The organism is Pseudomonas sp. TE3552 (assembly GCF_056278945.1).
In genome coordinates this window covers 1898325-2013667 of the sequence record NZ_JBWBQJ010000001.1, presented here as the reverse complement: position 1 = coordinate 2013667, position 115343 = coordinate 1898325, and the positions used below count along the sequence as shown (strand labels likewise).

Here is a 115343-nt window from a genome sequence, read left to right as displayed (position 1 = left end):
CGGCGAGCGCAGGCCTTTGTAGCGATCCTCGAGGGTCAGGGCCATTTTCACGCTGTCCTGCACGCCGTAACGGCACCAGGTGCTACCCACGCAAGACTTCACCGTGCGAGTCGATTTGCCATAGGCGTGCCCGGTTTCGAAACCGGCCTCAATCAGCTCGGACCAGATGTCCGGCAACTGATGCAACTGGGCGCCGAACAGGTCGATCCGCTGGCCGCCGGTGATTTTGGTGTAGAGGTCGTATTTCTTCGCCACCACGCCAATCGCAATCAACTTGTCGGCAGTGATCTCGCCCCCGGCAATGCGTGGCACCACCGAATAGGTGCCGTTTTTCTGCATGTTGGCCATGAAGGTGTCGTTGGTGTCCTGCAAGGGCACCAGCGAAGCGTCCATGATCGGCTGGTTCCAGCACGAAGCGAGGATCGAGCCCACCGCCGGTTTGCACACGTCGCAACCGGTATGGCCACGGCCGTGTTTGGCCAGCAGTTCTTCGAAAGTGATCACCCCTTCTACCCGCACCAGCGCATAGAGTTCCTGGCGGGTGTAGGCGAAGTGTTCGCACAGGCTCTTGTCGACACTGACCCCACGGGCGATCAGTTCATGCTCGAACACTTGCTTGAGCAGCCCGGCGCAACCGCCGCAACCGGTGCAGGCTTTGGTCTGCGACTTGAGCAGCCCCAGGTCGGTGCAACCACCGTCGATGGCCGAGCAGATGGAGCCCTTGGTGACGTTATGGCACGAGCAAACGGTCGCCGACTCGGGCAACGCGCCCGGGCCCAGGGTTGGCGCGCCGGTGGACGACGGCAGAATCAGGCTCGCCGGTTCCGACGGCAAGGCAATGCCGTTCTGCGTATATTGCAGCAGGGTGTCGTAATAGCTGTTGTCGCCGACCAGCACCGCGCCGAGCACGCGTTTGCTGTCGGCGTCCACCACCAGGCGCCGGTAGCTGGCCGTCGCTTCATCGATGAACTGATAACTGCGCGCACCCGGAGTCTGGGCGTGAGCATCGCCAATGGAACCGACATCGACGCCGAGCAGTTTGAGCTTGGTCGACATGTCGGCGCCCTGGAACGGCTCCGCGACTTGATTGCACAACAGCGCCGCGACGCCACGGGCCATCTGATAACCGGGAGCGACCAGACCGAAAAGGCTGCCATTCCAGGCCGCACACTCGCCGATGGCGTAGATATTCGGATCGCTGGTCAGGCACTGGTCGTCAATCACCACGCCACCACGCGGTCCGATGTCCAGCGCGCATTGGCGGGCCAACGCATCTTGCGCGCGGATACCGGCGGAGAACACGATCAGGTCGGCTTCGAGAAATTCGTCATTGGCAAAATTCATCCGATAACGGTATTCCTCGCCAGCACTGATCGACTGCGTGCCACGGGACAGGTGCACGCCAACACCGAGTCGCTCGATTTGCGCCTTCAGCGCCAAGCCACCCTGCTCGTCCAGCTGCACCGGCATCAGGCGCGGCGCGAATTCCACCACATGCGCTTCCAGGCCCAGGCTTTTCAAGGCATTGGCAGCTTCCAGGCCAAGCAGACCACCGCCGACCACCACGCCACGCCGTGCATTGGCTGCCGCGGCACGAATCGCGTCGAGGTCTTCGAGGGTGCGATAGACCAGGCGCGAGTCACCTTCCGCACCTTCAATAGGCGGCACGAAGGGATAAGACCCGGTGGCCAGAACCAGTTTGTCGTATGCGACGCAACCTTGTGCGGTGATCACCTGGCGTCGCGCTCGGTCGATTTCCAGCACGGGCACGCCCAAATGCAGAGTGACGCCCGGCGTCTGGTACAGAGAGGCTTCGCCCAGGGCCAACGACTCGGCATCTCGACCACCGAAATACTCGGACAGATGCACCCGGTCGTAGGCGCGCATCGGCTCTTCGCTGAAGACATGCAGACGGTAGTGGTCAAGGGCGCCGCGCTCGATGAGCTGCTCGACACAATGATGTCCGACCATGCCATTGCCGATCACGATCAGCGTCTGCAGTTTGTTCAATGCGGCAACATTGGAATTCATAGTAAGCACCCAGCCAAAGCCAATCACGGTTAAAAAAGCAAAAAAAAACGCCTGAAACCTCTCGGTTTCAGGCGTCTTTGCCTGTTCGCGGTGTTCGACCTGGCGCCTTCGCCGGATCCACCGATGTTGCCCACGACCTGCTCGGCCGGTCGATCTTCGTTGATCGACGGGGCGGCCCACTGCGTGGACCTTGATCGATGTAATGCAGCGTTTGTGCCAGTTGCGCGTCGGGCGTATTGGAAAGGCCTTTTCAGTGCGGGTTTACCGGGGGGTTGACGTGGTTTCCCTTCAGGGTGATCGATCCGGTCGTTTGGTTTTTTGCCTTGGCATAGTGCAGGCCATGCGAGGTGAGCTTCATAAAAGTGCATGCACCTCAGCGAATAAAAGACACCCTTTGTCTAACGCCCATACAGATTGCCCATGATCGCGGGCTGTCTGGTCCTCCCGCGTTGCGGTGGCATTCGCCTGCCCTCAACTGGTAGCCTGAGCCCCCTTGCCTGCATGTCTCTGATGAATCATCGTCGCGCAAAGACGCCTCGATGATCACTGCCCCCTTTTTAATCAGACAACGGTGACTCTTTTGACCAGCAGCACCCCCGCATTTGCCCGCGATATCGACGGCAAAGCCATTTCTGCCCAGGTTCTCGACGAGGTCCGGGAAGAGGTTCTAGCCCTGGCCGGCCAGCAGATCTATCCCGCCCTGGCGGTCCTGTTGGTCGGCGACGACCCGGCCAGCCACGTTTATGTGCGCAACAAACTGCTGCGGGCCAAGGAAGTCGGCATCCGTTCCCTTGAATACCGCCTGCCGGAAACCGCCAGCCAGGCCCAGGTACTGGAACTGATTGCGCAACTCAACGCCGATGCCTCGGTGACCGGCATCCTGGTGCAACTGCCCTTGCCCGCCGCTATCGACGAACAGGCGGTGATCCATGCCATCGACCCGATCAAGGACGTCGACGGTTTTCATCGGGAAAACGTCGGCGGGCTGGTGCAAGGCATGGAGGTTCTGACCCCGTGCACGCCCAGCGGCTGCATGCGCCTGCTGCATGAGACCTGCGGTGATGACTTGAGCGGCTTGCACGCGGTGGTCATCGGCCGTTCGAACATTGTCGGCAAACCAATGGCGACCTTGCTGTTGCAGGCCAACTGCTCGGTCAGCGTGGTGCATTCGCGCAGCGTCGATGCCCCGGCGTTGTGCCGGTTGGCGGATATCGTGGTCGCGGCGGTGGGCCGGCCAGAGTTGATCGACGCCAGTTGGCTCAAGCCCGGCGCGGTGGTGATCGACGTCGGCATCAACCGTATCGCCAGCGAATCCGGCGATCGTCTGGTGGGCGATGTCGACTACGCCAGCGCCCGCACCGTCGCCCGGGCGATCACCCCGGTGCCCGGTGGCGTCGGGCCGATGACCATTGCCTATCTGCTGAAAAACACCCTGATTGCCTGCCAGTTGCAGCGCGCCGCCCAAGCCCGCGGGCAGCAGCCTGCGGACGACCTGGCATTGAACTGAGCACAACGCACACGGCCCACTTCGAAGTGGGCCGTGTCGGTATTGAACACCCTCTGTTTATTTCCCGGCGTGCAGCACCTGCGCTTGTGGCATCGCCGAAGAGTGGTGGTTGAGAATCTTCCACTGCCCGCCCCACCTGTTCGTAGACAAAGGTGTAACGCGCCTGCACCTGACGGGTCTTGCCGTCGGCCTCGGTCAGGGTAAAGGTGTAGACGCCACTGTCCATGGCCACGTTCGCGCCCAACGGACGGATCTCGCGGTAGTTGATCTGGCCCACTGGCTTGAGTGCCATGAAGTGATCGAAGTAGTCCTTGATCTGTGCCGGCGTGGTGCGCACCTTGTTGGAAACCGTTGGCTGCAACACGGCGTTCGGCGCGTACAGGTCGACCACACTCTGCACATTGCCGCTCTTCAACGCGCTATTCCATTGCTCGAACAGTGCGGCGATTTCGCGATCCTTCACATTAGCGGGTTGTTCGGCCACGCTGCTGTAAACGTAAGGTACGGTTTCCAGCGCCTGGGCCAACGGGGCGGTCAGGGCGAAAAACAGCGCGATGGCCGAGGTCTTGAATTTCATTTGCGATGCTCCAGTGATGGTCGATGGGCACACTGTGCCGCGCCAAACGTGCCCCGCCATCGGCCAACCGGGGGTATTTGCCTATGCCATTCGGCAGATGGCGCCCTGCCCCGTTAACACGGTTTAATAACGCCCCTGCCCGAACGGGCGTGCCAGCGCTGGACCCCGCCCATGCAAACTCCTGATCATGACCCCGGTAGCGCCCTGGCCATACGCACCCAGTACCGACAATCGCAAAGTCGCGCCGCGCGGCTGCGGCTGTTGGTGGATACCGGCCAGGAACTGACGCAACTGGCTCCCGAGGCGATGCGCCAACGCGTGCTGCAACGGGCCTGCGCTTTCCTGGCGATGGACCACGCGCTACTGCTGGAATGGGGCGTGGATGGGCAAATCAGCACCACCGCCAGTCACGGCAGCCGTGATCGTTTACACAGCCTCGAGCACCTCGCCGATACCGCGATGAGCATTGCGCAATGGCAGGAACAGCCAGGTGCGATCCTGCCCAACGTGCTGCGGGTGCCTTTGCGCGGTGGCGATGGCGCGGCCTTCGGTGCGTTGGTGCTGGCCAATAGCGTGAGCATCAGTGCCCCGGACACCGAGGACATCGAATCCCTGCAATTGCTCGCCACCCTGCTGGCCGCGCACCTTGAAAACCAGCGTCTGCTGGACGCTCTGGTAGCCCGCGAGCGCACCATGTCCGATTTGGTCCACAGGCTGTTCAGGGCACAGGAAGATGAACGCAAACGCATGGCCTACGACCTGCACGACGGCCTGGCCCAAACCCTGGCCGGGTTGCATCAGCGTCTGCAAGGTTTTGCCGGTCGCTGCCCGACACTGCCCGACGAACTCGGCAAAGACTTACAAGCGATTCTGGCATTGGCCCAGCATTGCGTGGGTGAAGGCCGGCAATTGATCAGCGGCCTGCGCCCGACTGTGCTTGACGATTTCGGCTTGCTGAAGGCGGTCGACAAAGAGGCCGATCGCCTGCGCGACGCCGGGATCAAAGTGAACTGGAGTGCGCGTTGCGAAGCACGCTTGCCCAGCCAGGTGGAGATCGCCCTGTTCCGGATTGCCCAGGAAGGCATCAACAACATCCTCAAACATGCGCAGGCCAGCCACGTCGTCCTGGCGCTGGAACTGCACGAAGGACAGGCCTCACTGCTGGTCGACGATAACGGCAAAGGTTTTGCCATGGAGCAACGACTCGACACCTGCGGCGCCCGGCACCTGGGGCTCGCCGCGATGCAGGAACGCGCGAGCCTGCTGGGCGGTGACTTCACCTGCATCAGCCATGCGCACGGCGGAACGCAACTGCGTGCCACCGTCCCCTCTGACCTCAATGGAACAGCTCAATGACTGCAGTTTTACGCTTGGTTCTGGCGGACGATCATGAGGTCACCCGAACCGGTTTCGTGGCGCTGCTGGCCGGCCATCCACAATTCGAAGTGGTCGGCCAGGCCCGCGATGGCCAGGAAGCGGTGGACGCGTGCGAGCGCCTGCTGCCCGATATCGTCATCCTCGACATTCGCATGCCCGTACTCAACGGGCTGGGCGCGGCGCGAATTCTTCAGCAACGCCTGCCGGCCTTGAAAGTGGTGATCTTCACCATGGACGACAGCCCGGATCATCTGGAAGCGGCGATGAATGCCGGTGCTGTGGGCTACCTGCTCAAAGACGCCAGCCGTGATGAAGTGATCAACGCCCTGCAACGCGTCGCTGCGGGTGAGGAAGCCCTCAATAGCGCGGTCAGCGCCCGTCTGCTACGGCGCATGACCGAACGCAACGCCAGCGGCGCCGCACCTGCCGAAACCCTGACCGCCCGCGAACGCCAGGTCCTCGGGCTGGTGGCCAGCGGATGCAGCAACCGTGAAATCGGCGAAAAACTCGGCATTACGACGGGGACGGCCAAAGCCCACGTGGAACGGGTCATCGGCAAGCTCGGTGCCGCCGATCGCACACAGGCCGCTGTACGTGGCATCGCCTTGGGCATGGTGACGCAGCCATGACAGTGTCCAATGCCCGACGCTGGGCTGATCTGCCGTTACGCGGCAAAGCCCTCGTGGTGATTTCCCTGCCGTTGGTGATTCTGTTGCTCTCGCTGGTGCTGATCTACATCACCGAGCGCCAGACCGCGCGCGCCGAAGAAGACGTACGCCGTGTGCTGCTGGTGCAAGGCGATATTCAGGCCGTACACACGCTGCTCGCCGAGGCCGCCGCGAGCGTGCGCGGCTATCTACTGACCCGTCGCGAGGATTTCCTGCCGGGTTATCGACAAGCCAAACCCTTGATCGAATCGGCGCTGCGGCGGCTCGACGGCAACGTTCGCGATGAACGTGTGCGCAAACATCTGGAAGCCATCACCCCGTTGATCGCCACCAAAGTCGAAGGTCTGGTTGAACTGCTCGATGATCGCAATGCAACACCCGAGACGATCACCACGATCCTGATCAACAACAAGCACATCCTCGACGAACTGCGCGAACGCATCAGCGCCATGCGCACCCTTGAAGACACCCTGCTGGCCGAGCGTACCGCGGCGGCGGCTTCCACTCGCCAGCGGTTGTTGTTCTCCACCTTGCTGGCCGCAGCTTGCGGTTTGTTCGGCGCCATTGTCGCGGTGCTGTTTCTGTCCAAAGGCATCGTCGCCCGGGTGAAACAGGTCCAGGGTAACGCCCAGCGACTGGCACTCGGTCAGCCGTTGTTGCCGCAACCGCCAGAGAACGATGAAATTGGTCAATTGGGCACACGTCTGGTTGAAGCAGGACTGTTGCTGGCCGAGCGTGAACGGGCCTTGCGCGACAATGAAGAGCGCTTGCGGCTGATCATCGACGGGGTAAAGGACTACGGCATTTTCGCCCTCGATACACGGGGCGTCGTCACCAGTTGGAATGCGGGCGCCGAACGGATCAAGGGCTACACCGAGCAGGAGATCGTCGGCCAGCATTTCTCGGTATTTTATCTGCCACAAGAATGTCCACAGCATCCGGACATGGCGCTGCGCGAGGCCACTCGCGATGGTCATTACATGGAAGAGGCCTGGCGTTGCCGCAAGGATGGCAGCCGTTTCTGGGCCAGCGTAGTGATTACCGCGCAGTACGACAGCAGTGGTGCCCTGCGCGGGTTCTCCAAAATCACCCGCGACATCACCGATCGCCGCGCGGCCGAGATCGCGCTGAGTACCGCGCGGGAAGAGGCGGAGCGCGCCAGCCGCGCCAAAAGCGAGTTCCTGTCGCGCATGAGCCACGAACTGCGGACGCCGCTCAACTCCATTCTCGGCTTTGCGCAGCTGCTGGACATGGACTCGCCCAAGGGCCAGCGGGCACAGATCGGTCACATCCTGCGGGCCGGACAACACCTGCTGACCCTGATCAACGAAGTGCTGGACATCGCCAAGATCGAAGCCGGGCGCCTGCCGTTGAACGTTGAAGCCGTGCCCTTGGCGGTGGTTCTGCAAGAAGCCCTGACGCTGGTTTCCCCCATGGCCTGCGACGCGGGCATCCAACTGATCGAATTGCCGATGCTCGCCGCCGACAGCGGGATCGTCGCCGATCGCCAACGTCTGGTTCAGGTGCTGCTCAACCTGCTGTCCAATGCTATTAAATACAACCGGCCCCAAGGCCAGGTTCACATTGAGGTCAGGGTTGAACAACAGCGCATTGCCGTGTCGGTCTGCGATACCGGCAAGGGCATTGCCGCCGATCGACTGGATCAACTGTTCAAGCCGTTCGAGCGCCTGGAGACTGATCCGAACGTGGAAGGCACCGGCCTGGGTCTGGCCTTGAGCAAAAGTCTGCTGGAAATGATGAATGGCAGCCTGACCGTCAAAAGCCAGCCCGGCGAAGGCGCAAGCTTCACCCTGGAGCTGCCTTTCGCGCGCTTGCAGCCAGCCACCGAGCCACCGGTTGCACGAATCAGCCAGGCAACGGTAATTTCCGCCCTCGCCGCCCCGGATTACCAGGGCAAAGTGCTGTGCATCGAAGACAATCTCTCGAGCCTGGCCCTGATCGAAACCCTGCTGCAACGGCGACCGCACATCCAATTGCTCTCAAGCATGCAGGGGCAAATTGGCCTGGACCTGGCCCGGCAACATGCACCGCAACTGATTTTGCTGGATGTGGCGCTTCCGGATCTTGATGGCTTCAATGTCCTGCAACGCTTGCGTCAGTCCTCCATCACCCGTGCCACGCCAGTGCTGATGATCACCGCCGACGCCAGCGACCTCACGCACCTGGCCTTACTGGAGGCCGGAGCGACGGCAGTGCTGACCAAGCCGATTCACATCCCTTCATTCCTCGCCCATCTAGACCAGCACCTACCGGAGCCCGTGTGAACACCGACCTGCGTATTCTGATCATCGATGACCAACGGCCCAACCTCGATTTAATGGAACAACTGTTGGTTCGCGAAGGACTGACCAACGTGCTGAGCAGCACCCAGCCGCTGCGAACCCTGGACCTGTTCAACAGCTTCGAACCTGACCTGGTTATTCTCGACCTGCACATGCCGGAGTTCGACGGATTCGCCGTCCTTGAACAGCTCAACCGACGCATCCCGGCCGGCGAATACCTGCCGGTCCTCGTACTCACCGCCGACGCCACCCGAGATACCCGACTGCGCGCCTTGGCCCTGGGCGCCAAGGACTTCATCAGTAAGCCACTGGATGCCCTGGAAACCATGCTGCGGGTCTGGAACCTGCTTGAAACCCGCGCACTTTATAAAGCCCTGCGCACGCGGGTTCCCGCCGATGAGATCGAGTTATTGCGTCAATCAAGGCCGCACCCAGTGAGCTGACTGAAGGGGCGGAATCACTGAGGATTTGCCACTGAAAGCCGGATTGCGGGGCTGACTCAGCGGCAGCGGCCTGGAGCCCGTCGGCTGCAGAAAGCCCAGCAAGGCCTGTTGAGTGTCATGCCAGGCCGCCGGGTGTTCCATATCGAGGAAGTGCCCGGCATTGTTGATGGTTTGAAACTGCGCCTGGCGGCTATGACGGGCAAAAAGGCGGGCGTCCTCCACCGAGGTGTACTCATCCCGATCGCCGTTGATAAACAGCAGCGGGACATCGATAGCATCGGCGCAGGAAACGTAGCAGTGGGTGTCCTGGGTCAACACCTCATTGACGTGAAAATGCATCTGCCGGTATTCGTGTGCGTCCAGGCTGCTGACATGGCGTTCATTGAAACGCTTGAACAGCGACGGCAGGTGCTTGCCGATCGTGCTGTTGATCAGGCGCCCGACATTGCGACGATCACAGGCCTGGAGAAAGTCCCGGCCACTCTCCAGGTAATCGCGCATCGGCGTATTGATTCGTGCAGCGAATGAACTGATCACCGCCTTTTCGATGCGGTGTGGCCGCTGGGCCAGCGCCACCAAGGTCGCCGCACCGCCCCAGGAAAAGGACAGCACATGCTGCGCGCGAAAGTGCTCGATCAACTCCAGCAGTATTTCGGCTTCGTCTTCCTTGCGAATCGGTTGGTCATGCCGGTTGTGTTGTTTCGATTGACCGGCATAGGGCTGATCGTAGAGGACCACATTGAAGCGTGGCCGCAGATAACGCACCGTTTGAGCAAAGGATGCAGTGGTTGCCAGCGAGCCGTTGACCAGAATGATGGTCTTGTCAGCAGCGTCGTTGAGATAATGCTCGGTATAAACCTTGTACTTCTTACCAATCCCGACGATGGCAGTTTTCGGCATCATTTCATTCCTTCCTTGAACAAATTGGACCAGACACACAGCTTGATTGACTATCCGGCTTCCTCCGGGCAAGCCTGACAGCGCAAACCAGCGACAACGTTACAAGGGCGCTGAGATGAACGCCATGACCAATAAGTCACCAACCGACCAGCGGTTCACAGTTAAGCAGGGATTCTTCCGTATGCAAGTCCGCACGCTTGAAAGTGGCGGTTCTGACGCTTCGTCGGTATCGGCCTATGATTACTCATTGCCCCCAACCTTTTTCATCTCAGGGCCTTCCCCTCACGAGGAGTTGAAAAATGTCGCTGACGCTTTACTACCATCCCTTGTCGTCGTACTGCCATAAAGTGCTCATCGCGCTCTACGAAAACGGGATCGAATTCGAAAGAAGGATCATCGACCTCACGGACGCTGCCGACAGCGCAGAACTTCAGGCATTGTGGCCAATCGGAAAGTTCCCAATAATTTTTGACCCTGTTCAGCAACTGAATCTGCCGGAATCCAGCATCATCATCGAGTACCTGGATCGACGATTTCCAGGCAAACACAATCTGGTTCCAGACGATTGGGAGACCGCGCTGGAAGTCCGATTATGGGATCGCTTTTTTGACCATTATGTACAAACGCCGATGCAACAGATTGTCAGTGATCGGCTACACGCGACCAACGGTGATCTGACCAAAGAGCGATCCACGCTGAAAACGGTGTACGACATGCTTGAGCGCCGGATGGCATCCAGAATCTGGGTGGCCAGCCCGGACTTCAGCATGGCCGACTGCGCCGCTGCACCGGCGCTTTTCTATGCCCGCACGCTCGTGCCGTTCCCCGACGACTATCGCCACTTGAGCGCCTATTTCGAACGCTTGATACACAGACCGTCATTCCAGCAGGTGATCGACGAAGCCGGGCCGTGGTTTTCTTTTTATCCGTTTGCGGATGCCATCGAGCAACGGTTTCGCCAGGCGCCAGACAACAAAAGCTGAACACCCTGCCCGGCTCACGTTGATACAACACTGTTACTTTCCTGACCGGACCAGAGCTCATGACCGTCCTGCCACTGAATGGCGTCCTACAGCGAGAGGAAGGTATTTAGCAAAGTAGTGGATATATCTGACGTCTTTTTAGGGTTGGCCGTCGGAATCGCGGCATTTAGGATCTGACATGGCCTGAGCACGCTGACAGGCTTAGACCCTTCAAGCTCTAACAACGGATGGACTATGAGCACCCCACACACCAAGGCCGGAAAACTCGCTTGCCCAAGCCACGACATTTGGCGCTACTATTACGCCAAATGTCGTTTGGAGGGTTTCGATATGCCCGCAGCAAAAGCCTCCCTGCCAACGGGGGCAAAGAAGGTCACCAGAAAGCCTACTGAGGTGCTGTTACATGGCCGTAAAGGTGACGAGCGCATGTTGATCATCCGGTACACACAGGAAGGCTTTAACCTGAGCGACGTCAGGGACATGCTTTCTACATCCACGCTGTACATGGAGTACGGCCTGGTTCAGCGCATTACCGGGAAGTCTGTCAGGACCGTCCAGCGTTTAGCGAAAGAGACCAAGCCAATACGTCTGAACCAGCATCAGAGCACGGTAGCCTTCCAGTACGCGCAGACCCTGGAGCACGCCACCGACGTGTTTGGTAATCAGCAGTTGGCTGAGGACTGGTTGAAGAAGCCCTGTAAGTACCTGGACGGTAATGTTCCGCTGGAACTGATCGACAACTCGCTTGGTTTCCAGGTGGTGGAAGATTACCTGACGCGGATTGAACACGGGGTCTATCAGTGAATCCTTTGCCCTGGGACGGGCGGTGGCATGCTTGGCGCCTTGACCGTGAGGTCTATAAGGATACGTGGGACAGTGGCATTGGTGCGCAACGATCCGGTGGTCGTTGGAACTCTCCCGGCCGCCGGGTTATTTATGCATCGGCCGATCCGTCCACGGCTGTCCTCGAAGTTGCGGCCCACTTGGGTTTTGATGCCCTGGATACGGTGCCCCATTTGCTGACCTGCTTTGAGGTACTGGATTCGGTGCTTATCAAGGTTGTGCAGCCAGAAGATGTGCCGAACCCGAACTGGCTTGTCCCGTCACTACCTTCACCCAATCAGCAGCAGTTTGCTGATGCGTTGCTGGCCCAGCATCCGTTTTTGCTGATTCCTTCGGCGGTGACCCGCCACTCCTGGAATTTGCTGGTGAGCTGCGATTTGGCGGCGGACCAGTTCAGGCTTGTGTCGCAGGAACGGTTTGGGCTGGATACCCGGTTGCTTAAGTAAGCGGTGGCCGCGCTAGCGTTGCGCCAACTCATGCCGGATGCACTGCTCGTAATACGTTTGCTTGATGTCGGAAGGCTTGAGGCGCGAAGCGCTGTTGTAGGTTTGTTCGGTGATTCCCATGGCCGTCATGCGCATCCACGGCCGGGGAAATTTTCGCGATTGCAACTGCTTGCGTGCGCCGTAAAGCGTGAACCCGGAAAGTTTCGATGCTTGCGCGCCTGCGGCTATGTCCGAGCCCCAGCTGCAGACAAAGCGAGAGTTCTTGCTCAATTCCTTTGCCTGAGCCCCAAGCGAAAGAGCCGCCAGGACAAACACTGCAGCCATCCATACCAAAGTCCGCATATCGCCCATGCCTAACCTTCTGAAAAGAAAGCAAGTTTGACAACGAAGCGCAGATCTGTGGGCCAGCAGTTTGCCTCATTCCCATGGTTTTTTTCGGTGTTGAACGAGCCATTGCCTGACTGATTTTGCCCCGTCGATGGACGCAGCAAATCTTCCTTGATGTATCCCAAAATTTTTTGAGCTTTAGGGGGGCGCTGGAGTCTCGTTAAGAATGTCGTGGTTATCGCCAAGCCATTTACGGCGAACGCGCTGGCAGGCGCAGGAGGCAACCAATGGCCGACCTGGAGCATGTCAGGGGCCGCCCCATGGGCTGCTCGTGACCCACAACGAAGCCCTGTCGATTGCCGACTACCTGACCATTGGCCAAGGCAGGCAGCCGCTCTACCGACCGACCGTCCACTACGCCTATCGCCCCTGTGACGATGCCCTGCTCTCGATGCATGAACTCGCCGAGCGCAACTGGAAACCCCAGACAAGCGAGCGCCTGCTCCATGACGACATTCTCGACGGCAATGACGAACTCGGCGTGCTATTGATGGGCATGCCAGAAACAGCTATTGGTATGGCTCGCGCTTATCGATCCATCAAGCCCGGGCACTGTGTCCCTATAACAGCGCGACCAGCCTGCAAGTGACGGCGGGCGTGCTGGCCGGGGTGATCTGGGCGATTCGCAATCCGCAACGGGGCATCGTCGAACCAGATGAACTGCCCTTCCGCGAGATTTTGCAGATCTGCACGCCCTACCTGGGAAAGGTAGAAGGCATCTATAGCGACTGGACACCACTTTGCGGACGTCACTCACTGATGCCCGAGCAGACCAATGAATCCGATCCGTGGCAATTCGTGAACGTCAGAATCACCTGAAGCCTGACGTGGCCACCTCCACGCCAGGCAACCTCCACGGCACACTTCAAGCCTGGGGACTGTGTGCAGTGTCCGCACGGGATTCCCGTTGCCAGGCCCGATGCAAAAGATCGATGACTTCTTCATCCGACGTCTGGGAAAAATCCGAGTACCAATGGCCGATCGATATCAGCCAATCAGGGATAAGCGGGCAAATCAGCTCGTCCACTTCGTCACGCAACGCCTCTGCCGTCTCAAGCGGTGCCACCGGCACCGCCACGACGATGCGCGAGGGTGCTTGCAGGCGCGTGGCCTGAATCGCAGCCATCATCGTCGCGCCGGTCGCCAGGCCGTCATCGATCAATATCACCACCTGATCCTTGAGCACCACCGGCGCGCGCGAGGCCCGGTACACCAGTTCGCGACGCAACAACTCCTGGGTTTCCCGAGCAATCACCCCATCGAGCGTGCGTTGATCAATCCCGTTAGCCCGCAGCGCATCGTCATTGACGATTTTTATGCCGCCGTTGGCGATGGCCCCCATGGCGAACTCCTGATGGGACGGCACCCCCAGTTTGCGGACCAGCATCAGGTCCAGGCGAACGTCCAGGGCGATGGCCACTTCATAGGCGACCGGCACACCGCCACGGGGTAAGGCAAGAACGATGACATCGGCTCTTTTAGCGTATTTAAGCAACGGCTCCACCAGGCTGCGGCCGGCATCCACCCGGTCATGCAAGATGGTTTGCAAAGAAGGACTGGTCATTTGAAAACCTCCCTGGGGCGGGAGCCCCAAAAACGGGCGTTCGTTTCACGACGGGCACCCTGCCAGTAAGGGGGCCCGCCCTTAAACCGCCAGAATGCTGCAAGGCACCTGATACAGAATATGTTCCGTGGTGCTGCCCAGGAGCCTCTCCAGGCCGCGGTACTGAGCCCTGCCCATCACGATCACGTCCATTTGATGCTTATGGGCGAACTCACTCAACGTCGAGACCGGATGCCCCATGATGAAATGCCGACACTCAGGGGGCACGCCGAACCGACCGGCCAGCTTGAGAAAAGACGTCTCCAGGTCGCTGCGCAGCTCCCGGGTAAGCCTGGCGAGCGTCAGACCGTCACCGATGTCGGCCAGAAAAGCGGCCGAAATGTCACAGGCATGCAGCAGGTGCAACTCGGCATTGCACTGCAGCGCGAGGCTGGAAGCCTGCAGGATGATCCGGTCATTGAGTTCGCTGTTCGAAGGCTCGGTATCTGCAACATCGACCGCGGCCAGGACCTTCTGCGGCAAGGCATGGCCTTCGGCACCCACCAGATAAACCGGGACCGGACAATGACGCAACAAACGCCAATCCAGCGGCGTGAAGAACGCGCGCTTGAACCCTGGCTCATACTGCACTTGCTTGATCAACAGATCGGGTTGCATCTGCGTGACATGGTCAAGGATCTCGCGTCGCATGTCTTCGGCCCAGGCGACTTCGATTGTCACCTCGATCCCCCTGCCCTGCATCTTTTTCGCCTGGTCCATGAGCCAGTCGTGGTGCTCCTGCAAGTAGCTCGCCCGAGCCTTTTTCCGGTCACCTTCTTCAAGCAATGACAGAATGTCCAACGAGGGGATCAAGGCGGCAATATGCAAGCTTGCGGCGCTGGCCTTGGCCAGCGCGGCGGCATGGTTTATCGCAGGAGAATGGCGCAGGACCGGGTTGATGATCAGTAGTAACCGTTGATACTGGCTCATGATCCACTCCAGACAGGTTGACCGTCGTCTTCACCGGATCAAGCGTCCGGCGTTAGCCCAGACTCCCCCTTAAAGTCTCTTGGGCCTTGATTTATATCAATTCCCTGCAGGAGACATTGAAGGTGCCACTTGAAAAGAATAGTTCACAACGGTGCTGTCCATCGCACGCAGGACTCATCCGCGATGGCTGTTCGCCTGGAAGTCGGCGATCTGTTGCCACATCGCGATAGGGTTGGAATACATGGGGAAATGCCCGCAATCGGCGATGGGCGCCAGTCGCACCCCTTGGGCCTGAATATGCGGCAGATAGGAGAGTGAGGCGTTCTGCTCGCCGTACATGAACATGCGCGGGCACGGCAGGCCGAGGAACTTGCTCATCAGGTCGGCGTTGTCGGAAAGATCGACCATCGACTGGAAAATCCCGCGCACCGCTGCCGCGCGAACCTTGTGTCTCAAACTGGCAGCATAGAGCGCACTGGCGTAGGCCGGGGCGTGCCTGGCCCGCTCGATGAAGGCGGCGAAAAACACTTCGGGATCGTCAGCCGGGTAATCGACGATCTGCCGGCTGAGGAAGCAGTCTTCCGGGGCGATATTGCCCTCGATGTCGACGAAACTGAGCACCCGGTCCGGAGATTGATGAGCCAGCATCAATGCAGTCAGTCCGCCCATTGAATGCCCCACCAGATGAAAACGCTCGATACCGAAATGCTCCAGCACCTGCAATGCGGTCTTCAGTAGAAACGGGATGGAGATCCGGGAAAGGTCACTGCACTGGCTCTCTCCACAACCCGGTGCGTCATAAGCGATGAAAGGATGACCGGCGAAAGCGGCCTGCTGCGCGATGTCGGCATAGTCTTCCTTGGTCGAGCCAAACCCATGCAGGAACACGATCGGCGCCAGCACACCATCGCGGTGAAGGGTGGCGATGTTCAGCCGCACACCCTCCACTGTCAGAGGGATGTGCGCGTGAGTGAAGGTTTCTGGTGAGGGCACGTGATGGATTCCTTGAGCGAAAAGGTGACCGCCGGGCCTAATATCAGTCAGTTAAGCCGTAAATATTTTCCGCTACAAATTGCTTAACTGACTGGCATTGACTGTCGGGCCGACTTTGCTGCCAGCAGCAAAGTCGTCAATTTCGCGGGGATTGGGCCTTCTGTAAATTCCTCATTCGGGAATACTGTCATAGGTCAAACCTATCAAACTCTTTTCTGGAACCGGGCAACCACCTCCTCCACCAGCGGGTTGGGCCGATCCGCATTCCAGGCCACCGCGGTGGTCACCACATTAAGCGGCTGGCTCAGGGGGCGCAGCACCACGTTATCGGGTGCCAGTTTTTTCAGCGACGCCGGCACCAGTGCGATGCCTTGCCCGCAACTGACGAAAGCGATCTGCGAAGCGACAGAGCGCACTTCATGCAGCACGCGCGGGGAAAAACCGCTGGCACGGCAGGTCGCGATCAAATTGTCGAAGTACACCGGGCTGACCTTTCGGGAAAACATCACCAGGGGCTCGGTGGCCAGACTCGACAGGCTGATGCGCTTGCGCGAAGCCAAGGGATGATCGTTGGGCAGGGCTACGACCAGACGATCTTCGGTCAGCGGCAGCGACTTGATCGAGGCCCCCAGGTCACCGTCGAGGCGGGCGAAGGCCAGGTCGATGTCCCCGGCCTCCAGCGCCGGCAAGGCTTCGACGCTGTCGATTTCCCGCACCGACACGGTGAGGTGCGGGTAATCGAGCTTCAGTTGCTCGATCAACCCGGGCAACACATCGAACATCGCCGTGGAAATCGCACCGATGGTCAGCATCCCCGACTGCCCCGCCACCGCCTCTTCCACGGCCAGCTCCAGGCGTTCCAGTTGCTCGGCGAACTTGCGCACGGCCGGCAGAATCGCCGCGCCCACGGGGGTCAGTTTCGCCCCCCGTCGCGAACGCTCGAACAGCGTGACCTTGAGTGCCTGCTCCAGCACTTGAATCTGCTCGCTCAACGGTGGCTGGGACATTCCCAGGCGCTTGGCGGCGCGGCCGAAATTCTGTTCTTCAGCCACCGCCAGAAACAACCAGAGGTGACGAATCAGACGGAAATTGATCATGGCTAATCCATAGGTTTAACGTATGTAACGCTTCTGTGATTAGTAATATACCTATCAAATTGTCTCGCCGACACTGGGCGCCTCCGTCACCACAGGGGCTACCTCATGACCCATTTGAATTTGCTGGATCGCTTGGCGGCGCTGGACACCAACACGGTTTCCGACGCACTCGACTTCCTCGGCCTGCCGGGCGCCACGGTAGGGCTGCGCCCGCTATGGAACTGCCCGAAGATCGTCGGCCGCGCCAGTACCGTGTTGCTGGCGCCCAAGGCCGACAACGTCCCGACTGTGCACCTGATTACCCCGGTGGTCGAACAGATCGACAGTGATGATCGCGTACTGGTGATCGCCGGCGGTATCGAAGGCATCTCCTGCTGGGGCGACATTCTCGCCAACGCGGCGGCCGGCAAGCAGGTGCGCGGCACGGTGATTGACGGGTTCAGTCGCGACATCGACGGCAGCGAAGCGATCGATTACCCGGTTTACGGCCGAGGCGTGACCATGATCAGTGCGCGCAACCGGGTGGTGCAGATCGATGCGGCGGTGACCATCAAAGTGGCCGGTGTCGACGTCAGCGAGGATGACTTTGTGATCGCCGACTCTTGCGGAACCGTGTTCATCCCCCAGGCCTATATCGAGAAAGTGATCGACCTCGGCGAACGCATCGCCCGTCGCCAGGATGGCATGGTCGAGGCGGTGCGCAGCGGTCGCTCGGTGGCCGAGGTGATGCACGACACCCAGTTTGAAGCGATCCACGTGGAGCACGCCCGATGAATCTTGAAGATCAAACATTGGTTGCCTTGTTTAAAGGCCTGGACACCCCGGGCGTCTCCGATGCCCTGGACAAACTCGGCCTGCCCGGGCAATGCCTCGGCGTGGCGCCGCTGGACGATTACCGCCAAGTCGTCGTCGGGCCGGCGTTCACCGTGCAGTACGTCTCGGCCAGCGTCCCGCCAGGCACCGTGGGCGATTTCATCGATGACGTCGCGCCCGGTGACGTAGTGGTCATCGACAATGGCGGGCGCACCGACTGCACGGTCTGGGGCGACATCATGACCCAGTACGCCGGCACTCGACAGATCGCCGCCACGGTCATCGACGGCGTGTGCCGTGATGTCAACAAAGCCCTGGGCGATGGTTACCCGATCTTCAGCAAAGGCCGCTTCATGCGCACCGGCAAAGACCGGGTGCAGGTTCAGTCGGTCAACCAGCCGGTGTCGATCGGCACAGCGCGGGTCTGCTCCCGTGACATCGTGATCGCCGACGCCAATGGCGTAGTGATCGTCCCCCGTGCCCGCGCCGCTGAAGTGGCGGCGTGTGCCCGTCAGATCGAATCGGTCGAAGCCGACATCCGCGCCCTGATTGCTCAAGGCAAAACCCTGAAAGAAGCCCGCGCCGCACTGGGTTACCACAGCTTGCAGAGGAAAGTCTGATGACCACGATCCCCTTCCCCCTGGATTTTCGCGCGCGGGCAAAAGCGCTGGGCAGTTCGACGCTGTATGAAGCGTCCCATCTGCCTTGCGCGGTCGACAGTGCGATCCGCCCGATCTGGGACGGCGCCTTCATCGCCGCCCCCGCCTACCCGTTGGAATGTTCACCGGGCGACAACCTGGCCTTGCACCTGGCCATGGAGCGCGTGCCCCGTGGCAGCGTACTGGTCGTGGGCACGGGTGGCTTCATCGCCGGTTACTGGGGCGAGGTACTTACCGTGGCGGCCGAAGCGGCGGGCGTGGTCGGTCTGGTGATCGATGGCGGCGTACGCGATATCGCCGCGTTGAAGAAACGCCAGTTCCCGGTATTTGCCCGGGGTATCTCGGTCAAGGGCACGGTCAAGGCCAGCGCCCCGTCGGTGGGACAACCGTTCAATTTCAACGGCGCATTCGTGGCACCGGGGGATCTGGTGGTGGCTGACGATGACGGCGTGATCATCATCCCCAAGGCCGATGCCGCACGTACCCTGGCCGAAGGCGAGGCACGCGCGAACAAGGAAGCGCAGATGATGCAGGCGCTGACCGAAGGCCGCTCGACCCTGGAACTGATGAACCTGACTGAGTGGAGAACCCGCGCATGAGCGTCGATATCCAACGGCTGAACCAACGCCTGGCCAGCGCACAGCCATCGGCAACTTACCGGATCATCGATCGGGTGGCGGAGCGTCGGGCACAAGGCGCGAAGATCATTTCGCTGTGTGCCGGCGAGCCCGATTTCGATACACCCAAGCATGTGCGTGAGGCGGCCATCCATGCCATTGAGCACGGCCATACCCGCTACACCCAGGTCGCCGGTGTACGCTCATTGCGTGAAGCGGTGGCCGCCAAGTTCCGCCGTGAAAACGGCCTGGACGTCACCTGGCAAGACACCCTCGTCTGCAACGGTGGCAAACAGGTGATCTACAACGCCCTGGCCGCAACCCTCAACGAGGGCGACCAGGTCATCGTGCCGGCGCCGTACTGGGTCAGTTACCCGGAGATGGTGCAACTGTGCGGCGGTGAAGCGCGGATCGTCACCTGCGATGCCGATACCGGTTTCAAGATGACGCCCGCGGCACTGACCGCCGCGATCACTCCGCAGACCCGTTGGTTGATCCTCAACTCGCCGTCCAATCCGACCGGCGCGGTGTACAGCGAGGCTGAACTTCGTGCCCTGGCGGCGGTGTTGCTGGATCATCCCCACGTGCTGATTCTGGCCGACGATATCTATGAACACCTGATCTTCGACGATCAAGCGTTCCATACCCTGGCCCAGGTGGAACCACGACTGGCACCGCGAACCCTGACCATGAACGGTGTCTCCAAGGCCTACGCCATGACCGGCTGGCGCATCGGTTTTGCCACCGGGCCGCGCTGGTTGCTGGAGGCCATGGAAAAACTGCAAGGCCAGCAGACCTCGGGGGCGAGTTCTGTCTCGCAGCAAGCCGCACTCGCCGCGCTGGAGGGGCCGAAAGACTTCATCCACCAAAGCCGTGCCGCGTTCCAGGGCCGTCGCGATTTGATGGTGGCACTGCTGAACGACACGCCGGGGCTGGAATGCGTCAGCCCGGCAGGCGCGTTCTACGCGTTCGCTTCCTGTGCGGGGCTGATCGGCCGCACCTCACCGGGAGGTCGCGTGCTGCACACCGACGAAGATGTCGCCCATGCGCTGCTCGACGAAGCGGATGTGGCCGTGGTGCATGGCAGTGCGTTCGGCCTTGGCCCGTACATTCGTATTGCCTACGCCCTGGACGACGCTTCATTGCGCCAGGCTTGCGAGGCGATTCGGGCGTTCTGTACGGCGTTGCGTTAAGGAGTACGTGAGCGGTCAGTTAACGCAAGCCGCCCCACAGGTTTCGTGGCTGGCTGACCGGCATCGGGCGATCGCCCGGAGTTGTTTGTGACTTGGGAATTCGTTACCCAGTCCCAAGAACAAACAACTCCAATATGGCCTCAATAGCATGCACCCGCAAAGACTGCCCCTGCATAACGAGCTGCACGCGCGCCCTTCGCTGTATTTCGACGAGCCCGCCCATGTGTTCCATCTGGCGTTTCTGGCTAACGACGGGCAATGCGACGCCCTGCTGAGTCGCTGCTGCCCCGGCCCCGTCGACCCGGAAGCGGCCCAGGGCATCACCGAGCTAGAGGGCCATGCCTTGAAGTGGGAGCGGCACGCGGAGTTCCTGACCCTGACGCTGGTGGTTCCCTGCGCCAGTCACGAGCCTTGCTGGAGCCCACCACCCAAAGCCTTGGTGGACCGGGTCGAACCTTTCATGCAGCACGTGATCAACGCTGTGCAGATTGTGGTACGCGACGACGCGTCTTTTACCGGCGATCTGTCTGCTTATGGATTCAAAGACCCTAGCGGCTCTTGCATAGGCGGGGGCGATGCGACGGTCTGGAGCGATTTTCGCCTGAGCGAGGACGGTACCAATCGCTTTCTCTTCGTGAACAAACGCCTGAATGCCTATCGCCAGGGACGGATGATCCGCCGCCTGCTCGAAATCGAAACCTACCGAATGATGGCTTCGCTTTCACTCGTCACTGCGAAAGCCTTGAGCACTCAGCTCAATATCTTCGACAAGACCCTGGTAAACCTCTCGGAACGTAACGCCGGGCCCGATACCGGCAACGCGAAGGCATTGCTCACCGACATCGCCAACCTGTCAGCGCAAGTGGTCAGCAGCACGGCAAAAACCCGCCATCGCTTCAGCGCCACCCAAGCCTATGCCCAGCTGGTTTTCGAGCGGTTGAGCGAACTCCGTGAAAGCCACGTGGGTGATTGCCAGCGACTGGGTATCTTCATCGAGCGACGCTTTAAACCCACCGTCAGGTACTGCGCGGTCACCGAACAACGCCTGGAACAACTGGCAAAGAGCGTGGCCAATCTGGGCGACCTTTTGCAGGCGCGTGTGCAAGTCGAGATGGAGGAACAGAACTCGGAAATCCTCAAGAGCCTCAGCGCTCGCGCAGACACCCAAATCAAAATCCAGCGCGCCGTCGAAGGCTTGTCGATTATTGCCATCACCTACTACCTGTTGAACCTGCTCAAGCTGTTCTACTCGGGATTGCATCTGATGGGCGCGGATATTTCCGCGAAAGACGCCATGCTGGCCATGACGCCCCTCGCGCTCGCCATCCTGCTGTTTATTTTGATCCGGATCAGAAAAGCCAAAGAGCATTGATACACAGCCCCATGATCGGATTCTGAAAAATAACGCCACTCGATCGAGTGGCGTTTTTACACCAGCCCACGGCGATCGCCGATCCACGCATCGCAGCGGTGACACTCACCGGTAGTGTGCGAGCCGGCATGGCCATTGGTGCGCAGGCTGGTGCGGCCTTGAAGAAGTGTTGATCTGGTTTATCGATTTTGCCGGGCGACCAGCCATGACGCTGTCACCTCGGGGGATGATGTGTCCTGACCTCAAGTTTGCGTAGAATGCCGTGTCGATACCGGATTCAATAACTAACAACGCTCAGCAGACTCATCATCGCTGTGATCAACACCACTGGTGACTTGTGGCGCCCTTCTACGTTCAATGCCTGAACTATCAACCATGAGCGCAAGCTCATGGGTATTAAGTGCCTACGCAAAAGCACTTTGCAGATTTTTTCTGTCGGGATCACTGCTGATCGCCTATAACGCGTGTGGCGCCCCCTTGCCGCTCGAACTGTATATCCCGGACGCTCCGCCACTGACGTTTGTCGATGGCTCCATAGGCCACGGAATGGTCGGAGAAGCCGTCCTGACGGCCATTGCCAACGCTGGATATGTCGCTCATGTCCATAGGCTTCCCTGGGCCAGAGCGCAAAAATACGTCAGCGAGAAGCAGGATCTTCTGATAGCCCCCTTGTCTCGCACGCCTGAACGCGAAGATCACTTCACCTGGATCGCGTCGATCATGCCCATGGAGCGCGCCTTTTTCAGCCTCGACCGGCCAGTAAGCAGCTTTGCGCAAGCGAAAAAAACCTACCGGGTGATCGGCGTCGGCCTAGGCAGTGCGCAGGAGGAAATCCTGCGTGCACAAGGCTTCAGCGACGAACAGATCTTCCCCCTGACCATTGGCGACAACCCCGCGCAGATGCTCTTGAAAGGTCGCATTGACGCCTGGTTCAACGGTGTTCCCGAGAGTCAATACATCTGGCCGAAAATGTCTGAACGCAAGCTGTCCATGAGCCCCGTCATGAGCAGCACGGAGCTCTATCTGGCTTGCTCCAGGCTTTGCTCCGCTCAACTGGTGCAAGACCTGCGCAAGGCAGTTGAAAAGCTTCGTGATGACGGCACCCTGGCGCGTATACAACAGAGCTATTTGTCGCAATAACGGAACCGACAACACCGCCAAGTCTGCGTATTGCCAGGGCGGCTAAACCCATTCAAGACAGGCATCCCTCCTCCGCTGGCTCCTGCAACCCCATGAACCGCCGCACTCTATGAGCCACAGGCTCCTCGCGGATCGCCTGTGGCGAGGCATCCAGCTGAATGTGGCCATTTTCCATGAAGATCACCCGGTCAGAGATCGACAGCGCAAAGTCCATCTCGTGAGTGACAATCAGCAGGGTCATGCCTTCCCGGGCCAGATTGCTGATAACCGTGAGTACCTCGCCGACCAGTTCCGGATCCAGCGCCGAGGTGGGTTCGTCGAATAACAGAATGTCCGGGTCCATGGCCATGGCCCGGGCAATAGCCACGCGCTGTTGCTGGCCTCCAGACAGTTGATGCGGATATTTGTGGACGTGGGCCAGCAAGCCAACCTTGTCGAGCAACTGACAGGCGCGTTGTTCGCTCAGTGCGCGGCTGACGCCATGATAACGGGGAGCGAGGCTGATGTTGTCCAGCAGTGTCCGGTGAGGGAACAGGTTGAAGTTCTGGAACACCATGCCGATGCGCCGTACGCCCTGACGAACCCGACGACCATCCGGTTTGTCCTCGGCATTGATGAAGCTCTCCCCGAACAACAGGATTTCACCTTGATCGATGCGCTCCAGGCCATTGACCGTACGAATCAGCGAGGTTTTGCCGGAGCCCGACGGGCCGATGATAGAGATCACCTGGCCACTTTGTACCTTCAGGTCGATGCCCTTGAGCACATGATGATCGCCGTAGCGTTTGTGCACGCCCTGCAGTTGCAGGGCCGGGGCGGCGCCTTTGGCCGGGGGTTTGAGCGTGCTCGTTGCGACAGGCGCCAGACTGTCACGCAGCACTTTTGCCGAGGCGTTATCGAGGGTTTGCGGTGTCCGCAGGTTGAGGTCCAGGTAGCGCTCCAGCCGTTGCAGGGCGAAGCCGAACACAGTGACGATCAGCACGTAGTACACGCCCACGGCCGCCAGGGTTTCCATCACCAGGAAGTTCTGGGCATACAGGCGCTGGCCGACGGTCAACAGTTCGGTCAGTGAAATCACAGAGATCAACGAGGTCAGTTTGACCACTGTGATGTATTCGTTGATCAAGGTCGGCAGTGAGATACGAAACGCCTGGGGAATCACAATCAACCGTTGCAGGCCGAACAGGCCGATACCCAGAGCACGGCCGGCTTCCTTCTGACCCTTGGCGACCGAGATCAATCCGCCACGATGAATTTCAGCCATGTAGGCGGCCTCAGTGACCACCAGCGCCAACAGGCCGCAATAGAACGGTACCGACAGCACCGGCCCGGCACCGGGCAGCAACTGCGGCAGGTTGTAGATGAAGACCACCAGCACCAGCAGCGGAATGCTGCGAAAGAACCAGATGTAGAGTGACGCCGGCATGCGTAGCCAGGGCAAGCTGGACAACTTGGCCGATGCCAGAACAAAGCCCAGCAACATCCCCAGGAACCAGGCCAGGGCACTCAGTTCGATGACGGTCAGGCTCGCCGCCCAGAAGTCAGTCTTGGAGAACAGCGAAATAAAATAAGACCAGTCGAATTGCATAGACACCTCGTGCGTGCCGCGCCCTCGACCGAGGGCGCGGTTTCAGCCATTACTCGGAGACCGGTTCCAGATCATATTTTTTGAGAATGGTGGCGTACTCACCGTTGGCTTTACTGTCGGCCAGCGCCTTGACCAGCGCCTGATAGGTAGCGTCGGCGTCTTTCTTCACGTAGATGCCCAAGGTCTGCGGATAAACCAGCTTCTGCGAACTGACCACGACCCGCCCGTTGGTGCGCTGGGCGATCATGTGCGCGGCACCGGCGATTTCCACCTGCGCCTGAATGTTCTTCGAGAGCAGCGCCTGCGTCACTTCGGGAGCCGAGGGGTATTCGTTGACGGTGATGGCGCCTTTGTTGTTCGGCACGCAGTAGTCGCTGGACAACTGGTTGAACTTGGCGACCCAAGTGGTGCCCTGCTCCAGGCCGATCTTCAGGCCGCACAAGTCTTCAGGAACCTGCGGGGTCAACTCACTGCCCTTGGGCACCATGATCGCGGCGCCGGTGTTGGCATAGGCGATGGTGCGGGCCTGGAGCTGGCGTTCGGGAGTGATGTACATGCCGGAAATGATCGCGTCGTAATGCCCGGCGTTGAGGCCGTTGATCAGATTGGGAAACTTGGTATCGACGAAGTTAGCCTTGACGTTCATCGCCTTGGCCAGGGAGTGGGCCAACTCAGGGTCGGAGCCGACCACATTCTTGTCAGCGTCGTAGGACTCGAACGGCGGGTAGGTGATTTCCATACCGACCTTCAACACACCAGGGGTCGCGGTGCTGGCGAAGGCGGTACTGGCGCAGAACAGGCCAGCGGCGAGCAGACTCAGTCGGGTCAGGCTGTAGGGGGTTTTCATCATGGGAAGCTCCGTTGGTTGTTTTTTTAGGAATGAGTGGTGGTGTTCTTCAGGCGACCGAAGCTCGATGGCTTTCGAGCCCGGGACGGAAGCTCAAGCTCGCCGTTTTCCACGCGTTTGCGCAGGTACTGGTAGGTCTGCAGCGCTTGGCTCCACATGTGCTCGCCAATCGCCAGCGCCTCGTAATCCCCGGCATCCTTGGCGAAAGCCGGCAGCGGTTTGATCAGCGTGTGATAGTCGCAGGCGTAGAACAGCGGGAAGCTGTAGCGCTCCTGAGCGACCTTGCGCACCCGGTGGGCAGTGGCGACAAAGGCCCCTGCGGTCATGACTTCCAGCATGTCACCGATGTTCACCACGAACGCACCGGGCATTGGCGGTGCGTCGACCCACTGTCCCTGATCATTGAGCACCTCCAGCCCCGGTTGATCGGCGTGCAGGATGGTGAAGCACTCGTAGTCGGTATGTGCGCCAATGCCCGGGGCATCCACGGCTTCGGCGTCGAAGGGGTAATGGATCAGTCGCAGCTTGGAGGGCGGGCGAGTCACCAGCGCATCGAAGTAGCCCTCCTTCAGCCCCAGGGCCAAGGCGAAGCCATCGAACAGCCGGCGGCCTAGAGAGAACACCGCCTGATAGTAGTTTTGTACCGCGCCCTGAAAGCCCGGCACGTCGGGCCAGTGGTTCGGCCCCAGCAGCGGCGTACGGTTGAGGAACAGAGGGTCATCCACTGACACTTCGAAGCCGATGTCGAAGGCCTCTTTATGATCCGGCTTGCCCTTGGAATACACCTCCTCACCTTCGGGCACGAAACCTTTATGGCTTTGCGAGGCGCCGATGTAGTGGCGCATCTTGGCTTCCAGCGGCTGCGCAAAATAGTCCCTGGCCGCCTGGCGCAGGCCCTCGATCAGCGCCGGATCGATGCCATGCCCGGTGATGTACAAAAAGCCCACATCGCTGGCGGCGCGGCCCAGTTGCTCGGCCACTGCCAGGCGGTGCTCCAGCTCGATACTGAAGAGTCCGGCGATGCTCACCACCGGGATGCTGTTGAAGTTGGCCTGGGTTGACGAAGTATTACTCATGGCGGGTCCCTTCACGGGTGAAACGGTCGAAGTGTTCGCGCTCGGTGCGGGCCATCCACTGGTTCAAGGTCCAGAGGTCGGCCACCGGCATGTTGGTGAAGGGCAAGTGATGCAGATAACCGTCGGCACCGAACTCCGGCGTCAGGGTGCTGACCGAATAGCCGCGCTGAAGCTGAGAGGTCCAGATGGCCTCCCAGTGGCGCTGATGAAACGCCAGTTCACGGGCATATTCCGGAGCGGCGGGATGGGGGACTTGCGGGCCCTGGTCATAGCCGACCCGGGCCTGAATGTGATGCACACGCTCGACGAAGGTCGAAAGATCGTCGGCCGGGTCGTCCAGCAATCGCTCACAGCACACCACCCAATGACTGATGTCACTGGTGAAACGCAGTCCCGGCAGTTGGCGAATCAGTTCCAGGGTCACCCAAGGGCTGTATAGGGAACGGGCGCGATGAGTCTCGAAACTGCAGAGCACCCCATGCCTGGCGGCCAGTTCCATGGCCTGGCCGAAGAACTCGACCTGCAAGGCCTGCGGCCAGCGGTCGTTGCCTGCCAGCAGATTGACGAAACGTGGGGTCAGCTCCGTGGCCCACCCCAGCTTGCGATCAATGTCGGCCAAGTGTTGGGCGGGTGTGGCGTTCTGGTCGGGCAATACATCGTAAGCACTGAACAGCGTGCAGATATAGGGAACCTGATTGCTGCGCAGGAAAGCGCCGAACTCGCCACGCTCATCGGCCTGCAGCGGCAGGCGTGCTTCGAGGCCATCGAAGCCGGCGGCGAGCAGTTCATCCAGGGCCTGAGCCTTGCTGGCGGTATAGCCCCATAACGTGCGGAAAATTTCTAGCTTCATGCATTCCTCTCGGCTGCGTCAGGCCGCCCGCTGTCTGGGCTGGCGTTACTGGGCAGTCGAAAGAAGTTGCTGCGGGCCGCTGCTCTGATGGCTGCGGTCCCGTGTGACGAATCCTAAGGCTACGGCGACAAACGATTGAATAGGCTGCAGCAAATAGTTAGTTCAGAAATTCATGAACTAACGCTGGCGAGTTTCCTCGTGGGAACAGTGATGCGCAACACCTCGTCCCTTCAGCGTAGATTCGCTACTATGTTTGCCCCGCTTTCCTTGTTTGCGGATTTCTTCATTCTGGAGCCCGAATGCCTAGTCAAAAGGACATCGCCGCCGAAAGCGGTGCACCGATGATTCCAGAACAGCGCCGTGAATTGATGCTGCGCCAGTTGCGTAAGCATCAGGTGCTGAGCGTTCATCAACTGATGGAAATGTTCGACTGTTCGCACATGACCATCCGCCGCGATATCGCGCTGCTGGAACAGGAAGGTCGTGCCTACTCGGTAACCGGTGGCGTGCGAATCGCCAGCCAGCTGCACAGCGAACCGAGCCATCAGTTCAAGGCGGTGGTCGAGTTGCCGCAGAAGCAGGCGATGGCCAAGCTGGCCGCGCGGCTACTGCATGCCGATATGACGGTTTATCTGGATGCGGGAACGAGCACGCTGGAGATCGTCCCGTACATCAAGGCATTGTCGGGCATGACCGTGGTGACCAACGATTTCGGGATTGTCCAGGCGCTGATCGATGCGCCTCAGGTCACGGTGATTCACACCGGTGGGCAATTGGATCACTCCAATCAATCGTGCGTGGGCGGTCTGGCGGTGGCCACTTTGCGGCAGATCGTCACCGATATTGCCTTCATCTCCACCAGTTCGTGGGATTTGCTTCGCGGCCTTACCACACCTTCGGCGCTGAAGGTGGAGGTCAAGCAGGTCGCGATGCAATCGGCCTCGCAAGTGGTGCTGGTGGCCAGCAGTTCGAAGTACGGCACGTTCAGCATGTACAGAATCGCCGGGCTCGAGCAGTTCGACATTATCCTCAGCGACGATGCGCTGACCCCTGCCGCGGCCGATAGCATCCGCAAGCAGGGTGTGGAACTGCTGTTGCCCGGCGATAACAACGTGTAAGGCGTTTAGCGCGCCTCCCAGTCACGCAACCACTGCAAGCCGGCCGACGTGTTGCCACGGGGCCGGTACTCGCACCCTACCCAGCCGTCATAACCCAACTGGTCAATCAATTCGAACAGATAGGGATAGTTGACTTCTCCCTGGTCCGGCTCGTGTCGATCCGGCACGCCGGCGATCTGGATATGACCGATTCCGTCGAAGTCCCGACGCAGTTTAGTGGCCAGGTCACCTTCGACGATCTGGCAGTGGTAACAGTCGAACTGAACCTTCAGGTTACTGGCGCCCACTTCCTTGCAGATGGCCTGGGCCTGGTCCTGGCGATTGAGGAAAAAGCCCGGCATGTCCCGCGTATTGATCGGTTCCAGCAGCACCGTGATCCCGGCCTTGGCTGCCTGCGCGGTGGCGTAAGCCAGGTTCTCCAGGTACACACCGTGATGGCGTGGGCGATCATTTTCCGAGGGCAGCAACCCGGCCATCACATGGATGCGCGTGTTGCCCAGCACCGCGGCGTATTCCAGCGCGCGATCAAAACCGCTACGAAATTCATTCTCCCGGCCTGGCAACGACACCGTGCCCCGCTCGCCCGCGGCCCAATCGCCGGGAGGTGCGTTGAACAGTGCCTGCACCAGGCCGTTGTCACTCAAGCGCTGCTTGAGTTCCTGCGCGGTGTAGTCATAGGGAAACAGGTACTCCACCGCTTCGAAACCATCGGCGGCAGCGGCGGCGAAACGATCCAGAAACTCATGTTCCGGATAGAGCATGCTGAGGTTGGCAGCAAAACGAGGCATGGTAACTCCTATATCTGTTTTTTGTAGGAGCCAGGCTTGCCGGCGAAGGCGCTCTCAAGGACGCCTTCGCCGGCAAGCCGTGCTCCTACAGGTGTTCGATCGCGTCGACGATTTTCGTTAGACAAACGGCCAGATCAGCAAGGTAATACCGAAACCCAACGTGCCGAGCAAGGTGGTCAACACCGTCCAGGTGCGCAAGCCATCGGCAACGTTCAGCCCGGAGAGTTTGGTGAAGATCCAGTAACCGGCATCATTGATATGGGACATGGCCAACCCGCCACCGCCCATGGCCAGGCACAACAGTGCCATGTGGTTTGCCGTGAGATTGAGGGTCGCGATCAATGGGCTGATGATGCCGGCGGTGGTCACCAGCGCCACCGTGGTCGAGCCCTGCACCGCACGCAACAACATGGTCAGCAGAAAGCCCAGGGCGAGTACCGGCAGACCGGTGGTACGCAGCATATCGGAGACCACCGCGCCGATTCCGGTATCCACCAGCACCTTGCCGAACACACCGCCGGCACCGGCAATCAGAATCACCATGGCCACGCCAGGCAAGGCCGAGCCGATCACGTCGGACACCTGAGTACGGCTCCAGCCCCGACGCGAACCCAGCAACCAGGCACACAGCAAGGTATCGATCAGCAGCGCCACCAGCGGCGCGCCGAGCACGGTCATGATGCCGCGCAGGACCGAGTCGGCAGGCAGCAGCGAGGTGGACAGCGTCCCCAGCAGAATCAGAATGATCGGCAACACAATCAGGCTGACGATCAGGCCAAAACCCGGTGGCGGTGCCGGCGGCAGTTTGGAAACGATGCTGCTGGTGGCTTCTTCCAGACCCATGTGCGACACGGCCACGGCCGCGCGCTCAGTACTCTTGTCATTGCCATTGGACCAGGCGGCCAGATCCTCGTTGGTGACATGCGGGCCATAGACTTCGGCACGAATATCGTCGGTCATCGGGTACACCCGACGAGTCATGCGTCCGGCCACACGGTAGCCGACATAGCAAAGGAACGCGGTGATCGGCAGACCGAACATCAGCACGCGACCGAGGTCGGCGCCCAACTGGCTGGCGGCCGCTACCGCACCCGGATGGGGTGGCAGGAAAGCATGTACGGTCAACAATGCAGCGCACATCGGCAGCGCGAACACCAACAGCGGCTTACGCGCACTGCGAGCGACGCCATAAGCCAGCGGCATCAGGATGATCACGCCGACCTCGAAGAACACCGGCACCCCGACCATGAAACCGGCAATCGTCAGCGCCAGCGGCGTGCGTCGATTGCCGAAACGGGTAATCAGCGTCTTGGCCAGCGCCTCGGCACCGCCGGAGAGTTCGATGATCCGCCCGATCATCGCGCCCAGGGCAATGATGATCGCGATATGGCCCAGGGTCTTGCCCATGCCGCCTTCGATGGTGGCGACCAGATCGGCCGGTTTCACCCCGGCCACCAGCGCCACCAGAATGCTCACCAGCATCAAGGCCACAAACGGCTGGAACTTGTACTTGAGCACCAGAAACAACAACAGAGCGATCCCTAGCCCCGCTGTAACCATCAAGATTAACGGGCTCATTTCAACAGCCCTCCGCACCGGGTGAGCGCAAGGGTTGCGCAACCGGATCTGAAACTGCCGCAGTTAAGGTGAGTCATGCCTGGATGTCCTCTTGTTATTGTATTTTCAGGCAAGCCGGGGTCGTTGGGCGTCGCTGCGCGTATACCGAACAGGGCCTGCTTTATCGATCTGCTGTGATCTATTGTGTTAAGGGATCAGCGCTCTACCAGTGCGCGCCAAAGGTTTCTCGCAGCTCGTCCAGCGCTGCCTGATCGAGCGGTTCGGGCCTGGGATTGCTCATCAGCCACAGCCGCGCAGTTTCCTCGAGTTCTTCCAGGGCATAGCTGGCCCTGGAAACCGAGCCCTCCCAGACCACCGGACCCAGCCGTTCGAGCATCACGCCGCGAACGCTGTTGGCCAGCTGCGCGACCTGTTCGGCAACCTTCGGCGAACCGGGGCGCTGATAGCCAATCAATGGGATATGCCCGACTTTCATCACTTGATACGGCGTCAGTGGCGGCAGGATGTCGTCCGGCCGCCAGACGCCTGCCAGCGTCAACGCCACCAGATGGGTGGAATGGGTATGCACCACGCCACCGACGCTCGGGTTGCGGTCGTAGACCTGGCGATGCAAGGCCAGGGTTTTCGAAGGCTTGTCACCGGATACCCATTCGCCGGCCAGATTGACCTTGGCGATGGTCGCCGGGTCGAGGCGCCCGAGGCAGACATCGGTCGGTGTGATCAACCAGCCGTCGTCCAGCCGTGCGCTGATGTTGCCGGCGCTGCCGACGGTGTAACCGCGTTCATAAAGGCTGCGGCCAACGTCGCAGATTTCTTCGCGCAGGGCGTTTTCGTTGCTCATTGCGCAGCTCCTGCCTGAGCCAGTTGCTTCAGCGCTTTGCTGAAGAAATCCCGACCACCGAAGTTGCCCGATTTGAGCGCCAGGGCCAGTGGCTCATCCGTGCTGCTGACCGTTGCCGGCACACCCGGATCGATCTGTGCGCCGATCTGCAGCAGTTGCACCCCCAGTGCCTGAACCACGGCGCCCGAGGTTTCACCGCCGGCGATCACGAAGCGTCGCACGCCACTCTGGCGCAGACCTTCGGCAATTTCGCCAAACGCGTTTTCCACCAGACTGCCAGCCTGTTCGACGCCCAGTTTGTGTTGCACTGCCTTGACCTCATCCGGTGAGCTGGTGGCGTAGATCAATACGGTTTCTGCATTGTCCCTGGCGAAGGCCAGGGCCTGGGCGACCACCGGTTCCCCGGCAGCCAGGGCCAGCGGATCAATCCGCAGCGCTGGCCGACCGGCTTCGAGCCAGGCCGCCACTTGTCCATTGGTCGCGATCGAAGCGCTACCGGCCAACACCACTTCACCGCCGGACACCGCCGGGAGTTTCGAGGCATCGAGGTCGCGCAACTTGCCGGCGCGACGGAAGTTTTCCGGCAAGCCCAGGGCCAGCCCCGAGCCGCCAGTCAGCAACGGCAGGTCGGCGCAGGCGGTGCCGAGGGTGTACAGATCCTGGTCCGACAAGGCATCGGCAATCGCCATGCCGACACCTTGAGCCCGCAGTTCGACGATGCGCCCGCGTACCTTTTCGGCCCCTTGGGCAATGGTGTCGTAGCGCAACAGGCCGACGTTCAGGCTGGTTTGCGATTGCAGCACCCGAACCAGGTTGGCATCGGTCATCGGCGTCAGTGGATGATGCTGCATGCCCGACTCGCTGAGCAGTTGATCCTGCACGAACAAGTGACCGCGAAAGATCGTCCGGCCATTCTCCGGGAACGCCGGGCACGCCAGGGTGAAGTCGCCGCCCAGCGCCGCCAGCAGTGCTTCGCTGACCTGGCCGATATTGCCGGCCGCGGTGGAATCGAACGTCGAGCAGTACTTGAAGAAGATCTGCTCGCAGCCTTGCTCACGCAGCCAGGCCAGCGCCGCGAGGGACTGTTCGACCGCTTCGGCGACTGGAATGGTGCGCGACTTCAGGGCAATGACGATCGCATCGGCGTCGAGCCCGGCAGCCACTTCGCTGCTCGGAATGCCGATGCTTTGCACGGTGCGCATACCGCCGCGTACCAGCATGTTGGCAAGGTCCGTGGCACCGGTGAAATCGTCGGCGATGCAACCCAGCAACGGGCGTGCAGTGGTTGTGTTCATTGGGCGTTCCTCAAACCGGCTCAGTCTTGGCAGTCGGCAACTCGATGCCGGGGAAAATCTTGATCACCGCCGAGTCGTCTTCACGACCGAAACCGGCGCTGGAAGCCTGCATGAACATTTGATGGGCGGTAGCCGACAGCGGCAGCGGAAATTTGCTGGCCCGTGCGGTATCCAGTACCAGGCCCAGGTCCTTGACGAAAATATCCACCGCGGACAACGGCGTGTAATCGGCCTTGAGAATGTGCGGCACGCGGTTTTCGAACATCCAGGAGTTACCGGCGCTGTGGGTGATCACCTCGTACAGCGCATCGGCATCGACCCCTTCCCGCAGGCCCAGCGCCATGGCCTCGGCAGAGGCTGCGATGTGCACCCCGGCGAGCAACTGGTTGATGATCTTGACCTTCGAACCCAGGCCATGGCTGTCGCCCAGGCGATAGACCTTGCCGGCCATGCCTGCAAGCACCGCTTCGGCCTTGGCGTAAGCATCGGCCGGGCCCGACGTCATCATGGTCATCTCACCAGCAGCCGCCTTGGCCGCGCCACCGGAAATCGGCGCATCCAGATACAGCAAGCCTTGTGCGGCCAGGCGCTGGCCCAGCTCCACGGCGAAGGTCGGTGCCACGGTGGCGCAACCGATCACCAGGCTGCCAGGGCGCAGCGCAGCGACAGCGCCGCCTTCACCAAACAATACGGTTTCGGTCTGCTCGGCATTCACTACCACCGTGATGATCACGTCGCACTCGGCGGCCATGTGTGCGGGCGAAGAACACGCCACGCCCCCCTCGCCGGCAAACTGCTCCGTGACTGCCGCGCGTACATCGCAGGCATGCACATTGAAACCGCTGCGCAGCAGCGAGCGGGCAATGCCCAGACCCATCGCGCCCAGACCGACAACACCGACATTCTTGTTATTCATGGGGTACTCCTGAGGAAAGCAGTGGTGGATGGATCGCCCGGCAAAATGGCAGCCACGATCGCTTGACACTGGTTGAGCAGATAATCCCCCAATGAACAGATTATGTGAAGTATTTTTTAAAATAACATTTTTTAACATCGGCGAAGTGTTCACGCCCGTAGCCCCGTGGGGGAAAGTCAGATTGCCATCAGGCGACCTTGCAAAAACACCATGACCGTCTAAGTTCAAGACTAGCTTCACAGGCACAATCAACCGCCCATCAACCAGCCCCTCAGGCGAGAGAGTCTATTGACCTAAAACACACCAGACGCTGCTTTTGATAACTGACACGGAATCAGTCAAAAATAACAAGAGGGATGCTTGATGAAGCGCAGCCGTGGGTATCGTGCGTTCTCGCAAAGAGGGCCAGCCGGGCATTTTTGGCTGTCATTGTTTTGCTTCTCCGGCCTGGTGATCGCCAGCTTCTTGTTGTTCGAACAACAGATCCAGGACTTCCTGGCTCATCTCAACCTGTACCTGCCCTCGACCCCCTCCCAGAAATTCAACCTGGCGCTATTGCTGATCACCCTGCTGGCGCTAGACGTGGTGCTGCCGGTGCCTTCGAGCATGGTCGCGCTGCTGGCCGTGGCGATGCTCGGCAGTCTCGGCGGCTATCTGGTGATTTTCATTGGCCTTTGCCTGGGGGCCGGGCTGGGTTATGCGCTGGGCGCCGGCTATTTCCGCCTGCTGTCCAGCCGCCTGGGCCTGCATCAGCGCCAACCGGGGCAACTGGCGTATCGGTTGGGCACGCTGTCGTTGATCTGCCTGCGCGGCGTGCCGGTATTGGCGGAAACCTCGGTGGTGGCCGCCGGCATGCAACGTTATCCGCTGCGCGCGTTTGTGCTGGTCACGACCCTGGCCAATGCCGGCCTGGCACTGGCCTACAGCGCCATCGGCACCTTCCTCGTCGAGCAGAATGCGCTGCTGGTGACCCTCCTCGCCAGCATGGTATTGCCCGGGCTGTTTATCGCCGGGTACAGCCTGCTCAAGACCTTGCGCAAACAAGTCGCTGAGCAACCACTGCACGGGCGCTTCGAGGTCAGTTACGACTACCCGGTGGTGTTCACCGATCACCTGTTCGATCCGCTCAACCCCTGCCTGCACCGCCAGCTCACTGCACGACTCACCCCACAGCACCGGGGCCCGGTGACGGTGCTGGTGTTCGCTGATGAACAACTGTTGCAATGCGCTCCACAACTGCTGGAACAGATCGATGCCTACTTTGCCGTCCATGCGGCGGATCTGCATTTGCAGGCGGCGCCGATTGCGGTTCCGGCCGGCGAACTGAGCAAGGATTCACAGGTGTTGCAGCAGCTGTACACCGACATGCTGCAGCATGGGCTGGACCGGCATTGTTATGTCTTGGCCCTGGGGGGTGGCGCGGTGCTGGATGCGGTGGGCTACGCCTGCGCCACCTTCCATCGCGGTATTCGCCTGATTCGTATCCCGAGTACGGTGCTGGCGCAGAACGACGCCGGTATCGGTGTGAAAAACGGCATCAATGCCTTCGGCCAGAAAAACCTGCTGGGGGCCTTCTACCCCGCCACTGCGGTGATCAACGACTTCCAGCTGCTGACCAGCCTGACTCGCCGCGACCAGATCGCCGGGCTGGCGGAGGCGGTAAAGGTGGCGCTGATCAAGGACCAGGCGTTTTTCCAATGGATGGAGCAACAGGCCGACGCCCTCGCCCACTTCGATCACCCGGCCAGCCGCTACGCCATTCGCCGCTGCGCCGAACTGCACCTGGCGCACATCACCGGTGCCGGCGACCCCTTCGAGCGCGGCAACGGGCGACCACTGGATTATGGGCACTGGGCCGCGCACAAACTGGAAAATCTCAGTCACCACCGGCTGCGCCATGGCGAAGCCGTGGCGGTGGGCATGGCCCTGGATGGGCTCTATGCCAATGCCCTGGGGCTGTTGAGCGATGTCGACACTGAACGTGTGCTGAGCCTGTTGCTCAAGCTCGGTTTCAACCTGTGCCCAGCGGAACTGACCTTGAAAGATACCCAAGGGCGCTCACAGGTTTTGCTCGGGCTGGAGGAGTTCCGTCAGCACTTGGGCGGGCAACTTTCCATCCCCATGCTCAGCCGGATCGGCGAATCGGTGGACCTACATGAAATCGATGCCGCGCGGATGGAGCAGGCGCTGCAGCGGCTGGCCACCCGCAGCGGTTCGGCGCTCACCCTGAGCGAAGGCTGCGTGCAATGAGCCAGACACCGCTGAACCTGAAGACCTGGATGACCCTGGGCCGGGTATCCAACTTACCCACGGTGTGGACCAACACCCTCGCCGCCGCCCTGCTGGCCAGCAGCGCCGGTGCCCTGGCGCCGCCGTCGTCGCTGGTGTGGATCCTGCTGCTGGCCGCACTGTCGCTGCTGTATCTGGCTGGCATGTTGCTGAATGACCTGCTGGACGCCGACTGGGACCAACAACACCATAACCCCCGCCCCATCACTCTGGGCCTGGTCAGTCGACAACAGGTGGGGCTGGCCACTGCGCTGTTGCTGATATTGGCCATCGCCTCGGTGCTGGGCCTGAGCCGGTTGATCGACCAGCCGCAGTGGCTGCTGGGCAGCGCCACCCTGCTGGTCGGCTGCATCCTCGGCTACAACCTGCTGCACAAGAAATACGCCCACAGCGTCTGGTTGATGGGCGCCTGCCGCTCGGCGCTCTACCTCACGGCGGCGGCCAGCCTGGCAGTGCCACCGGAACCGATCTGGCTGTGCGCCATTTTGCTCGGCGTCTACATCAGCGGCCTGACTTACCTCGCCCGCCAGGAACACCGCAATCAACTGCTCAGCCGTCTCCCGCTGATTCTGATGCTGAGCCCGTTGGCCCTGACGGTCTATTCCAACAACTTCTGGTTTTGGCCGGTGCTGTTGCTCTGGCTTGGCTGGCTGGGCTGGCACTACTGGCACCACCTGGCCAACCCGCAGCAACGGCAGGTTCGCGCGTTTATCGGCGCTGGCCTGGCGGCGCTGCCACTGTTCGATGCCCTGGTGCTGGCCGTGGCCAACCAGCCTCTGGGTAGCCTGTTATGTGTCTTGGTGTTTTTCCTGCTCCCCCACTTTCAGCGCTGGATCAAACCGACATGAACATGGACGTCACTGCGCCGCCATCGGTGGCCCTAGAAATGCGCCACGACTGCCTCGCCGAACAACGCCGGGCCTTCACCCAACAGCTCGATGACGCCGAGCTGCAGTGGTGGCGCCAGGTACAGGAACGGCTTGCCCAACGCCCGGACGCCAATACCGCTGCGCTCTTGAGCAGCCAGTGCAAACGCAGCCTCAAGGAACATGCACTGCCCAATGGTGCCGGCTGGAGCAACGTCCAATTGGCGCGGGCATTGTTGCTGGCTCAGGTACTGGAGCAACAGCCAATCGCCGGGCAACTGCCCTTGCTACGCCAGTTGTTTCTGTGGGGCGACGATCAGGAAAAAATCGCCACCCTGAAGGCCTTCGACTGGCTCGATAGCCGTGGGCTGTGCGTGGAGTTGGCGTTGCAGGCCGGGCGCACCAGTAACAGCCAGGTGTTTGCCGCCCTCGCCCTGGACACCCTCTACCCGTCGCGTCACTACAGCGAACGGGCCTTCCACCAACTGGTGCTCAAAGCACTGGGCATGGGGCTCGACGTACGACGCCTGATCGGTCTGACGCAACGACACAGCGTCACCCTCAACCAGTTGGCCCTCGACCTGCTGGACGAACAGCTCGCCGCCGAACGAACAGTGTCTGCCGGGCTGCCCCGGGTGATTGCCTTCAACCTGCTCAACCCGGCGCAACACCAGCGCCTGATCGGCCTGAATCAGCAGCAACGCCTGCCGCCGGAATGGCGTGACTACTTGGCCGGCACCTCACCGAACTGATGCTCAACAACCCCCTCCCCTTGACGAGGATTCACCATGCTCAAGTACTTCGACCCGCATATTCATATGGTCAGCCGCACCACCGATGACTACCAGAACATGGCCGCCGCCGGCATCACCGGGGTGATCGAACCGGCCTTCTGGCAGGGCCAGGCGAGGACCAGCGTCGGCAGCTTCATCGACTACTTCGACACCCTGTTGGGCTGGGAGCGCTTTCGCGCCAGCATGTTCGGCATCCATCACTTCTGCACCATCGGCCTCAATCCCAAGGAGGCCAATGATCTGTCGGTGGCCAACGAGGTGCTGGAGATTTTGCCGCGCTATCTGGTGAAAGACGGCGTGGTGGCGGTCGGCGAAATCGGCTACGACGACATCACGCCCGAGGAAGACCGTTTTCTCGCCGCGCAACTGGAGCTGGCCAAGCAATTCAATTTGCCGGTGCTGGTGCACACCCCGCACCGCGACAAGATCGGTGGCACCAAACGCACCCTGGCGGTGATCCGTGAAGTGGGGATTGCCGAGCACCTGGTGATCATCGACCACCTCAACGAACTGACCCTGCCGCTGGTGCTGGACAGCGACTGCTGGCGCGGTCATTCGATCTACCCCAACACCAAGATGTCGGAACAGCGCATGGTCGCCCTGTTGCAGGAATATGGCACTGAGAAAATGGTGGTCAACAGCGCCGCCGACTGGGGCATCAGCGATCCGCTCAAAGTGCCGAAAACCGGCCAGGCAATGCTGGCAGCCGGCTTCAGCGAGGGCCAGGTGGAACAGGTGCTGTTCCACAACCCGGTGGACTTTTTTGCCCAAAGCGGCCAACTGGACAAAGCCGTGGTCAGCACCCCGCTGCCCATCGATCAGCGTCGGCAGTGGCAGGACAATTCCGCGCTGCGCGGGCAGGAACCGGTGATCAAATGAATGCCGGCACGGGTTGGGCTGCCGCGCAGCTCGGTTATTGCAGCAACGTGCACCCGACCCGTGACCTGGCCGGGCTACGGTCATCCATCGAACAGCACTTTCAGGGCGTGCGAACACTGCGCGGACTGAACGAGCAGGACAGCGGACTGTGGATCAGCGCCCTCGCCGCGGCCGAACTGCAGCAGATGTCGGCTCGCACGGACTTCCTGAACCTGTTGCAACGCAGCGGCCTACGCCTGACCTCGCTGAACGGCTTTCCCTACGGCCAGTTTCATCAGGGCGCGGTGAAAGCCGAGGTCTATCTGCCCAGTTGGGCCGACCCTAAACGGCTGACTTACAGCCTGAATCTGGCCCGGGTCCTCGCGGATGCCTTGCCGGCGGACTGTGATCAAGGAGTGATTTCTACTGTGCCGCTGGGCTATGCCGCCAGCTGGAGTCCGGAGTTACAGCAGCGTGCCGAGCATCAGTTGCGCCAGCTCACTGCCTCACTGGCGAGGCTGCATCGGGAGACGGGCAAGAAGATCGTGTTCTGCCTGGAGATGGAGCCGGACTGCGTATTGGAAAATACCGACCAGGCCATCGCTTTCTTCCGCGACTGCCAAGCCATGGACCCGCACCATGAGTATTTGGCGCTGTGTTTTGATGTCTGCCACCAGGCCGTGATGTTTGAAGACTGTTATCAGTCGCTGCACAGGCTGCGCGAGGCCCGGGTGCCCGTCGGCAAGATTCAGTTGTCCAACGCATTGATTTGTCGCCTGCCCCAAGACGATAACCGGCGCGAACACGTGCTCAAGACCTTGAGCGACTTTGCCGAAACCACCTACCTGCATCAAGTGAAAGCTCGCGATGCGCAGGACCGGTTATTGGCCTGGGCGGACCTTCCCGCCGCCCTCGACGATTGCGCTAAGCGCCCAGGGCAATACCCCGAGCTGAGGATTCATTTCCACATTCCGCTGTTCAGCGAACACTTGCTGTTGCCTGAGCTAAGCGGCAGTCAGATCGCCCTGTCGCAGACCTTCGACTTTCTCGCAGACCATGCAGATTTTCGTCCCGTGCTGGAAGTGGAAACCTACAGTTGGGGCGTCTTGCCCGCCACGCTTCAACCCACTACCGAGCACGCCCAACTCCAGGGAATCGCCGCCGAACTGCACTGGGTCGAAGATCAATTGCGGCAGCGACAATTGCTGCAATCCCAAGTGCGGGAGGCGTACGCCGATGCCCTCTGATCACCCGCGTCAACCGCTGCTGCTGATCAACGTGGTGGGGCTGACACCGGCGCTGCTGGGGCCGGCAACGCCGCACATCAATGCCCTGCTGAAAACGGCAAAAATGGCCAGCCTGCAACCGGTGTTTCCGGCCGTCACGTCTACGGTGCAGGCCTCGATCCTTACCGGTCTGCCGCCGTCGGAGCATGGCATCGTCGGCAATGGCTGGTACTTTCGCGATCAGGCCGAAGTACGTTTCTGGCTGCAACCCAACGCACTGATCCAGGGTGAAAAAGTCTGGCAGGCGCTCAAGCGAGAGATTCCCGGGTTTCGCTGCAGCCAGTTGTTCTGGTGGTACAACATGTATGCCGACGTGGATGCCGCCATCACCCCGCGCCCTCACTATCCGGCCGATGGTCGCAAAATGTTCGGCCTGTATTCGTCACCGGCATCGTTGCACGAGCGTATTGAGCAGCAGATTGGCGAGTTCCCCTTTCCAAGCTTCTGGGGGCCGGCGACCGGCATCGCGTCGAGCCGCTGGATCGTCGATTGCGCCATCGCCGAATTCCAGCTCGATCGACCTGACCTGCAGTTGGTCTACCTGCCGCATCTCGACTACAGCCTGCAACGTCTGGGCCCCGATCATCCGTCGATTGCCGACGAGGTGCGGGCCATCGACAGTGAAGTGGGTCGCCTGCTGACTTTTGCCCAGGAGCAAGGCGCGGCGGTGATGCTGTTGTCCGAATACGGGATTGAAGCGGTACAGCAATCCGTATCGATTAACCGGCTGTTGCGCTCGGACGGTTTGTTGCAGGTCCGCCAATCCCTGACCTGGGAATTGCTCGACCCCGGCGCCAGTGCGGCCTTTGCCGTGGCCGATCATCAGATTGCGCATGTCTACGTGAAACAGGCGCAAGACATCCCTCGGGTCAAAGCGTTGTTGCAGCGCCAACCCGGCATCGAGCAGGTGCTGGATAAAGCCGAACAACGGGCCTGGCAACTCGATCATCCGCGCAGCGGCGAGCTGGTGACCGTGGCCTCGGCGGGCTACTGGTTCGATTACTACTACTGGTTCGACTATCGCAAGGCACCCGACTTTGCCCGCACCGTGGACATCCATCGCAAGCCCGGCTACGACCCGCTGGAGCTGTTCATCGACCCCGCCATTCGCTTCCCCAAACTGAAAGTGGCGCGCCGTCTGTTGCAAAAAAAACTCGGCTTTCGCTACTACATGGACCTGATTCCGCTGGACACCGGTCTGGTCCGCGGCAGCCATGGCCGCCTGCCCGACAGCGAGAACACCGGCCCGCTGCTCATCACCAATTGCGATCTGCCGTTGCCGCAGCATCTTGCGGCCACGGCCGTGAAGCAACTGCTCCTGGAACACTTCCTGGGGCATTCACACACCGACCCGGCCAATGCCAAGGAGCTTCCATGCGGCGAGCCATTTCCATAACAGTTCTGAGTGCCTTGGCCGGTTTGGCTCAGGCTCAGAGCACAAACACCTTCGACTGCAGCAACTTCCTGCAATTTGGAATCAGTGCCGACCAGACCCGTACGGCGTTCAACAAGCACCCCGAGACCATGGCCTGGAACTGGTTCGTCTGCCTGAACCAGCCCGACGCCCAGGGTTACAACCGCGTGTGGGAGTCGTTCAAGCCTTCCGACCAGGTCTACCTGGCCAATGGCGTCAACCCTGGCTCGTATGACAGCCGCATGAAGCCGCCGGACGAGGTGCTCAAGCAAGCCAAGGCCCTGGGGCTGGACGCGAACCGTCTGCTGCACAACCTCAATGCCACGCAGCAGGTCGACGGGATGAGCCTGGAAATGGGCGGTACCGTCGTGCCTGAGGCACAGCGAGGCCAAGTCGTGCGCTTTCAACTGCTGATGTCCCAGGACACTTATAACTACATCGTCAAGAATAATGTCTACAACGTAGATGGCCAGGAGGCCCTGACGAGCAACCTGAACTTTCCCGCCACGGCCTGGGAATTGAAAGCCGCCTGGCTGTGGATCGGCGCGGACATGGACTACAAGAAGAAGCTGGAGAACGACGGCTACTACACCGCCCAGGCCTATTACCAGCAGGGCACCGACTACAGGGTCGGCTATGCGGCGTTGAGTGGCTTGCATGTGGTCAACAAACTGGACTCCAGCTGGGTCTGGACCACCTTCGAGAACGTCAACAACAGAAAGTACACCGTGACCAAGGGCCACCCGCCCCGGCCGATGACAAACAGCACCGGACCGACATCGGATGCCATACCGGTCAATACGCAGTTCCAGGCCAACAACCCGACGCTGTCGAAATACGAGTTGATCGGCGTGGAATATCAACCCAAGACCCAGGTGCTGGCGAACTCGCAGCTGGAATCGGCGTTCCAGGACACCTCATCCTGCCTGGCCTGCCACGGCACCGCCGCCTACTCGAAGACCGACGGTTACTTCAATTTCGCCATCCCGACCCAGGGCGGTCTCACCTACCCCACTACACCGCTGCCGGACAAAGACTTCAACGGCTACAAAAAACTGGATTTTGTCTGGTCGCTGAAACGCGCCCAGTGGAAACGCTAAGGAGAGCACGACATGAGCGTATTGAATTTTCCCCGCATCTACCTCAACGGCCAGATGTTCTGGAACCCGCCAACAGCCAACAACAACGACATGTTCCCGCTGTATGACGCGGTGAACACGGACATCAACTGGTCGTTCATGACGCACTTCGGCATCGACCGGAACAATGCTCCCGACACCCTGATGCCATGGGCCATCTCGACGCAGTACATGGCTGGCATGCCGACCTATGTACAGCAGGTGCCAAACAATATCAATCCGAAGCATGACCCGTACATGCCCGCCGAATGGGATCTGTTTGGCGACAACGGTTGCGGCCTGGTGAACTACGGGAAAACCAAGTCGACCGTTATCGGCGGCGAAGTGCAGCCCAATAGCTACATCGATAAGGATGCACTGATCGGCGCGCAATACCACTTGCTCGGCAGCCCCCTGGGCAGCAATACCCCGACCGCGGCGCGCTTCGTGGATATCAGCCCATGGCAGAACACCTTCACGGCGCTGTACTTCGACAAACTGGTGTTAGGGGACGCGAACTGCGGCCTGACCCTCAACCGCAAGTACCGGATGATGGACCGTTTCCTGAACTTCAGTTGGGGAGCCCTGGGTGGCCTGGTGAACGTCAGCACCACCTGGCAGACCTGCTTCCCCAAGGAGAATCTGGAATGGGCGCTCGGCAACTCGTCCCTGCTGGCCAACCTGAAGCAGCAGATGGAGCAGCAAGGGGCACAGGGCCTGATGTTCCGCTTTTGCGTCTACCTGACCTGCTATGACAAGAACGGGATATTCAACGATTACCCACAGCGCCTCGACACCCGTTCCAACAACCCGAACGTCATGGCGAAAGTGCGTGACCTCTACAGAAAGGGCTTGGACAACGTCAACGAGATTTTCTTCAATCCTGCCTACAGCCGCACCTCGGCGGTCCTGGGGCTGTGGTTCGCCGGTGAATACCCCACCGCGCCCGCCGGAAGGCGACTGGTGGCCAATGAGGCGGTGTCGATGAGCCAGCTGTATTCCCAGGAGACACAACAAGTCAAGTTGGGGGTGATTTCGGCACAGATCAACGACTACACCCTGTCACTTGACCTGGGCAATACCTTTCCGAGCTATCCCGTGGATGCCACGGCTGATATCCCCGTCCCGGAAAAATTCAATGCCGGTACCTACCATTTGGGTGCCGAGAAGGATGGAACATTCAAGCCGGCGGTCATCTTGAACTTCGCGGACTATCGGCAGTCGGCCTTCAACCAGCGCTCGGGTATCCTCGATGTTCCCCTCGATGACTATACCAAGGGTGTATTGGAATCCGGTCCCCTGATTCTACGTCGGTTGGGCCTGTACAGCGCTCCCCAGACCGTCGCCGCCACCCAGCAGACATGGACCGCCGAGGTGATCGAAAGCGGCAGCTTCATCGACGTCGGCGACTACAAGAAGCTGACCATCATGGTGCAGAACAATGGCCAGCCGGCCGCCAACACGACACTGTGGGTGGCCGAGTACAACAACCCCTACATGGTGACCAGCAGCGACTACTACCTGGCATTCAGCAACGCCGCCGACTTCACGCTGTTCTACGACAACCCGGCGGACCGCAGCAAGAACACGGCCGGTCTGCCGCAGTTCACCGACGCACCCTCGGTCGGCCTCTACCGCAGCACTGGCAGCGGCCGCCGACTGACGGACCTGCAGGACGTGCCTGAACCTTCTGGAACCCCAGTCGGTTATCAAGAGTTCCTCACTGTTTCCGGTAAACCGGTCGCGGTGAACCTGCGCCCCTGCCTGACCCTGGACAAGCCCATCGGTCGCACCGGTACGCTGAACGACGAGAAGGGCAACTCCGTCAATTACACCTATGCCGTCATCACCACCAACGCCCAAGGTATCGCTCAGATAGGCTGCAAGGCAGTCGCGCCAGGCTTCCCCACCCTGCGCTTCTTCGTGAAGGAAGGCGATAAGGATCCGACCATCCCCTTCAGCTTCCCGCTCACCGAGGCCTACGTCGACTTCCTTGCCCCGCTGCGGGTCCTGCCGCTGGACATGAAGTTGCAACAGGACTTCATCGACACCTGGAACGGCATGTGCACCTCCACGCAAGCTCCGGAAGAAATATGGAACACGTTCATCTTTCCAAAGGTGCTGCAGTCGTTCTATTACCTCTACCCCATCATGAACAAATACATGCCCCTTGATTCACGCACGCGGGTGGAGGGCGCCGTCGACCAGTTACTCATATTGATCAACAAGGACAACCAGGACGAAAGCACCCTGGCCATGCCGATCACCCGAGACCTGTCGCAAAGCCGCCGCGCCGTGCTGCAGCTGTGGGCCAAACGCCTGGTGAAACTCAACTTCCCACCCAGGAAGCTCTCCATGAGCGACTACAACGACCTTTGACGTTTCACGCCGGATTACCGGGTGGCGAGTCCGCCACCCGGCACTTCACAGGAGGTGTCCCATGAAAATCATCTTGGACCGGTTGTTGCTGCTGATCCTGCTGCTCAGCCCGCCTGTTTTCGCCCAGGACAGCGAGGCCATCTACTTCAGCATGGGGGTGCACAACAACCTGGGGTGTAACGAAAAGAACGGCAACTGCATCGCCAAGCGTTCCGTGGGCGAGCCTTCCGATCCGTTTTTCCCGGCCTACTGGATCAGCGACTGGACCATGTACCGGGTGATGCACAACTACGAGAAAAACCCGCCGCCCTACAGCAATCCACCCACCACCCTGACCCCGGCGGACTACACCGTCTCTCGCGGCACCAGTTACTACGACACCGCCTACATCCCGCCGGATGGCGACGGCTTCGGCGCGATGATGGAACACTACGAGAAATACTGCCTGCCGATCTTCCCGATCAAGAACAACAACTACACCTGCTCGTTCGTGTCTCTGGGCAACAAGGCGTATTTCCTGACTTATCCGCAAGACCGCCCCAAGGACATGCCGGCCTGCTGCATGTTTTCGCCGATGAATCATCCGCCGCGCCAAGACTTCATCCAGCACCTGCCCTACAGCGCCGAGCGCAGCAAAAACCTCAATGGCAGCGTGCAGGCCTATGCCCTGGACCTCGAATCGCCGCAAGGTCCGATCCTGTTCGGCTACGCCTTTTACAAAAAACCGTCGGGACAGCCGCCCTACCGGCATCCCCAATCGTTCTATTTCTCCGGTGATACCAGCGTCGCCAATGCGCCCATCGTCAGCCAGAATTACACCAACTTTCGCATCGCCAAACCGGACCCGGCCCAGACCTGGGCGCAGGTGGCCGCGATGTGCCCGGCGAATCCGCCGCCCTGCCAGTTGTTCGAGCCACCGGCCTCCCAGAGCAACGGCCAAAAGGCGCAGTGGAACAAGCTCATGCAGCGCAAACCCTGACCAATGACGAAGGATCGCCATGAAAACTTCACTCCGTCTCACCGTAATGCTAATGGGCCTGGCCAGCCTGCCGGCCCTGGCTCGGGAACAGGCCATGCCGTCGACGCAGACCAGCAACCTGAATTGCCAGCCTCCCAGCACTGCGCCGGCCGCCACGGCCAGCCAGGACCTGTTCGATCAGTACAGCTGGCAGATGTTCATCGCCTTGAACTGGCCGGCACAGAACGGGCAACGAGGTGATCCCGACTGCAGCAAACAGCCTGGGGATCCCGGCTACACCGTGTGGCAAACCTACAAGACCGTGGAGGAAATCTTTCTGCCGCAAGGGGCCGATCCTGGCCCGTGGAATACCCAGCAAGCCGCCAAAAGCCTGGGCATCATCAACATTGCCGCGCTGAAGAACAGCTCTCAGGTGAATGCCGTCGACCAAGCCGTCGGCGGCTGGCTGATCGACCAGGCCGGTAACCCGACCTACTACGACATCTCGGCCAACGAGACTTCGTACAACTACATCGTCGCCAACAGTTTCTATAACGCTGATGTGGTTTCCAAAGCCAACAACATCAACTTCCCTTATGGGGTCATCGAGGTCAAATCGAGCTGGCGCATTCTCACCACCCGTGACAATGCCAGCCGCTACCTGACCATGCTCGCGCGCGTGGCCAAGTTCGACGACCAGGGCCAGCGCGTCGGTGTCACCGAGGCCTACCTGGGCCTGGTGGGGCTGCATATCATCACTAAGGTGAACGGCTATCCGCAGTGGATCTGGTCGACTTTCGAGCAGATCGATAACGTTCCGCCCAAGGTGTTGGTGAACGGCGTGTGGGTCGACCAGCCGACATCCGGCACGGCCTATTCCTACTTCAACCCCACCGCCCCCGCCGCCAGCCTCAACCAGTCGCCGTGCGACTGGCAGACCCAGGGCGTGCATCTGGTCTGCGTGCCCAAACCCGGGACCACGTTCCAGACACCGAACCCGTTGAACCGGTTCACCCCGATTGCCGAGGTCACCAACGGCGTCAATACCCAGTACCGCACCGACCCGGACCTGCAACGAAGCGTGTTGAAGTACTACCAGCTCATCACCACCCAGCGCCCGCTGATGCCGGATAACCCCAGCAATCCACTGGGCCAGCCGACACCGGCCCTTTCGGCCAACGTGACCATGGAGAGTTACATCCAGCCCAACAGCAGCTGCATGAATTGCCACTCCATGGCGACACCGGTCAAGAGCCCCTACAAGTCCGATTACTCCTACCTGTTCAAATTCGCCAATTCGCCTGTCGGCAAAACCATCAAGGACGAGGAATAAATCATGAGCATCCTGAACGGACCACGACTGAATTTCTGGGGCGGCATCCGCACGGACGTCAGCTTGCCGAACAACTCCCCCACCATTCCTTACGACGGCAATGATGAATGGCCGCTCTTCGACCTGACCACTTCGACCCTGGCGCCGGGTGCCCAGTCTTACACCGACGATCAGCTGAACAACATGATCAACGCGCCTGACGGCGACTACTACACCGCCGGCGGCTGGAATCACTACGGGCAGCATGTGGTCGACATGCAGAACGCCTTGATCAGTTCCCAGGGTAATCCGGGCGGCATCAGCACCACCGGCGACATGGTGGGCCAGCCGGTCTATCTGCTCGGGTCGGTGGACCCGGTGACCGGACAGGGGCCTGTGTCCGGCCCGATGATGGTGGACCTGGACCCCACCTCCTCAACCACCACCCAGATTTTCGTCGGCGGTCTGCAAATTGGCGGTAACAGCGACATCCAATTGCTGATTCGCAGTAATACCGTGTGCAGCAGTTTCGACGTCGCGGGGCGAGTGCTGTTGCCCGCGAGAATGGACGCGCCGGGCTCCTTCCACGCCAGCGGCACGTTTCAACTGACCTTTCCCCTGAGCAGCATCGTCAGCTGGAATCAAAACAGCGCTGGCCTGCGATCGATCATCCAGGCACCCGGGGCGACAGGTATCGTGCTGCGTTTCGTCATGTTCGAAATGTGCCCCACGATGACCACCGAACAACTGGACGCCGATTATGCCGCCGGTCGATACACCCCCAACCCGAGCATCGGCCGGGTCATCGGTACGCTGGCCCCGGCTTTCGCCGACGAACCGCTGAACTGCCAGCCGGGCCGGCAACTGGTCAATCAGAGCACGGGGAATGCCGGCTATGCCGACCTGGGCAACAACGGTTACCTGAGCATCGACATGGTGAACGTCATTCCGAAGGAAACCTTCAGGGCTGTCAGGGACGACATCACCAGCCCTATCGGGCCCAATGCGAACTACGGCCCCGTCACCATCACCGCAGGCACCACCACACTGGCCACCCTGGAGCCGACCAACCGCTTTTTATTCGACTACTACGTGTATGGCGGCATCGTCGACCTGCCGCTGACCTTCAACCAACTGCAGGCGGTACAGACCACCGCCCTGGCGATCAACGCGCCCGGCAAGGTCGCCGGGACCACATTGCAAGCCACCGAATCGACCTATCGGGTCTATGCCGACCAGCGCAACGTTTATCTGGAAGACTACCCCAATGGCCTGTCGCTCACCCTGCAGGTCAGGTACCTGGGCGGCCCAGTCCAAAGCACCACCGAAATCGACCTGCAGGCGGCTGCTCCTGCTGTGTACGATGAACCGCAATACTGGGACTTCCTCGATTTCCCAACCTCGCTGACCGTGAACGCCGGCGAGCTCGCCGTCAGTTTCCCCGTCACCGTCAAACCGGGTAGCGCCGCCCAAGCGGGTTTTGTCGCCCTGACCTGCACGGCCAATGGCCTTCCAAGCAGTGGCTACTTCACCAGCTTTCGCAAATACGCACAGACCGACTTCGGCATCCCCGCGGGCACCACCATCACTTGGGAGCTGATGTACCCGAACGTCTTGCGTTTTCACTACCTGGCCTTCCCCGCCATGTCGCGCTACATCCCGCTCAATCAGCGCGACGCGATCATGGCCGCCAAGAACCCCATCCTCGCCCGAACCTCGGATGCCTACAAAGGCACCACGCTGTTCATGCCCGTGGTGCGTTCGATGTCGCCCTGCCAGCGGGCGCTGCTCCGGGCCTATCTCACCGGTGAACCGTGGCAGCCGCCGCAGTAGCCGATCCACCCCTTATTCATGGAGAGAGCCCTTATGCCCACACCCATTCATATCCCCGCACGCCCCGGCGAAACCCTGTGCCCGAGCACCCTCATCGCCGAGGGCCTGCTGAACCCTCGCGGCATCTGTGCGCAGGCCGATGGCAGCCTGCTGCTGAGCGAAGCCGGTTCGGGCCTGCCGGACCAGCCCTTCAGCGGCCGTATCAGTCGACTGCAACCAGACCCGCACAGACCTGGCGCCTACCTGCCCCGCGAAACACTGGCGCAAGGTTTCCGTTCCATGAACATGCAGACGCGCATGCTGCGCGATGAAATCATGGGGCTGTCGGACATCGCCTGCGGTGACGGGCGCTGCCTGGTCAGCCTGACCGATTACGTCGAGGGCTCCAGGTTGCTGGACCTGCAATACACCCCGCCCGAGCCGGTGTTTCACAGCCGTGGCAATCTGAATGCGCTGTGTTACCACCCGACCCGCCGTAGTTGGCTGGCGGTCAAACCCGATACCAATCAGTTGGTGGAGTTCGCCAGCGGCCAGGACGAACGCGTGCTGGTCCAGTTGCCCGCACTGGACCAGGGCCAGGAAGCCGTCCCCGTGACCCTGGTGTACGAACCGGCGACAGACGCGGTGCTGATCAGCCTGTTCTCCGGAGAACTGCAAGGCGACCCGGCGCGCAAAGGCATCGACTTTGCCGATAAGGCAGGACAAGTGATTCGGGTGTGGCCCGCCAGCGGGCTGATCGACATCCTGATTCGCGGCCTGCAATTGCCCACCGGACTGGCGCTGTGTCCGAAGGGCAACGTGCTGGTGCTGGAGCTTTGCGACCGCCTGCAGCAACCCCTGCCGCCGGACTGGAACGGTGAACCGCTTCATGGCGGCTTTAGCCGTTTCACCGGGCGACTGCTGAGCTGCAACCCGCAAACCGCCCAGGTCGTGGTGCTCGCCCGTGACCTGGATACTCCTTCCAACCTGTGTCTGCTGGAGGATGCAGTGCTGGTGAGCGAAGGCATGGGTTTGACCGGCCGGCCACTGCCCATGCCAGACAACACTGTCGTCCCGTTGAGCGGCAGGCTGCGGCGGGTGCAGCTCTGAAAAGGCGGGCCACAAGTTGCCTGAACATTTCCTGCCCCGAATTGGGCAGGAAATATTCAGGCTCGGCCCGCGTCAATCGCGCTCTGAGGCGTCTCGGATTCGAGCGGGTGACACGATGATTTTCACGTTGTGCTGCTTGTTGTTGACCAATTCCTCAAAGCCCTGCCCGACGATCTGTTCCAACTGAATACGGCCTGTTATCAGCGGCGTGATGTCCAGCCGGCCATCGGCGATAAAGGCGATCACATCTGCGAACTCCCCGTTATAGGCGAGTGCACCCAGCAGCTGTTTTTCGGTGGCGACCAGCTCGAAGAAATTGAACTCGCTGGGCTCCTCGAAGATGCCCACCAATACACACGTGCCGGCCTTGCGGATGAGGTCGATGGCGAGCTTGGCTGTGTGTTTGTTGCCGATGCATTCGAAACTGACATCCGCCCCCAGCCCGCCGGTCAGCCGCCGCACCTGCGCCAGAGCGTCGCATTCATTGGGGTCCAGCACATGGCTCGCCCCCACCTCCAGGGCCTTGGCCTTACGCGCTCCCGACATTTCCAGAGCAATGACCTGGGCCGCGCCAGCAGCCTTGGCGCACATGATGGTGCACAGGCCGATGGTTCCAGCGCCAACCACCACCACATTCTTCCCCAGCAAACTCCCGGCCTTTTTCACCGCGTGCATACCCACTGCCAGCGGTTCGATCAACGCCCCGGCTTCGGCGGGAAAGTTGGCCGGCAACTTGTAAAGCAGGTTGGCCGGTACGTTGACCAACTCGGCGAATGCGCCATTATTCATCAGCCCGGTGAAGGCCAGGTTTTCGCAAATGTTGTACAGTCCATGGGTGCAGTAATAACAAGTGCCACAGTGCTGACAGGCATCGGCGGCCACCGGTTCGCCCACACTGAACCCCAGGACCCCGTCGCCAATTTCGACGATCTCGCCACAGAACTCATGACCGAGAATGCACTGCCCCTTGATGCCGGTCAGCGGGTGCGGCGCATCCACCGGAATGAACACTGGCCCGGCCACGTACTCATGCAAGTCGGAGCCGCAAATACCGCACCATTGCACACGAATCTGCACCCAGCCCGCCGGTGGCGAGACGGGCAACGGCACGTCTTCGACACGGATATCGTGACGACCATGCCAGACAGCGGCACGCATGCTGCGGGTCGGATCAATTGGAAGGCTCATGTTGGAATCTCCTTGAAATCGTTGGCCCTGGCGCCCGGCAAATGGCCGGCCGCCAAGGGAGGCATCAGTGTTGTTGGACAAAGTCCAGAATCAGCCGATTGACCTGCTCGGCCGCTTCCATCTGCACCATGTGCGCCTGACCCGGCAGGATCTCGACCTGAGCAGCCAGACCAGCGCTGTGGGTCGCAGGAATGATCGCGTCGTCACTGCCCCAGATCAGCAACACTGGTTGCCGGTTTTCTTGCACCACGCCGCGCAGATCGAGCTGTTGCCGTCCTTCTTTGAACAGCCCCGAAACCAGCAGGCGCAGGGCCGCATCCACCCCTTCCAGACGCTTGTACTTGAGCATGTCTTCGAGCATCTGCCGATTGACCAGTTCGGGGTCGGAGAACAGTTGCACCAACTGTGGCTTGAGGGCATTGCGGCTGGCCGCCTCGACAAAACCTTGCAGGTAATCGCCGTTGATTTCCGCGCCCAGGCCGGCGCTGCCGATCAAGCTCAGGGAACGCACTCGCTGGGGAGCCAGGCGCGCAGTGTTCAGCGACACCGCCCCGCCCATGGAATGCCCCACCAGATGCGCCATGGGAACATCCAGATGATCGAGCAGTGCCAGCAGCACCCCGCTCAGCTCATCCAGATCTCCGTGCTCCAGCTGTTTGGTCGACTCGCCATGGCCCGGCAGATCCAGAGCAATCACCCGGCGCCCGGCGGCCAATGCTTCATGATTGAACATCCAGTTATTCAGGTCACCGCCGAACCCGTGCACCAGCACCAACGGCACCCCGCCTTCGCCACGCTCGAAGTAACGGATCAGTCGCCCGTCCAGTTCGACCTTCTGCGGCTTCGGCCCACTGTCTTCCTCGGCACCGTCACCTGGCACGAACGCGGCCTGGAACTGCTCGATCACCGCATCGATCTCGGCCTCGCTGGCTTCGCCGTCGACCACGATGCCGAGCAATGCACCGACCGCGAGGGTTTCATCCTGGCGCGCGATCTGACGGCGCAACACACCGGAAAACGGCGCTTCGACACTGCTGGAAATTTTGTCGGTTTCTACGTCGAGCACTTCATCGCCCTTGGCGATCGCCTGGCCCTCCTCCTTGAGCCAGACATCGACCCGGCCTTCGGTCATGGACAAGCCCCACTTGGGCATGGTCAGGGTATGGATCTGGCTCATGAACGCTTGCTCCACTCGATCAGTTTGAGCACGGCGTTTTCAATCTTCGCCGCGTCAGGGATATAGAGGTCTTCCAGGGCGTCGGAGAACGGCACCGGCGTATGCGGCGCGGTGACCATCTCGATGGGCGCCTTGAGCGAGGCGAACGCTTTTTGCGCCACCAGGGCCGAGATGTCGGTGGCCATGGAACAGCGCGGGTTGGCCTCGTCGATCACTACCAGGCGCCCGGTCTTTTCCACGCTTTCAAGAATGCTGTCTTCGTCCAGTGGGCTGGTGGTGCGCAGGTCGATGACCTCGCAGTCAATGCCCCGCCCTGCCAGGCTGCGGGCTGCATCCATCGCCGTATTGACCGTGCGTCCATAGGAAACCAGGGTCACGTCCTTGCCGTCGCGCAGGAAGTTGGCTTCACCGAACGGGATGGTATAGAGCTCTTCCGGCACTTCGCCCTGCATGCTGTAGAGCAGTTTGTGTTCGCAGAAGATGACTGGATCGTTGTCGCGAATGGCCTGGATCAACAGGCCCTTGGCGTCATAAGGTGACGACGGGCAGACGACTTTCAACCCAGGGATGTGCGTCCACAGCGACGTGAGCATTTGCGAGTGTTGGGCGGCGGCCCGCAGGCCCGCGCCGACCATGGTGCGAATCACCAACGGGGTGGAGGCCTTGCCCCCGAACATGTAGCGAAACTTGGCCGCCTGATTGAGGATCTGGTCCAGGCAGCAACCGGCGAAGTCGACGAACATCAACTCACACACCGGGCGCACGCCGCAGGTCGCTGCGCCTACCGCGGCACCGACATACCCCAACTCCGACAGCGGCGTGTCCAGCACGCGGCCGGGGAATTGGTGGTAGAGGCCCTTGGTCACGCCTAATACCCCGCCCCAGGCGTCGTTTTCACCGGGAGCACCGGCACCGCCGGCGACGTCTTCCCCCATGATGAACACGCTGGGGTCGCGACGCATTTCCTGGGCCAGGGCTTCGTTGATTGCCTGCTGATAACTGATTTTTCTCGCCATGATAAAGGTCTCGATTCTTGTTATAGGGGGCGTTCAGGGATAGGAAACGTAGACGTCGGTGAGCAGGTCGGCCGCGCTCGGCTTGGGGTCGGACTTGGCCTTGCGCACGGCATTTTCGATCAGCAGGTCCACTTCGCCATCGATCTGATCCAACTGGCTGACATCGATCAAACCGGTCCGGGTGGTGCGTTCGCGAAATTGCATCAGGCAGTCGTTGTGTTCGCGGAAATACTTGACCTCGTCCGGTGCCCGATAGGTCTGGGCGTCGCCCTCGAAGTGACCGTAGTAGCGGGTCAACTTGACCTCGATCAACGATGGTCCTTCACCGGCTCGGGCGCGCGCCACCGCGGCACCGGCGGCTTCGTGAACGGCGAAAAAATCGAAGCCGTCGACGGTGACCCCAGGCATGCCGAAACCGGCTGCGCGGTCGGCGATGTGATCGCAAGCCACTGACCAGTTGGACGCCGTGGCCTCGGCGTAACCGTTGTTCTCGGCAATGAACAGGCACGGCAGGTTCCACACCGAGGCCATGTTCATCGCTTCGAAAACGGCCCCTTCGTTGGAACCGCCGTCGCCGAAGAACGCCACGGCGACGCCGTCGGTCCCCTTGAGCCTGGCGGCCAGGGCCGCCCCTACTACCAGCGGTGCACCGGCACCGACGATGCCATTGGCACCGAGCATGCCTTTCTCGAAATCGGCGATGTGCATGGAGCCGCCCTTGCCCTGACAGACCCCGGTTTTCTTACCGTAGATTTCAGCCATCATCCCGTGCACATCAACGCCCTTGGCGATGCAATGACCGTGGCCACGGTGGTTGGAGGCGATGCAGTCGTCATCCCTCAGGTGAGCCATGACACCGGCGGCCGAGGCCTCTTCACCGGCATAAAGATGGACGAAACCGGGAATCTCGCCGGTGGCGAACTCCACGTGCAGGCGCTCTTCAAAGACGCGGATGGTGCGCATCACCCGATAGGCATGCAGCAATTGATCAGCAGTCAGCTGTGTCGACATTTTTATTCTCCAGGGTGTCTTGAGGCTCAAGTTTCAAAGTGCAAGGTTCAAAGGGTGTTGCGGGTGTTCACGACCGATGGCCAGCAGCCGCTCTTGTGCGGCATAGACCAGCGCCGCATTGACATCGATGCTCAGCGGGCCGCCGGCATCGAGGGTCACGGTGGGCAAGTCATGGGCGTTGAATTCGATTTCCCGTTCGCCATCCAGGGCCAGGGTGCCGCTGCTCAGGCACAGACAATGGGCAACACCGGGTTCAAGACTGCCGGCTGCGAGCACGCCGCAGCCTTGCAACAGGCCGGGCGCCAGGGGCACCAGCAAGGCTTCGGACGATTGCGGATCAAGGCGCATCCAGGCACCGTTTGGGGCTTGGCGCGATACCGGAAACCACAAGCCGCAGAGGGCCGAAATGCCAATGGACTGAGGTTCGGCGAAGGTGACAAACACCTCCGCCAGATCGATCCCACGGCTGATTGCACGGGCGCCGATAAAGGGCAGCGAGGACACCGCCACGTCCACCAGCGCCACTTCGCACAGGTCGCGGCTCGGAATCCGCACCAGCAGGCGTTTATTGCGGCGCAAGGCAATTTCGGGCGGTATCCGGCCGCTGGCGAATAGCCCGCCGGCCAGCCCGGCGCTGGTGGCCTCACGCAGCTCCGGGAAGGCATTGTTGGTCCCCGTCGATAGGGTCAGCAGTGGAATGTCGCCGACTTCGGCAGCCACCGCTTTGTGGGTGCCGTCACCGCCGAGCACGGCGATCAGTGATACGCCGCGCTCAGCCATCCAGCGCGCGGCCTGGCGAGTGTCCGCCACGCTCTGGCGCAAGGTAAGTTCCAGGAACTCGAGGGTTGGCCAGTGACTGTCACGCGCCTGGCGGCCATGACTGTTTTTCTTCACCGCCGCCGCGATGCCGGTCATATCGGTGGGCATCAGTACGCGCTCGACACCGGTGGCGCCAAAAGCCGCCAGCAGCCGTTGGATCACCGAGACCTTGTCGGTGCTGGAAAACAGCCCGGCATTCGCCGTCAGCCGCCTTACGTCCCGTCCGGACGCCGGATTGGCAATGATGCCGACGGTCAGGGGCAAGCGACTCATGTCGCCACCACGGGTACAGCAGAGTAAAAGCCTCGGCAGGAGGACATAGGGCACCTCTTGTTATTATCGGATTGCCAGTCGTACTGGTTGCCGGGGTTAGAGCAAGGCCGGTGCCAGGTTCGCAAAAAATCGCCATAAAGCCCGGCCCAGAGCGGTCTTGACTGCATTTTCAAGGGCTGGGATCTCGCTCGTATGAGACGTCCCATGTCAGCCTGCACGGGTTAGTGGCCAGACCTTGAGACGTCGCGTCTCAGCTTCGCAGTGGGGTGAACCGATGCTTGTCGACCGTCCGTGAACGGCGCTTAATAGCCCGCACAACTAAAAGAAGATCGAACCGGAGGCCTTAAATGCTTTCCGCACACTCGAAGGCGCATGTGGATTGCGTCAGCCGTGTTTTGAAGAACGCAGCGTATCTGCCGCAACTGCCGGTGCCGGACTTGATACTGGATTCCTGGCGCCGCTCCATGGAGCAACACCATCTGGACCCAGGCTCATTACAAGGGCCGCGGATCCTGTCCCAGAACGTGTTGCAGGAGTGTCGAGAACGCTCCGAACTGTTCCTGCGCATCGCCAGCGAAGAAGTCGCCCGGCTCCACGGTCGCGTGCGCGATGCCGACTACTGCGTGTTGCTCACCGACGCCCAGGGCCAGACCATCGACTATCGCGTGGAAACCTCCATCCGTAATGACTGCCGCAAAGCAGGCCTGTACCTTGGCACCTGCTGGTCGGAAGATGAGGAAGGCACCTGCGGGGTGGCCGCGGTACTGACAGCACGAACACCGGTCACGGTGCACAAACGGGATCACTTCCGCGCGGCTTTTATCGGACTCACCTGCTCCGCCGCTCCGGTCTTCGACCCTCGGGGCGAACTGCTCGGGGTGCTCGATGTGTCTGCGGTGCGTTCGCCGGACGACCGTCGTTCCCAACACCTGATCCGGCAGCTGGTGGTGCAGAGCGCACGGGAAATAGAACAGGCGTTTTTCATGAACAGTGCCCAGGGTTACTGGGTGCTGCGGGCCCACAACAGCCCGGGCTACGTCGACAGCCAACCCGATTACCTGCTCGCCTGGGACGACGACGGGCAACTGCAGGCACTCAACCCCGCGGCGCGGCAGTGGCTGTCGCAAAGTTTTGGTCAACTACCGGAGCACATCGGCCAAGTGTTCGATCAGCAGTTATTGCATCGCGCCAGGGACGAATCGCTCTGCCTGTTTCACTGCCGGGGTGGCCGCCATGTCTTGCATGGGAGACTCAGCGCGCCACGGCAGGTGAAACGCAGCCCGGCTCGTCGGGTACTGTCACCCGCCGAACTCGACCCGCGACTGGAAGAAAGCCTGCGCCTTGCGGTTCGGGTCAAAGACCGTAATCTGCCGGTGCTGATTCACGGCGAAACCGGTTCCGGCAAGGAAGTCTTCGCCCGCCAGCTGCACCAGGCCAGTCTGCGCCGTGATCGACCTTTTATTGCGGTGAACTGCGCAGCGATTCCGGAAAACCTGATCGAAAGCGAGCTGTTTGGTTATGTAGCCGGAGCCTTCACTGGTGCTTCGAGTAAAGGCATGCAAGGTCTGCTGGAACAGGCCGATGGCGGCACCCTGTTTCTCGATGAAATCGGCGATATGCCCCTGACCCTGCAAACCCGGCTACTGCGGGTTTTAGCCGAGGGCGAAGTGGCGCCCCTGGGAGCGTCAAGAAGCAAAGCGATAGACATTCAGGTGGTCTGCGCGAGCCACCGCGATCTGGAAGCCCTGGTGGCCTGCGGCGAGTTTCGCGAGGACCTGTACTTCCGCCTCAGTGGTGCGCGATTCCAATTGCCGCCGTTGCGCGAACGCAGTGATCGACTGGCATTGATCAACCGGATACTCGAAGAAGAATCATCGGCCTGCGCGATAGCGATGCAACTGGGAAGCGCCGCACTGGAATGCCTGCTCGGCTATCGCTGGCCGGGTAATGTGCGCGAACTGCGGCACGTGCTGCGTTACGCCTGCGCGGTGTGCGAGACCCACTTGATTCTGTTGAGTGACTTGCCTGAGCATCTGCCTGGCCATCGACTCAACCATCCGGCTTCCGCTGACACCGTGGAACGCTGCGCCAGTCCGGAACGCCAGGCACTCCTCGATGCTCTCGTGCGTCATCGCTGGAAACCCACCCCCGCAGCCAAGGCTTTGGGCATCTCCCGGGCAACGCTGTATCGACGGGTGCATCAACATGGCATCGACATGCCTGGCAGGGGCTGACCACGGTTTCATCCGGCGGCCCCGCTCAATGAGCGTTGGCCACCGGACAGCACAATGGACTTGCATCGATCACAGTATTGGTGAACGGCATCAAATAAATGTGGGAGCAAGCCCCGGCTATTAAAACCAGGTCTCCATCTGTATCCCGTATTGCCACACACCGCCGGCGTTGAAGTCCGTCTTGCCGAAGTTGTCTGTGGAGCTGTATCGGTCCAGGTCCGAAGACCAGTTCATGAAGCTGGCGAACACTCGCAATTCGGGGCGTGTGAGCAGGTCTCCAACGTCGGGTTTGAAGGTTGGAGCAATGGTGAACTTCCAGAAGTTGCCATCGACCGCGTTGCGTTGCAGGTAGCCCTTGGGATCGAGGTCCATGGTTTGCCAGCTCATTTCGTAGGCCATCTCGAAATTGCTGTTGATTTCATTGGCCAACCGCACGTTCAGGGTCATCCAGCGGTAGTCGTCACCCTTGACGTATCGATCCTTGCTTTGTTCGGCCAGCAGACTTGGACCGATGCGCCAGTGGGGTGCAATCGGTGTCTCGCCGTACAGCGCAAGGCGCAGCGCACGGGCGTCTTCGATCAGTTCGCCGTCCGAGCCAATGTTCTTGACCTCGGCCCCCAACCCTTGCCCGTAGAGCAGCGCCGTCTTGAAGAAGCCTTCCCTGCCGAAAAAGTTTTTCTGGTGGTTGGCCACCATGCTGTGCAAGCCGGAGTCCGCAGGCTTCAGGCCCGCTTCATTGGTGCGAGTGCCAAAATCGTTTTTCTTTGAGCCAATACCATTGAACATCCACTGCCACTGACCGTTATCGAAGAATTGGTTGGAGGTCAGGATGTAGCTTTCCACATCGGCATTGACGCCACCTTCACTGAAATCCCCATAGTTACGCCCGATCAGGGAGTAATTCGAGCGCCAATCCTTGTTCATCTGTACGTCGTAGATACCGCCCCCGGTGCCGGCTAGAAAGACGACGTCCGAGTCCAGCCAATGGATATCGAAGTTGTCCCTGTCGAATCGCTTGCCTGCCCACAGGGTGGCGTTCTCGAACGTCGAATTGCCCTTGAATGCGGCGAGATGATCGAGTTCCGTAAATACCTGGCGCACATTCAGGTTACTTTCGGCGGCCGTCCAGTCATTGGAGCTTTCCACTCCATCGGCGATGGAAACCGTGAATTTGGAATGGGTGCCGTTCTGCGCATAGGCTTCTTTCGACAGGTCTATACGCATGTAAGTATCGTCTTCATTACCCAGTCGCCCGATGGCGCCACCGACTGAACCCGCCGGCGTTGTATAAGGACCGCCACGCCCACCTCCCAGCCCATCGTTGATCAGCAATCCGGAGCGCGCGTAGCCCTTGAAGCTGAACCCGTCGGTGAGGTGCCCGGAACCGTTTTCTTTCTCGATGCTTTGCTGACGGGCTTCGAGTTTTGCCAACCGCGTATCCAAAGTGGGCGCCGCAGTGGCGGTCGCAGTGGACGCAGCAGGCTGCAAGGCGGGAGTGGACTGTTTGAGCTGCTGCAGTTCCCTGGCGAGCGCCTGGGTTTGTTGTTCGGCGGCGGCTGCACGTTTTTCCGCAGCGCTGGCACGGGCTTCAAACGCGGCCATGCGTTCTTCCAGAGTCGCGGCCTGAGCGGTGGCCGCCGAGGTGCCGAGTACGCCGGCGAGTAGCCAGCTTGATGCTTTCTGCATGGGGGATTTCCTGTTTTGTTTTTATTTTTTGTCCTGCGACCGGCCTTTTTTTCGTGAATTGTTAATTGTCAAAATCTACGAAAAAAAGGATGCCTCATCGCAAATACGCTGCTACATTTGGCGATGTTAACGTTAACTTTTCTAAAAACAAAAATAAAGAGGACTTTATGAAACAGCTCAAATCGCTCCTTCCAGCAACACTATTCACCCTTTTTGCCGGGCTTCCCGCCCTCTCGACCGCTGCCGATTTGACGATCTCGTGCGGTGCGGTGGGCGCGGAATTACAACTGTGCAAGGAGGCTGTCGAGGCATGGTCGAAACAGACCGGTAACCACGTCGAGGTGGTTTCCACGCCTAACTCGGCGACCGAACGGTTGTCGTTCTACCAACAGATCCTCAGTGCGCAGTCCAGCGACATCGACATCATTCAAATCGATATGGTGTGGCCGGGGATGCTCTCCAAACATCTGATGGACCTGCGCGAAGTGCTTCCCGCCAACGCGACCCAAGGCTACTTCCAGGCGCAGGTAGACAACGCCACAGTGAACGGACGGCTGGTGACGATGCCGTGGTTCACCGACTCGGGTCTGCTGTATTACCGCAAGGACTTGCTCGAGAAATACAACAAGCAAGTCCCCCAGACTTGGGAGGAAATGACCGCTACCGCCAGGGATGTACAACAGGCCGAGCGCAATGCCGGAAACGCCAACGCATGGGGGTACATCTTTCAAGGGCGCGCCTACGAAGGCCTGACGTGCAATGCGCTGGAATGGATCAGCAGCCAACCGCAAGGCGGACTGGTCAATCCTCAAGGCGACATCGTGGTCAACAGCCAGGCTTCAAAAGCTGCCTTGACCCTGGCCAAAAGCTGGGTAGGCGACATCTCCCCGCGTGGCGTCCTCAATTACACCGAGGAAGAAGGACGTGGCGTATTCCAGTCGGGCAATGCGCTGTTCATGCGTAACTGGCCGTATGTCTGGGCCCTGGTCCAAAGCCAGGACAGTGCAGTCAAAGACAAGGTTGGGGTCGCCCCGCTGCCCCGCGGTGGCGAGACCGGCACCCATGCCTCCACCCTCGGTGGGTGGGGCCTGGCGGTGTCGCGTTACAGCGCCCATCCAAAACTTGCCGCCGAGCTGGTGAGCTACCTGAGCAGTGCCCAACAGCAAAAACATCGGGCCCTGGTTGGCGGCTATAACCCGGTTATCGAGTCGCTCTATCAAGACCCCGAGCTGCTCGCGGCCATGCCTTATTACAGTCAGTTGCACAGCATCCTCAACGATGGGGTCATGCGCCCCGCCTCCATCACTGCCGCCCGTTATCCACGGGTCACCAATGCGTTCTTCGATCAAGTGCATGGTGTGCTGGCGGGCGAGCGGCCCGTCGATCAGGCGCTGGCCGACCTGGAAAGCGAACTCACGCGCATCAAACACCGGAACTGGTAAGCCACAAGGAAGGAAATCACCATGTCTGTCTCTTCGATCCATGCCCCCAGTGACGAGCTTCTCGTCACCCGGGAAACGCCCGTGCAGCGTCGACGGGTACGCGCCGCCTGGCTGTTTCTGACACCGATGCTGGTGTGTCTGGCCCTGGTGGCGGCCTGGCCGCTACTGCGCACATTCTGGTTCAGCCTGACCGATGCCAACCTGGCGGATACCAGCGGCGCAACCTTCGTTGGCTTGAGCAATTATCTGTTCCACAACGGCTCCAGTTGGTCGGGCATCCTGGTCGATCCACAATGGTGGAACGCGGTGCGCAACACCTTGCATTTCACCGTGGTATCGGTGGGGCTGGAAATCGTATTGGGGCTGCTGGTGGCGTTGCTGCTGAACATCAAGTTCACCGGCCGTTCCCTGGTGCGGGCGCTGATTCTGATTCCCTGGGCGATTCCGACCATTGTCTCGGCGAAGATCTGGTCGTGGATGCTCAACGACCAGTTCGGCATCATCAATCACCTGATGCTCAGCCTCGGGCTCATTGACGCACCCCTGGCCTGGACGGCGGATGCGGACCTGTCGATGTGGGCGGTGATCCTCGTCGACGTCTGGAAAACCGTGCCTTTTGTCACCCTGCTGATGCTCGCGGCCTTGCAGATGTTGCCGAGCGATTGCTACGAAGCCGCGAGGGTCGATGGCATTCATCCGCTGAAGGTGTTCTGGCGGGTCACGCTGCCACTGCTGATGCCCGCATTGCTGGTGGCGGCGATCTTCCGCATCCTCGACTCCCTGCGGGTGTTCGACGTGATCTATGTGCTGACCTCGAACTCGTCGAGCACCATGAGCATGTCGGTCTATGCCCGCCAACACTTGGTGGAGTTCCAGGACGTCGGTTACGGCAGCGCCGCCTCGACCCTGCTGTTTCTGGTCGTCGCAGTGATCGCCATGCTTTATCTGTACCTCGGACGCCGTCAACTGGAGGTCCGGTCATGAGCCCGCGCCTATTGAAAAAAGCACTGTTGCGCCTTGGGTTCTGGTGCCTGATCGGGGTGTTGCTGCTGTATGCGGTCTTCCCTTTCTACTACGCCATCGTCACGTCGCTGAAGCCGTCCAGCGCCTTGTTCGAGGTGAGCTACTGGATCAAAAACCCCGACTTCTCCAATTACGCGGCGGTGCTCAGCCAAGCCTCATTCCTGCGGGCTATCGGTAATTCGCTGGTGGTTGCACTTTGTGTGGTGACGCTGGCGCTGTTCCTCAGCCTGACCGCCGCTTATGCCTTGGGCCGGGTGAAATTCCGTGGGCGTGGCACGGTGTTGATGATGGTCCTTGGCGTGTCGATGTTTCCCCAGGTCGCGGTGCTGTCGGGGCTGTTCGAGGTGATCCGTGCCTTGGGCCTGTACAACACTTCCTGGGCGTTGATCCTCAGCTACACGATTTTCACCCTGCCCTTCACCGTCTGGGTGCTGACCACGTTCATGGGCCAACTGCCCCATGAACTGGAAGAAGCGGCAATCATGGATGGCGCCTCGCCCTGGATCACACTGACCCGAGTGCTGTTGCCGCTGCTCTGGCCCGCCCTGGTTACCACTGGCCTGCTGGCTTTCATTGCGGCGTGGAACGAGTTCCTATTTGCCCTGACCTTCACCCTCACCGACACCCAACGCACGGTGCCGGTGGCCATCGCCCTGATTTCCGGCGGCAGCCCCCATGAGTTGCCCTGGGGGCTGTTGATGGCCGCCTCGGTGCTGGTCACCGTCCCCCTGGTGATTCTGGTGCTGATCTTCCAGCGCCGAATCGTTTCCGGCCTCACTACCGGCGCGTTAAAGGGTTGATGCCCAACAAAGACAAGGAACAGCATCGTGATCAAATTGAAACTGGACAACGTGAACAAACAATTGGGCGGCGCGCGGATTCTTCGCGACGTCAGCCTGGAAATCGCCGCGGGTGAATTCGTGGTGTTCGTCGGCCCTTCGGGCTGTGGAAAGTCGACCCTGCTACGACTGATCGCCGGGCTGGATTCGATCTGCGGCGGAGACCTGTTGATCGACGGGCGTCGAGTCAACGACCTGGAACCGCGCGAGCGTGGCGTCGGCATGGTGTTTCAGTCTTATGCGCTGTACCCGCACATGAGCGTCTACGACAACATCAGCTTCGGTCTCAAATTGGCCAAGACGGAAAAGACCAGCCTGCGCGAGCGCGTGCTGAAAACCGCGCAAATCCTGCAATTGGACAAGCTGCTGCAACGCAAGCCAAAGGAACTGTCCGGTGGGCAGCGTCAGCGTGTGGCCATGGGCAGAGCCATGGCGCGGGAACCGGACATTCTGTTGTTCGATGAGCCGCTGTCCAACCTGGATGCCTCGTTGCGGGTGCAGATGCGCAACGAAATCGCCCGGCTGCATGCCCGACTGCGCTCGACCATGATCTACGTCACCCACGATCAAGTGGAAGCGATGACCCTGGCCGACAAAATTGTCGTGCTCAATGGCGGTCGCGTCGAGCAAGTGGGCTCACCGCGCGAACTCTATGAACGCCCGGCCAGCCGCTTTGTCGCCGGTTTTCTCGGCTCGCCCAGAATGAATTTTCTGCTGGCACACCTGCATGCGCCAGGCGAAACCAGCGTGGTTGAAAGCCCCGTACTGGGTATGACCTCCCTGCCCTTCGACAGCTCGAACCTGGCGGCAGGAGCGCAGATGAGCCTGGGAATTCGCCCGGAACACGTGTCGCTCAAGGCGGCAAATGGAACTGCTGGCGTGGTCGTGAGCGTCGTCGAATACCTGGGCAGCGAAACCTACGTGCACCTCGATACCGGGCAGGACGAACCACTGATCTGTCGTTGCGAGGTCAACGCCGGATGGCAGGTGGGCGATCGGGTCGAGCTGCAGCTGGATATCGACAATCTGCACCTGTTCGATGCCGACGGCACAGCCTTGAGGCGTCACCCGCAGGGCCTGGCAGACGGCGTCCCGCTGCACTCGGTACGAGAAGCAGCCCTATGACCTTGGCTTTGAATTCCATGAGCGATCCTATGTCCGCTACCCTTGAGCTTGCGCAGCATGCGCTGAATGATGGCCTGTCTCGGGTCATCGACGATTACCGCCCCGGTTATCACCTTGCGCCCCCGACAGGCTGGATGAACGACCCTAACGGAGTGGTGTACTTCCGTGGCGAGTATCACGTTTTCTATCAACACCACCCCTTTGACGCGAAGTGGGGCCCGATGTATTGGGGGCATGCCAAGAGTGCCGACCTGGTCCATTGGCAGCATCTGCCGATTGCGCTGGCGCCCGGCGATGACTTCGACCGTGACGGTTGTTTTTCCGGTAGCGCAGTGGTGTGTGGAGATACCCTGGCACTGATCTACACCGGGCACACTTGGCTGAAGGGCGTGGGTGACGAAAGCGCAATTCGTCAAGTCCAGTGCCTGGCCACCAGTGTCGACGGCATTCGTTTCGTCAAGCATGGCGCCGTCATCGACACCGCGCCGCAAGACACGATCATGCACTTTCGAGACCCCAAGGTATGGCAAGAGGACGACTATTGGTACCTGATTGCTGGCGCACGGCTGGGCGATCAACCGCTGCTGCCGCTGTACCGCTCCACCGATCTGCACACCTGGGAGTTCCTTGACTATGTGGCCAGCGGCAGTGAAGGCGATGGCTATATGTGGGAATGCCCGGATCTGTTTCGACTGAACGGGCGCGATGTGTTGTTGTACTCCCCTCAGGGCATGCAGCAACCCCAGGGTTACGAACGGCTCAACAAGTACCAGACCGGTTATCGAGTGGGCCAACTCGACAGCAAATGGCACTTCACCGGCGGTCCTTTCATCGAGCTGGATAATGGCCACGATTTCTATGCCGCGCAAACGCTAGTGGCCGCCGATGGTCGGCGCCTGGTATGGGCGTGGCTCGACATGTGGGAAAGCCCGATGCCGAGCCAGGCCCATCACTGGTGCGGCATGCTCGGTTTGCCACGCGAACTGGAACTGCATGACGATCGCCTTTGCGTGTATCCGGCACGGGAGCTCACCGCTCTGCGCGAGGCGCCATTGCCGGGTACGTCCTGGTGGGATGGTTCGGGGGCCCGGCGGGTGCCGGAAGTGAATGGCGACAGGCTCGAAATCCATGTGCATCTGGATCTGCTCGGTTGCACCGACGGGCACTTGGGAATCGCCTTGCGCTGCAGTGACGATGATGGTGAAGAAACCTTGCTCTACTACGATGTGGCGCTGCAGCGTCTGGTGCTGGACCGCAGCCGCTCGGGTGCGCAAGTTACCGGTCAGCGCAGTGTGCCGATAGACCCGACACAGGAGCGGTTGGCGCTGCGTGTGTTCCTCGATCGCTCGTCCATCGAGGTGTTCGACGAAAACGGGGGCTTCAGCCTCAGCAGCCGCCTCTATCCGCGGCCCGACAGTCTGGGGGTGAAGCTTGTGGCAAGCGGCGGTGGCGGGCGCGTGCGCATTCCAAGAGCGTGGCCTCTGGCCTCGGGATGGCTGTGAGCGGCGTCATTCGAGTCGCGAGAAACCCGAGCCCTGTGTCATGATTCTGCGTCAACCTGACCGGCCTCGCCTCGCATGACTTCAGTGAAAGACGTTGCACAACTGGCCGGCGTATCGCTGATGACGGTTTCTCGAGCGCTCAACAACCCGGAAAAACTGAGCCCCGAAACCCTTCAGCGGGTGCGTCGCGCCATTGATGAACTGCAATTCGTACCGAGCCTGTCGGCGCGCAAGATGCGCGGCGACAACCTCCAGTCGCGCACCATCGGTGTGTTCGCGCTGGACACCGCGACCACACCGTTCGCAGTGGAGCTGCTGCTGTCCATCGAACAGACAGCGCAGCAGGCCGGCTGGAATGTCTTCATCCTTAACCTGTTGAGCAACCCGCCCACTGACCAGAACATCGACCTGATGCTGTCGCACCGCCCCGACGGGTTGATCGTCAGCGCCATGGGCTTTCGCCACGTCAGCATTCCCGAGCGCTTGAAGAGCAAACCGCTGGTACTCGCCAATTGCCTGGCCGATGACAGTCGCCTGGTCAGTTATGTGCCGGATGACGAAACAGGTCAGTATCGAGCCGTGCATCACGCGTTGAGCCAAGGCTATCGGCGCCCACTGTGCATCAATCTGCCCAAACAGAGCCTGGCCTGGGGGCTGCGACAAGAAGGCCTGCTGCGCGCCTGTCAGGCATTCGGGCTGGCGCCTGACGCGCTCCTGCAATACGACCTTTCCGACCATGACGCCTACGGTGAAACCGCAGCCATCCTCGACCGGCACATCATTGAAGGTCGTCCGCAATTCGACATTCTGATCTGTGGCAACGACCGCATCGCGTTTTGTGCCTATCAACTGTTGTTGGGCCGTGGCCTGAAAATTCCCGACGATGTCGCAGTGCTCGGCTACGACAACATGATCGGCATCGCTGAACTGTTCATCCCGCCGCTGACCACGGTGCAATTGCCGTACTACGAAATCGGTCGCAATGCGGCCCGGCATTTGATCGAGACCCTCGAGGTATCGGGAGCCCAGCCCGTCGATTGTCCATTGGTGGTCAGGGCGTCGCTATGAGGGCGACTCTCATCCTGCGCTCCATGCTGCAAAAACAGATGGCCCCAGAACAGAGCATGGCGATTCGGCAATTCCCGCGACTGGTGCATTGATCACCTTTTCTGCCTTCGTAGCCCTGTAGCCATCAGATCGAATCCCCTCCACTGCACGGGCGACAGGCTGACGAACTGCCGACCGCACCGGCTGGCAAACAACTTGCTTAGGTCAGATCAGGCTTGAGCCATCAACGACGATGGCTTCGCAAACTTCACGGGCAACGGCGTCCGCTTACTTGCACATTGCGGCAGGTGAGCGTGCGCCGTTTTTGCTTTATCCCGGCATAAGAAGGAAATCCTCATGTCTGTTCAAGGAATGCACCCCCCGGGTCATGCCATCGCCAATCTGCACAGCGATGGTGGCAAGTCCTACCCGGCCAGCACAACATTCGCCAAGGCATTGTTCGAACCGGGCATGGCCCTGCTCGAACGCAGCAGGGTCGGCCTCTGGTTACCGCTCGGGTTGGCACTTGGTGCCTGCGGCCTCGCGCTAGCCGGACAGCCCGCCAGCGCACTGCCCCTGATACCTAGCGCGCTCTACCTGGGGTGCGCCTGGCACCTTCGCGAGCGTCATCAACGTCATCTACAGAGATTCTGGGACACTGAACTGGCACAGCTGCTGCGCAACTCCCGGGAGGCCGACCCCGCGACGCTATTGGTGGCCGCCAGCATGCAACTGCGTAACAGCGAACGGCTGCGCAGCGAAGTACAGTTCGCCAGTCGTGCCCTGGAGCAGATGGCCCAGCAGGCCAGCGACCAGGGTGAGGAGCAGAGCCAACGGATCGCCATGATCGCTGCCGCCAGCGAGCAGATCGATCAGACTCTGCACAGCATCGAGGCCTTGGCCCAAGGTGCACTGGCAGCCTTCGCCAACGCCCATGCCCAGAGCGAAGCCGGTTGTCTGCAGGCGCGCTCAGTGGGTGGCAGCATGCTCACCATTCAGCAGAGTCTGGGCAATACCGCACACGCCGTTGAAGCGTTATTGCAGCGCACGACTGCGGTGGAAAGCACCGTCAATAGCATCCAGGCACTGGCCAGACAGACCCAGTTGCTGGCGCTCAACGCCTCCATCGAGGCGGCCCGCGCCGGCGAGCATGGTCGCGGTTTTGCCGTGGTCGCCGAGGAGGTCCGCAGCCTGGCTCAGGCCACCGACCGGGCTACCAGTGAAATCACCACGGCCGCGACGGCGATCGCCACCGCCGTGCGCCAGGTGGATGGCGAAGTTAAAGAACACCGCGCGCTGCTGGAAGCCGGCAGCCAACAGAGCGAACTCCTCGCCGCCAACCTCGATGACCTGGCGCAACATAGCCAGACCAATCTGCAACACCTCGGCGCCATGCAACAGGCGCTCAGCGAGCACCAACAAGCCAATCATGCCCTCAGCGAACAGTTGCAACAGGTCAATGGGGCGGTACAGGAGCAGAGTCTGCAAACCCATGCGCTGCATGACTTGACCCGTTATCTCAAGCAACTCACCGTCGGAAGCCGCCCATGAATCTACCACTGGCCGCAGCACTCGATACCGGGCACTCCCGACGAATCCATCTGCCACAAAACGACGCGGGACTCAGACAGATGCTTTTGCTGGGGCTCGACCTGTTGCAAGGTCTGCAACAGCATCGAGGCCTCGGCGGACAGATCACTCGCGAGGCACAGCAACGTTGCCAGGCACTGGGTCACTTGCTCGATCAACGCTGGAAGGAATGGCCGTATTCCGCGCAGTGCCAGGCCTGGAGCGCGTTACGCCGCGACCCTGCGGATTTCGATGGGCATTGCCGGTTGCTGCAGGACCTGCTCGGCGCCATCCAGCACCTGGAACTGCAACGCTGTGCGCTGAATCTGACGCCGCCGAGCATCGCCGAACGCTGCTGGGAACTTGAAGACCTGGGACGGCTGCGCGGCCTGTCGGTGCGCGCAGCCGCCCATCAGTGTTGCCCGTTGGAAATGCTTGTTCAATTGCAGTACCTGCACGAGCGCTTGCACAGGCATGCCCCCCGCTCGCTGCACGATGCTCTGGAACGGCTGCAACGCGGCCTGATCGGTACCACGACAGTGTCCATCGCCCCGGCGGAGTGCTACGCCCTCCTCACCCCATTGCTCGACGAACGCCTCGACGCCATCCGCCGGGATCTGGGCTGAGGTGATAGCCGCTGGTTAGCCGCAAGAAGATCCGTAGTTGCTTGTTTTCCTACAGATTCTCATCCAGGAACCCCACCACCGTTCCCATGCAGCCGACCCGCTCCTCGACATGGGGCATGTGGCTGGAGTTTTCGAACAACGCCCAACGAACATTCGGGATCTGCTGCAAAAAGGGTCTGACCACCGTCGGTGTTGCCTCATCGTAGTGACCGGAGATCACCAGCGTCGGCACGTTGATCTGCGGTAAACGGTCGACGATGGTCCAGTCTTTCAGGCTGCCTATCACATGAAATTCCGTCGGCCCGCTCATCGCATGGTAAACGGTGGGATCGGCATCGACCTGGGCAAACGTACGCGCGACTTCTTCGGGCCAGGGAATGACGCGACACACATGATTGTCGTAAAAGACCCTCGAGGCTTTTTGATAGGCGTCCGCTTGAAAATCCCCTGCCCGTTCGTACTCAAGCAATGTTTCATGGACACCGGCAGGCAGCAGTTGACGTAAACGGTTGGCTTCCTGAACCCAGACGCGCATGTCCGACGGGGAATTGGCGAGGATCAAGGCCCGTAGTCCCGCAGGTTGCCGCACCGCGTGTTCGCTGGCGAGCATGCCGCCCCAGGATTGCCCCAGGAGTGCGTAATTGTCGCTGATGCCCAGATGATCCAGCAGGTTGTCCAGCTCCTCGAGAAACAGCGCTACGTTCCAGAACGAGGTGTCTTTTTCCGGCAGGTGGGTCGAGCGACCGTTCCCCAATTGATCGTAATGCACCACCGCCCGCCCACTCGCGGCGATGTCCTTGTAGGCATCGACGTAATCATGCGTGCAGCCCGGGCCGCCATGCAGAATCACCAGTGGTGTGTGTTTACCGTCGAGGTGACCGGTGATGCGATACCAGGTCTGATAGAGACCAAAAGATGCGAAGCCTTCGCGTGTTCCGATAGATTCCATTTCGTCGTGTCGCCCCTGAAAAACGTACGGCACACGATAGCGGGATCAGGCCCTCGAAATAACTAGAGAAACAGATAGGTTTCTGCCCTGTTTCAGCTATCGAACAACCGATAGTGGGTAGCCCGGACCACTGCCTGGACCCGGTTCTTGGCACCGAGTTTATGCATGGCCGAGGTCAGGTGGAGGGTAATGGTGGCCAATGAGCGATTCAGTTGCTGGGCAATCTCTACGCCGGTCAGGCCCTCGGCGGCCCATTTAAGGCATTCACGTTCACGCTTGGTCAGACGAACGGGAGGCGTGTGAGCCTCTTTGCCAAGCAACGGATAGGCCGCTTCCTGAAAGGCATGGGAAATCAGGCTGAAATCCGCCAGGGTCTGCCGGGCATCGTGCAATACACTGGTGCTGCTGCCGGTACGCAGGCCCGTCAAGGAGGCAAAACCACCTCTGGGCAGATGAATCGGGACCGACACTCCGCAGGTCATCTGCGAGTCTTCCAGATAACTCACCACGGGCGCATGGCACTGACTGATGACCGGTTCCAGCAAGGTGCCCGTCCCGCTTTTATAGGACCAGACAAAAGGTGAAACACAATTGAGTGCCACCTGCTGAACAGGGTCGATCTGGTAGTAACCTTCTGCGCACCAACGCGAATACCAATCGGCTGGAGTGTTGCGCAATTTGAGCACCGAGGGTGTGATCAACTTGCCTTCATGGTCAAGCGGCACGGGGCTGTAGTCGTACACCAAGGCATCGAAGCCCAGCTCCTTGGCCAGTAGCAAAGCATTGTCCATCTGCTCATCCAGGCTCTTGCCCGGCAACAGACGGGGATTGAGGTCAGATAGCTTACTCAGCATCCATTGCGCTCCCTAAGTAATTTCAATCCTGAAATTTGGCCCGTAGAATGCCACGCCTCGGCGAGGGACTGCCAGACCAAACCTATAACAAATACCAGCTTTTGGGTGCATGACTTCCTCAGTAAGGTTGAGTCATTTGGTCAGCATTCGGCCAACATCATGAAAGGGAGCGTTGCGATGTGGCGTGAGATAGAACCGGACCAGCAATATAACGTCGAGGTCGACGGCCATAACCTGGTGGTCTACAGCTTTGGCGAGGGCGATGAGGTGCTGCTGTGCCTCAACGGCGGCCCGGGGCTTGCGTGCGATTATCTGCGTGACGCCCATGGCTGGCTCAAGGACAAGGGGTTGCGCGTTGTCGCCTTCGACCAGCTCGGCACCGGAGCGTCCGACCGCCCCGAAGACCCGGCCCTGTGGGATATCACCCGGTATGTCGCTGAAGTGGAAACCGTCCGCCAGGCCCTCGACCTGGGCCGAGTGCACTTGCTGGGGCATTCCTGGGGCGGCTGGCTGGCGATCGAATATGCCGTTCACCACCCTCACGCACTCAAGACCCTGATTCTGGAAAACACCGTAGGCGATATCCCGCACCTGTCGCAGGAACTGGAGCGCCTGCGTGGCGCGCTGGGCAGCGAAACCGTGGCCATGATGCAACGCCATGAAGCCATGGGCACGCTCGATCACCCGCAATACCAAGCGGCAATCACCCTCCTCAACTATCGCCACGTCTGCCGCCTGGACGAATGGCCGGCTCCGGTCACCCGTTCGCTGGGCGACTGGAACATGGGGCCCTACACCACCATGCAGGGGCCAAACGAGTTTCTCTACGTCGGCAACCTGAAAAACTGGAACCGTCTGCAGGAAATGGCCGACTTCACGATGCCGGTGCTGATTACCACCGGCCAGCACGATGAACTGACGCCCGCCTGTGCCATGCGCATGAAAATGGCGCTCAAGGATGTCGAACTGCATGTGTTCCCCAACAGCAGTCATATGCCCTTCTACGAAGAGCCTCACGCCTACTTTCCGGTGTTGCTGGACTTCCTCCAGCGGCATCGAGGTTAGTCGATGAATCTGTCGCGTTACCGGTTCATCCTGTCACGGCCGCTGCAACTGCTGCCGGTGCTGTTCGGCATCAGTCTCATCACGTTTGTGCTGGTGCGCTCGATTCCCGGCGACCCGGCGCGTGCCCTGCTCGGCTCGCGCAGTACGCCGGAGGGGCTGATCAGGATTCGTGCTCAGTTCGGCCTCGATCAGCCGCTGTGGATGCAGTACTTCTACTTCCTGAAAAACCTCTTCAAGGGCGACCTCGGCCAGTCGTTACTCTACAAAGTCGATGCCTTGAAGCTGATCAGCACGCGAATCGAACCCACGCTGTTTCTGGTGCTTGGCAGCGTGTTGCTGGCGTTGTTGATCGCCGTGCCGCTGGCCACCATTGCGGCCCGTGGCAAAGGTGGGTGGAGCGACAACCTGATCCGTCTGTTCACCACCGCGGGCCTCGGCATGCCGGCGTTCTGGCTGGGCATCATGTTGATCCTGCTGTTCAGTGTGCAATTGGGTTGGTTCCCGGTTTCGGGCTATGGCAGCACTTGGCTGGACAAACTGCACCATATGGTCCTGCCCTGCCTGACCATTGCGCTGGCGTTGTCGGCGGTACTGGTGCGCAATCTGCGGGCGAGCATGCTGATGGAATTGCAAACCGACCATGTCACGGCTGCCCGAGCGCGCGGTCTGTCTGAAGACGCCATATTTCGTCGGCATGTGCTGCCCAACTCGCTGGTACCCGCGGTCAATTTGCTGGCGGTGAACATCGGTTGGTTGATCAGCGGCACGGTCGTCATCGAAAGCCTGTTCGCCATTCCCGGGATCGGCCAGTTGTTGGTCCGTGGCATCTTCACCCGTGACTATATGGTGGTCCAGGGCGTGGCGATGGTGCTGGCCTGCGCCACCGTCGCCGTGAATTTTCTCGCTGATGTGGTCACGGTAGCGATCGACCCCCGGGTGAAAATCCGATGAGCAGCCAGGCTACGATTGCCCCGCGCCTGAACCTCGGCCTCGGTTTACGCAACCGTCGTCTGGCCATGGGCCTGGGCCTGACAATCCTGCTCGGCTGGGCATTGCTGGCGATTTTCGCACCGTGGATCGCCCCCTTCGATCCCATCGCGCAGAACACGGACATCCGCCTGTTGGCACCCACTCTGGACCACCCGTTCGGCACCGACAATTTTGGCCGCGACGTGTTGTCCAGAGTCATCTGGGCGGCCCGTGTCGATTTGCAGCTGGCACTGATCGGGGTGATTTTTCCGTTTCTGATCGGTACCTGTGTCGGAGCTTTGTCCGGCTACATCGGCGGGCGTTTCGACACGCTGTGCATGCGCCTGATCGATATTATTCTGGCCTTCCCGTTTCTGGTGTTGATGCTGGCGATCATGGCAATCCTGGGCCCCGGGCTGATGAGTTTCTATATCGCCATGGCACTGGTGGGCTGGGTGTCCTACGCGCGGTTGATCCGCTCGCAGATCCTGATACTCAAGGAAAGCGATTTTGCCCTGGCCGGCAAAAGCCTCGGCTTCGGCCATGGACGGATTCTGTTTCGGCATCTGCTGCCGAACGCGATGTTCGGCTCGATCGTGTTTTCCATGTCCGATGCGGTGCTGGTTCTGCTTAACGGCGCGGCGGTGAGTTATCTCGGCCTCGGGGTGCAACCGCCGACCGCCGAATGGGGCACGATGGTCGCCGAAGGCCAGAGTTTCATCACCTCCGCCTGGTGGATCTGCACCTTCCCGGGGCTGGCGATCGTCACCCTGGCCATGGGTTTCAGCCTGCTGGCCGACGCGGTCGCCGAACATCTGGGTGAGCGCTCATGAGTACGCCTGTGCTTAAAGTCGAAGAGCTCAGCGTCATCGCCCGCAAGGGTGAACATGAGGTCACTCTGGTGGATCGCCTGTCGTTCGAGCTGGCCGAGGGTGAGGTCCTGGGATTGGTGGGCGAAAGCGGCTCCGGCAAGACCATGGCCTGTCGCGGCTTGATGCGGCTGCTGCCGTCGCCGGACCTGCGAGTAGAAGGCACGACCGTGCAACTGGCCGGGGAAAACCTGCTGCGCCTGGACGAGGCCGGCATGCGCCGCATGCGCGGGCGTCAGTTGGGGATGATCTTCCAGAACCCCAGCAGCCATCTCGATCCGTTGATGCGCATCGGCGAGCAGATTGGCGAAGGCATTCGTCTGCATCAGGGCGCCAGCAAACATGAAGCCCGCGCCCAGGCCATCGAGGTACTTCGGCAAGTGGGTATTCCCGATCCGCAGTGGCGGGTCGACAGTTACCCTCACGAATTTTCCGGCGGCATGCGTCAGCGGGCGATGATCGCCGTAGCCCTGGGTTGCAACCCGAATGTGCTGATCGCCGACGAACCGACCACCGCCCTCGACGTCACGGTGCAAGCGCAGATTCTGCGCCTGTTGCTCAACCTGCGTGACCAGCGTGGCCTGTCGATCATCATGATCACCCATGACCTGGGGGTGGTTGCCCAGACCTGCGACTCGATTGCCGTGATGTACGCCGGACGCTTGTGCGAGCACGGCAACAAACACGAGGTGTTGGCCCACCCACGCCATCCTTACACCGCTGGATTGATCGACTGTCAGCCGGCCACCAGTCACGGTCACGCCTTGCTCAAAACCATTGCCGGGCAACCGCCCCTGCTCGACGCCCTGCCCCCTGGTTGTCGCTTCAATCCACGCTGTCAGCAATCCAGCAACCCATGCACATCACTGCTGCCGAGTTTGCAGCCGGTTACCTCTGGGCACCGCATCGCTTGCCATTACCCCTTGACCGCCGGAGGCCGCTCATGACGCTGCTCGACGTCAAGGACCTGCAGGTGCGCTTCGCCGCTCCGGGCAGTGGCCTGCTGGGCATGAACCGGCAATGGCTGACGGCGGTCAACGGCGTTTCGCTGACCCTCTCGGCCGGTGAAACACTGGGGCTGGTCGGCGAGTCGGGCAGCGGTAAAAGCAGCCTGGGGCGGGCGATCCTGCACCTCAACGAGATTTTCGCCGGGCAGGTGCTGTTCGATGGAGTCGACATGGCCCACGCCGGGAAGGTCGACATCCAGAGGCTGCGCCATGAGACGGCGATGGTTTTTCAGGACCCTTACGCCGCCCTCAACCCACGCCTGAGTATCGGCCAGACCCTGGCGGAAGTGCTGCGGGTACAACGCAAGGTGCCCGAGCCGTTGATTGCCGCCCGCGTCGATGAACTGCTGACCCTGGTCGGTCTGCGCCCGGAATTGGCCTCGCGCAAACCACGCGCCTTGAGTGGCGGCCAATGTCAGCGTGTCGGGATCGCCCGGGCACTGGCCGTGGAGCCGCGTCTGATCGTCGCCGATGAATGCGTGGCCGCGCTGGACGTGTCCATCCAGGGGCAAATCATCAACCTGCTGCTGGAACTGCGCGAGCGCATGAACCTGGCGATTATATTCATCGCCCATGACCTGGCGATCGTGCGCCGGCTCTGTGATCGAGTGGCGGTGATGTACCTGGGCAAGATCGTCGAAGAAGGACCGGTGGAGGACGTGTTCCGCTCCCCGCGACATCCTTATACCGCCGCCCTGATCCAGTCGATTCCGGAAATCGACCCGGCCCGCACACTACCCAGTGACCCAATGCCCGGTGAGCCGCCCAGTCCTTTGCAGCGGCCCTCCGGCTGCGCCTTTCACCCGCGCTGTCGCTACGTTCGCCCTAGCTGTAGCCAGGTGGCGCCCCCTACCCGTCAACTCGAAGCCCGCCGTTACGACTGCGTGCTCGAGGAGCCACTGCTTTAAAAAACACTGCACCCATCAAGAAGGAGTTTGACCATGCGATCCAGACATTTGAAATTGCTCGCCGCAGCCACGTTGACCGCTTGTACCCTTGCCAGCGGTATCGCTCAGGCGGCCGGTGTACTCACCATCGGTTGTCGTGAAGAAAGCACCACGTTCGACCCGATCAAGAGTGCGCAAAATCGCGACACCTGGGTTTTTTCCAATGTCTACGACACACTGATCCGGGTCAACAAGGCCGGCAGCAAGATGGAGCCCGGCCTGGCTGAAAGCTGGAAAATCTCCGACGACGGCTTGACCTACACCTTCAAACTGCGCTCGGCGAAATTCTCCGACGGCTCGCCGATCACGGCCGATGATGCGGCATTCAGTCTGTTGCGCACTCGTGATAACAAGGCCTCGCTGTGGAGCGATGCCTACAAACTGATCGACACGGCGAAAGCGGCCGACTCACAGACCCTAGTCGTCACCCTGACCGCCCCATCGGTGCCGTTCCTCTCGCAACTGGCTTCGCCGACCGTGTCGGTGCTCTCGCAGAAGGCCATGACCCGCATGGGCGAAGATGCCTATGCCCAGGAGCCTGTGGTGTCAGGGGCATTTTTTGTAAAGGAATGGCTGCGCGGCGATCGCGTGAAGCTGGAGAAGAACCCGCATTTCTGGCAGGCCGACAAAGTCAGCCTGGATGGCGTGGAGTGGATTTCCATTCCGGACGACAATACCCGGATGCTCAAGGTGCAGGCAGGTGAGCTGGATACGGCGATTTTCGTACCGTTTTCGCGAGTCGATGCGCTGCGCAAGGATCCCAACCTGACCATTCACTCCGACCCTTCCACTCGGGAAGATCACCTGCTGATCAACCATGAGCACGGCTTACTGGCCAAGCCTGAAGTCCGTCAGGCACTGGACATGGCAATCAACAAGAAGTCGGTGGTCGATACCGTCACCTTCGGCCATGGTCAGGAGGCGTACTCCTACATCCCCAAGGGCTCGCTTTACCACTACGCCGACAACCTGAAGCGTCCGTTTGACCCGGTCAAAGCCAAGCAGATGCTGATCGATGCCGGTGCGGCGGGCATGAAGCTGAACTATGTGGTGAATGCCGGTAACGAAGCCGATGAGCAGATTGCCGTGCTGGTTCAACAGCAACTGGCGGCCGTCGGAGTCACCGCGAACCTGCAAAAAGTCGACCCGACCCAGAGCTGGCAGATGCTGGTCGACGGTGATTACGACCTGTCCGTGATGTACTGGACCAACGACATCCTCGACCCGGACCAGAAGACCACGTTCGTTCTGGGCCACGACACCAACATGAACTACATGACCCGCTACAAGAACGACAAGGTCAAGGATCTGGTATCGGCTGCCCGGGTTGAAGCGGCTCCGGCCAAGCGTGAACAGATGTACGTCGACCTGCAGAAGATCGCCAAAAATGACGTCAACTGGATCGACCTTTACTACAGCCCTTACATCAACATTTCGCGCAAGAACATAGAAAACTTCCAGCAAAACCCTCTGGGGCGTTTCTCTCTCGAAGAGACGGTGAAGAACTAAGGAGCGGTGGCGCTGGAGCAACCAGCTCCAGTGCCACCCGCGACCAAGCCACTCCACACCCCACCGATATTAAAAATTGCTTTCAAAACAACTAGTTAACTTACCCAATACTTTTTTTGGACAGAAGGCTATGTTTTTGACTAGTGACATTTGACAGGCCGGCTGGAGTGTTCGATACCTAACAAGGTCGGCATTTAAAAAGGCGAGTGTGCTGTTAGTAGACATTCGTCGCCACTATTCAAGGGCCGCGATCGAAATGACTTGTTTTATAAGGGGCCGAAGGTCGGCCCCATGCGGTAGCTTTGGCCCAACATAAACAGCACCCTTCGTCTCGTGCCGAAGGCGATACCACGCATTGTAATAATTACTTTACGCATTCCTGCCTACCGTTACTTATGCATTACATGTTTCATCACTGTTACACCGTCTTGATTATTTAACACTTTTGCGACTCCACGACCTCAACAGAGTGCAACTGGAAGCGTAATGGCATTCCTGATGCGCGACCAGGCATGCATTGAACCAATGCTACGGAGTTTGCCAGTATGCTGACGAGTAACCAAGGTTCTAACTGGTATCTTTTGCAGTGCAAGCCGCGTCAGGACGAACGGGCACAAATCAATTTACTGAGGCAAAATTATGTCATTTTTTGCCCGCAAATCGTTAGCCAGCGCATGACTCATGGCAAACCCCATAACAAATGCCTTGAGCCCCTCTTCCCGGGGTACCTTTTCATACGGCTGAGCCGTGACGACAACTGGGCGCCGTTGCGTTCTACCCGTGGCGTCAGCCGCATCGTCGATTTCAATCACGGCCCGGCAACGGTACCGGACGATGTGATCGAACATCTGCGTACCCGGTGTTTCAAACCCTCGGAAATACATGCCCCCCAACCATTCAAGCCCGGCGAAACACTGCAAATAACCCGAGGACCACTGTCGACACTTGAAGGTGTTTTCCTGACTATGTTAGGTGACGAGCGAGTCATGATCCTGCTTCACTTTTTAAATAGAGAACATCAGGTTCGCGTTCCACTTAGCGACATTGAACGACCACGACTTCAATTATAAATTTTGCAATAAACTTTCTGTAACCACGCATTAAACAGATTAACCTTCAACTCCAGCTCCGGCATTCCTCACGAGCAATTAGTTACACTTGCAAACACTCCCAACATGAAGCCACCCCTGCTAGTCCCCGGCATTGCACACCGGCCACAATCACCCAGCGTCTTTCCCGTCTATATTCATTGAGTTCACCCCCCAGGAGCAATGATATGACCCTTAAGACCCACGGCCCATTCGCATTGATCATGATCTATTTATACCCGGCAACGGCATGGAGTCTTGATCCGCAGTCCATTGATATCTATGGGTTCGACTTCACACCCACCCTGCTGTTTTCAGAAAGTTATGACGACAACTTCAGAGAACTGGAGCGTGGTCGCCAGTCCTCCATGGTGACCAAGTTGGCGCCCTCCTTCGAGCTCAAGGCCGAAGACCGTAACAGTGCCACCCGGCTTATCTGGCAACCCACCCGCTACATCTATCATGACGAGCCAGATGCCTCGAATACGGCACAACGCGTGCGACTCAACAGCATCATGGAATTCACCGACCGTCATCGACTGAAACTTGACGCCGAAGCGCGTAAATACGAGCGTACGACGTCGACCGCCGTCGATGGCATCAATGACAAGATTCGCAGTAACCGCGTCAATGGTCTCTATACCTATGGCGCCAGGAGCGCGGCCAATCAAATCGATCTGGGCGCCAGTTATGCTCAACTTCGCTATGACAATTCCGACGGTATCAACGACGACAAAGAGCGTAATACCACCGGCCTGACCACCACCTGGTATCACCGCATAGGCAGTAACACGCGCGGGCTGCTGGAGTACGACCATACGGTCTTTGATTACCTGCAATCAGGCAGTCGACTCAACAGTACATCCGATGCAGTACTCGCCGGTGCCGAATGGGATTTCACTGCCCGCACCAGCGGTAAAGTCCGCGTGGGTTATGAGCGCAAGAACTTCGATGACAACAGCGTCGATGACCTCAGTAACCCGACCTGGCAGGTGGACCTGCGGTGGAAACCACGAACCTACTCGACCTTTTCGTTTGTTGCTCGCCAGGCGATGGCCGAGGGCGACGATGGTGCCGACGCCGTAAAGACCACCTCTGCCCTGTTCGGCTGGCGTCATGGCTGGACCGAACGTATCACCACCGTGGCTGAAGCAGGGCTGTCGCGCTATGAATACGAGGGCCAGAACCGCACCGACGATTTGCATGACTACAACCTGGCCGTGGAATATGCGATGCGCCGCTGGCTGGATATCGAGCTGGGTTATCGCTACCGCAACGACAACTCCGATGCCGACAATCAGAGTTTTGAACGCAACATCTTCTTGCTCAGCTTCAACATAAGCCTTTAAGAGGTCTTTCCCATGAACTCGCGAATGCTTGGCTTGTTGTTCTTGCCGTGGCTGCTACCCGCGACGTTTGCAGCAGACCCTGGCGCCCAGTACAAACTGGCAGCCGGCGATGTATTGCGCATCACTGTCTTCGGTGAACGGGATCTGAGCTTCGAGAAAATCCGTCTCAACGATGCCGGAACGTTTTCCTATCCGTTCCTGGGTGAGATTGCCGCCAAGGGGCTCACCCCCAATCAGGTGGAAAAGCTCATCGTCGACGGGCTCAAGCAAGGTTACCTGGTCGACCCCAAGGTCAGCCTCAACCTGATCGCCTACCGCTCGTTCTACATCAATGGCGAAGTACAGAAACCCGGCAGTTATCCATTCGAACCCGGGTTGACGCTGGAAAAAGCCATCGCCCTGGGCGGTGGCCTGACCGAACGTGCCTCGATCAAGCGGGTGACCATCGTGCGCGGCGATGGCTCCCCGACATTGACCGACACGGTCACGCGCAACACCGCCATCGCGCCCGGTGACACCATATCCATTGCACAAGGCTTTTTCTGATCATGGACAACAGCCCAAGCATCTATGTCGAACGTCCCCTCCAGTCACACCTGTCTGCGCATCAGCAGTACAGCGAGGAAAAGGACACCATTGACCTGCTCAAATACTGGAGGGTGATCTGGCGCGCACATTGGAAAATCGCCTGGTTGGTGCTGCTCAGCTGTGCACTGGCGATAGCCATACTGTCGATCATTACCCCGCAGTACATCGGCAGCACCACCTTGCTGATCAAAGAAAAAACCCCACCGCTATTGGCCTTCCAGCAAGTAACGGATTCGAGCGCCGGTACCGTCGATTACTTGCAGACGCAACTGGCGCTCCTGCAATCGCGGGATCTGGCCGAACGTGCGGTCAATAAGCTGAACCTCACCACTCACCCGGTGACCGATCCACGCCAGCAGCCGCAGTCATGGTTTACACCACGACAATGGTTGACGGATCTTGACCTTGGCCAATGGCTGCCAGCACTTGACCTGTTGATGACCCTGCCGGCGCAGCCCTCGCAAGCCGCGATCTTCAATGAAGTCACGCAGAACCTCATGCAACATACCAACGTCAAATTCGTCGGCAAAAGCCAACTGATCAATATCGAAGTGGAGCTGCCCGATGCTGGCCTCGCCGCTGCATCCGCCAATGCGATTGCCCAAGGCTTCATCGATAGCCAGTTCGACAATAGCCTGAAGTCTTCACAGACCACCACCAGCTGGATGAATTCACGCCTGGTCGAATTGCGCAATAACCTGCGCAGCGCCGAAAACAAACTTCAGGCCTACCGGGAAGAACAAGGCCTGGTCGACGTTGGCGGCGTCACCACCATCAGCGCCAATGAACTGGAAATGACCGGCAACCGCATGATCGATGCCCGCCGTAACCTGGCGGAAACCGAGAGCCAGTTCCGCCAGGTACAGGCCCTGAGCAATGGCGACCTGAGCAAACTCTCCAGTGTGCCCGCGGTCTTGAGTAACCCTCTGGTACAGAAATTCCAGGCCCAACAGGCCAAGGCCCAAGCCAAGGTCGAGGAGCTGTCGGGGCGCTACGGTCCAAAACATCCGAACCTTATCGCCGCCCAGGCCGAGTTGCGCATAGCCACCGACAGTTTGCGCCTGCAGGTTCAGCAGGTGGTTGCCAGCATTGAGCGTGAATACCAACTATCCCGAGCCAACGAAAGCTCACTGCGTAAATCATTCAACAGCAACAAGGCGCAGATACAGGATATTTCGCGCAAGGAATTCCAGCTGCGTGAGTTCCAGCGTGAGGTCGACAGCAGCCGCGCCCTGTATGAAACCTTCATCACCCGCTTGAAGGAAACCGCGGCCACGGCAGACATGGACGCCACCAAGGCGCGCATCGTTGACCCTGCGATTGTTCCTCTGGAAGCGAGCAAGCCCCATAAAACACTGATTGTGACGATTGTCGCTATCCTGGCTGCGCTTGTCGGCATAGTGCTGGCGCTGCTGTCCGAAACCCTGAACAAAACCTTCACGACGGACGAAGTAGTCGAAAGCACGCTCGATATCCCCCTTCTCAGCGTGGTGCCGCTGGTCACCAAGAGAAGCCGTCGGCAACTGGCGCGCTTGTTCGACGACAACGATCACCCGCGTTTTTGCGAGACTATTCGCAACCTGCGCACCTGGTTGATGTTGCACGGCGGCGACATGCCGTCCCAGGTGGTACTCGTTGCCTCGACCATCGCCGACGAGGGCAAAAGCACCATCGCCGACAACCTGGCCTACTCGCTCACCATGCTGGAGCGCGTCCTGTTGATCGACGCCGACATGCGCAAACCCAGCCTGTCGCTCAACTTCGATTTTCCCGAAGACAGCCCGGGGTTGGCCAATATCCTCGCGGGTACTGCCCGGCTCGAGGACTGTATCCGTACGGTGGGCAATCTCGACATGCTCCCGGCCGGAAAGCTTTCGCCGCCACCGCTGGACCTGCTCAGTTCGCCGCGTCTGGTCCCGATGCTTGAGGCACTGAAGTCGCGCTACCAACGCATCATCATTGACTCTCCACCGGCACAGATGGTCAGCGACGCGCTATTACTGGCCAAGCACTCGGACGCCGTAATCTACGTAATCAAGGCCGAAAGCACGCCAATCAGCCAGGTGCAGAAATGCCTCGCCATCCTGCAGCAGAGCCATGCGCCGGTGTTTGGTGTGGTACTCAATCAGGTTGACCTGCGCAAGGCGCGCAAACATGGCTACAGCCATAGCGATACGTTCCAGGACTACGACTACTTGTCCAGGTAAAACCTTGCACCTGTAACCCCGTAATCTCTCTCCAACATCTACCAAAGGCTGCTTCATCCCAGTCGAGCTATACCAGCGTGCGGGAACGAGGGCGTCCAGTATTCGGCGCCGATGTCCAACCCATGCATGGAGGTTGAGCCGATGACATCGCTATACACCGCTCAAATGGCACACCGGCGAGGTCTGACCTTCTGGGGCCAATGGCTGTGCGCACTCAGTCTGGTCAATCTGCTGCTGATGCTGCTCGTGTACTGGCGGGTCGGCAGCCTGACCAGTGAATACCGCGTTCTGATGATTCTCACCGTTCTCGGCTCGGTTCCGATCTACAGCGCCATGCAGGTTTACCACAAGCGTCATGAGTCGTTATCTGGGCTCGCTCGGTTGCTGGCGGCCTGGTTGATCCTGTTGGCCGTGCTGATCAGCATTGCCTTCATCACCCAGACCAGCGTGATTTTCTCGCGCCAAGTGATCATCGTCTGGGCCGTATTGGGTTATCTGATCCAGGCCGCGAGCTTCCTGCCCCTGCATTACCTGGCCCGACTGCATTCACGCAAGCTCTGTAACGAGCGCCGCGCGGTGATCATCGGTACGTGCCCGACCGCGCATAAGCTGGCGAGGAAACTGTCCAGGCGCAACCGCGTACCGTTGCTGGGTTTTGTCGCAACCGCCGAACATACCGGTCCCGCCCCCAGCATTCTGCCGCTGCTGGGCCGCATCGACGAGATTCGGGAGATCATCACCCGCCTGCATGTGCGTCGTGTCTACATCGTGCTGCCGATGGCACAAGCCGCCATCATTGAAGCCCTGTACATCGACCTTCTGGACATGAATGTCGACGTGGTCTGGATCCCTGATTTCGGCAGCATGGTGCTGCTCAATCAGTCGATCTCGGAAATCGAGCGGATGCCAGCCATCTACCTCAATGAGAGCCTGATCAGTTCGCACCCCGGCAGCCTGCTCTGCAAAGAGCTGTTCGAACGTAGCCTGGCCGCCGTGGCCATTATTGTGCTCAGCCCTTTACTGCTGATCGTGGCGGCAGCCGTCAAGCTCTCCTCGCCCGGCCCGGTGTTGTTCAAGCAAAACCGTCTTGGCTGTAACGCCGAAGTGATCACGGTCTGGAAGTTCCGCTCGATGCGTTTGCATGACGACAGCGAAGTGCGCCAGGCCACCTGCCAGGACGAGCGCATCACCCCGCTCGGGCGTTTTTTACGGCGCAGTTCCATCGATGAGTTACCGCAGCTATTCAACGTACTGTCCGGAAAAATGGCCCTTGTCGGCCCGCGCCCCCACGCGGTCACTCACAACATTTACTACACCGGCAAGATACGCGCCTACATGGCCCGTCATCGCCTCAAGCCGGGAATCACCGGGCTGGCCCAGATCACCGGACATCGCGGTGAAACCCAGACGCTGGAAAAAATGCAGCAACGCGTGGCCCAGGACCTCAAGTACATCAATCAATGGTCGCTGTGGCTGGACATCAAGATTCTCGTCAAGACCCCTTTCACCTTGTTCTCAAAGGACATTTACTAGGAGTCAGGCAATGATCAGTCTGGAATTGATCGGGCATTACACGCCGAATCTGCTGGAAGCCAACAAGGCATTTTCCTTCATCAATTTTGCCTCCGTCGGCAGTCTGTTCGACCGGCACCCGACTTCCATCGCCTATTTTTGCGACGGCATGCTGATGTCGACCTTCATGTCGCGCATCACCGGCCGGACAATCGGACGCGTCAGCTTCGACTTCACCTCTATCGCCGACTCTGTTTTCAGTTACGCCGAGCAACAAGGCAAGCGCGTGTACTTTGTCGGTGCCCGGCAAGCCGAACTGGACCTGTTCATCGCCAAGATCAAGGCTCGCTACCCGGCATTGCTGATCGCCGGTCATCACAATGGCTATTTCGATGCACCGCAGGCCGCGTGCATTCAGGCAGACATCTGCCGCAGCGAAGCGAACATCCTGATCGTAGGCCTGGGCGCCGGGCTTCAAGAGCAGTTCGAGCAGGATGCCCTGCGTGCCGGTTTCACCGGTGTTGCATTCACCTGTGGCGGTTTCATTCGCCAAGAAGCCACGGCCACCCACCATTACTACCCTGAACCGATCAACCGCCTGCATCTGCGCGCGTTCTATCGGATGTACCGCGAACCACACACCATCAAGCGTTACCTGATCGACTACCCGACCAATTTTGTTCATCTGTTGCTGATGATCGTTCGGCGCAAAGTGACCATCAATATCACTTCTCCCTGAACGCCGCGCACTGAGCACTGACCATGCATATCCTGTTCATCCTCAAGGACTTCAAGCCCGATGGTGGTCTGGAGCGTGTCCAGCAGCGCCTGGCCAGACAGTTTCTCAAGGATGGCCAGCGCGTCAGCTATTTCGTCATGAACGGCGACACTGCAGACCATGAAGGGGTTGCCACCCTCAAGGGTGGCGGCAGCGGCATCGCCGGTCTGCTCAAGTCCATCCTGCTGTTGCGCCGGATTATTCGGCGTGAGCGCGTGACCCACCTCATCGCCGCCAAGGAACAAGCCAACCTCTGCACCTGGTTTGCCACCTTGGGCAGCTCCTGCAAGGTCATCTATAGCCGTCACGCGGCACTCGATTGCGCCGAACAAAGCATCCGCCCCGCCACTGTGCGCCTGCTCTATGCGCTGTACCTGTGTGGCAATGGTCAGGTCGTGACGGTTTCCAAGGGCCTGCATCAAGCCCTCGCCGACCTCGTGCCCTGGGGTCGTCAGCGCATTCGTTATTGCCCCAATGCCGTGATCAGCGAACAACTGCTCGATGCCGCACAAACGCCCATGCTTACCGGTTTGCCGAGCGAGTTCTGGCTAGGGGTGGGCCGGCTGGTGGAACCGAAGGGGTTCCATCTGTTACTCGACGCCTACGCCATGGCTTTGCACAGCACTGCGCTGCCGGATCTGGTGATCATCGGCGATGGCCCGCAACACGCCGCGCTGACCTCACAGGCACGCCGCCTGGGCATCGGGCACCGTGTGCATTTCACCGGTTTCCTGAGCAATCCCTACCCGTTGATCAGGCATGCACGGCTGCTCATCTTGAGTTCCTTTCATGAAGGCTTGCCGACCGTGCTGATCGAAGCCCTGGCGCTGGGCACACCGGTGTTGGCCTGCGATTGCGAAACCGGCCCCAGGGAACTGCTTGATAACGGGCGCCTCGGGCATCTGGTCAAGGTCAATGATGTATCGGCGTTGGCCGAAGGGATGTTGCGCAGCCTGGCCTCGACTGCGCCGGGCAGACAAGTGGCCGCTGACACCGTCCGCCAGTACACCAGTCAATACGCCGCGCAGGCGTACTACCGGGTATGGAACCAATGAAACGGCTGCTGATTATCCTGCAGGACTTGAACGGCGGCGGCGCCGAAAAAATGATGGTGCGCCTTGCCAGTGCGCTGACAGACGCAGGCAATGATGTGACCTTGTTGATGCTTGCCGGCGCCGGAGTGAACTCGACGCATCTCGACCCACGGGTCAGGCAGGTGCAGTTGCACAGTGCGCGCAGCTCCAGGGCAGTGCCGGCACTGGCACGCTTTCTGCGCCGCAATCGCTTTGACGCGCAACTGGCCGCCCTGACCCACGTCAATGTGGTGGCCATCGCCGCTGCCGCGCTGTCAGGTACCCTGGCGCGCCTGCACGTCAGTGAGCGCAACGCGTTTTCTCATGACAAACACGTCAACCCCGCGCTGGCGGGTACGCACGGCCTATCTGTTGGCGCCGCTGCTGTATCGACTCATCCCCAATCCGGTGATCTGCGTCTCACGTGGCGTCGCCCAGGATCTGATCGACACCACCCTCACCCGCCGACAGGACGTCACCGTCGCCGACAACCCGGTACTCGACAACGATTTTCGCGACAAGGCGCCGGGGCGTCCCCGCCACCGCTGGCTGCTGAAAAAGACCTCCCCGGTGGTTGTCGCCGTGGGGCGCCTGGCGTGGCAAAAAGGCTTTGACGTATTGCTCGATGCCTTCGCCCGATTACCCGATCCCGCTGCCCGGTTGATCATTTTCGGCGAAGGCGCACTCCGGCCCCGGTTGCTCGAGCAGGCCGTCGCGCTGGGCGTGGCCGACCGGTTCGACCTGCCGGGCTATACCCGCGAACCGATGGCGGAAGTGGCAGCGGCCGATTGTTTTGTGCTGTCGTCGCGTTTCGAGGGCAGTCCCAACGCGCTGGTCGAGGCCATGTCCACTGGCACCCCGGTGGTGTCGACCCACTGCCCCTATGGCCCGCAAGAGATTCTCGACAATGGCGCGATCGCCCCGCTGGTGGCTGTCGACGACCCTGGCGCACTGGCACAGGCCATCGCAGTGGAACTGACTTCGCCGCGTGATGCAAACCGCCAGGCGCGCATCGATGCCGCTGCCCGCTTTGTAAGCGCCCGCGCGGCGAAAACTTATCTCGACGCGTTGCTAGGGAACCAGTCGTCATGAATAAACTGGAAGTCAGGTACAGCACGCTGCGCAACGCCTTCACGTTGTTCGGTGTGCTGTTCTATATCCAGGTGATCGGATTTTTTTTCGGGCTGGCCGATGTGTCGAATCTGAACACCGCCGAAAACGACCTCGAAGGTAACGTGGTCAATCAGATCTGCGGCCTGATCACCCTGCTGGTGCCGTTGTTCTTCTTCATCCGCAACAAGGTCTTGCTCAGCAAAAGCTTTTACCGGAACAACGCCTTCCTGTTGCTGTTCATGCTCTGCCTGGCCGCCTCGATCAGTTGGTCCTACGACCCGATGTTAAGCTTCAAACGTTTTGTGGCGCTGATCAGCGTGGTGTTCTTTGGCGGTTTCATCGCCTACAACTACAGCCTCGAGAAAATTGCCTTCATGCTCGGCTGTATCATCGGCGCCGCCGCGTTGTTCGGCTTGATACTCGCGCTATTCAGGCCTGACATCGCATTCATCTACGGCGGCCTTCGCGACGGTGCGTTCAAAGGGATCTTCCCGGAAAAAAATGCCGGTGCCCGGATCAACGCAATCGCCATTTTGTTGCTGCTGCCGATGGTCCGTCAGCGCAATCCCTGGGCCATCCTCTGCTCGTTGTTCTCGCTGATCGCGATCGCGCTGGCCCAATCCGCCACAGCCCTGGCACTGATCGTGGCCGGCACGGTGAGCTACGGGTACTTCCTCGCGCTGATCCGCCTGCACCTCAACCGCTCACTGCCCGTATTGCTCGGTTCGACGAGCGTCTATGTGCTGCTCTGTTTCTTTCTCTACGGCAATTATGCGCTGCTGCTGGAGCTGATCGGTCGTGACCCGTCACTCACCGACCGCACGCTGATCTGGGACCTGCTCACGCCGCTGATCGATGCCGAATTCCTCAAGGGTTACGGTTTCGGTGCCTTCTGGTCCAGCCCGAGCGCCGAGGCATTCATCAGCCGCTGGGGTTACATCGGCAATGCCCACAGTGGCTACATGGAGACATTGCTTAACGGTGGAGTCATTGAGCTGGTGGCGCTGGCCCTCATGCTGATCGAGGCACTGCTCAAACACTATCGCGCCCTGATGGCTGATCACGCGGCAAGCTTTCACGCCAGCGCAATGGTCATCATCGGATCGTTCATGCTCACCAACTATGTGGCGTATGTGGTTCCCAACTACCGCAGCGCAGAGTTCCTGGTGTTCTGCATCCTGGCCCTGTCATTCCGGCACCACCACGCCAAACGGCCTGGTTTGGTAACACGCCCTTCCACGCCTGAAGATTGCGTCGAATTCGAGGGCGTACCCGCCAACGCGATGAAGGAGAAAAGCAAGTGTTGAACGCCCCCTCCCCATCTTCCTGCTCGGTATGCGTAATCATTCCGATGTACAACTCCGCCGACAGCATTGAGCAAACACTGGCGTCCCTGGCCGGGCAAACCCGACTGCCCGATCACGTCATCGTTATCGACGATGGTTCCACCGATGAGGGACCACAACGGGTCAAAGACTTCGCGGCGCCGTTTCGCCTGACGCTGTTGCAGCAAGCCAACGAAGGCCAGGCCAGCGCCCGCAACCACGGTTTGCAGCACACTGAAGAGACTCTTGTGGCGTTTCTCGATGCTGATGACAGATGGCGTCCGCAAAAGCTGGAGCAACAACTGGCACTGTATGACGAACTCAGTCGTCAGGGACGGCCGGTGGGGCTCATAGACTGCTACGTGCAGAACGATTACAGCGACGGTCGGTGGCAATTGGAAAACCGGCGCAAGAATGGCAGGCATTTCTACGATTTCATCCACGCCAACGTCGTCAATGGCGTATCTTCCGCGCTGGTCAAGCGCGACGTGATCATGCAACTCGGCGGCTTCGATGCCAGTCTGCGTTACTCCGAAGACCGCTTCATGTGGACCCGGATTGCCGAGCACTGGGAGATTCACACGGTGCCGCAAGTATTGGTAAACCGTGCCGTAAACCACGGCAACATCACCGCGCAACCGCAAAAATACTATCCGTACAAGATCAGATTCATCGAGCTGTACCTGGCGCGCTATGCAGCCGTACTGACCCGCCAGCAGCGCATTCACTTCGTGCTGGCCAACCACGCGGAATTCCTCAATGCGTTTTCCAGGCGCGGCGAGCATACGCAAGTCATCACTGTGTTCAGGCGGATGCTCGAACACTCGTGGCAAGCGCTGATTTTCTTCAATGGCAAACCGACCTTGCGCTATCTCTACGCGCGAATGAAAACACGGCGCAAAGCGCCCTGAACCAGTCACAGCCTGCTCACCGCCAAGCCACACCGGGTTCCAGCAATGGCCAATCGTCGCCTGGTGACACTGGTCTGGATTTTCACCGAGAAATTCGGCCTGATCTTCCTGTCCATGATTACCTTTATCGCCTATGCCAGGCTGATGTCGCCGGCAGAACTGGGTGTGGGCACGGTGATCATTGCCATCGTCGAGGTGTTCAGCATCCTCTACGCGTCAATGCTGGAAGACCCGCTGGTACGCCTGGAGCGACTCGAAGACAAACACATTTGCACGGCCTTCTGGTTCGCGGTGCTGCTCAGCGTGGCATCGATTGTCGTCATCACGTTCGCCGCAATGCTGTACACGACGTCGCCAATGCTGCGATGGATGACGGCGGCCGCCTCGGTGAAGATTCTGTTCACCATGATGGCGCGGGTTTATGTGGTGGAAATGCGCCGCACCAGCAACTTCAAGATGCTGGCCTCGCGCACGCTGCTGGGCAAAGTGGCCGGTGGCGTGGGCGGGATCGCTGTCGCGCTCGGGGGATTTGGCGCGTGGGCGGTCATCGCTCAGGCGCTGATCATGGAATTCGTTTCCATCGTGGTGTTGATGCTCGGCAACCGTCGCTGGATTGCCTTCTACATAGACGGGCCGTTCCTGCGTGAACTGTTGACGGCCGGAACACCAGTGGCCATCAACGTGATGAGTTCACAAACGCTGCAGCGTGGCGTCACTGTGGTACTCGGCATTACGGCCGGCACCCATGCCGTCGGCATGTTCAATATGGCGCTGCGCATCATCGATCTGCCCCGCACGGCGATCTATAACGGCTTGATGAGTTATGCATTGCCAGTGTTCGCCCGGCGCAGCGGCGATACGGCACGGTTCATCGCAATGATCAGCGACTCGACCGCAATCAGTAGCTTCCTGCTCACGCCACTGTTCATCGGCATCGCATTAACCGCCGAAGACATTATCGTTTTGATATTCGGCGCCAAATGGGCAGCGGCCATTCCCCTGCTGCAAGTGCTTGCCTGCACCGCGGCCATCGGCAACACCGCCATGTACGCCACGACTGCATTGGTGGCGGTCAATCGCACCCACCTGACGGTCAAGGCTGAAGTGGCAACCACCGTGCTGGCGCTGGTGCTGGTTTACAGCCTCGGTCACCTCTATGCAGGCATGGCCGCGGCCCTGGCCTTGCTGGTGCGGATGATGGTGATCACCCCCCAGCAGATCCGCGGCCTGAACACTGCAATAGGTTACGGCTGGCGCGCTTTTTTCGAATCCAATTATCGCAGCGTGATCGCCTCACTCATCATGGCCGCCGCCGTGGTGTTTGTTTCTCCGCACCTGGGTTTACAGGGATATCCGCACCTGGCTTGCAACATCGCTATCGGCACGCTGAGTTATGCGCTGGCCTATAGCGCGTTGCACCCTCGGTGGCCGCAAGAATTCAGATCGGTGTTCACCGCTCGCTGAATGCCTTGCGGCAATGTCAGCTCGGCGAACTCGCAGCAACGAACAACCTGTCTCTCTGCTTTGTCCAGTCTCCTTGTGACAGGAGCATCATGCCATGGGAAAAACCACGCTGATTACTGGCGGGGCCGGTTACATCGGCTCCCATACCACTCTGACCCTGATCGACGCCGGCCATCAGGTATTGGTACTCGATAATCTGTGCAACAGCTGCCAGGAATCGCTCGCGCGTCTGGAGCGCTTGACCCATACACGGGTCGATTTCATTGAAGGCGATATCCGCAATACGAACCTGCTCGACGATATTTTCAGCCGCTACGACATCGATGCCGTGGTGCATTTTGCCGGCCTCAAATCCGTCGAGGAAAGCATTCGCAAGCCGCTGGATTATTACGCCAACAATGTGGTCGGCACGCTCAATCTCTGCCATGCCATGGCCCGCTCTGAAGTCTTCAAGCTGGTGTTCAGTTCCTCGGCCACTGTGTACGGCATCCCGCGGCAGATACCGATCACCGAACACCTGGGCACAGGTAATCCGATCAACCCATACGGTCGCACCAAGCTGATGACCGAAGAATTGCTCAGCGACCTGTGCAGGTCCGATCCGCACTGGAGCATTGCAGCGTTGCGCTACTTCAACCCGATTGGCGCTCACGAAAGCGGGCTGATCGGGGAAAACCCCAACGGCAAACCCCACAACCTGCTGCCTTGCCTGACACAGGTCGCGATGGGGCGAGAGCCCGAACTCACGGTGTTCGGCAACGACTATCCCACCGTCGACGGAACGTGCGTGCGCGATTACGTGCATGTGGTGGACCTCGCCGAAGGCCATCTCAAGGCGCTGCAAGCGTTACAGAGCAGAAACGGCATTCATGCCTGGAACCTGGGAACAGGCATCGGCTACAGCGTGCTGCAGATCATCCGCAACTTCGAGGACATTACCGGGATCAGCATCCCCTTCCAATTCGCGCCGCGTCGCGCCGGCGATATCGCCGAATGCTGGGCCGACCCCACCAAGGCTGGGCATGATCTGGGCTGGTACGCACAGCGTGACCTGGCGCAGATGATCATCGACACCTGGCGCTGGCAGTTGCGCAATCCGCAGGGATACCGCACCCAACCCGGATTACTGGCAGCGAATGCGTTAAAGCAATGGGTATAAGCAATGCCCTCAGGCGCCTCGCCCAGCCGTTGCTGCGGGCAAGGTATTGGCTGCTGATCGCCCTGGCATCGGTTGTTTGTAACGCATCGGGAACGCCGCCCGAACCGCTTGCCAACGGCCTGGTGCTGTGGCTCGACGCCGCAGACGCAACGAAAATGACCCTCGATGCCCACGGCCGCCTGTTGCGGTGGCACGACAAGTCCGGCAAGGCCAACGACGCGACCGTCGATGATGCGACAAACGCCTCGCTCCCGCTGCGCGTGGAAAACGCCATGAATGGCCATTCGGTGGTGAGTTTCGAGGGTACTTCGGCCTTTCTGGGCAAGACGATTCGCGCCGCCAAAGGCCCTGCCACGGTATTGATCGTGTCACGCAGATTGACCGGGCAAAGCGGTGGCGAGACCTGGCAGCGATTGTTCAGCTCGCGCCCGCGGCTCGCTGATAACGACAACGTGGCACCGAATTTCGCGATCAGCGTGCAACAGACCACCGCCTACGACTCGACCCTTTTCGTACTGGAACTCAACGACGTGCCCATAGGCCCGTATGCAGTGGGACGCAACGTGGTCGGCAACACCGAAGACTTGCGCGGCGACATCGCTGAAGTGCTGGTGTACGACCGTCACCTGGCCTCCCTGGAAGAACGACAGCGCGTGGCCCGGTATCTGGCGGACAAATGGTCCGTCGCCATCCCCCGGTTTGCCAATTCCTGGACCCGTGTCGGCCCCCTGGGACCGATACCACAGCGGACCAACGCCGAACTGCCGCTGTCCGATCAAGCCAATGTCGGCCGGTGGATTCTGGACAGGCAATTTTCCGACGATTTCGACGGCGCGACCCTTAATGCCAACCGCTGGCACGTCAACAATGCCACGGGCACCGACTCGCTCGGGCGTAAGCCGGCGCTGTTCACGCCCGACAATGCCTACGTTGACAACGGCAACCTCAACATTGTTTTCCGCAAGCAAAGCGTGCCGCAAAAGTACGTACGCCTGGGGTTCCACGGCTATACCTCAGCGATGGTCCGCACGCTCGAGCGCAGTTATTACGGCTACTACGAAGCTCGCGCCAAACCGATGGATTCGGCTGGTTCCAGCGCGTTCTGGCTGGCATGGACGGGGCTGGTCGACAACGCCACGGAAATCGACATATTCGAGATCGGCGGCAAGACCAAGAACGCCACCTTCGACCACCTGTACAACATGAACGCCCACGTTTGGGCGACGCCCCACAGTACCGCGCATTTGAGCGATGGCAGCAGCTGGATCAGCCCATGGCGCCTGGCCAGCGCCTTCCACGTCTACGGCTTTGACTGGCAGCCAGACACCTTGCGCTGGTACGTAGACGGCGTACTGGTGCGCGAGGCGAAGAACACTCACTGGTTCTTCCCGATGCAGATCCTCTTTGACAGCGAGGCCATGTGGGATTGGTTTGGCGTTGTCGACGACGCCGACCTGCCCTCCACCTTCAGCGTGGACTACCTCAAGGTATGGCGCCGCGGTAAATAGCCAGGCTTCAGCTTTTTTTGAATTTGATCATCCCAGCTCTCCATGCCAGACACAGGGTTGGGCTTAAAAAACCAGAACACGCCAATAAGAGAGGGGCCCGGCAATGAGCGGTACGAAGACTTCCGATCAAATGACAGCCTGCCTGAAGCTGGCGCTTGAGCGTAACAAACAACTGTTCAGCGAAGCCTATGACTTGAACCGTGCCGCCCTTGACCTTCTCGATCAACCCAACATGGACCTGGAAAAGTTCACGCTGTACCAAAAGAAAAGACGACACGCCGATCGTAAATACCAGGAAGCCATTGAGCACTTGCAGTTGATCATGGCTGAGTATGCTGTCCATCCCGCCCAAGCGGAGAACTCATTACCTGATTTCCAGCTTTATCAAGGTGAGCATGGCGCACCAAACTCACTTGATCAGGCACGTCCAGGGTTTTCATAGCCGCAGTAACCCGGAGTTGGGCAATACCGCCGATGGAGTCATATCTGGATGAGTATAAGGAAAATGGCAGGGGCGGCTGGATTCGAACCAACGCATGGCAGGATCAAAACCTGCTGCCTTACCGCTTGGCGACGCCCCTGTATCTGTTGCGATGAGTGCCTGGCACTCTCTTTCTGGCCTTTCGGCTTGTGAGCAGCACGAGATGCTGCGTCCTTACGCTACAAGCCCTGTAAGGGCCTCTGTAAGAATGCGCGAGAATTTATCAACTTTTGCTGCGCTCGGGAAGACTAAAACAAAAATAAATTTGTTTTAAAACAGACGCTTACTCTTGCTCCAGGAGCGCGGAGTAAAATTGAGTCCCGGTTTACGTTATAGGGACGGTGCCATGGCAGCTGTAACCGATACCCTGAAACTGTTTCTCGCTGGCGACGTCATGACCGCCCGAGGCATTGACTCAGTACTGCCGCACCCTGGCGATCCGCGGCTTTACGAAGCCTACGTCAAGAATGCCGGCGATTACGTCCGGCTGGCAGAACGACTCAATGGCCCGATTCCCTGCCCGGTCGGTTTCACCTATGTCTGGGGCGTTGCACTGGATGAGTTCGAACTTCGCCAGCCACACGCACGCATCATTAATCTGGAAACGGCAGTGTCCCGCCGCGGACGACCGGAGCCAAAGGGCATCAATTACCGCATGAGCCCGGAGAACTTTCCGGCCATCAGTTCAGCCGGCATCGACTGCTGCGTGCTGGCGAACAACCATGTGCTGGACTGGGGGGCCGCCGGGCTGACCGATACGCTAGACACCTTATCGAACAACGGTATGTGCAGCGCCGGCGCCGGGCACAACCGGCAATCTGCCGAAATGCCCGCCGTGCTGCCGCAGCCTGGCGGACGGCGCTTGCTGGTGTTTGGCCTCGGCGCACCCGACAGCGGCATTGCGCCGGAATGGGCCGCCACGGATAGCCGTGCGGGCGTCGCGCGGTTGAAGGATCTGTCGATGCAAAGCCTGCGCCCTGTGGCCGAACGGATTCTCAAGGGCAAAAAACCGGGGGATCTGGTGGTCGCCTCCATTCACTGGGGCGGCAACTGGGGATTCGATATCCCGCGGGAGCAGGTCCGGTTCGCCCATGCCTTGATCGACGAGGCCGGAGTTGACGTGGTACACGGGCATTCCTCGCACCACATCAAGGGTATCGAGGTGTACCGCGAACGCCTGATTCTCTATGGATGCGGCGATCTCCTGAACGATTACGAGGGCATCGAGGGCCACACAGCCTTTCGCGGCGACCTGGGGTTTCTGTACTTTGCCTCGTTGGCCCCGGGCGGGCACCTACAATCGCTGGACCTGATACCCACTCGTCTTCGTCGCTTTCGCATCTGTCGTGCCGAAGGGAATGACCGTCAATGGCTGTACGACACCCTTTCTCGCGAATGCGCACGCTTGGGCAGTAACATTCATCCGGGCGCAAAAAATACCTTCGAGTTACGTTGGTAGAACCGTTTGAACACGTGAAAGCCCAGGAAACCTTCCCGCAATGCTGTTCAATGTGGCGAGCGAGCTTGCTCGCGTTGGGCTGCGTAGCGGCCCCAAAAATCTGATAACAATCGCCGATTTTTGTGAGTGCTATGCACTCAAGCGCGAGCAAGCTCGCTCGCCACAGGTTTCTCACTGATTCAAGACTCTCCTGAATGAACAGTATTGGGCACCCTTCCCGTTTTTTTCGTTTCTGCGTCGTTTTTGCATTTCTATGCGACAGACCCCGCTTCATGTACTCCCGTACCATTCCCCAGTGGTGTTAGTTTGGAAAAGTTTCTGACTCATCGATCAGACATTTCTTACCAACTACCTGCAAAGGAATGCCCCAGCAATGGATTTCTCACTCAAGCACCTGGCCGCGACAACCCTGATGCTGGCCAGCCTTTCATCGCTCACCACGCCAGCGCACGCCAACATCACCGCGCAACAGAGCGCAACCATCCTCAAGACCTTCAGTGACACGTCGGTAACGGATTTCAGGCAATTCCTGGGACGCGTGGCCGAAAGCGACCTTGCCAAGAGCGACAACCTCGGCCTGACAATCAGTGCTTTCCAGGGCAACAAAACCCTTTCCCCTGAACAGCAAAACGAGATCCATCGCCTGCTTGGCCTCTATGCACGGGTGAAGTACGGCAACGCTGCCACCGAAACCCTGCGCGAGCTGGTGGCCATTCCGACCTCGCGCGTGGACGGCATTGCCCAGCACGAGAATCCCGAATTCATCAAGATCGCCGACAAGCTCAAGGGCCTTGCCCAGGCCTTCAACCTGAACTTTCGCAATATCGACAACCGCGTCTATGAGATCTCCCTCGCAGGCAACGGCGACGAAGTCATCGGCATTCACGCTCATGCCGATGTGGTGCCCGTAACTCCAGAGAACTGGGTCCTGCAAGACGGCACCCGACTCGACCCGTTCAAGGTCACCCTGATCGGCGACCGCATGTATGGCAGGGGCACCGAGGATGACAAGAACGGCATCGTGGTGGCGCTCTACGCCATGAAGATCATCAAGGAAGAGAAGCTGCCGCTGGCCAGGAGTTTCAAGCTGCTGGTAGACACCACCGAGGAAACCACCGGCGACGCCATCCCCTATTATTTTGAACGTAACCCGACACCCAACTACAACCTGGCACTCGATGGCGGCTATCCGGTGGTGATCGCCGAAAAAGGCTACGGCACCGTCATGGCCAGTTTTCCTCGGCGCACCGCAGAGGGCAAAGGCGCTGAAATCACCTCAATGACGGGCGGCCTGGCAACCAATCAGATTCCGTCGACTTCGGTCGTCACTCTGGTGGCTGACAAGCCCGCCGAACTGGCCGCCCGCTTGCAGAAGGCAGGCAGCGATTATGCCAAGCGCAATGGCGGCAACTTCGAGGTGAGCGCACAAGTCGTCGGCAAGGACGTCAAACTTACGGTCACCGGCGTTTCCGCCCACTCCTCCGAGCCCGAGTCAGGCGTCAACCCGGTGGCAAGGATGCTGGGCTTCATCAACAGCCTCGATGGCAAGGTCGCGCTCAAGCACAACCACATTACCGACGCCGCCCGCTACGCCGTCGACAACTGGGGGCTAGACTACCTGGGGGGCAAGTTGGGGGTCGGTTTTTCCGATGCCTTCATGGGGCCGCTGACCACCTCCCTGACCTACGTCGGAATGGATGAAAAAGCCTTCCAGCTCGCGGTCAACCTGCGCGTGCCGAAGGGCAAGTCCCCGGAAACGCTCAAGGCCGAAATCGCCGAAAAGCTGGGCGCCTGGAGCAAGAAGACTCACTCTGCAGTGGCCTTCGACTACTCGATCGCCGAGCCGATGTACCGCAATCCCGAAGGTGAATGGGTCAAGGCGCTGTTGGCCGTGGCCAGCGAAAACCTTGGCATGGAACACAAGTTCGGTACCTCGGCCGGCGCCACCTCGGTCCATGAGCTGCCCAACGGAGTGCAGTTCGGTTTGGCCAGGCCCGAGCTCAAGTACACCGGCCACAACGACAACGAGTTCAAGACCGTCGGCCAGTTCCTGCTGGACCTGCAGATCGTGACCGAGATGATGGGGCGCATCGGGCAGCTGCCGACACTCTGATCCCCCTTTCGGACCCGCCATTCTGGCGGGTCCATCGTTTTGAGCGTCTTGCCCTGTACCGGCGGCTATTGCATAACTGACCTATTCTGAATCAACCGACAAGAAGTCAAACCCCACCTGACGTACCCGGACTCGGTCCTGGCACACAGTCCTTCGTCGGTGATGCTCGCCGTGACCATTGTGCTGGGCTGCGCAGTGCTCTCGGCCGCCGGGGTCAAGCGCACCCGAAAGCTTGCCCATGGCGTCGGAGCCGTTCACGGATTGCTTCACCTGGGACTGGCGATCGGGCTGCTGTGGCTCATGGGCCGTATCAACATCCACTACTTGCAGTTCGAGGTAGAAAGCCTGCTCCAGGTTTTGTTGTTCCTGGTGGGGACACTGATCCTCGGCGGTAGTTTGGGAGGCCTGCTGTTCGGTGCCTGGATGGTCATGGGCAATACCTTTTGGGGACTACATAGCGAGGTGGTTTTTTCCTCGCAACGCATCGCCGACCACAAATGCTTCCTGCGCATGCACTTCAACGGCGACCAACTCACCCTTTACCCGCTCAAACTGGAGAAGGTCTGCCGGCGCTGGTCCGTGGCGTCGGGAGTCGCCAAACTGGCGAAGGTGCAGCGCACCTGGAGGTTGCGGGCAACGCCTGAAAGCACTGGCCCGCGCTTCGTGCCAGCCTCGGGTGAGCTCGAACTGCGGTTGATTGAACAGCCCATCGTGATTCGGCGTGGAGGAAGCACCTCATGAGCTCGCCTGCCTTTATGGACAAGGGTTAGATTTGAACGACGCTGGCGGCATACCAGTGTCATTGCGTGATCCCGGCCGCCCGAGCTGACTCAAACTCAGCTCGACGCGCTCGCGGTTAACGCCCGGGCGGCCTTAGAACCCCTGCGTCCTGTCCTCATTCACAACCGCAATAAGCGACACGCTACGCCTTCGCGCCCTCCTCCCCTTTCCCCTCCCAAGTAGTCTGAAACTCCCATCCCGCATGGGAGTTTCGGCCGATGCGCAATTGCTGGCGTTTATCCATAGTTGCGGCCAAAGGTCAACGGTCAGGCCTCGATGACCGCAATTACTCTGGAGAAAGTCATGGCTATTGGCGACCAAAACACATCGCTAACAGAAGAGGTGGTGACAGCATCGATTACGGCCAACGCTCTGAGCGTTGTGGCCTCCGGCGCGAACGTTACGCTGGACGAAACGGCCGGGTTGCAAAACACCACCGCCACGCCCAGCCCTGCAGGAGACGCGGACGACAACGACATCCTGCTGGCGTCCCTGCCCTCGACTTTCTCTACCCGTTTGACCGCACTGGCGGCAGGTACCGCAACGGGTGCAGCCTTGAGTGGCTACACCGGTGCCGCAGGCAACACCGGCAGCAATGCGTTCAGCGTCAGCGCTGACCCCGGAGCAACCATTACCGATATCAGTTTCGTCGACAGCGCTGGCGTACCGCTCAATGGCCTGGACAGCGGACTGGATACCCTCGATGGCACCAGCATCCTTCTCTATACCGATACCAACAACAACATCCTTCTGGGCCGAGCCGGAAGCGCAAGCGGCGCGATCGTGTTCGCGGCCTATATCGAAGAAACCGGATCACCGCTCTCGGGCGGCAAGATCTGGACCGTGGAGTACCAACCGCTCAAGCATCCAGATGCGACGAACCCCGACGATGCAGTCAATCTGCTGAATAAGGTGTTCATCGGAGCCGGTCAGGACGCGGAATTCAGTCTGGACAAAGCGCCGTCGGGCCAGCAATTGTTCCTTATGTTCACGACCGCGGGCGCGACGGCCGATGCGAACGGCCGGATTCCTGGTGTCTCGATCGTCGTCACCGGCAGGGATCCGCTGGATCAGTCGGCAAGCAGTGATGCCATCACCAGCGCCGACACGGTCAACAGCAGCCAGGGCGGCGGCAACACAACCCTGGGCACCAACAACCAGGCGATCACCGAACAGGAGGGTCTGCGCTTCAGCTTCGTCACCGGTGCCAAGGCGGACTTCACGATCCCTAACCTGACCCCGGGCGAAGCGGGGGTCGAAGCGAACATCGACTTCACTCAGTACTTCGGCGCCCGCTCCGCGACCTTCAAGGTCGTGCAGGAGACGGGCGGAACAACCGCGAAGCTCTTGCTCACCGCCGTCAAGAACGCCGACAACGTCAGCGGGTCGCAGAGCGGCGTCAACTTCATCAACAGCTACGCCAACGACAGCACCGAAAAGGTCGCGATCATCAACGGCAGTGTCACCGTGAAGACGTTCGCGGGCGCCACCGTCAGCGGCGTCGTCATCACCTACAACGCCGACGGCACGGTGCTGATCACCGGCGTTCCGACCGACTCGCAGATCACCTACAGCACGGCGACCGACCACAACCGCGTGATGATCGAGAACGCCGGATTGCTGACCGACAAGAACGGCGACAAGACGCACGCTGACTTCGACATTGGCGGCTTCAAGGTGCTGCAGTCCAGCACGTCAACCGCCGAAATCGGCTCCAAGATGATCTTCGAGGACGACGGGCCGAGCATCAGCACCACTGGCACGGAACCGACGCTGACGGTGGACGAAACGGTACTGGCGACCAACGATACCAAGAGCTTTGCGGCCAACTTCACCTCGGCGTTTGGCGCCGATGGCGCGGGCACGCTGACCTATGCGCTGGGCGTGGTGGTGGGTGCCTCCGGGCTGACCGACACGGCCACCGGCCAAGCGGTCAACCTGTCGCTCAACGGCGCAGTGGTCGAAGGCCGCACGGCGATTAGCAACGATCTGGTGTTCACGGTCAGCGTCGCCACCAATGGTGACGTTACCCTCGACCAGATTCGCGCCGTGGTGCATCCCGACGCGACCAATCCGGATGATTCGAAGACCCTGACCTCGGACAACCTGGTGACGCTGACGGCGACCAAGACCGACAGGGACGGCGACAGCGTCCAGGCGAGCCTGAACATTGGCCAGAACCTGGCGTTCAAGGACGACGGACCCAGCGTCAGCACCACCGGCACGGAACCGACGCTGACGGTGGACGAAACGGTGCTGGCGACCAACGATACCAAGAGCTTTGCCGCCAACTTCAGCTCGGCGTTCGGCGCCGATGGTGCCGGCACGCTGACCTATGCGCTGGGCGTGGTGGTGGGTGCCTCCGGGCTGGTGGACACGGCCACGGGCCAGGCGGTCAACCTGTCGCTCAACGGCGCAGTGGTCGAAGGCCGCACGGCCATCAGCAACCTGCTGGTGTTCACGGCCAGCGTGGCCGCCAACGGTGATGTCACCCTCGACCAGATCCGCGCGGTAGTGCATCCCAACACGACCAACCCCGACGATTCGAAGACCCTGACGGCGGACAACCTGATAACGCTGACGGCAACCATCACCGACAAAGACGGCGACAGCGCCCAGGCGACCCTCAACATCGGCCAGAACCTGGTGTTCAAGGACGACGGGCCAAGCATCAGCACCACCGGCACGGAACCGACGCTGACGGTGGACGAAACGGTGCTGGCAACCAACGATACCAAGAGCTTTGCCGCCAACTTCAGCTCGGCGTTTGGCGCTGACGGTGCCGGCACACTGACCTATGCGCTGGGCGTGGTGGTGGGGGCCTCCGGGCTGACCGACACGGCCAGCGGCCAGGCGGTGAACCTGTCGCTCAACGGCGGCGTGGTCGAAGGCCGCACGGCCACCAGCAACCTGCTGGTGTTCACCGCCAGCGTCGCCGCCAATGGCGACGTCACCCTCGACCAACTCCGCGCGGTGGTGCATTCCAACGCCAGCAATCCCGATGATTCGACGACGCTGTCGGCGGACAACCTGGTGACGCTGATAGCGACCAAGACCGATGGGGACGGTGACAGCGCCCAGGCGACCCTGAACATAGGGCAGAACCTGGTGTTCAAGGACGACGGCCCATCACTCGCCTTCGGCAACCTGATCGGGACCGGCAGCATCCTTCCACAACAAGGGTACTGGGATAATTCGACCGGCGCCGACGGGCTGGGTGCAACCGGGCTGGATATTTCGTTGGTGAATAACCAGTTCACCCTCGTCCGGCCAGACAACACGACCACGACCGGAACCGGCACGCTTACCGAACAGGCGTCCTCACCGGACGCCAATGGCGCCTACCACTTCGCAGGCACGTTGACCGGCGATTTCGACAACAACGCCGCCACCGCGAATACCTCCGTCGACTACACGCTGACCGCCTATACCAACGGCAGCTATACCCTGGACCTGGTGCAAGGCTTCAGTTCGACGATCGTGCTCAGCAGTGCCGACGGCTCGCTCAGTGCCGGCGGCCCGGATCCGGTGCGCACCTTGTTAATCCCGGCACAGAATCCACCGACGATTCCTTCGCCATCCGAGGAGATTGTGTTCTTTTCCGCGAAGCCGCTTGCGTCAACGGCGGACATCCTGACCGGCATCGGGGTCGGGAAAACCGACCCCACCGAAGCCCAGCTACAGACCACCCCGCTGCCGTCGTACATCGACTCGGCGGCCATGAACGTCAGCACGTCCGGCATCGGCGTCGCCAATAACATTCTCCAGGGAGACAGCCTGGCGGCCATCAGCAATGCCGATGAAAGTTTCGTGATCAATCCGGAGAGCCTGCTGACAGGCATGAAGATCTTCATCGACAACTCCGTGGGGGGTTACAACACGGCGACCGAGGACCTGTACTACAGGATCTACTACGAGGATGGCTCGTTCTCGGCCCTCACCGAGGTGAACACCGTGACGCCGGAGGCCGGCGGACAAGTGTCCTTCCTCGTTCAGCAGCAGGGCACGAAGTTGATCGACGCGGTTCAGCTCACGATGGGCCGAGGCGATGTCAAAATCCCGGTGATCCAGTTCATTCAGCAGACCGAGAACATGGCCAGCGATATCAAACTGGCGTTCAACGCGACGCTGACGGACAAGGATGGGGACTCGGCGACGAGCACGTTCGACGCCAACCTGTTCGCCAACGACCTGGGTACCACCTTCGACTTCACGCTGGTGGGCACGGTCGGTGAACGGGATGCCTTCAACGTCGATTTGTCATTCACCCAAAACAAGTACCAGGTCACCGGCTTCGATGCGAACGCAGGGCTGCGCGACACGCTGGTGCTCAACGGCGACCAGAGTTCCGTTGTCCAGTCGATCGACAACAGCGGCGCAAACAGCATCGTGACGATTGCCGAAACGGGCGGACAAATCACGACCATCACCTTGGTCGGGGTCGATGTTCTGAATACCGACATTGTCCATGGCAGCGCCTGAGGCGGCGCGCGCGTAAAAGGATGCGAGGGTGGTGCAGACCACCCTCGCATTTTTTTGCCGTTCCACCACAAGGCTTGAACGCCGCGGGTACATACACGTTACGCGGCAGGCCACCGACGAGGACGACTAGTCTGAAACTCCTACCCCGTCTGGGAGTATCGGCCGATGCGCCCCCCCCGACGCTTCTCCATAGTGGCGTTTCAAGGTCAACGGTCAGGCCTCGATGACCGCAATTGCTCTGGAGAACAATCATGGCTATTGGAATCACCGGCGTGGATGTTTCGCTGGACGAAACGGCCGGCTTGCAAAACGCTACCGCCACGCCAAGCCCTGCGGGAGACGCTGACGACAATGACATTCTGGTAGCGTCCCTGCCCTCGACCTTTTCTACCCGCTTGACCGCATTGGGGGCAGGTACCGCAACGGGTGCAGCCTTGAGTGGCTATACAGGTGCCGCGGGCAACACCGGCAGCAATGCGTTCACCATCAGCGCCGCGCCCGGAGCAACCATTACCGATATCAGCTTCGTCGACAGCACTGGCGCACCGCTCAATGGCCTGGACAGCGGGCTGGATACCCTCGATGGCACCAGCATCCTTCTCTATACCGATACGAACAACAACATCCTTCTAGGCCGAGCCGGGAGCGCAAGCGGCGCGATCGTGTTCGCGGCCTATATCGAAGAAACCGGTTCGCCAGCCTCGGGCGGCAAGATCTGGACCGTGGAGTACCAACCGCTCCAGCATCCAGATGCTACGAACGCCGATGATTCGCTCAACCTGCTGGATAAGGTATTCGTCGGAACCAGTCAGGACCTGGAATTCAGCCTGGCCGGTGTGCCCTCCGGTGCGAACCTGTTCCTGATGTTCACGAAGACGAACCCGACAGTTGTCGACGACGGTGGTGTCTTGCGGATCACGGATCCCACCATCATCGCCACCGGCAAGGACCCCGCCGACGAGTCAAGCGGCGCCAATATCAACACTGGCGACACGATCATTACCAGCCAGGCGGCTAACCCGACCACCTTCGGCACCAACAGTCAGATGATTACGGAACAGGATGGCATCCGCTTTTCGTTCGTCACCGGTGCCAGGCAGGATGTGACCATTCCCAACCTGAGTCCGACCGAAGCCGATGTTGAATCCAACATCGACTTTACCGGCGTCTTCAACGCGAAGATGGCCAGCTTCGACGTCGTGCAGTTGCAAAGCGGCAAGAGTGCCGTGGTAAAAATCAGCGCATTCAGCACCGCGGCTGAACCTGGCGTGAACTTCATCAACGGCTATGTGGGTGATACGTCAATTGCCATCACCAATGTTCGCGTCTTCAACAGCGCCGGGGTGGTGATCGAGAATTCAAACGGATCGGTGAATGATCCGGCCATTGCCATTACCATTTCTGGTGGGGTTGCAACCATCACCGGCGTTTTGGCCGGCTACCAGATTGAATACACCACAGCGGCGGATCACAACCGCGTACTCGTCGAGAACGGGGCGGCTCTCGACGCCAGGGGCAATACCCACGCCGATTTTGATATCGGTGGTTTCACACTGCTCCAAACTGCTGTTACGACCGCCGAAATCGGCTCCAAGATGATCTTCGAAGACGACGGCCCTACACTCGCGTTCGGCAACCTGATCGGGACCGGTAGCGTGCTTCCACAACAAGGCTACTGGGATAACTCGACCGGAGCCGACGGACTGGGTGCAACAGGTCTGGATATTTCGTTGGTGAATAACCAGTTCACCCTCGTCCGGCCAGACAACACGACCACGACCGGGACCGGTACGCTCACCGAGCAGTCACCCTCACCGGACGCCAACGGCGCCTACCACTTCGCAGGGACGTTGACCGGCGATTTCGACAACAACGCCTCCACGGCGAATACCAGCGTCGACTACACGCTGACCGCCTATAACAATGGCACCTATACACTGGACCTGGTGCAAGGCTTCGGTTCGACGGTCGTGCTCAGCAGTGCCGACGGCTCGCTCAGTGCCGGCGGTCCGGATCCAGTGCGCACATTGTTGATTCCGAAGACGAATGACCCGACTATTCCTTCGCCATCCGAGGAGATTGTGTTCTTTTCCGCGAAGCCGCTAGCGTCGACTTCGGACATCCTGACCGGTATCGGGCTTGGAGCACCCGACCCCACCGAAGCCCAGCTACAAACCAACCCCCTGCCCTCGTACATCGACCCGAGGGCCATGAACGTCAGCACGTCCGGCATCGGCGTCGCCAATAACGTCCTCCAGGGAGACAACCTGGCGGCAATCGGCGCTACCGATGAAAGTTTCGTGATCAATCCGGAGAGCCTGCTGTCGGCCATGAAGATCTTCATCGACAACTCCGTGGGGGGGTACAACACGGCGACCGAGGATCTGTACTACCGGATCTACTACGAGGATGGCACGTTCTCGAACCTCACCGAGGTGAACACCCTGACGCCGGAGGCCGGCGGACAGGTGTCCTTCCTCGTTGAGAAGCAAGGCACGGCATTGATCGACGCAGTTCAGCTGACGATGGGCCGAGGCGATATCAAGATCCCGGTAATCCAGTTCATTCAGCAGACCGAGAACCTGGCCAGCGATATCAAGCTGGCGTTCAACGCGACGCTGACGGACAAGGATGGAGACTCGGCGACGAGTGCGTTCGACGCCAACCTGTTCGCCAACGACTTGGGCACCACCTTCGACTTCACGCTGGTGGGCACGAGCGGTGAGCGGGATGCCTTCAACGTCGATTTGTCATTCACTCAAAACAAGTACCAGGTCACCGGCTTCGATGCGAGCGCAGGCTTGCGAGACACGCTGGTGCTCAACGGCGACCAGAGTTCCGTTGTCCAGTCGATCGACAACAGCGGCGCAGACAGCATCGTGACGGTTGCCGAAACGGGCGGACAACTAACGACCATTACTTTGGTCGGGGTTGATCTGCTGAGTACCGACATTGTCCATGGCAGCGCCTGAGGCAGCGCGCGCGTAAAAGGATGCGAGGGTGGTGCGGACCACCCTCGCATTGTTTTTTGCGGTTCCAGTAGCCACCTGAGTTGGCTCACATTCAGCTCGACGCGCTGCCGGTTAAAGTCCGGGCGAGCATCAGCAGCATGTGCTCATTCACAAACGGAATATGCGACAGCACGCCTTCGCGTCCTCATCCCGTGTCCCCCTCCCACGTAGGCCGAAACTCCCACCCCGCCTGGGAGTATCGGCCGATGTGCAATCTCCGGCGCTTCGTCATAGTTACAGAGGTCAATGGTCCGGCCTCAATGACCGTAATTGCTCAGGAGAACGTCATGACTATTCGCGAGCAAAACTCATCGCTAACGGGCGATCCAACCTCCCTCAACTTAACCTCGATTACGGCCAACGCTCTGAGCGTGGCGCCCGGCGCGAACGTTACGCTGGACGAAACGGCAGGGTTGCAGAACCTCACCGCCACACCAAGCCCCGCGGGAGACGCTGACGATAACGATATCCTGGTGGCATCCCTGCCCTCGGCTTTCTCTACCCGCTTAACCGCACTGGGGGCAGGTACTGCAACGGGTGCGGCCTTGAGCGGCTATACCGGTGCCGCGGGCAACACCGGCAGCAATGCGTTCACCCTCACCGACCCGTCCGGCGTTACCGATATCCGCTTCGTCGACAGCGCTGGCGCACCGCTCGACGGCGTGGACAGTGGACTGGATACCCTCGATGGCACCAGCATCCTTCTCTACACCGATACGAACAATAACAACATCCTTGTGGGCCGAGCCGGAAGCGCAAGCGGCGCGATCGTGTTCGCGGCCTATATTGAAGAAACCGGATCGCCAGTCTCGGGCGGCAAGATCTGGACCGTGGAATACCAACCGCTCAAGCATCCAGATGCGACGAACCCCGATGATTCGCTCAATCTGCAGGATAAGGTGTTCGTCGGAGTCAGTCAGGACCTGGGATTCAGTCTGGCCGGAGCGCCCTCCGGTCAGAACCTCTTCCTGATGTTCACGAAAGCGAACCCGACAACTGAAGTTATCAACGGTGTCACACGGATCACCGATCCCACCATCATCGCCACCGGCAAGGATCCCGCAGACCAGTCAAGTGGCGCCAACATAAACACTGGCGACACGATCAATACCAGCCAGGGTGGTGGGCCGACCACCATCGGCACCAACAACCAGATGATTGTGGAACAGGAAGGCATCCGCTTTTCGTTCGTCACCGGTGCCAGGCAGGATGTGACCGTTCCCAACCTTAGCCAGACCGAAGCCGATGTTGAGTCCAACATCGACTTTACCGGTGTCTACAATTCGACATCGGCCAATTTCGACGTCGTGCAGTTGCAAAGCGGCAAGACTGCCGTGGTAAAAATCAGCGCATTCAGCACCGCTGCTGAACCTGGCGCAAATTTCATCAACGGCTATGCGAATGACACGCCGGTTGCCATCACCAATGTTCAAGTCATCAACAATAGCACCGGGCTGGTGATCGAAAATTCCGACGGTTCGGTGAATGATCCGACCATAACCATCAGCTTCACGGGTGGGGTTGCAACACTCACCGGCATTAAAGCCGGCTACCAGATTGAATACACCACGACATCGGATCACAACCGCGTGCTCATCGAGAACGGGGCGGCCCTCGACGCCAGGGGCGATAACCACGCCGACTTTGATATCGGCGGCTTCTCGCTGCGCCAAGCCTCCACCTCGACCGCCGAAATCGGCTCCAAGATGATCTTCGAAGACGACGGGCCGAGCGTCAGTGCGGCCGGCACGGAACCGACGTTGACGGTAGACGAAACGGTGCTGACGACCGACGCCACCCAGAACTTCGCCGCTAACTTCAGCTCGGCGTTTGGCGCTGACGGTGCGGGCACGCTGACCTATGCGCTGGGCGTGACTGCCGGCCCGTCGGGGCTGACGGATACGGCCACCGGTGAAGCCGTCAACCTGTCACTCAACGGCACCGTGGTCGAAGGTCGCACGGCCACCACCAACCTGCTGGTGTTCACCGTCAGCGTCGCTGCCAACGGTGACGTCACTCTCGACCAGCAACGGGCCGTGGTGCATCCCGACGCGACCAACCCGGATGATTCGACCAGTCTGACCTCGGACAATCTGGTGACCCTGACCGCCACCATCACCGACAAGGACGGCGACAGTGCCCATGCCACCCTGAACATCGGGCAGAACCTGGTGTTCAAGGATGACGGGCCAAGCATCAGCACCACCGGCAGCGAGCCAACGCTGACGGTCGACGAAACGGTGTTGACGACCGATGCCACCCAGAACTTCGCCGCCAACTTCACCTCGGCGTTTGGCGCCGACGGTGCGGGTACGCTGACCTATGCACTGGGCGTGGTAGCCGGTGCCTCCGGGCTGACCGATACGGCCACTGGTGAGGCAGTCAATCTGTCGCTCAACGGCACCGTAGTCGAAGGTCGCACGGCCACCACCAACCTGCTGGTGTTCACCGTCAGCGTCGCCGCCAACGGTGACGTCACTCTCGACCAGCAACGGGCCGTGGTGCATCCCGACGCGACCAACCCGGATGATTCGACCAGTCTGACCTCGGACAATCTGGTGACCCTGACCGCCACCATCACCGACAAGGACGGCGACAGTGCCCATGCCACCCTGAACATCGGGCAGAACCTGGTGTTCAAGGATGACGGGCCAAGCATCAGCACCACCGGCAGCGAGCCAACGCTGACGGTCGACGAAACGGTGTTGACGACCGACGCCACCCAGAGCTTCGCGGCTAACTTCACCTCGGCGTTTGGCGCTGACGGTGCGGGCACGCTGACCTATGCGCTGGGCGTGACTGTCGGCCCGTCGGGACTGACGGATACGGCCACCGGTGAAGCGGTGAACCTGTCACTCAACGGCACCGTAGTCGAAGGCCGCACGGCCACCACTAACCTGCTGGTGTTCACTGTCAGTGTCGCCGCCAACGGTGACGTCACCCTCGACCAGCAACGGGCCGTGGTGCATCCCGATCCAACCAATCCGGATGATTCGACCAGCCTGACCTCGGACAATCTGGTGACCCTGACCGCCACCATCACCGACAAGGACGGCGACAGTGCCCATGCCACGCTGAACATCGGCCAGAACCTGGTGTTCAAGGACGACGGGCCAAGCATCAGCACCACTGGCACGGAGCCAACGTTGACGGTCGACGAAACAGTGCTGACCACCGATGCCACCCAGAGCTTCGCGGCTAACTTCACCTCAGTGTTTGGCGCCGACGGTGCGGGCACGCTGACCTATGCACTGGGCGTGGTAGCAGGCGGCTCCGGACTGACCGATACGGCCACCGGTGAAGCGGTCAACCTGTCGCTCAACGGCACCGTGGTCGAAGGTCGCACGGCCACCACCAACCTGCTGGTGTTCACCGTCAGCGTGGCTGCCAACGGTGACGTCACTCTCGACCAGCAACGGGCCATAGTGCATCCCGACCCTACCAATCCGGATGATTCGACCAGTCTGACCTCGGACAATCTGGTGACCCTGACCGCCACCATCACCGACAAGGACGGCGACAGTGCCTATGCCACGCTGAACATCGGCCAAAACCTGGTGTTCAAGGATGACGGACCCAGCATCAGCACCACTGGCACGGAGCCAATCCTGACGGTCGACGAAACAGTACTGGCCACCAACGACACCCAGAGCTTTACCGCCAACTTCAGCTCGGCATTTGGCGCTGACGGTGCGGGTACGCTGACCTATGCACTGGGCGTGGTCGCGGGCGGTTCCGGGCTGACCGATACCGCTACCGGCCAAGCGGTGAATTTGTCGCTTAACGGTACAGTCGTGGAAGGCCGCACAGCGATTAGCAACGATCTGGTATTCACCGTCAGTGTCGCTGCCAATGGTGACGTTACCCTCGACCAAATCCGCGCCGTGGTGCATCCCGATGCGACCAACCCGGATGATTCGACGAGCCTGACCTCGGACAACCTGGTAACGCTGACCGCCACCATCACCGACAAGGACGGCGACAGTGCCCATGCCACACTGAACATCGGCCAGAACCTGGTGTTCAAGGATGACGGGCCAAGCATCAGCACCACCGGCACGGAGCCAACGCTGACAGTGGACGAAACGGTGCTGGCGACCAACGACACCCAGAGCTTTACCGCCAACTTCAGCTCGGCGTTTGGCGCTGACGGGGCCGGCACGCTGACCTATGCACTGGGTGTGGTAGCGGGCGGCTCCGGGCTGACCGACACGGCCACCGGTGAAGCGGTCAACCTGTCACTCAACGGCACCGTGGTCGAAGGCCGCACGGCCACCACCAACCTGCTGGTATTCACGGTCAGCGTCGCCGCTAATGGCGACGTCACCCTCGACCAGCAACGGGCCGTGGTGCATCCAGACCCAACCAATCCGGATGATTCGACGAGCCTGACCTCGGACACTCTGGTGACCCTGACGGCCACCATCACCGACAAGGATGGCGACAGTGCCCACGCGACCCTCAACATCGGCCAGAACCTGGTGTTCAAGGACGACGGGCCGAGCATCAGCACCACCGGCACGGAGCCAACGCTGACGGTCGACGAAACAGTACTGGCCACCAACGACACCCAGAGCTTTACCGCCAACTTCAGCTCGGCGTTTGGCGCTGACGGTGCGGGCACGCTGACCTATGCACTGGGTGTGGTAGCGGGCGGCTCCGGGCTGACCGACACGGCCACCGGTGAAGCGGTCAACCTGTCACTCAACGGCACCGTGGTCGAAGGCCGCACGGCCACCACCAACCTGCTGGTATTCACGGTCAGCGTCGCCGCTAATGGCGACGTCACCCTTGACCAACTCCGTGCCGTGGTGCATCCCGACCCAACCAATCCGGATGATTCGACGAGTCTGACCTCGGACAATCTGGTGACCCTGACCGCAACCATCACCGACAAGGACGGCGACAGTGCCCACGCGACCCTCAACATCGGGAAAAACCTGGTGTTCGAGGACGACGGCCCGTCACTCGCCTTCGGCAACCTGATCGGAACCGGTAGCATCCTTCCACAACAGGGATACTGGGATCATTCAACCGGAGCCGACGGACTGGGGGCGACCGGTCTGGATATTTCGTTGGTGAATAACCAATTCACCCTCGTCCGGCCAGACAACACGACCACGACCGGGACCGGCACGCTCACCGAGCAATCGCCGTCACCGGACGCCAACGGCGCGTTCCACTTCGCAGGCACGTTGACCGGTGATTTCGACAACAACGCCTCCACCGCGAATACCACCGTCGACTACACGCTGACCGCCTTTGCCAATGGCACCTATGCACTGGACCTGGTGCAAGGCTTCAGTTCGCAGATCGTGCTCAGCAGTGCCGACGGCTCACTCACAGCCGGCGGCCCGGATCCGGTGCGCACGTTGTTGATCCCGCCGCAGAATCCGCCGACTATTCCTTCACCATCTGAGGAGGTTGTGTTCTTTTCCGCGAAGCCGCTTGCGTCAACGGCGGACATCCTGACCGGCATCGGGCTCGGGGCCCCCGACCCCACCGAAGCCCAGCTACAGACCAACCCGCTGCCATCGTACATCGACCCGGCGGCCATGAACGTCAGCACGGCCGGCATCGGTGTCGCCAATAACCTGTTCCAGGGAGACAACCTGGCGGCCATCAGCAATGCCGATGAAAGCTTCGTGATCAATCCGGAAAGCCTGCTGACGAGCATGAAGGTCTTCATCGACAACTCCGTGGGGGGTTACAACACGGCGACCGAGGACTTGTACTACAGGGCTTTCTACGAGGATGGCACGTTCTCGAACCTGATCGAGGTGAACACCGTGACGCCGGAGGCCGGTGGACAGGTGTCCTTCGTCATTCAGAGCGATGGCACGAACCTGATCGACGCGGTTCAGCTCACGATGGCCCGGGGCGAGATCAAGATCCCGACGATCGAGTTCACTCATGAGACCGAAAGCCTGGCCAGCGATATCAAACTGGCGTTCAACGCGACGCTGACGGACAAGGATGGGGACTCGGCGACGAGTACGTTCGACGCCAACCTGTTCGCCAACGACTTGGGCACCACCTTCGACTTCACGCTGGTGGGCACAAGCGGTGAGCGGGATGCCTTCAACGTCGACTTGTCATTCACCCAGAACAAGTACCAAGTCACCGGCTTCGATGCGAGCGCAGGGCTGCGAGACACGCTGGTGCTCAATGGCGACCAGAGCGCCGTTGTCCAGTCGATCGACAACAGCGGCGCGGACAGCATCGTGACAGTTGCCGAAACGGGCGGACAAATCACGACCATCACCTTGGTCGGGGTTGATCTGCTGAATACCGACATTGTCCATGGCAGCGCCTGAGACGGCGCGTGCGTAAAGGATGCGAGGGTGGTGCAAACCACCCTCGCATTTTTTTGCAGTTCCAATACCACATCCGCACGGATCGCATTCGTTGTGAGCGCTCGAGCACCACAAGACTTGAACACCGGGCACCCTGCGGCAGGCCTCCGACAAGCACGACTAGTCTGAAACTCCCAGCCCGCGTGGGAGTTTCGGCTGATGTGCAATCCCCGGTGCTTCTCCATAGTTGCGACCAATGGTCAACGGTCAGGCCTAGATGACCGCAACTACCCAGGAACAAGTTATGACTATTGTCGAGCAAAATTCATCGCTGCCGAGCGATCCGACTTCCCTATACACTTCGACCCTCGACCCAGCGCTGACAACGTCGATTACGACCAACGCTCTGAGCGTCGTGGTCTCCGGCGCGAACGTTACGCTGGACGAAACGGCCGGGCTGCAGAACGCCACTGCTACTTCAGGCTCTGCGGGAGACGCTGACGACAACGACATTCTGCTGGGCTCCCTGCCCTCGACTTTCTCTACCCGTTTGACCGCACTGGCGGCAGGTACCGCAACGGGTGCGGCCTTGAGTGGCTATACCGGTGCCGCAGGCAACACCGGCAGCAATGCGTTCAGCGTCAGCGCTGACCCCGGAGCAACCATCACCAATATCAGCTTCGTCGACAGCACTGGCGCACCGCTCAATGGCCTGGACAGCGGACTGGATACTATCAATGGCACCAGCATCCTTCTGTATACCGATACCAACGACAACATCCTTCTGGGCCGAGCCGGAGGCCCAACCGGCGCGATCGTGTTCGCGGCCTATATCGAAGAAACCGGATCGCCGCTCTCGGGCGGAAAAATCTGGACCGTGGAGTACCAACCGCTCAAGCATCCAGATGCGACGAACCCCGACGATGCAGTCAATCTGCTGAATAAGGTGTTCATCGGAGCCGGTCAGGACGCGGAATTCAGTCTGGCCAATGCACCGTCGGGCCAGCAGTTGTTCCTGATGTTCACGACCATGGGCGCGACAGCCGATGCGAACGGCCGGATTCCCGGTGTCTCGATCGTCGTCACCGGCAGGGATCCGCTGGATCAGTCGGCAAGCAGTGCTGCCATCACCAGCGCCGACACGGTCAACAGCAGCCAGGGCGGCGGCAGCACGACCCTGGGCACCAACAACCAGGCGATCACCGAACAGGAAGGCCTGCGCTTCAGCTTCGTCACCGGTGCCAAGGCGGACTTCACGATCCCCAACCTGACCCCGGGCGAAGCGGGTGTCGAACAGAACATCGACTTCACCCAGTACTTCGGCGCCCGCTCCGCGACCTTCAAGGTCGTGCAGGAGACGGGCGGCACGACCGCGAAGCTCTTGCTCACCGCCGTCAAGAACGCCGATAACGTCAGCGGGTCGCAGAGCGGCGTCAACTTCATCAACAGCTACGCCAACGACAGCACCGAAAAGGTCGCGATCATCAACGGCAGTGTCACCGTGAAGACGTTCGCGGGCGCCACCGTCAGCGGCGCCGTTATCACCTACAACGCCGACGGCACGGTGCTGATCACCGGCGTTCCGACCGACTCGCAGATCACCTACAGCACGGCGACCGACCACAACCGCGTGATGATCGAAAACGCCGGGTTGCTGACCGACAAGAGCGGCGACAAGACGCACGCTGACTTCGACATTGGCGGCTTCAAGGTGCTGCAGTCCAGCACGTCAACCGCTGAAATCGGCTCCAAGATGATCTTCGAAGACGATGGGCCAAGCATCAGCACCACCGGCACCGAGCCAACACTGACGGTGGACGAAACGGTGCTGGCGACCAACGATACCAAGAGCTTTGCCGCCAACTTCACTTCGGCGTTTGGCGCCGACGGTGCGGGCACGCTGACCTATGCGCTGGGCGTGGTGGCAGGTGCCTCCGGGTTGACCGACACGGCCACCGGCCAAGTGGTGAATTTGTCGGTTAACGGCGGCGTGGTCGAAGGCCGCACGGCGCTGAGCAACGATCTGGTATTCACGGTCAGCGTGGCCGCCAATGGCGACGTCACCCTCGACCAGCTCCGCGCCGTGGTGCATCCCGATGCGACCAATCCCGATGATTCGAAGAGCCTGACCTCGGACAGCCTGGTGACGCTGACCGCAACCAAAACCGACAAGGACGGCGACAGTGCCCAGGCGACCCTCAACATTGGGCAGAACCTGGTGTTCAAGGATGACGGACCGAGCATCAGCACCACCGGCACGGAACCAACGCTGACGGTGGACGAAACGGTACTGGCGACCAACGACACCCAGGGCTTTGCCGCTAACTTCAGCTCGGCGTTTGGCGCCGACGGTGCCGGCACCCTGACCTATGCGTTGGGCGTGGTGGCAGGTGGCTCTGGGCTGACCGATACGGCCACCGGTGAGGCAGTCAACCTGTCGCTCAACGGCGGCGTAGTGGAAGGCCGCACGGCCACGACCAGCCAGCTGGTGTTCACGGTCAGCGTCGCTGCCAACGGCGACGTCACCCTCGACCAACTCCGGGCCGTGGTGCATCCCAACACGACCAATCCCGATGATTCGAAGACCCTGACCGCGGACAACCTGGTGACGCTGACGGCAACCAAAACCGATAAGGACGGCGACAGCGCCCAGGCGACGCTGAACATCGGGCAGAACCTGGTGTTCAAGGACGACGGACCGAGTATCAGCACCACCGGCACAGAGCCGACGCTGACGGTGGACGAGACGGTGCTGGCGACCAACGATACCAAGGGCTTCGCGGCCAACTTCACCTCGGCGTTTGGCGCTGACGGTGCGGGTACGCTGACCTATGCGCTGGGCGTGGTCGCGGGTGCCTCCGGGCTGGTGGACACGGCCACGGGCCAAGCAGTGAACCTGTCGGTTAACGGCGGCGTGGTGGAAGGCCACACGGCCACGAGTAACGATCTGGTGTTCACGGTCAGCGTGGCCGCCAATGGCGACGTCACCCTCGACCAGCTCCGCGCCGTGGTGCATCCCGACACGACCAATCCGGATGATTCGAAGACGCTGACCTCGGACAACCTGGTGACCCTGACGGCGACCAAGACCGACAAGGACGGCGACAGCGCCCAGGCCACGCTGAACATCGGGCAGAACCTGGTGTTCAAGGATGACGGGCCAAGCATCAGCACCACCGGCACCGAGCCGACGCTGACGGTCGATGAAACGGTGCTGGCGACCAACGATACCAAGAGCTTTGCCGCCAACTTCACCTCGGCGTTTGGCGCTGATGGGGCCGGCACGCTGACCTATGCGCTAGGCGTGGTAGTGGGTGCCTCCGGGCTGGTGGACACGGCCAGCGGCCAAGCGGTGAACCTGTCGCTCAACGGCGGCGTGGTGGAAGGCCGTACGGCCACCAGCAACCTGCTGGTGTTCACGGCTAGCGTGGCCGCCAACGGCGACGTCACCCTCGACCAGCTACGGGCCGTGGTGCATTCCGACCCAACCAATCCCGATGATTCGACGACCCTGACCTCGGACAGCCTGGTGACGTTGACCGCAACCAAGACCGACAAGGACGGCGACAGTGCCCAGGCGACCCTCAACATTGGGCAGAACCTGGTGTTCAAGGACGATGGGCCAAGCATCAGCACCACCGGCACGGAACCGACGCTGACGGTGGACGAAACGGTGCTGGCAACCAACGACACCCAGAGCTTTGCGGCTAACTTCAGCTCGGCGTTTGGCGCTGACGGTGCGGGTACACTGACCTATGCGCTGGGCGTGGTAGCGGGCGCCTCCGGACTGACCGACACAGCCACCGGCCAAGTGGTCAACCTGTCGGTTAACGGCGGCGTGGTGGAAGGCCGCACAGCGCTTAGCAACGATCTGGTGTTCACGGTCAGCGTGGCCGCCAACGGTGACGTCACCCTCGACCAACTC

At 60.2% G+C, this 115343-nt stretch carries 89 protein-coding genes, 1 tRNA gene and 3 pseudogenes (2 of these 93 cut by a window edge); 65 read left to right on the top strand and 28 right to left on the bottom strand.

The genetic code is table 11. The annotated features are described in order from the left end of the window. Positions 1-2031: the 5' portion of a nitrite reductase large subunit NirB gene (gene nirB / locus ACZ9BB_RS08850; protein WP_476213426.1), read on the bottom strand. The gene continues 531 nt to the left of window position 1, outside the view; 2031 of the gene's 2562 nt are visible here — the first part of the coding sequence; the start codon lies at positions 2029-2031; the stop codon falls past the left edge of the window. Between the two features lie 580 nt (positions 2032-2611). Between nirB and ACZ9BB_RS08845 the strand changes: the two genes are divergently transcribed. Then, positions 2612-3538, top strand: coding sequence for a bifunctional 5,10-methylenetetrahydrofolate dehydrogenase/5,10-methenyltetrahydrofolate cyclohydrolase (locus ACZ9BB_RS08845; protein ID WP_476213425.1), 927 nt, complete (start codon positions 2612-2614; stop codon positions 3536-3538). Between the two features lie 57 nt (positions 3539-3595). Here the strand turns inward: ACZ9BB_RS08845 and ACZ9BB_RS08840 are convergent. Then, positions 3596-4115: pseudogene (locus ACZ9BB_RS08840) on the bottom strand (SgcJ/EcaC family oxidoreductase). Positions 4116-4286: 171 nt separating this feature from the next. Here ACZ9BB_RS08840 and ACZ9BB_RS08835 point away from each other — a divergent pair. Genes ACZ9BB_RS08835 through ACZ9BB_RS08820 form a run of 4 tightly spaced genes read left to right on the top strand, consistent with a single transcriptional unit; the run spans position 4287 to position 8906 of the window. Further along, a complete protein-coding gene (locus ACZ9BB_RS08835) occupies positions 4287-5471 on the top strand; it encodes a sensor histidine kinase (RefSeq protein WP_476213424.1) in 1185 nt (394 codons plus the stop codon). Continuing rightward, complete coding sequence (locus ACZ9BB_RS08830; RefSeq protein ID WP_476213423.1) at positions 5468-6121, top strand: response regulator; 654 nt, start codon at positions 5468-5470, stop codon at positions 6119-6121. The genes ACZ9BB_RS08835 and ACZ9BB_RS08830 overlap by 4 nt, the downstream gene beginning before the upstream one ends. Continuing rightward, positions 6118-8445 carry an ATP-binding protein gene (locus ACZ9BB_RS08825; RefSeq protein WP_476213422.1) on the top strand — a complete coding sequence of 776 codons (2328 nt, stop codon included), beginning with the start codon at positions 6118-6120 and terminating at the stop codon, positions 8443-8445. Before ACZ9BB_RS08830 ends, ACZ9BB_RS08825 begins: the two co-directional genes overlap by 4 nt. After that, a complete protein-coding gene (locus ACZ9BB_RS08820; protein WP_476213421.1) occupies positions 8442-8906 on the top strand; it encodes a response regulator in 465 nt (154 codons plus the stop codon). Before ACZ9BB_RS08825 ends, ACZ9BB_RS08820 begins: the two co-directional genes overlap by 4 nt. Here ACZ9BB_RS08820 and ACZ9BB_RS08815 read toward each other — a convergent pair. Beyond that, complete coding sequence (locus tag ACZ9BB_RS08815; RefSeq protein WP_476213420.1) at positions 8883-9809, bottom strand: alpha/beta fold hydrolase; 927 nt, start codon at positions 9807-9809, stop codon at positions 8883-8885. The two genes, ACZ9BB_RS08820 and ACZ9BB_RS08815, sit on opposite strands and share 24 nt — an antisense overlap. Positions 9810-10105: 296 nt before the next feature. Here ACZ9BB_RS08815 and ACZ9BB_RS08810 point away from each other — a divergent pair, with 296 nt between their 5' ends. The 3 genes from ACZ9BB_RS08810 to ACZ9BB_RS08800 all read left to right on the top strand — a co-directional run bounded on the left by ACZ9BB_RS08810 (position 10106) and on the right by ACZ9BB_RS08800 (position 12078). Then, a complete protein-coding gene (locus ACZ9BB_RS08810; RefSeq protein ID WP_476213419.1) occupies positions 10106-10789 on the top strand; it encodes a glutathione S-transferase family protein in 684 nt (227 codons plus the stop codon). A 330-nt stretch (positions 10790-11119) separates the two neighbouring features. Further along, a complete protein-coding gene (locus tag ACZ9BB_RS08805) occupies positions 11120-11593 on the top strand; it encodes an antitoxin Xre/MbcA/ParS toxin-binding domain-containing protein (RefSeq protein ID WP_476218253.1) in 474 nt (157 codons plus the stop codon). Then, the gene (locus tag ACZ9BB_RS08800) at positions 11590-12078 is read left to right on the top strand and encodes an RES family NAD+ phosphorylase (protein ID WP_476213418.1); all 489 of its coding nucleotides are present in this window, start codon (positions 11590-11592) and stop codon (positions 12076-12078) included. The genes ACZ9BB_RS08805 and ACZ9BB_RS08800 overlap by 4 nt, the downstream gene beginning before the upstream one ends. A 12-nt stretch (positions 12079-12090) precedes the next feature. On the opposite strand, the gene ACZ9BB_RS08795 is transcribed toward ACZ9BB_RS08800, so the two are convergent. Together ACZ9BB_RS08795 and ACZ9BB_RS08790 are read right to left on the bottom strand one after the other, a co-directional pair. Further along, on the bottom strand, positions 12091-12420 hold the full coding sequence (locus tag ACZ9BB_RS08795) for a hypothetical protein (RefSeq protein WP_476218251.1): 330 nt from the start codon (positions 12418-12420) through the stop codon (positions 12091-12093). An 11-nt stretch (positions 12421-12431) separates the two neighbouring features. Next, positions 12432-12710, bottom strand: coding sequence for a hypothetical protein (locus ACZ9BB_RS08790; protein ID WP_476213417.1), 279 nt, complete (start codon positions 12708-12710; stop codon positions 12432-12434). 26 nt (positions 12711-12736) lie between these two features. Here ACZ9BB_RS08790 and ACZ9BB_RS08785 point away from each other — a divergent pair, with 26 nt between their 5' ends. Both ACZ9BB_RS08785 and ACZ9BB_RS08780 read left to right on the top strand, forming a co-directional pair. Further along, a complete protein-coding gene (locus ACZ9BB_RS08785; RefSeq protein WP_476213416.1) occupies positions 12737-13054 on the top strand; it encodes a hypothetical protein in 318 nt (105 codons plus the stop codon). A gap of 8 nt (positions 13055-13062) precedes the next feature. Beyond that, positions 13063-13284: a hypothetical protein gene (locus tag ACZ9BB_RS08780; protein ID WP_476213415.1), complete on the top strand. Its 222-nt coding sequence runs from the start codon at positions 13063-13065 to the stop codon at positions 13282-13284. Positions 13285-13330: 46 nt separating this feature from the next. Here the strand turns inward: ACZ9BB_RS08780 and ACZ9BB_RS08775 are convergent, their stop codons facing one another. The 4 genes from ACZ9BB_RS08775 to ACZ9BB_RS08760 form a co-directional block, all read right to left on the bottom strand. Then, the gene (locus ACZ9BB_RS08775) at positions 13331-14029 is read right to left on the bottom strand and encodes a phosphoribosyltransferase (RefSeq protein WP_476213414.1); all 699 of its coding nucleotides are present in this window, start codon (positions 14027-14029) and stop codon (positions 13331-13333) included. 81 nt (positions 14030-14110) lie between these two features. After that, a complete protein-coding gene (locus ACZ9BB_RS08770) occupies positions 14111-14998 on the bottom strand; it encodes a universal stress protein (protein WP_476213413.1) in 888 nt (295 codons plus the stop codon). 174 nt (positions 14999-15172) lie between these two features. Then, positions 15173-15991, bottom strand: a complete 819-nt coding sequence (locus tag ACZ9BB_RS08765; RefSeq protein WP_476213412.1) for an alpha/beta fold hydrolase — start codon at positions 15989-15991, stop codon at positions 15173-15175. A gap of 203 nt (positions 15992-16194) precedes the next feature. Then, positions 16195-17088 (bottom strand): LysR family transcriptional regulator, encoded by an 894-nt coding sequence (locus tag ACZ9BB_RS08760; protein ID WP_476213411.1) that lies wholly within the window; start codon positions 17086-17088, stop codon positions 16195-16197. Between the two features lie 105 nt (positions 17089-17193). Here ACZ9BB_RS08760 and ACZ9BB_RS08755 point away from each other — a divergent pair, with 105 nt between their 5' ends. The 6 genes from ACZ9BB_RS08755 (at position 17194) to ACZ9BB_RS08730 (ending at position 22882) form a co-directional block, all read left to right on the top strand. Continuing rightward, the gene (locus tag ACZ9BB_RS08755) at positions 17194-17862 is read left to right on the top strand and encodes an RraA family protein (RefSeq protein ID WP_476213410.1); all 669 of its coding nucleotides are present in this window, start codon (positions 17194-17196) and stop codon (positions 17860-17862) included. Then, positions 17859-18521, top strand: a complete 663-nt coding sequence (locus ACZ9BB_RS08750; protein ID WP_476213409.1) for an RraA family protein — start codon at positions 17859-17861, stop codon at positions 18519-18521. Before ACZ9BB_RS08755 ends, ACZ9BB_RS08750 begins: the two co-directional genes overlap by 4 nt. Next, entirely contained in the window at positions 18521-19159 is a 639-nt protein-coding gene (locus ACZ9BB_RS08745) for an RraA family protein (RefSeq protein ID WP_476213408.1), read from the top strand. Before ACZ9BB_RS08750 ends, ACZ9BB_RS08745 begins: the two co-directional genes overlap by 1 nt. After that, entirely contained in the window at positions 19156-20370 is a 1215-nt protein-coding gene (locus tag ACZ9BB_RS08740) for a pyridoxal phosphate-dependent aminotransferase (protein WP_476213407.1), read from the top strand. Before ACZ9BB_RS08745 ends, ACZ9BB_RS08740 begins: the two co-directional genes overlap by 4 nt. A gap of 148 nt (positions 20371-20518) precedes the next feature. Further along, complete coding sequence (locus ACZ9BB_RS08735) at positions 20519-21742, top strand: DUF3422 domain-containing protein (protein ID WP_476213406.1); 1224 nt, start codon at positions 20519-20521, stop codon at positions 21740-21742. Positions 21743-22117: 375 nt separating this feature from the next. Continuing rightward, positions 22118-22882 (top strand): substrate-binding periplasmic protein, encoded by a 765-nt coding sequence (locus ACZ9BB_RS08730; RefSeq protein ID WP_476213405.1) that lies wholly within the window; start codon positions 22118-22120, stop codon positions 22880-22882. 52 nt (positions 22883-22934) lie between these two features. On the opposite strand, the gene ACZ9BB_RS08725 is transcribed toward ACZ9BB_RS08730, so the two are convergent. The 5 genes and pseudogenes from ACZ9BB_RS08725 to ACZ9BB_RS08705 all read right to left on the bottom strand — a co-directional run bounded on the left by ACZ9BB_RS08725 (position 22935) and on the right by ACZ9BB_RS08705 (position 27243). After that, the gene (locus ACZ9BB_RS08725; protein ID WP_476218249.1) at positions 22935-23897 is read right to left on the bottom strand and encodes an amino acid ABC transporter ATP-binding protein; all 963 of its coding nucleotides are present in this window, start codon (positions 23895-23897) and stop codon (positions 22935-22937) included. Next, positions 23877-24365 (bottom strand): annotated as a pseudogene (locus tag ACZ9BB_RS08720) (amino acid ABC transporter permease); the annotation flags it as partial. The pseudogene ACZ9BB_RS08720 and the gene ACZ9BB_RS08725, both read right to left, overlap by 21 nt. 154 nt (positions 24366-24519) lie before the next feature. Then, on the bottom strand, positions 24520-25317 hold the full coding sequence (locus ACZ9BB_RS08715; RefSeq protein WP_476218247.1) for an ABC transporter substrate-binding protein: 798 nt from the start codon (positions 25315-25317) through the stop codon (positions 24520-24522). 26 nt (positions 25318-25343) lie between these two features. After that, the gene (locus ACZ9BB_RS08710) at positions 25344-26393 is read right to left on the bottom strand and encodes an isopenicillin N synthase family dioxygenase (protein ID WP_476213404.1); all 1050 of its coding nucleotides are present in this window, start codon (positions 26391-26393) and stop codon (positions 25344-25346) included. Then, on the bottom strand, positions 26386-27243 hold the full coding sequence (locus ACZ9BB_RS08705) for a sugar phosphate isomerase/epimerase family protein (protein WP_476213403.1): 858 nt from the start codon (positions 27241-27243) through the stop codon (positions 26386-26388). Before ACZ9BB_RS08705 ends, ACZ9BB_RS08710 begins: the two co-directional genes overlap by 8 nt. Positions 27244-27542: 299 nt before the next feature. Between ACZ9BB_RS08705 and ACZ9BB_RS08700 the strand changes: the two genes are divergently transcribed. Continuing rightward, positions 27543-28361 carry a DeoR/GlpR family DNA-binding transcription regulator gene (locus ACZ9BB_RS08700; protein ID WP_476213402.1) on the top strand — a complete coding sequence of 273 codons (819 nt, stop codon included), beginning with the start codon at positions 27543-27545 and terminating at the stop codon, positions 28359-28361. Positions 28362-28366: 5 nt separating this feature from the next. Here ACZ9BB_RS08700 and otnI read toward each other — a convergent pair whose 3' ends face one another. The 5 genes from otnI to ltnD form a co-directional block, all read right to left on the bottom strand. Beyond that, on the bottom strand, positions 28367-29149 hold the full coding sequence (gene otnI, locus ACZ9BB_RS08695) for a 2-oxo-tetronate isomerase (protein WP_476213401.1): 783 nt from the start codon (positions 29147-29149) through the stop codon (positions 28367-28369). 117 nt (positions 29150-29266) lie between these two features. Continuing rightward, a complete protein-coding gene (locus ACZ9BB_RS08690; protein ID WP_476213400.1) occupies positions 29267-30727 on the bottom strand; it encodes a GntT/GntP/DsdX family permease in 1461 nt (486 codons plus the stop codon). A gap of 202 nt (positions 30728-30929) precedes the next feature. Further along, positions 30930-31568: a 3-oxo-tetronate 4-phosphate decarboxylase gene (gene otnC, locus ACZ9BB_RS08685; protein ID WP_476213399.1), complete on the bottom strand. Its 639-nt coding sequence runs from the start codon at positions 31566-31568 to the stop codon at positions 30930-30932. Then, positions 31565-32863 (bottom strand): 3-oxo-tetronate kinase, encoded by a 1299-nt coding sequence (otnK, locus tag ACZ9BB_RS08680; RefSeq protein WP_476213398.1) that lies wholly within the window; start codon positions 32861-32863, stop codon positions 31565-31567. Before otnK ends, otnC begins: the two co-directional genes overlap by 4 nt. 10 nt (positions 32864-32873) lie before the next feature. After that, positions 32874-33779, bottom strand: a complete 906-nt coding sequence (ltnD, locus tag ACZ9BB_RS08675; RefSeq protein ID WP_476213397.1) for an L-threonate dehydrogenase — start codon at positions 33777-33779, stop codon at positions 32874-32876. Between the two features lie 363 nt (positions 33780-34142). Between ltnD and ACZ9BB_RS08670 the strand changes: the two genes are divergently transcribed. From ACZ9BB_RS08670 to ACZ9BB_RS08615, 12 genes are all read left to right on the top strand, one after another. Then, positions 34143-36029 (top strand): 3-dehydroquinate synthase, encoded by a 1887-nt coding sequence (locus tag ACZ9BB_RS08670; RefSeq protein ID WP_476213396.1) that lies wholly within the window; start codon positions 34143-34145, stop codon positions 36027-36029. Further along, a complete protein-coding gene (locus ACZ9BB_RS08665; RefSeq protein WP_476213395.1) occupies positions 36026-36916 on the top strand; it encodes a UbiA family prenyltransferase in 891 nt (296 codons plus the stop codon). Before ACZ9BB_RS08670 ends, ACZ9BB_RS08665 begins: the two co-directional genes overlap by 4 nt. Continuing rightward, complete coding sequence (locus ACZ9BB_RS08660; protein WP_476213394.1) at positions 36913-37686, top strand: EboA domain-containing protein; 774 nt, start codon at positions 36913-36915, stop codon at positions 37684-37686. Before ACZ9BB_RS08665 ends, ACZ9BB_RS08660 begins: the two co-directional genes overlap by 4 nt. A gap of 36 nt (positions 37687-37722) precedes the next feature. Next, a complete protein-coding gene (locus tag ACZ9BB_RS08655) occupies positions 37723-38607 on the top strand; it encodes a TatD family hydrolase (RefSeq protein WP_476213393.1) in 885 nt (294 codons plus the stop codon). Beyond that, on the top strand, positions 38604-39833 hold the full coding sequence (gene eboE / locus ACZ9BB_RS08650) for a metabolite traffic protein EboE (RefSeq protein WP_476213392.1): 1230 nt from the start codon (positions 38604-38606) through the stop codon (positions 39831-39833). The genes ACZ9BB_RS08655 and eboE overlap by 4 nt, the downstream gene beginning before the upstream one ends. Then, complete coding sequence (locus ACZ9BB_RS08645) at positions 39823-41268, top strand: alkaline phosphatase family protein (protein WP_476213391.1); 1446 nt, start codon at positions 39823-39825, stop codon at positions 41266-41268. The genes eboE and ACZ9BB_RS08645 overlap by 11 nt, the downstream gene beginning before the upstream one ends. After that, positions 41247-42386 carry a hypothetical protein gene (locus ACZ9BB_RS08640; protein ID WP_476213390.1) on the top strand — a complete coding sequence of 380 codons (1140 nt, stop codon included), beginning with the start codon at positions 41247-41249 and terminating at the stop codon, positions 42384-42386. The genes ACZ9BB_RS08645 and ACZ9BB_RS08640 overlap by 22 nt, the downstream gene beginning before the upstream one ends. 12 nt (positions 42387-42398) lie before the next feature. Next, entirely contained in the window at positions 42399-44783 is a 2385-nt protein-coding gene (locus ACZ9BB_RS08635; protein ID WP_305445689.1) for a hypothetical protein, read from the top strand. A 61-nt stretch (positions 44784-44844) separates the two neighbouring features. Further along, positions 44845-45762 carry a hypothetical protein gene (locus ACZ9BB_RS08630; RefSeq protein ID WP_476213389.1) on the top strand — a complete coding sequence of 306 codons (918 nt, stop codon included), beginning with the start codon at positions 44845-44847 and terminating at the stop codon, positions 45760-45762. A 19-nt stretch (positions 45763-45781) separates the two neighbouring features. Continuing rightward, a complete protein-coding gene (locus ACZ9BB_RS08625; protein ID WP_476213388.1) occupies positions 45782-47074 on the top strand; it encodes a hypothetical protein in 1293 nt (430 codons plus the stop codon). 3 nt (positions 47075-47077) lie between these two features. Beyond that, positions 47078-48886 (top strand): hypothetical protein, encoded by a 1809-nt coding sequence (locus tag ACZ9BB_RS08620; protein ID WP_476213387.1) that lies wholly within the window; start codon positions 47078-47080, stop codon positions 48884-48886. A 33-nt stretch (positions 48887-48919) separates the two neighbouring features. Continuing rightward, positions 48920-49975 (top strand): hypothetical protein, encoded by a 1056-nt coding sequence (locus ACZ9BB_RS08615; protein WP_476213386.1) that lies wholly within the window; start codon positions 48920-48922, stop codon positions 49973-49975. 72 nt (positions 49976-50047) lie between these two features. Here ACZ9BB_RS08615 and ACZ9BB_RS08610 read toward each other — a convergent pair whose 3' ends face one another. The 5 genes from ACZ9BB_RS08610 to ACZ9BB_RS08590 all read right to left on the bottom strand — a co-directional run bounded on the left by ACZ9BB_RS08610 (position 50048) and on the right by ACZ9BB_RS08590 (position 55459). After that, positions 50048-51133: a 2,3-butanediol dehydrogenase gene (locus ACZ9BB_RS08610; protein ID WP_476218245.1), complete on the bottom strand. Its 1086-nt coding sequence runs from the start codon at positions 51131-51133 to the stop codon at positions 50048-50050. A gap of 94 nt (positions 51134-51227) precedes the next feature. Further along, entirely contained in the window at positions 51228-52340 is a 1113-nt protein-coding gene (locus ACZ9BB_RS08605) for an acetoin dehydrogenase dihydrolipoyllysine-residue acetyltransferase subunit (protein ID WP_476213385.1), read from the bottom strand. After that, positions 52337-53356, bottom strand: coding sequence for an alpha-ketoacid dehydrogenase subunit beta (locus ACZ9BB_RS08600; protein ID WP_030128853.1), 1020 nt, complete (start codon positions 53354-53356; stop codon positions 52337-52339). Before ACZ9BB_RS08600 ends, ACZ9BB_RS08605 begins: the two co-directional genes overlap by 4 nt. Positions 53357-53389: 33 nt before the next feature. Further along, positions 53390-54367, bottom strand: coding sequence for a thiamine pyrophosphate-dependent dehydrogenase E1 component subunit alpha (locus ACZ9BB_RS08595; protein WP_476213384.1), 978 nt, complete (start codon positions 54365-54367; stop codon positions 53390-53392). A gap of 33 nt (positions 54368-54400) precedes the next feature. Then, positions 54401-55459 carry an ATP-NAD kinase family protein gene (locus ACZ9BB_RS08590; RefSeq protein WP_476213383.1) on the bottom strand — a complete coding sequence of 353 codons (1059 nt, stop codon included), beginning with the start codon at positions 55457-55459 and terminating at the stop codon, positions 54401-54403. Positions 55460-55806: 347 nt separating this feature from the next. Between ACZ9BB_RS08590 and ACZ9BB_RS08585 the strand changes: the two genes are divergently transcribed. After that, entirely contained in the window at positions 55807-57693 is a 1887-nt protein-coding gene (locus ACZ9BB_RS08585) for a sigma-54-dependent Fis family transcriptional regulator (protein WP_476213382.1), read from the top strand. 120 nt (positions 57694-57813) lie between these two features. Here the strand turns inward: ACZ9BB_RS08585 and ACZ9BB_RS08580 are convergent, their stop codons facing one another. After that, entirely contained in the window at positions 57814-59379 is a 1566-nt protein-coding gene (locus ACZ9BB_RS08580) for a carbohydrate porin (protein WP_476213381.1), read from the bottom strand. A gap of 167 nt (positions 59380-59546) precedes the next feature. Between ACZ9BB_RS08580 and ACZ9BB_RS08575 the strand changes: the two genes are divergently transcribed. The 8 genes from ACZ9BB_RS08575 to ACZ9BB_RS08540 all read left to right on the top strand — a co-directional run bounded on the left by ACZ9BB_RS08575 (position 59547) and on the right by ACZ9BB_RS08540 (position 68552). Further along, entirely contained in the window at positions 59547-60821 is a 1275-nt protein-coding gene (locus tag ACZ9BB_RS08575) for an ABC transporter substrate-binding protein (protein WP_476213380.1), read from the top strand. Positions 60822-60842: 21 nt separating this feature from the next. Further along, positions 60843-61805 (top strand): carbohydrate ABC transporter permease, encoded by a 963-nt coding sequence (locus ACZ9BB_RS08570; RefSeq protein ID WP_476213379.1) that lies wholly within the window; start codon positions 60843-60845, stop codon positions 61803-61805. After that, on the top strand, positions 61802-62644 hold the full coding sequence (locus tag ACZ9BB_RS08565; RefSeq protein WP_476213378.1) for a carbohydrate ABC transporter permease: 843 nt from the start codon (positions 61802-61804) through the stop codon (positions 62642-62644). The genes ACZ9BB_RS08570 and ACZ9BB_RS08565 overlap by 4 nt, the downstream gene beginning before the upstream one ends. Positions 62645-62671: 27 nt before the next feature. Next, the gene (locus tag ACZ9BB_RS08560; protein WP_476213377.1) at positions 62672-63808 is read left to right on the top strand and encodes an ABC transporter ATP-binding protein; all 1137 of its coding nucleotides are present in this window, start codon (positions 62672-62674) and stop codon (positions 63806-63808) included. Then, positions 63805-65310 (top strand): glycoside hydrolase family 32 protein, encoded by a 1506-nt coding sequence (locus ACZ9BB_RS08555; protein WP_476213376.1) that lies wholly within the window; start codon positions 63805-63807, stop codon positions 65308-65310. The genes ACZ9BB_RS08560 and ACZ9BB_RS08555 overlap by 4 nt, the downstream gene beginning before the upstream one ends. 75 nt (positions 65311-65385) lie before the next feature. Continuing rightward, positions 65386-66378, top strand: coding sequence for a LacI family DNA-binding transcriptional regulator (locus ACZ9BB_RS08550; protein ID WP_476213375.1), 993 nt, complete (start codon positions 65386-65388; stop codon positions 66376-66378). A 336-nt stretch (positions 66379-66714) separates the two neighbouring features. Beyond that, on the top strand, positions 66715-67908 hold the full coding sequence (locus ACZ9BB_RS08545) for a methyl-accepting chemotaxis protein (RefSeq protein ID WP_476213374.1): 1194 nt from the start codon (positions 66715-66717) through the stop codon (positions 67906-67908). Then, complete coding sequence (locus ACZ9BB_RS08540) at positions 67905-68552, top strand: hypothetical protein (RefSeq protein ID WP_476213373.1); 648 nt, start codon at positions 67905-67907, stop codon at positions 68550-68552. The genes ACZ9BB_RS08545 and ACZ9BB_RS08540 overlap by 4 nt, the downstream gene beginning before the upstream one ends. 49 nt (positions 68553-68601) lie before the next feature. On the opposite strand, the gene ACZ9BB_RS08535 is transcribed toward ACZ9BB_RS08540, so the two are convergent. Both ACZ9BB_RS08535 and ACZ9BB_RS08530 read right to left on the bottom strand, forming a co-directional pair. Further along, positions 68602-69501, bottom strand: coding sequence for a proline iminopeptidase-family hydrolase (locus ACZ9BB_RS08535; protein ID WP_476213372.1), 900 nt, complete (start codon positions 69499-69501; stop codon positions 68602-68604). 92 nt (positions 69502-69593) lie between these two features. Continuing rightward, entirely contained in the window at positions 69594-70355 is a 762-nt protein-coding gene (locus ACZ9BB_RS08530; protein WP_476213371.1) for a LuxR family transcriptional regulator, read from the bottom strand. A 177-nt stretch (positions 70356-70532) separates the two neighbouring features. Between ACZ9BB_RS08530 and ACZ9BB_RS08525 the strand changes: the two genes are divergently transcribed. From ACZ9BB_RS08525 to ACZ9BB_RS08430, 20 genes are all read left to right on the top strand, one after another. Further along, entirely contained in the window at positions 70533-71420 is an 888-nt protein-coding gene (locus ACZ9BB_RS08525; RefSeq protein WP_476213370.1) for a proline iminopeptidase-family hydrolase, read from the top strand. Positions 71421-71423: 3 nt separating this feature from the next. Beyond that, the gene (locus ACZ9BB_RS08520) at positions 71424-72371 is read left to right on the top strand and encodes an ABC transporter permease (protein ID WP_476213369.1); all 948 of its coding nucleotides are present in this window, start codon (positions 71424-71426) and stop codon (positions 72369-72371) included. Continuing rightward, positions 72368-73222 (top strand): ABC transporter permease, encoded by an 855-nt coding sequence (locus tag ACZ9BB_RS08515; protein WP_476213368.1) that lies wholly within the window; start codon positions 72368-72370, stop codon positions 73220-73222. The genes ACZ9BB_RS08520 and ACZ9BB_RS08515 overlap by 4 nt, the downstream gene beginning before the upstream one ends. Beyond that, a complete protein-coding gene (locus tag ACZ9BB_RS08510; RefSeq protein WP_476213367.1) occupies positions 73219-74205 on the top strand; it encodes an ABC transporter ATP-binding protein in 987 nt (328 codons plus the stop codon). The genes ACZ9BB_RS08515 and ACZ9BB_RS08510 overlap by 4 nt, the downstream gene beginning before the upstream one ends. Next, complete coding sequence (locus ACZ9BB_RS08505) at positions 74202-75173, top strand: ABC transporter ATP-binding protein (protein ID WP_476213366.1); 972 nt, start codon at positions 74202-74204, stop codon at positions 75171-75173. The genes ACZ9BB_RS08510 and ACZ9BB_RS08505 overlap by 4 nt, the downstream gene beginning before the upstream one ends. A 33-nt stretch (positions 75174-75206) precedes the next feature. Then, a complete protein-coding gene (locus tag ACZ9BB_RS08500; RefSeq protein WP_476213365.1) occupies positions 75207-76721 on the top strand; it encodes an ABC transporter substrate-binding protein in 1515 nt (504 codons plus the stop codon). Between the two features lie 545 nt (positions 76722-77266). Beyond that, positions 77267-77791, top strand: coding sequence for a transcription/translation regulatory transformer protein RfaH (rfaH, locus tag ACZ9BB_RS08495; RefSeq protein ID WP_476213364.1), 525 nt, complete (start codon positions 77267-77269; stop codon positions 77789-77791). Between the two features lie 206 nt (positions 77792-77997). Next, on the top strand, positions 77998-79158 hold the full coding sequence (locus ACZ9BB_RS08490; protein WP_476213363.1) for an outer membrane beta-barrel protein: 1161 nt from the start codon (positions 77998-78000) through the stop codon (positions 79156-79158). Positions 79159-79170: 12 nt separating this feature from the next. Further along, positions 79171-79704, top strand: a complete 534-nt coding sequence (locus ACZ9BB_RS08485) for a polysaccharide biosynthesis/export family protein (protein ID WP_476213362.1) — start codon at positions 79171-79173, stop codon at positions 79702-79704. A 2-nt stretch (positions 79705-79706) separates the two neighbouring features. Next, positions 79707-81953 (top strand): GumC family protein, encoded by a 2247-nt coding sequence (locus ACZ9BB_RS08480; RefSeq protein ID WP_476213361.1) that lies wholly within the window; start codon positions 79707-79709, stop codon positions 81951-81953. A 141-nt stretch (positions 81954-82094) separates the two neighbouring features. Then, positions 82095-83486, top strand: coding sequence for an undecaprenyl-phosphate glucose phosphotransferase (locus ACZ9BB_RS08475; protein ID WP_476213360.1), 1392 nt, complete (start codon positions 82095-82097; stop codon positions 83484-83486). A 10-nt stretch (positions 83487-83496) separates the two neighbouring features. Then, positions 83497-84204, top strand: a complete 708-nt coding sequence (locus ACZ9BB_RS08470; protein ID WP_476213359.1) for a WecB/TagA/CpsF family glycosyltransferase — start codon at positions 83497-83499, stop codon at positions 84202-84204. Positions 84205-84227: 23 nt separating this feature from the next. Beyond that, positions 84228-85298 (top strand): glycosyltransferase, encoded by a 1071-nt coding sequence (locus ACZ9BB_RS08465; RefSeq protein WP_476213358.1) that lies wholly within the window; start codon positions 84228-84230, stop codon positions 85296-85298. Between the two features lie 342 nt (positions 85299-85640). After that, positions 85641-86408, top strand: coding sequence for a glycosyltransferase (locus ACZ9BB_RS08460; protein WP_476213357.1), 768 nt, complete (start codon positions 85641-85643; stop codon positions 86406-86408). Beyond that, on the top strand, positions 86405-87736 hold the full coding sequence (locus ACZ9BB_RS08455; protein ID WP_476213356.1) for an O-antigen ligase family protein: 1332 nt from the start codon (positions 86405-86407) through the stop codon (positions 87734-87736). The genes ACZ9BB_RS08460 and ACZ9BB_RS08455 overlap by 4 nt, the downstream gene beginning before the upstream one ends. Next, entirely contained in the window at positions 87730-88665 is a 936-nt protein-coding gene (locus ACZ9BB_RS08450; RefSeq protein ID WP_476213355.1) for a glycosyltransferase family 2 protein, read from the top strand. The genes ACZ9BB_RS08455 and ACZ9BB_RS08450 overlap by 7 nt, the downstream gene beginning before the upstream one ends. A 45-nt stretch (positions 88666-88710) precedes the next feature. Then, positions 88711-90129: an oligosaccharide flippase family protein gene (locus ACZ9BB_RS08445; RefSeq protein ID WP_476213354.1), complete on the top strand. Its 1419-nt coding sequence runs from the start codon at positions 88711-88713 to the stop codon at positions 90127-90129. Between the two features lie 94 nt (positions 90130-90223). After that, the gene (galE, locus tag ACZ9BB_RS08440) at positions 90224-91288 is read left to right on the top strand and encodes a UDP-glucose 4-epimerase GalE (protein WP_476213353.1); all 1065 of its coding nucleotides are present in this window, start codon (positions 90224-90226) and stop codon (positions 91286-91288) included. Beyond that, a complete protein-coding gene (locus tag ACZ9BB_RS08435) occupies positions 91279-92796 on the top strand; it encodes a family 16 glycosylhydrolase (protein WP_476213352.1) in 1518 nt (505 codons plus the stop codon). Before galE ends, ACZ9BB_RS08435 begins: the two co-directional genes overlap by 10 nt. Positions 92797-92899: 103 nt before the next feature. Then, a complete protein-coding gene (locus ACZ9BB_RS08430) occupies positions 92900-93238 on the top strand; it encodes a hypothetical protein (protein ID WP_476213351.1) in 339 nt (112 codons plus the stop codon). A 64-nt stretch (positions 93239-93302) separates the two neighbouring features. On the opposite strand, the gene ACZ9BB_RS08425 is transcribed toward ACZ9BB_RS08430, so the two are convergent. Then, positions 93303-93377, bottom strand: a tRNA-Gln gene (locus ACZ9BB_RS08425). Positions 93378-93623: 246 nt separating this feature from the next. Here ACZ9BB_RS08425 and ACZ9BB_RS08420 point away from each other — a divergent pair. The 7 genes and pseudogenes from ACZ9BB_RS08420 to ACZ9BB_RS08390 form a co-directional block, all read left to right on the top strand. Next, complete coding sequence (locus ACZ9BB_RS08420; protein ID WP_476213350.1) at positions 93624-94736, top strand: CapA family protein; 1113 nt, start codon at positions 93624-93626, stop codon at positions 94734-94736. A gap of 373 nt (positions 94737-95109) precedes the next feature. Then, positions 95110-96849, top strand: coding sequence for a dipeptidase (locus ACZ9BB_RS08415; protein WP_476213349.1), 1740 nt, complete (start codon positions 95110-95112; stop codon positions 96847-96849). Positions 96850-96984: 135 nt separating this feature from the next. Next, positions 96985-97590: pseudogene (locus ACZ9BB_RS08410) on the top strand (preprotein translocase subunit YajC); the annotation flags it as partial. Between the two features lie 342 nt (positions 97591-97932). Further along, positions 97933-102111 (top strand): DUF5801 repeats-in-toxin domain-containing protein, encoded by a 4179-nt coding sequence (locus ACZ9BB_RS08405; protein ID WP_476218243.1) that lies wholly within the window; start codon positions 97933-97935, stop codon positions 102109-102111. Between the two features lie 251 nt (positions 102112-102362). After that, positions 102363-105083 carry a DUF5801 repeats-in-toxin domain-containing protein gene (locus tag ACZ9BB_RS08400; protein ID WP_476213348.1) on the top strand — a complete coding sequence of 907 codons (2721 nt, stop codon included), beginning with the start codon at positions 102363-102365 and terminating at the stop codon, positions 105081-105083. Between the two features lie 326 nt (positions 105084-105409). Further along, a complete protein-coding gene (locus ACZ9BB_RS08395) occupies positions 105410-111439 on the top strand; it encodes a DUF5801 repeats-in-toxin domain-containing protein (RefSeq protein ID WP_476213347.1) in 6030 nt (2009 codons plus the stop codon). 283 nt (positions 111440-111722) lie between these two features. Next, positions 111723-115343 carry the 5' portion of a DUF5801 repeats-in-toxin domain-containing protein gene (locus ACZ9BB_RS08390; protein ID WP_476213346.1) on the top strand. Its footprint extends 2439 nt past the window's final position, so 3621 of the gene's 6060 nt are visible here — the first part of the coding sequence; it begins with the start codon at positions 111723-111725; its stop codon lies off the right edge, out of view.

Excerpts from the sequence above, each read along its gene's own strand:
- ACZ9BB_RS08445 (WP_476213354.1), top strand. The coding sequence starts at position 88,711 with ATGGCCAATCGTCGCCTGGTGACACTGGTCTGGATTTTCACCGAGAAA.
- ACZ9BB_RS08660 (WP_476213394.1), top strand. The coding sequence starts at position 36,913 with ATGAACATGGACGTCACTGCGCCGCCATCGGTGGCCCTAGAAATGCGC.
- ACZ9BB_RS08615 (WP_476213386.1), top strand. The coding sequence starts at position 48,920 with ATGCCCACACCCATTCATATCCCCGCACGCCCCGGCGAAACCCTGTGC.
- ACZ9BB_RS08515 (WP_476213368.1), top strand. The coding sequence starts at position 72,368 with ATGAGCAGCCAGGCTACGATTGCCCCGCGCCTGAACCTCGGCCTCGGT.
- otnI (WP_476213401.1), bottom strand. The coding sequence starts at position 29,149 with ATGCCTCGTTTTGCTGCCAACCTCAGCATGCTCTATCCGGAACATGAG.
- ACZ9BB_RS08505 (WP_476213366.1), top strand. The coding sequence starts at position 74,202 with ATGACGCTGCTCGACGTCAAGGACCTGCAGGTGCGCTTCGCCGCTCCG.
- ACZ9BB_RS08465 (WP_476213358.1), top strand. The coding sequence starts at position 84,228 with ATGCATATCCTGTTCATCCTCAAGGACTTCAAGCCCGATGGTGGTCTG.
- ACZ9BB_RS08500 (WP_476213365.1), top strand. The coding sequence starts at position 75,207 with ATGCGATCCAGACATTTGAAATTGCTCGCCGCAGCCACGTTGACCGCT.
- ACZ9BB_RS08625 (WP_476213388.1), top strand. The coding sequence starts at position 45,782 with ATGAAAACTTCACTCCGTCTCACCGTAATGCTAATGGGCCTGGCCAGC.
- ACZ9BB_RS08805 (WP_476218253.1), top strand. The coding sequence starts at position 11,120 with ATGCCCGCAGCAAAAGCCTCCCTGCCAACGGGGGCAAAGAAGGTCACC.
- ACZ9BB_RS08730 (WP_476213405.1), top strand. The coding sequence starts at position 22,118 with ATGAGCGCAAGCTCATGGGTATTAAGTGCCTACGCAAAAGCACTTTGC.
- otnK (WP_476213398.1), bottom strand. The coding sequence starts at position 32,863 with ATGAACACAACCACTGCACGCCCGTTGCTGGGTTGCATCGCCGACGAT.
- ACZ9BB_RS08510 (WP_476213367.1), top strand. The coding sequence starts at position 73,219 with ATGAGTACGCCTGTGCTTAAAGTCGAAGAGCTCAGCGTCATCGCCCGC.
- ACZ9BB_RS08485 (WP_476213362.1), top strand. The coding sequence starts at position 79,171 with ATGAACTCGCGAATGCTTGGCTTGTTGTTCTTGCCGTGGCTGCTACCC.
- ACZ9BB_RS08580 (WP_476213381.1), bottom strand. The coding sequence starts at position 59,379 with ATGCAGAAAGCATCAAGCTGGCTACTCGCCGGCGTACTCGGCACCTCG.
- ACZ9BB_RS08405 (WP_476218243.1), top strand. The coding sequence starts at position 97,933 with ATGGCTATTGGCGACCAAAACACATCGCTAACAGAAGAGGTGGTGACA.
- ACZ9BB_RS08775 (WP_476213414.1), bottom strand. The coding sequence starts at position 14,029 with ATGACCAGTCCTTCTTTGCAAACCATCTTGCATGACCGGGTGGATGCC.
- ACZ9BB_RS08555 (WP_476213376.1), top strand. The coding sequence starts at position 63,805 with ATGACCTTGGCTTTGAATTCCATGAGCGATCCTATGTCCGCTACCCTT.
- ACZ9BB_RS08395 (WP_476213347.1), top strand. The coding sequence starts at position 105,410 with ATGACTATTCGCGAGCAAAACTCATCGCTAACGGGCGATCCAACCTCC.
- ACZ9BB_RS08715 (WP_476218247.1), bottom strand. The coding sequence starts at position 25,317 with ATGAAAACCCCCTACAGCCTGACCCGACTGAGTCTGCTCGCCGCTGGC.
- ACZ9BB_RS08530 (WP_476213371.1), bottom strand. The coding sequence starts at position 70,355 with ATGCTGAGTAAGCTATCTGACCTCAATCCCCGTCTGTTGCCGGGCAAG.
- ltnD (WP_476213397.1), bottom strand. The coding sequence starts at position 33,779 with ATGAATAACAAGAATGTCGGTGTTGTCGGTCTGGGCGCGATGGGTCTG.
- ACZ9BB_RS08620 (WP_476213387.1), top strand. The coding sequence starts at position 47,078 with ATGAGCATCCTGAACGGACCACGACTGAATTTCTGGGGCGGCATCCGC.
- ACZ9BB_RS08665 (WP_476213395.1), top strand. The coding sequence starts at position 36,026 with ATGAGCCAGACACCGCTGAACCTGAAGACCTGGATGACCCTGGGCCGG.
- ACZ9BB_RS08420 (WP_476213350.1), top strand. The coding sequence starts at position 93,624 with ATGGCAGCTGTAACCGATACCCTGAAACTGTTTCTCGCTGGCGACGTC.
- ACZ9BB_RS08575 (WP_476213380.1), top strand. The coding sequence starts at position 59,547 with ATGAAACAGCTCAAATCGCTCCTTCCAGCAACACTATTCACCCTTTTT.
- ACZ9BB_RS08490 (WP_476213363.1), top strand. The coding sequence starts at position 77,998 with ATGACCCTTAAGACCCACGGCCCATTCGCATTGATCATGATCTATTTA.
- ACZ9BB_RS08690 (WP_476213400.1), bottom strand. The coding sequence starts at position 30,727 with ATGAGCCCGTTAATCTTGATGGTTACAGCGGGGCTAGGGATCGCTCTG.
- ACZ9BB_RS08755 (WP_476213410.1), top strand. The coding sequence starts at position 17,194 with ATGACCCATTTGAATTTGCTGGATCGCTTGGCGGCGCTGGACACCAAC.
- ACZ9BB_RS08470 (WP_476213359.1), top strand. The coding sequence starts at position 83,497 with ATGATCAGTCTGGAATTGATCGGGCATTACACGCCGAATCTGCTGGAA.
- ACZ9BB_RS08585 (WP_476213382.1), top strand. The coding sequence starts at position 55,807 with ATGCTTTCCGCACACTCGAAGGCGCATGTGGATTGCGTCAGCCGTGTT.
- ACZ9BB_RS08825 (WP_476213422.1), top strand. The coding sequence starts at position 6,118 with ATGACAGTGTCCAATGCCCGACGCTGGGCTGATCTGCCGTTACGCGGC.
- ACZ9BB_RS08610 (WP_476218245.1), bottom strand. The coding sequence starts at position 51,133 with ATGCGTGCCGCTGTCTGGCATGGTCGTCACGATATCCGTGTCGAAGAC.
- ACZ9BB_RS08795 (WP_476218251.1), bottom strand. The coding sequence starts at position 12,420 with ATGCGGACTTTGGTATGGATGGCTGCAGTGTTTGTCCTGGCGGCTCTT.
- ACZ9BB_RS08705 (WP_476213403.1), bottom strand. The coding sequence starts at position 27,243 with ATGAAGCTAGAAATTTTCCGCACGTTATGGGGCTATACCGCCAGCAAG.
- ACZ9BB_RS08570 (WP_476213379.1), top strand. The coding sequence starts at position 60,843 with ATGTCTGTCTCTTCGATCCATGCCCCCAGTGACGAGCTTCTCGTCACC.
- ACZ9BB_RS08400 (WP_476213348.1), top strand. The coding sequence starts at position 102,363 with ATGGCTATTGGAATCACCGGCGTGGATGTTTCGCTGGACGAAACGGCC.
- otnC (WP_476213399.1), bottom strand. The coding sequence starts at position 31,568 with ATGAGCAACGAAAACGCCCTGCGCGAAGAAATCTGCGACGTTGGCCGC.
- ACZ9BB_RS08565 (WP_476213378.1), top strand. The coding sequence starts at position 61,802 with ATGAGCCCGCGCCTATTGAAAAAAGCACTGTTGCGCCTTGGGTTCTGG.
- ACZ9BB_RS08525 (WP_476213370.1), top strand. The coding sequence starts at position 70,533 with ATGTGGCGTGAGATAGAACCGGACCAGCAATATAACGTCGAGGTCGAC.
- rfaH (WP_476213364.1), top strand. The coding sequence starts at position 77,267 with ATGCTGACGAGTAACCAAGGTTCTAACTGGTATCTTTTGCAGTGCAAG.
- ACZ9BB_RS08670 (WP_476213396.1), top strand. The coding sequence starts at position 34,143 with ATGAAGCGCAGCCGTGGGTATCGTGCGTTCTCGCAAAGAGGGCCAGCC.
- ACZ9BB_RS08740 (WP_476213407.1), top strand. The coding sequence starts at position 19,156 with ATGAGCGTCGATATCCAACGGCTGAACCAACGCCTGGCCAGCGCACAG.
- ACZ9BB_RS08600 (WP_030128853.1), bottom strand. The coding sequence starts at position 53,356 with ATGGCGAGAAAAATCAGTTATCAGCAGGCAATCAACGAAGCCCTGGCC.
- ACZ9BB_RS08430 (WP_476213351.1), top strand. The coding sequence starts at position 92,900 with ATGAGCGGTACGAAGACTTCCGATCAAATGACAGCCTGCCTGAAGCTG.
- ACZ9BB_RS08435 (WP_476213352.1), top strand. The coding sequence starts at position 91,279 with ATGGGTATAAGCAATGCCCTCAGGCGCCTCGCCCAGCCGTTGCTGCGG.
- ACZ9BB_RS08760 (WP_476213411.1), bottom strand. The coding sequence starts at position 17,088 with ATGATCAATTTCCGTCTGATTCGTCACCTCTGGTTGTTTCTGGCGGTG.
- ACZ9BB_RS08415 (WP_476213349.1), top strand. The coding sequence starts at position 95,110 with ATGGATTTCTCACTCAAGCACCTGGCCGCGACAACCCTGATGCTGGCC.
- ACZ9BB_RS08655 (WP_476213393.1), top strand. The coding sequence starts at position 37,723 with ATGCTCAAGTACTTCGACCCGCATATTCATATGGTCAGCCGCACCACC.
- ACZ9BB_RS08735 (WP_476213406.1), top strand. The coding sequence starts at position 20,519 with ATGCACCCGCAAAGACTGCCCCTGCATAACGAGCTGCACGCGCGCCCT.
- ACZ9BB_RS08635 (WP_305445689.1), top strand. The coding sequence starts at position 42,399 with ATGAGCGTATTGAATTTTCCCCGCATCTACCTCAACGGCCAGATGTTC.
- galE (WP_476213353.1), top strand. The coding sequence starts at position 90,224 with ATGGGAAAAACCACGCTGATTACTGGCGGGGCCGGTTACATCGGCTCC.
- ACZ9BB_RS08835 (WP_476213424.1), top strand. The coding sequence starts at position 4,287 with ATGCAAACTCCTGATCATGACCCCGGTAGCGCCCTGGCCATACGCACC.
- ACZ9BB_RS08455 (WP_476213356.1), top strand. The coding sequence starts at position 86,405 with ATGAATAAACTGGAAGTCAGGTACAGCACGCTGCGCAACGCCTTCACG.
- ACZ9BB_RS08830 (WP_476213423.1), top strand. The coding sequence starts at position 5,468 with ATGACTGCAGTTTTACGCTTGGTTCTGGCGGACGATCATGAGGTCACC.
- ACZ9BB_RS08710 (WP_476213404.1), bottom strand. The coding sequence starts at position 26,393 with ATGAGTAATACTTCGTCAACCCAGGCCAACTTCAACAGCATCCCGGTG.
- ACZ9BB_RS08595 (WP_476213384.1), bottom strand. The coding sequence starts at position 54,367 with ATGTCGACACAGCTGACTGCTGATCAATTGCTGCATGCCTATCGGGTG.
- ACZ9BB_RS08790 (WP_476213417.1), bottom strand. The coding sequence starts at position 12,710 with ATGCTCCAGGTCGGCCATTGGTTGCCTCCTGCGCCTGCCAGCGCGTTC.
- ACZ9BB_RS08770 (WP_476213413.1), bottom strand. The coding sequence starts at position 14,998 with ATGAGCCAGTATCAACGGTTACTACTGATCATCAACCCGGTCCTGCGC.
- ACZ9BB_RS08810 (WP_476213419.1), top strand. The coding sequence starts at position 10,106 with ATGTCGCTGACGCTTTACTACCATCCCTTGTCGTCGTACTGCCATAAA.
- ACZ9BB_RS08460 (WP_476213357.1), top strand. The coding sequence starts at position 85,641 with ATGACAAACACGTCAACCCCGCGCTGGCGGGTACGCACGGCCTATCTG.
- ACZ9BB_RS08630 (WP_476213389.1), top strand. The coding sequence starts at position 44,845 with ATGAAAATCATCTTGGACCGGTTGTTGCTGCTGATCCTGCTGCTCAGC.
- ACZ9BB_RS08605 (WP_476213385.1), bottom strand. The coding sequence starts at position 52,340 with ATGAGCCAGATCCATACCCTGACCATGCCCAAGTGGGGCTTGTCCATG.
- ACZ9BB_RS08645 (WP_476213391.1), top strand. The coding sequence starts at position 39,823 with ATGCCCTCTGATCACCCGCGTCAACCGCTGCTGCTGATCAACGTGGTG.
- ACZ9BB_RS08475 (WP_476213360.1), top strand. The coding sequence starts at position 82,095 with ATGACATCGCTATACACCGCTCAAATGGCACACCGGCGAGGTCTGACC.
- ACZ9BB_RS08745 (WP_476213408.1), top strand. The coding sequence starts at position 18,521 with ATGACCACGATCCCCTTCCCCCTGGATTTTCGCGCGCGGGCAAAAGCG.
- ACZ9BB_RS08640 (WP_476213390.1), top strand. The coding sequence starts at position 41,247 with ATGCGGCGAGCCATTTCCATAACAGTTCTGAGTGCCTTGGCCGGTTTG.
- ACZ9BB_RS08725 (WP_476218249.1), bottom strand. The coding sequence starts at position 23,897 with ATGGAAACCCTGGCGGCCGTGGGCGTGTACTACGTGCTGATCGTCACT.
- ACZ9BB_RS08590 (WP_476213383.1), bottom strand. The coding sequence starts at position 55,459 with ATGAGTCGCTTGCCCCTGACCGTCGGCATCATTGCCAATCCGGCGTCC.
- eboE (WP_476213392.1), top strand. The coding sequence starts at position 38,604 with ATGAATGCCGGCACGGGTTGGGCTGCCGCGCAGCTCGGTTATTGCAGC.
- ACZ9BB_RS08480 (WP_476213361.1), top strand. The coding sequence starts at position 79,707 with ATGGACAACAGCCCAAGCATCTATGTCGAACGTCCCCTCCAGTCACAC.
- ACZ9BB_RS08550 (WP_476213375.1), top strand. The coding sequence starts at position 65,386 with ATGACTTCAGTGAAAGACGTTGCACAACTGGCCGGCGTATCGCTGATG.
- ACZ9BB_RS08545 (WP_476213374.1), top strand. The coding sequence starts at position 66,715 with ATGTCTGTTCAAGGAATGCACCCCCCGGGTCATGCCATCGCCAATCTG.
- ACZ9BB_RS08815 (WP_476213420.1), bottom strand. The coding sequence starts at position 9,809 with ATGATGCCGAAAACTGCCATCGTCGGGATTGGTAAGAAGTACAAGGTT.
- ACZ9BB_RS08520 (WP_476213369.1), top strand. The coding sequence starts at position 71,424 with ATGAATCTGTCGCGTTACCGGTTCATCCTGTCACGGCCGCTGCAACTG.
- ACZ9BB_RS08750 (WP_476213409.1), top strand. The coding sequence starts at position 17,859 with ATGAATCTTGAAGATCAAACATTGGTTGCCTTGTTTAAAGGCCTGGAC.
- ACZ9BB_RS08535 (WP_476213372.1), bottom strand. The coding sequence starts at position 69,501 with ATGGAATCTATCGGAACACGCGAAGGCTTCGCATCTTTTGGTCTCTAT.
- ACZ9BB_RS08540 (WP_476213373.1), top strand. The coding sequence starts at position 67,905 with ATGAATCTACCACTGGCCGCAGCACTCGATACCGGGCACTCCCGACGA.
- ACZ9BB_RS08700 (WP_476213402.1), top strand. The coding sequence starts at position 27,543 with ATGCCTAGTCAAAAGGACATCGCCGCCGAAAGCGGTGCACCGATGATT.